At 61.7% G+C, this 110537-nt stretch carries 116 protein-coding genes, 1 pseudogene and 1 riboswitch (1 of these 118 running past the window's edge); of the genes and pseudogenes, 57 read left to right on the forward strand and 60 right to left on the reverse strand.

Annotation, left to right across the window (positions count from 1 at the left end; genetic code table 11):
• Positions 1–86: 86 nt before the first annotated feature.
• A complete protein-coding gene (locus AWX27_RS08230; protein WP_060420913.1) occupies positions 87–569 on the reverse strand; it encodes a kinase inhibitor in 483 nt (160 codons plus the stop codon).
• A 156-nt stretch (positions 570–725) separates the two neighbouring features.
• Between AWX27_RS08230 and AWX27_RS08235 the strand changes: the two genes are divergently transcribed.
• Positions 726–1127 carry a YkvA family protein gene (locus AWX27_RS08235; RefSeq protein ID WP_038870940.1) on the forward strand — a complete coding sequence of 134 codons (402 nt, stop codon included), beginning with the start codon at positions 726–728 and terminating at the stop codon, positions 1125–1127.
• A gap of 4 nt (positions 1128–1131) precedes the next feature.
• On the opposite strand, the gene bioA is transcribed toward AWX27_RS08235, so the two are convergent.
• Entirely contained in the window at positions 1132–2406 is a 1275-nt protein-coding gene (gene bioA / locus AWX27_RS08240; RefSeq protein WP_060420914.1) for an adenosylmethionine--8-amino-7-oxononanoate transaminase, read from the reverse strand.
• An 88-nt stretch (positions 2407–2494) separates the two neighbouring features.
• Here bioA and bioB point away from each other — a divergent pair, with 88 nt between their 5' ends.
• Genes bioB through bioD form a run of 4 tightly spaced genes read left to right on the forward strand, consistent with a single transcriptional unit; the run spans position 2495 to position 6101 of the window.
• Positions 2495–3532, forward strand: a complete 1038-nt coding sequence (bioB, locus tag AWX27_RS08245; protein WP_031299723.1) for a biotin synthase BioB — start codon at positions 2495–2497, stop codon at positions 3530–3532.
• Positions 3532–4683, forward strand: coding sequence for an 8-amino-7-oxononanoate synthase (gene bioF, locus AWX27_RS08250; RefSeq protein ID WP_033647125.1), 1152 nt, complete (start codon positions 3532–3534; stop codon positions 4681–4683). The genes bioB and bioF overlap by 1 nt, the downstream gene beginning before the upstream one ends.
• Positions 4667–5434 (forward strand): malonyl-ACP O-methyltransferase BioC, encoded by a 768-nt coding sequence (gene bioC, locus AWX27_RS08255; protein WP_060420921.1) that lies wholly within the window; start codon positions 4667–4669, stop codon positions 5432–5434. Before bioF ends, bioC begins: the two co-directional genes overlap by 17 nt.
• Positions 5427–6101: a dethiobiotin synthase gene (bioD, locus tag AWX27_RS08260; protein ID WP_049201157.1), complete on the forward strand. Its 675-nt coding sequence runs from the start codon at positions 5427–5429 to the stop codon at positions 6099–6101. The genes bioC and bioD overlap by 8 nt, the downstream gene beginning before the upstream one ends.
• Positions 6102–6127: 26 nt before the next feature.
• On the opposite strand, the gene AWX27_RS08265 is transcribed toward bioD, so the two are convergent.
• Complete coding sequence (locus AWX27_RS08265) at positions 6128–6850, reverse strand: ATP-binding cassette domain-containing protein (protein WP_049195911.1); 723 nt, start codon at positions 6848–6850, stop codon at positions 6128–6130.
• A gap of 1106 nt (positions 6851–7956) precedes the next feature.
• On the opposite strand from AWX27_RS08265, the gene uvrB reads away from it, so the two are divergent.
• A complete protein-coding gene (uvrB, locus tag AWX27_RS08270; protein WP_060420924.1) occupies positions 7957–9975 on the forward strand; it encodes an excinuclease ABC subunit UvrB in 2019 nt (672 codons plus the stop codon).
• Positions 9976–10075: 100 nt separating this feature from the next.
• Positions 10076–10342, forward strand: a complete 267-nt coding sequence (locus tag AWX27_RS08275; RefSeq protein WP_049201151.1) for a VF530 family protein — start codon at positions 10076–10078, stop codon at positions 10340–10342.
• A gap of 6 nt (positions 10343–10348) precedes the next feature.
• On the opposite strand, the gene yvcK is transcribed toward AWX27_RS08275, so the two are convergent.
• Positions 10349–11266, reverse strand: a complete 918-nt coding sequence (gene yvcK, locus AWX27_RS08280) for a uridine diphosphate-N-acetylglucosamine-binding protein YvcK (protein WP_060420927.1) — start codon at positions 11264–11266, stop codon at positions 10349–10351.
• Positions 11267–11525: 259 nt separating this feature from the next.
• A riboswitch (molybdenum cofactor riboswitch) is annotated at positions 11526–11670 on the forward strand.
• Here yvcK and moaA point away from each other — a divergent pair.
• From moaA to AWX27_RS08310, 6 genes are all read left to right on the forward strand, one after another.
• On the forward strand, positions 11657–12643 hold the full coding sequence (gene moaA, locus AWX27_RS08285; RefSeq protein ID WP_004939778.1) for a GTP 3',8-cyclase MoaA: 987 nt from the start codon (positions 11657–11659) through the stop codon (positions 12641–12643). Its footprint overlaps the riboswitch before it by 14 nt.
• Before the next feature lie 24 nt (positions 12644–12667).
• Positions 12668–13183: a molybdenum cofactor biosynthesis protein B gene (gene moaB, locus AWX27_RS08290; RefSeq protein WP_033642238.1), complete on the forward strand. Its 516-nt coding sequence runs from the start codon at positions 12668–12670 to the stop codon at positions 13181–13183.
• A 3-nt stretch (positions 13184–13186) separates the two neighbouring features.
• Positions 13187–13666 carry a cyclic pyranopterin monophosphate synthase MoaC gene (moaC, locus tag AWX27_RS08295; RefSeq protein ID WP_049201144.1) on the forward strand — a complete coding sequence of 160 codons (480 nt, stop codon included), beginning with the start codon at positions 13187–13189 and terminating at the stop codon, positions 13664–13666.
• Positions 13663–13908: a molybdopterin synthase sulfur carrier subunit gene (gene moaD, locus AWX27_RS08300; RefSeq protein ID WP_019453985.1), complete on the forward strand. Its 246-nt coding sequence runs from the start codon at positions 13663–13665 to the stop codon at positions 13906–13908. The genes moaC and moaD overlap by 4 nt, the downstream gene beginning before the upstream one ends.
• Before the next feature lie 2 nt (positions 13909–13910).
• Positions 13911–14378 carry a molybdopterin synthase catalytic subunit MoaE gene (moaE, locus tag AWX27_RS08305; RefSeq protein WP_004939764.1) on the forward strand — a complete coding sequence of 156 codons (468 nt, stop codon included), beginning with the start codon at positions 13911–13913 and terminating at the stop codon, positions 14376–14378.
• 130 nt (positions 14379–14508) lie between these two features.
• Positions 14509–15219, forward strand: coding sequence for a Bax inhibitor-1/YccA family protein (locus tag AWX27_RS08310; protein WP_033637508.1), 711 nt, complete (start codon positions 14509–14511; stop codon positions 15217–15219).
• 75 nt (positions 15220–15294) lie between these two features.
• On the opposite strand, the gene AWX27_RS08315 is transcribed toward AWX27_RS08310, so the two are convergent.
• From AWX27_RS08315 to cecR, 5 genes are read right to left on the reverse strand one after another with little or no spacing between them, the layout of a single operon-like run.
• Entirely contained in the window at positions 15295–16401 is a 1107-nt protein-coding gene (locus AWX27_RS08315) for an ABC transporter permease (protein WP_060420931.1), read from the reverse strand.
• 12 nt (positions 16402–16413) lie between these two features.
• Entirely contained in the window at positions 16414–17568 is a 1155-nt protein-coding gene (locus AWX27_RS08320) for an ABC transporter permease (protein ID WP_038870906.1), read from the reverse strand.
• Entirely contained in the window at positions 17565–19301 is a 1737-nt protein-coding gene (locus AWX27_RS08325; RefSeq protein ID WP_060420934.1) for an ATP-binding cassette domain-containing protein, read from the reverse strand. The genes AWX27_RS08320 and AWX27_RS08325 overlap by 4 nt, the downstream gene beginning before the upstream one ends.
• An 8-nt stretch (positions 19302–19309) precedes the next feature.
• Complete coding sequence (hlyD, locus tag AWX27_RS08330) at positions 19310–20296, reverse strand: secretion protein HlyD (protein ID WP_049201139.1); 987 nt, start codon at positions 20294–20296, stop codon at positions 19310–19312.
• Positions 20297–20314: 18 nt separating this feature from the next.
• Entirely contained in the window at positions 20315–21013 is a 699-nt protein-coding gene (gene cecR, locus AWX27_RS08335; RefSeq protein ID WP_060420936.1) for a CerR family C-terminal domain-containing protein, read from the reverse strand.
• Between the two features lie 297 nt (positions 21014–21310).
• Between cecR and rhlE the strand changes: the two genes are divergently transcribed.
• From rhlE to dusC, 3 genes are all read left to right on the forward strand, one after another.
• Positions 21311–22690: an ATP-dependent RNA helicase RhlE gene (rhlE, locus tag AWX27_RS08340; RefSeq protein ID WP_042783890.1), complete on the forward strand. Its 1380-nt coding sequence runs from the start codon at positions 21311–21313 to the stop codon at positions 22688–22690.
• Between the two features lie 114 nt (positions 22691–22804).
• Complete coding sequence (locus AWX27_RS08345; protein ID WP_060420938.1) at positions 22805–23764, forward strand: D-2-hydroxyacid dehydrogenase family protein; 960 nt, start codon at positions 22805–22807, stop codon at positions 23762–23764.
• Positions 23765–23848: 84 nt separating this feature from the next.
• Positions 23849–24781, forward strand: coding sequence for a tRNA dihydrouridine(16) synthase DusC (gene dusC, locus AWX27_RS08350; protein WP_038879839.1), 933 nt, complete (start codon positions 23849–23851; stop codon positions 24779–24781).
• A 41-nt stretch (positions 24782–24822) separates the two neighbouring features.
• Here dusC and AWX27_RS08355 read toward each other — a convergent pair whose 3' ends face one another.
• From AWX27_RS08355 to AWX27_RS08390, 8 genes are all read right to left on the reverse strand, one after another.
• Entirely contained in the window at positions 24823–25089 is a 267-nt protein-coding gene (locus tag AWX27_RS08355; protein ID WP_049201133.1) for a hypothetical protein, read from the reverse strand.
• 247 nt (positions 25090–25336) lie between these two features.
• Positions 25337–26383 carry a ferric ABC transporter ATP-binding protein gene (fbpC, locus tag AWX27_RS08360; protein WP_038879845.1) on the reverse strand — a complete coding sequence of 349 codons (1047 nt, stop codon included), beginning with the start codon at positions 26381–26383 and terminating at the stop codon, positions 25337–25339.
• 11 nt (positions 26384–26394) lie between these two features.
• Positions 26395–28473 (reverse strand): ABC transporter permease, encoded by a 2079-nt coding sequence (locus tag AWX27_RS08365; RefSeq protein ID WP_060420941.1) that lies wholly within the window; start codon positions 28471–28473, stop codon positions 26395–26397.
• A 67-nt stretch (positions 28474–28540) separates the two neighbouring features.
• Positions 28541–29572, reverse strand: coding sequence for an ABC transporter substrate-binding protein (locus AWX27_RS08370; RefSeq protein ID WP_060420945.1), 1032 nt, complete (start codon positions 29570–29572; stop codon positions 28541–28543).
• On the reverse strand, positions 29569–30897 hold the full coding sequence (gene uhpC / locus AWX27_RS08375; protein WP_225529591.1) for an MFS transporter family glucose-6-phosphate receptor UhpC: 1329 nt from the start codon (positions 30895–30897) through the stop codon (positions 29569–29571). Before uhpC ends, AWX27_RS08370 begins: the two co-directional genes overlap by 4 nt.
• Positions 30898–30957: 60 nt before the next feature.
• A complete protein-coding gene (locus AWX27_RS08380) occupies positions 30958–32499 on the reverse strand; it encodes an MASE1 domain-containing sensor histidine kinase (protein WP_060420951.1) in 1542 nt (513 codons plus the stop codon).
• Complete coding sequence (locus AWX27_RS08385) at positions 32499–33128, reverse strand: response regulator transcription factor (RefSeq protein ID WP_060420954.1); 630 nt, start codon at positions 33126–33128, stop codon at positions 32499–32501. The genes AWX27_RS08380 and AWX27_RS08385 overlap by 1 nt, the downstream gene beginning before the upstream one ends.
• Positions 33129–33251: 123 nt before the next feature.
• Positions 33252–34016: an arylamine N-acetyltransferase family protein gene (locus AWX27_RS08390; protein WP_049201122.1), complete on the reverse strand. Its 765-nt coding sequence runs from the start codon at positions 34014–34016 to the stop codon at positions 33252–33254.
• A 151-nt stretch (positions 34017–34167) separates the two neighbouring features.
• Between AWX27_RS08390 and AWX27_RS08395 the strand changes: the two genes are divergently transcribed.
• A complete protein-coding gene (locus tag AWX27_RS08395) occupies positions 34168–34920 on the forward strand; it encodes an SDR family NAD(P)-dependent oxidoreductase (protein ID WP_060420956.1) in 753 nt (250 codons plus the stop codon).
• Here AWX27_RS08395 and AWX27_RS08400 read toward each other — a convergent pair.
• Positions 34905–35801 (reverse strand): LysR substrate-binding domain-containing protein, encoded by an 897-nt coding sequence (locus AWX27_RS08400; protein WP_060420958.1) that lies wholly within the window; start codon positions 35799–35801, stop codon positions 34905–34907. The two genes, AWX27_RS08395 and AWX27_RS08400, sit on opposite strands and share 16 nt — an antisense overlap.
• Before the next feature lie 116 nt (positions 35802–35917).
• On the opposite strand from AWX27_RS08400, the gene AWX27_RS08405 reads away from it, so the two are divergent.
• Positions 35918–36697 carry a HalD/BesD family halogenase gene (locus AWX27_RS08405; RefSeq protein ID WP_060420961.1) on the forward strand — a complete coding sequence of 260 codons (780 nt, stop codon included), beginning with the start codon at positions 35918–35920 and terminating at the stop codon, positions 36695–36697.
• 38 nt (positions 36698–36735) lie between these two features.
• Here the strand turns inward: AWX27_RS08405 and ansP are convergent, their stop codons facing one another.
• Positions 36736–38202, reverse strand: coding sequence for an L-asparagine permease (gene ansP, locus AWX27_RS08410; RefSeq protein WP_049201110.1), 1467 nt, complete (start codon positions 38200–38202; stop codon positions 36736–36738).
• Positions 38203–38638: 436 nt separating this feature from the next.
• Positions 38639–39076 (reverse strand): PACE efflux transporter, encoded by a 438-nt coding sequence (locus tag AWX27_RS08415; protein WP_060420963.1) that lies wholly within the window; start codon positions 39074–39076, stop codon positions 38639–38641.
• Positions 39077–39188: 112 nt separating this feature from the next.
• Here AWX27_RS08415 and AWX27_RS08420 point away from each other — a divergent pair, with 112 nt between their 5' ends.
• The gene (locus AWX27_RS08420; RefSeq protein WP_060420965.1) at positions 39189–40082 is read left to right on the forward strand and encodes a LysR family transcriptional regulator; all 894 of its coding nucleotides are present in this window, start codon (positions 39189–39191) and stop codon (positions 40080–40082) included.
• 69 nt (positions 40083–40151) lie between these two features.
• Entirely contained in the window at positions 40152–40778 is a 627-nt protein-coding gene (locus AWX27_RS08425; RefSeq protein ID WP_060420970.1) for a LysE family translocator, read from the forward strand.
• Positions 40779–40781: 3 nt separating this feature from the next.
• Here AWX27_RS08425 and AWX27_RS08430 read toward each other — a convergent pair whose 3' ends face one another.
• A complete protein-coding gene (locus tag AWX27_RS08430) occupies positions 40782–41345 on the reverse strand; it encodes a DedA family protein (protein ID WP_060420973.1) in 564 nt (187 codons plus the stop codon).
• A 50-nt stretch (positions 41346–41395) separates the two neighbouring features.
• Positions 41396–42073, reverse strand: coding sequence for a DJ-1/PfpI family protein (locus AWX27_RS08435; protein ID WP_060420976.1), 678 nt, complete (start codon positions 42071–42073; stop codon positions 41396–41398).
• Positions 42074–42164: 91 nt separating this feature from the next.
• On the opposite strand from AWX27_RS08435, the gene AWX27_RS08440 reads away from it, so the two are divergent.
• The 3 genes from AWX27_RS08440 to pbpG all read left to right on the forward strand — a co-directional run bounded on the left by AWX27_RS08440 (position 42165) and on the right by pbpG (position 45339).
• Positions 42165–43109: a GlxA family transcriptional regulator gene (locus AWX27_RS08440; RefSeq protein ID WP_060420980.1), complete on the forward strand. Its 945-nt coding sequence runs from the start codon at positions 42165–42167 to the stop codon at positions 43107–43109.
• A 45-nt stretch (positions 43110–43154) separates the two neighbouring features.
• Positions 43155–44258: an adenosylhomocysteinase gene (locus AWX27_RS08445; RefSeq protein ID WP_060420983.1), complete on the forward strand. Its 1104-nt coding sequence runs from the start codon at positions 43155–43157 to the stop codon at positions 44256–44258.
• Positions 44259–44409: 151 nt separating this feature from the next.
• A complete protein-coding gene (gene pbpG / locus AWX27_RS08450; RefSeq protein WP_038879897.1) occupies positions 44410–45339 on the forward strand; it encodes a D-alanyl-D-alanine endopeptidase in 930 nt (309 codons plus the stop codon).
• 34 nt (positions 45340–45373) lie between these two features.
• On the opposite strand, the gene AWX27_RS08455 is transcribed toward pbpG, so the two are convergent.
• Positions 45374–45829, reverse strand: a complete 456-nt coding sequence (locus tag AWX27_RS08455; protein ID WP_060420986.1) for a GNAT family N-acetyltransferase — start codon at positions 45827–45829, stop codon at positions 45374–45376.
• 76 nt (positions 45830–45905) lie between these two features.
• Between AWX27_RS08455 and AWX27_RS08460 the strand changes: the two genes are divergently transcribed.
• The 5 genes from AWX27_RS08460 (at position 45906) to AWX27_RS08480 (ending at position 50491) form a co-directional block, all read left to right on the forward strand.
• Positions 45906–46310: a VOC family protein gene (locus tag AWX27_RS08460; RefSeq protein WP_047728359.1), complete on the forward strand. Its 405-nt coding sequence runs from the start codon at positions 45906–45908 to the stop codon at positions 46308–46310.
• 78 nt (positions 46311–46388) lie between these two features.
• Positions 46389–47345 (forward strand): alpha/beta fold hydrolase, encoded by a 957-nt coding sequence (locus AWX27_RS08465; protein WP_230200979.1) that lies wholly within the window; start codon positions 46389–46391, stop codon positions 47343–47345.
• A 388-nt stretch (positions 47346–47733) separates the two neighbouring features.
• Positions 47734–48519 (forward strand): TauD/TfdA family dioxygenase, encoded by a 786-nt coding sequence (locus AWX27_RS08470; RefSeq protein ID WP_204275824.1) that lies wholly within the window; start codon positions 47734–47736, stop codon positions 48517–48519.
• 11 nt (positions 48520–48530) lie between these two features.
• The gene (locus AWX27_RS08475; protein WP_025301959.1) at positions 48531–49448 is read left to right on the forward strand and encodes an AEC family transporter; all 918 of its coding nucleotides are present in this window, start codon (positions 48531–48533) and stop codon (positions 49446–49448) included.
• A gap of 122 nt (positions 49449–49570) precedes the next feature.
• Complete coding sequence (locus AWX27_RS08480; protein ID WP_060420992.1) at positions 49571–50491, forward strand: DUF808 domain-containing protein; 921 nt, start codon at positions 49571–49573, stop codon at positions 50489–50491.
• Positions 50492–50720: 229 nt separating this feature from the next.
• On the opposite strand, the gene AWX27_RS08485 is transcribed toward AWX27_RS08480, so the two are convergent.
• From AWX27_RS08485 to AWX27_RS08510, 7 genes and pseudogenes are all read right to left on the reverse strand, one after another.
• Positions 50721–51260, reverse strand: a complete 540-nt coding sequence (locus AWX27_RS08485) for a GNAT family N-acetyltransferase (RefSeq protein WP_060420995.1) — start codon at positions 51258–51260, stop codon at positions 50721–50723.
• A gap of 121 nt (positions 51261–51381) precedes the next feature.
• Positions 51382–51507: pseudogene (locus AWX27_RS25035) on the reverse strand (MerR family transcriptional regulator); the annotation flags it as partial.
• Between the two features lie 260 nt (positions 51508–51767).
• On the reverse strand, positions 51768–52217 hold the full coding sequence (locus tag AWX27_RS08490) for a type II toxin-antitoxin system PemK/MazF family toxin (RefSeq protein ID WP_060420998.1): 450 nt from the start codon (positions 52215–52217) through the stop codon (positions 51768–51770).
• Between the two features lie 152 nt (positions 52218–52369).
• Positions 52370–53182: a MetQ/NlpA family lipoprotein gene (locus AWX27_RS08495; protein WP_038879912.1), complete on the reverse strand. Its 813-nt coding sequence runs from the start codon at positions 53180–53182 to the stop codon at positions 52370–52372.
• 130 nt (positions 53183–53312) lie between these two features.
• The gene (locus tag AWX27_RS08500; protein ID WP_060421001.1) at positions 53313–54164 is read right to left on the reverse strand and encodes a DUF1460 domain-containing protein; all 852 of its coding nucleotides are present in this window, start codon (positions 54162–54164) and stop codon (positions 53313–53315) included.
• A 104-nt stretch (positions 54165–54268) separates the two neighbouring features.
• Complete coding sequence (locus AWX27_RS08505) at positions 54269–54811, reverse strand: GNAT family N-acetyltransferase (RefSeq protein WP_060421005.1); 543 nt, start codon at positions 54809–54811, stop codon at positions 54269–54271.
• On the reverse strand, positions 54811–55278 hold the full coding sequence (locus AWX27_RS08510) for an acyltransferase (RefSeq protein WP_060421008.1): 468 nt from the start codon (positions 55276–55278) through the stop codon (positions 54811–54813). The genes AWX27_RS08505 and AWX27_RS08510 overlap by 1 nt, the downstream gene beginning before the upstream one ends.
• 205 nt (positions 55279–55483) lie before the next feature.
• On the opposite strand from AWX27_RS08510, the gene AWX27_RS08515 reads away from it, so the two are divergent.
• Complete coding sequence (locus AWX27_RS08515; RefSeq protein ID WP_004939641.1) at positions 55484–56074, forward strand: Yip1 family protein; 591 nt, start codon at positions 55484–55486, stop codon at positions 56072–56074.
• A 57-nt stretch (positions 56075–56131) separates the two neighbouring features.
• Here AWX27_RS08515 and AWX27_RS08520 read toward each other — a convergent pair whose 3' ends face one another.
• Positions 56132–56983: a DMT family transporter gene (locus AWX27_RS08520; RefSeq protein WP_060421010.1), complete on the reverse strand. Its 852-nt coding sequence runs from the start codon at positions 56981–56983 to the stop codon at positions 56132–56134.
• Between the two features lie 565 nt (positions 56984–57548).
• Here AWX27_RS08520 and AWX27_RS08525 point away from each other — a divergent pair.
• The 3 genes from AWX27_RS08525 to AWX27_RS08535 are packed head-to-tail and all read left to right on the forward strand — an operon-like array spanning position 57549 to position 60242.
• Entirely contained in the window at positions 57549–58265 is a 717-nt protein-coding gene (locus AWX27_RS08525) for an ABC transporter ATP-binding protein (RefSeq protein WP_060421015.1), read from the forward strand.
• Between the two features lie 16 nt (positions 58266–58281).
• Positions 58282–59238, forward strand: a complete 957-nt coding sequence (locus AWX27_RS08530; RefSeq protein WP_060421017.1) for an ABC transporter substrate-binding protein — start codon at positions 58282–58284, stop codon at positions 59236–59238.
• Positions 59235–60242 carry a FecCD family ABC transporter permease gene (locus tag AWX27_RS08535; RefSeq protein WP_060421020.1) on the forward strand — a complete coding sequence of 336 codons (1008 nt, stop codon included), beginning with the start codon at positions 59235–59237 and terminating at the stop codon, positions 60240–60242. The genes AWX27_RS08530 and AWX27_RS08535 overlap by 4 nt, the downstream gene beginning before the upstream one ends.
• Before the next feature lie 13 nt (positions 60243–60255).
• Here AWX27_RS08535 and AWX27_RS08540 read toward each other — a convergent pair whose 3' ends face one another.
• From AWX27_RS08540 to AWX27_RS08560, 5 genes are all read right to left on the reverse strand, one after another.
• Positions 60256–61779: a flavodoxin domain-containing protein gene (locus tag AWX27_RS08540; RefSeq protein ID WP_060421022.1), complete on the reverse strand. Its 1524-nt coding sequence runs from the start codon at positions 61777–61779 to the stop codon at positions 60256–60258.
• 5 nt (positions 61780–61784) lie between these two features.
• Positions 61785–62210, reverse strand: a complete 426-nt coding sequence (locus AWX27_RS08545) for a PAS domain-containing protein (RefSeq protein WP_060421025.1) — start codon at positions 62208–62210, stop codon at positions 61785–61787.
• A 231-nt stretch (positions 62211–62441) separates the two neighbouring features.
• A complete protein-coding gene (gene dld, locus AWX27_RS08550; RefSeq protein WP_060421028.1) occupies positions 62442–64148 on the reverse strand; it encodes a D-lactate dehydrogenase in 1707 nt (568 codons plus the stop codon).
• A gap of 125 nt (positions 64149–64273) precedes the next feature.
• Positions 64274–65068: a type I methionyl aminopeptidase gene (map, locus tag AWX27_RS08555; protein ID WP_060421031.1), complete on the reverse strand. Its 795-nt coding sequence runs from the start codon at positions 65066–65068 to the stop codon at positions 64274–64276.
• Complete coding sequence (locus tag AWX27_RS08560) at positions 65065–65268, reverse strand: ParD-like family protein (RefSeq protein ID WP_006324220.1); 204 nt, start codon at positions 65266–65268, stop codon at positions 65065–65067. Before AWX27_RS08560 ends, map begins: the two co-directional genes overlap by 4 nt.
• Positions 65269–65436: 168 nt before the next feature.
• Here AWX27_RS08560 and ddlA point away from each other — a divergent pair, with 168 nt between their 5' ends.
• Entirely contained in the window at positions 65437–66540 is a 1104-nt protein-coding gene (ddlA, locus tag AWX27_RS08565; protein WP_060421036.1) for a D-alanine--D-alanine ligase, read from the forward strand.
• A gap of 34 nt (positions 66541–66574) precedes the next feature.
• Here ddlA and AWX27_RS08570 read toward each other — a convergent pair whose 3' ends face one another.
• Both AWX27_RS08570 and AWX27_RS08575 read right to left on the reverse strand, forming a co-directional pair.
• Positions 66575–67354, reverse strand: a complete 780-nt coding sequence (locus tag AWX27_RS08570; RefSeq protein ID WP_060421038.1) for an ABC transporter substrate-binding protein — start codon at positions 67352–67354, stop codon at positions 66575–66577.
• 34 nt (positions 67355–67388) lie between these two features.
• On the reverse strand, positions 67389–68543 hold the full coding sequence (locus tag AWX27_RS08575; RefSeq protein ID WP_060421041.1) for a pyridoxal phosphate-dependent aminotransferase: 1155 nt from the start codon (positions 68541–68543) through the stop codon (positions 67389–67391).
• A 118-nt stretch (positions 68544–68661) separates the two neighbouring features.
• Between AWX27_RS08575 and AWX27_RS08580 the strand changes: the two genes are divergently transcribed.
• The 3 genes from AWX27_RS08580 (at position 68662) to AWX27_RS08590 (ending at position 72987) form a co-directional block, all read left to right on the forward strand.
• A complete protein-coding gene (locus AWX27_RS08580; RefSeq protein ID WP_049272239.1) occupies positions 68662–69582 on the forward strand; it encodes a LysR substrate-binding domain-containing protein in 921 nt (306 codons plus the stop codon).
• 112 nt (positions 69583–69694) lie between these two features.
• Positions 69695–71992, forward strand: coding sequence for a beta-glucosidase BglX (gene bglX, locus AWX27_RS08585; RefSeq protein ID WP_060421044.1), 2298 nt, complete (start codon positions 69695–69697; stop codon positions 71990–71992).
• A gap of 71 nt (positions 71993–72063) precedes the next feature.
• Complete coding sequence (locus tag AWX27_RS08590) at positions 72064–72987, forward strand: DUF7916 family protein (protein ID WP_049201071.1); 924 nt, start codon at positions 72064–72066, stop codon at positions 72985–72987.
• Here the strand turns inward: AWX27_RS08590 and AWX27_RS08595 are convergent.
• Entirely contained in the window at positions 72984–74012 is a 1029-nt protein-coding gene (locus AWX27_RS08595; protein ID WP_060421047.1) for a methyltransferase, read from the reverse strand. The two genes, AWX27_RS08590 and AWX27_RS08595, sit on opposite strands and share 4 nt — an antisense overlap.
• Before the next feature lie 354 nt (positions 74013–74366).
• Here AWX27_RS08595 and AWX27_RS08600 point away from each other — a divergent pair, with 354 nt between their 5' ends.
• From AWX27_RS08600 to AWX27_RS08620, 5 genes are all read left to right on the forward strand, one after another.
• Positions 74367–74759, forward strand: coding sequence for a hypothetical protein (locus AWX27_RS08600; protein WP_060421050.1), 393 nt, complete (start codon positions 74367–74369; stop codon positions 74757–74759).
• 186 nt (positions 74760–74945) lie between these two features.
• Entirely contained in the window at positions 74946–75995 is a 1050-nt protein-coding gene (locus tag AWX27_RS08605; protein ID WP_060421052.1) for an ABC transporter substrate-binding protein, read from the forward strand.
• Positions 75992–76993, forward strand: a complete 1002-nt coding sequence (locus AWX27_RS08610) for a FecCD family ABC transporter permease (RefSeq protein WP_049201062.1) — start codon at positions 75992–75994, stop codon at positions 76991–76993. Before AWX27_RS08605 ends, AWX27_RS08610 begins: the two co-directional genes overlap by 4 nt.
• A complete protein-coding gene (locus AWX27_RS08615; RefSeq protein WP_060421054.1) occupies positions 76986–77765 on the forward strand; it encodes an ABC transporter ATP-binding protein in 780 nt (259 codons plus the stop codon). Before AWX27_RS08610 ends, AWX27_RS08615 begins: the two co-directional genes overlap by 8 nt.
• A complete protein-coding gene (locus AWX27_RS08620) occupies positions 77758–78483 on the forward strand; it encodes a substrate-binding domain-containing protein (protein WP_080432950.1) in 726 nt (241 codons plus the stop codon). Before AWX27_RS08615 ends, AWX27_RS08620 begins: the two co-directional genes overlap by 8 nt.
• 28 nt (positions 78484–78511) lie before the next feature.
• On the opposite strand, the gene AWX27_RS08625 is transcribed toward AWX27_RS08620, so the two are convergent.
• Positions 78512–79312, reverse strand: a complete 801-nt coding sequence (locus AWX27_RS08625) for an alpha/beta fold hydrolase (protein WP_080432949.1) — start codon at positions 79310–79312, stop codon at positions 78512–78514.
• A 236-nt stretch (positions 79313–79548) separates the two neighbouring features.
• Here AWX27_RS08625 and AWX27_RS08630 point away from each other — a divergent pair, with 236 nt between their 5' ends.
• Positions 79549–80304, forward strand: coding sequence for a CDP-diacylglycerol diphosphatase (locus tag AWX27_RS08630; protein ID WP_060421062.1), 756 nt, complete (start codon positions 79549–79551; stop codon positions 80302–80304).
• Between the two features lie 48 nt (positions 80305–80352).
• On the opposite strand, the gene AWX27_RS08635 is transcribed toward AWX27_RS08630, so the two are convergent.
• The 7 genes from AWX27_RS08635 to lsrK form a co-directional block, all read right to left on the reverse strand.
• Positions 80353–80655: a hypothetical protein gene (locus AWX27_RS08635; RefSeq protein ID WP_049201052.1), complete on the reverse strand. Its 303-nt coding sequence runs from the start codon at positions 80653–80655 to the stop codon at positions 80353–80355.
• Entirely contained in the window at positions 80652–81287 is a 636-nt protein-coding gene (locus tag AWX27_RS08640; protein ID WP_038879975.1) for a division plane positioning ATPase MipZ, read from the reverse strand. Before AWX27_RS08640 ends, AWX27_RS08635 begins: the two co-directional genes overlap by 4 nt.
• 271 nt (positions 81288–81558) lie before the next feature.
• Entirely contained in the window at positions 81559–81900 is a 342-nt protein-coding gene (yajD, locus tag AWX27_RS08645) for an HNH nuclease YajD (RefSeq protein WP_016928619.1), read from the reverse strand.
• 54 nt (positions 81901–81954) lie between these two features.
• On the reverse strand, positions 81955–82416 hold the full coding sequence (locus AWX27_RS08650) for a GNAT family N-acetyltransferase (protein ID WP_060421064.1): 462 nt from the start codon (positions 82414–82416) through the stop codon (positions 81955–81957).
• A gap of 53 nt (positions 82417–82469) precedes the next feature.
• Entirely contained in the window at positions 82470–83363 is an 894-nt protein-coding gene (locus tag AWX27_RS08655; RefSeq protein ID WP_060421066.1) for a LysR family transcriptional regulator, read from the reverse strand.
• A 59-nt stretch (positions 83364–83422) separates the two neighbouring features.
• Positions 83423–84607, reverse strand: a complete 1185-nt coding sequence (locus tag AWX27_RS08660) for an MFS transporter (RefSeq protein WP_048233016.1) — start codon at positions 84605–84607, stop codon at positions 83423–83425.
• Positions 84608–84828: 221 nt separating this feature from the next.
• Positions 84829–86394, reverse strand: coding sequence for an autoinducer-2 kinase (gene lsrK / locus AWX27_RS08665; RefSeq protein WP_060421069.1), 1566 nt, complete (start codon positions 86392–86394; stop codon positions 84829–84831).
• A 192-nt stretch (positions 86395–86586) separates the two neighbouring features.
• Here lsrK and lsrG point away from each other — a divergent pair, with 192 nt between their 5' ends.
• The 3 genes from lsrG (at position 86587) to AWX27_RS08680 (ending at position 88547) form a co-directional block, all read left to right on the forward strand.
• The gene (gene lsrG / locus AWX27_RS08670) at positions 86587–86880 is read left to right on the forward strand and encodes a (4S)-4-hydroxy-5-phosphonooxypentane-2,3-dione isomerase (RefSeq protein WP_043146917.1); all 294 of its coding nucleotides are present in this window, start codon (positions 86587–86589) and stop codon (positions 86878–86880) included.
• Positions 86881–86967: 87 nt separating this feature from the next.
• Entirely contained in the window at positions 86968–87873 is a 906-nt protein-coding gene (locus tag AWX27_RS08675; protein WP_060421072.1) for an EamA family transporter, read from the forward strand.
• Between the two features lie 83 nt (positions 87874–87956).
• A complete protein-coding gene (locus AWX27_RS08680; protein WP_060421075.1) occupies positions 87957–88547 on the forward strand; it encodes a LysE family translocator in 591 nt (196 codons plus the stop codon).
• Here the strand turns inward: AWX27_RS08680 and AWX27_RS08685 are convergent.
• Entirely contained in the window at positions 88523–89350 is an 828-nt protein-coding gene (locus tag AWX27_RS08685) for an AraC family transcriptional regulator (RefSeq protein WP_060421077.1), read from the reverse strand. The two genes, AWX27_RS08680 and AWX27_RS08685, sit on opposite strands and share 25 nt — an antisense overlap.
• Positions 89351–89419: 69 nt before the next feature.
• Here AWX27_RS08685 and AWX27_RS08690 point away from each other — a divergent pair, with 69 nt between their 5' ends.
• Positions 89420–89638, forward strand: a complete 219-nt coding sequence (locus tag AWX27_RS08690; protein ID WP_038879994.1) for a DUF7661 family protein — start codon at positions 89420–89422, stop codon at positions 89636–89638.
• Between the two features lie 9 nt (positions 89639–89647).
• Here AWX27_RS08690 and AWX27_RS08695 read toward each other — a convergent pair whose 3' ends face one another.
• The 5 genes from AWX27_RS08695 to AWX27_RS08715 form a co-directional block, all read right to left on the reverse strand.
• Complete coding sequence (locus AWX27_RS08695) at positions 89648–90496, reverse strand: PA4780 family RIO1-like protein kinase (protein ID WP_060421079.1); 849 nt, start codon at positions 90494–90496, stop codon at positions 89648–89650.
• Positions 90497–90616: 120 nt separating this feature from the next.
• The gene (amyA, locus tag AWX27_RS08700; protein WP_060421083.1) at positions 90617–92107 is read right to left on the reverse strand and encodes an alpha-amylase; all 1491 of its coding nucleotides are present in this window, start codon (positions 92105–92107) and stop codon (positions 90617–90619) included.
• Between the two features lie 112 nt (positions 92108–92219).
• Positions 92220–92876 (reverse strand): DUF799 domain-containing protein, encoded by a 657-nt coding sequence (locus AWX27_RS08705; RefSeq protein ID WP_060421088.1) that lies wholly within the window; start codon positions 92874–92876, stop codon positions 92220–92222.
• The gene (locus AWX27_RS08710) at positions 92873–93229 is read right to left on the reverse strand and encodes a DUF4810 domain-containing protein (protein WP_060421091.1); all 357 of its coding nucleotides are present in this window, start codon (positions 93227–93229) and stop codon (positions 92873–92875) included. The genes AWX27_RS08705 and AWX27_RS08710 overlap by 4 nt, the downstream gene beginning before the upstream one ends.
• Before the next feature lie 18 nt (positions 93230–93247).
• Positions 93248–93919 carry a CsgG/HfaB family protein gene (locus AWX27_RS08715; RefSeq protein ID WP_004939528.1) on the reverse strand — a complete coding sequence of 224 codons (672 nt, stop codon included), beginning with the start codon at positions 93917–93919 and terminating at the stop codon, positions 93248–93250.
• Between the two features lie 481 nt (positions 93920–94400).
• On the opposite strand from AWX27_RS08715, the gene AWX27_RS08720 reads away from it, so the two are divergent.
• Entirely contained in the window at positions 94401–95306 is a 906-nt protein-coding gene (locus AWX27_RS08720) for a bifunctional helix-turn-helix transcriptional regulator/GNAT family N-acetyltransferase (RefSeq protein ID WP_080347957.1), read from the forward strand.
• A gap of 84 nt (positions 95307–95390) precedes the next feature.
• The gene (locus AWX27_RS08725) at positions 95391–96689 is read left to right on the forward strand and encodes an SLC13 family permease (RefSeq protein WP_060421094.1); all 1299 of its coding nucleotides are present in this window, start codon (positions 95391–95393) and stop codon (positions 96687–96689) included.
• Between the two features lie 77 nt (positions 96690–96766).
• On the opposite strand, the gene AWX27_RS08730 is transcribed toward AWX27_RS08725, so the two are convergent.
• The gene (locus AWX27_RS08730) at positions 96767–97024 is read right to left on the reverse strand and encodes a multiple stress resistance protein BhsA (RefSeq protein ID WP_004939517.1); all 258 of its coding nucleotides are present in this window, start codon (positions 97022–97024) and stop codon (positions 96767–96769) included.
• 192 nt (positions 97025–97216) lie between these two features.
• Positions 97217–97474 carry a multiple stress resistance protein BhsA gene (locus AWX27_RS08735; RefSeq protein ID WP_060421097.1) on the reverse strand — a complete coding sequence of 86 codons (258 nt, stop codon included), beginning with the start codon at positions 97472–97474 and terminating at the stop codon, positions 97217–97219.
• A 176-nt stretch (positions 97475–97650) separates the two neighbouring features.
• Here AWX27_RS08735 and AWX27_RS08740 point away from each other — a divergent pair, with 176 nt between their 5' ends.
• The gene (locus AWX27_RS08740) at positions 97651–98295 is read left to right on the forward strand and encodes a TetR/AcrR family transcriptional regulator (RefSeq protein WP_049201030.1); all 645 of its coding nucleotides are present in this window, start codon (positions 97651–97653) and stop codon (positions 98293–98295) included.
• Between the two features lie 816 nt (positions 98296–99111).
• On the opposite strand, the gene AWX27_RS08745 is transcribed toward AWX27_RS08740, so the two are convergent.
• From AWX27_RS08745 to AWX27_RS08760, 4 genes are all read right to left on the reverse strand, one after another.
• The gene (locus tag AWX27_RS08745; RefSeq protein ID WP_060421100.1) at positions 99112–99930 is read right to left on the reverse strand and encodes a MetQ/NlpA family ABC transporter substrate-binding protein; all 819 of its coding nucleotides are present in this window, start codon (positions 99928–99930) and stop codon (positions 99112–99114) included.
• A 19-nt stretch (positions 99931–99949) separates the two neighbouring features.
• A complete protein-coding gene (locus AWX27_RS08750) occupies positions 99950–100618 on the reverse strand; it encodes a methionine ABC transporter permease (RefSeq protein ID WP_060421103.1) in 669 nt (222 codons plus the stop codon).
• A complete protein-coding gene (locus AWX27_RS08755; protein ID WP_041034030.1) occupies positions 100611–101636 on the reverse strand; it encodes a methionine ABC transporter ATP-binding protein in 1026 nt (341 codons plus the stop codon). Before AWX27_RS08755 ends, AWX27_RS08750 begins: the two co-directional genes overlap by 8 nt.
• Positions 101637–101900: 264 nt before the next feature.
• Positions 101901–102344 carry an acetyltransferase gene (locus AWX27_RS08760; protein WP_015377088.1) on the reverse strand — a complete coding sequence of 148 codons (444 nt, stop codon included), beginning with the start codon at positions 102342–102344 and terminating at the stop codon, positions 101901–101903.
• A gap of 241 nt (positions 102345–102585) precedes the next feature.
• Here AWX27_RS08760 and AWX27_RS08765 point away from each other — a divergent pair, with 241 nt between their 5' ends.
• The 3 genes from AWX27_RS08765 to AWX27_RS08775 all read left to right on the forward strand — a co-directional run bounded on the left by AWX27_RS08765 (position 102586) and on the right by AWX27_RS08775 (position 105282).
• Positions 102586–103458 (forward strand): oxygenase MpaB family protein, encoded by an 873-nt coding sequence (locus AWX27_RS08765; protein WP_060421110.1) that lies wholly within the window; start codon positions 102586–102588, stop codon positions 103456–103458.
• Between the two features lie 163 nt (positions 103459–103621).
• Positions 103622–104725 carry a suppressor of fused domain protein gene (locus tag AWX27_RS08770; protein ID WP_038880072.1) on the forward strand — a complete coding sequence of 368 codons (1104 nt, stop codon included), beginning with the start codon at positions 103622–103624 and terminating at the stop codon, positions 104723–104725.
• Between the two features lie 29 nt (positions 104726–104754).
• The gene (locus AWX27_RS08775) at positions 104755–105282 is read left to right on the forward strand and encodes a cysteine hydrolase family protein (protein ID WP_060421112.1); all 528 of its coding nucleotides are present in this window, start codon (positions 104755–104757) and stop codon (positions 105280–105282) included.
• A 33-nt stretch (positions 105283–105315) separates the two neighbouring features.
• Here AWX27_RS08775 and AWX27_RS08780 read toward each other — a convergent pair whose 3' ends face one another.
• Positions 105316–106191 carry an NAD(P)-dependent oxidoreductase gene (locus AWX27_RS08780; RefSeq protein WP_060421117.1) on the reverse strand — a complete coding sequence of 292 codons (876 nt, stop codon included), beginning with the start codon at positions 106189–106191 and terminating at the stop codon, positions 105316–105318.
• 290 nt (positions 106192–106481) lie between these two features.
• Here AWX27_RS08780 and trpS point away from each other — a divergent pair, with 290 nt between their 5' ends.
• The 5 genes from trpS to phnE (AWX27_RS08805) form a co-directional block, all read left to right on the forward strand.
• A complete protein-coding gene (gene trpS, locus AWX27_RS08785) occupies positions 106482–107489 on the forward strand; it encodes a tryptophan--tRNA ligase (RefSeq protein WP_060421119.1) in 1008 nt (335 codons plus the stop codon).
• A 117-nt stretch (positions 107490–107606) separates the two neighbouring features.
• Positions 107607–108440, forward strand: coding sequence for a phosphonate ABC transporter ATP-binding protein (phnC, locus tag AWX27_RS08790; RefSeq protein WP_038880081.1), 834 nt, complete (start codon positions 107607–107609; stop codon positions 108438–108440).
• Between the two features lie 41 nt (positions 108441–108481).
• A complete protein-coding gene (phnD, locus tag AWX27_RS08795) occupies positions 108482–109414 on the forward strand; it encodes a phosphonate ABC transporter substrate-binding protein (protein ID WP_019454696.1) in 933 nt (310 codons plus the stop codon).
• 78 nt (positions 109415–109492) lie between these two features.
• Complete coding sequence (gene phnE / locus AWX27_RS08800; RefSeq protein ID WP_019454695.1) at positions 109493–110356, forward strand: phosphonate ABC transporter, permease protein PhnE; 864 nt, start codon at positions 109493–109495, stop codon at positions 110354–110356.
• Positions 110353–110537 carry the 5' end (the start) of a phosphonate ABC transporter, permease protein PhnE gene (gene phnE / locus AWX27_RS08805; RefSeq protein WP_033637591.1) on the forward strand. 715 nt of this gene lie beyond the right edge of the window, so only the first 185 of its 900 coding nucleotides appear in the window; the start codon lies at positions 110353–110355; its stop codon lies beyond the right edge, outside the window. Before phnE (AWX27_RS08800) ends, phnE (AWX27_RS08805) begins: the two co-directional genes overlap by 4 nt.

The following is a 110537-nucleotide window of genomic DNA, read 5'->3' on the forward strand; positions in this document are numbered from 1 at the left end:
GGGCTCTATGAGTCCGAACTTAGAGCGCCCCTCTGGGGCGTAGTCAAAGCCGCCTTCTATGAAGGCGGATTTTTACTGGCGGGGGATCAGTTGAACGTCACCGTCAGCGTGGCGCTGCCGAGGCTGTGGAAATGGACGTTAAAGCCCACCAGCGCGCCGCTGGATCCCTCATCCACTTCGATACGCTCCACGTCCAGCGCATGCACGGTGAACTGGTAGCGGTGGCTCTCGCCCTCTGGCGGCGCCGCGCCGCCGTAGCCAGCCGAGCCGAAGTCGGTGCGGGTCTGCAGTGCGCCGGCGGGCAGCGGCGCTTTGCCGGAGCCCGCGCCCTGCGGCAGCTCGCGCACGTCGGCGGGAATATTGGCCACGATCCAGTGCCACCAGCCGGAGCCGGTCGGGGCATCGGGATCGTAAACGGCGATTACGAAGCTCTTGGTGCCGGCCGGCACGCCGTCCCAGGCCAGGTGGGGCGACAGGTTATCGCCGTGGTAGCCCATGCCGTTGAAGACCTGCGCCTGCGGCAGCTTGCCGCCGTCCTGCAGATCGTTGCTGTACAAACGAAAAGCCATAGTGACTCCCAGTTGTCGGTAAACGCGGACCCTTAAGCTAGATCGTTTCGCCGTGACAATACAAGTGGGATTGCCATTCGCCAACGGCGGCGCGGATCGGTTACCATGGCCGCATCTTCCTTCCTACAGACCGCCGGATAGCCAAACAACGCCACCATGATCTCACTGAAAAAACGCACGCCGTGGTTCGGCTGGCTGCGCCGTTGGGCCAAAAGCATCAAGCGCGATATTTATGCGTTGTGGCTGGCTGCCCGTGATAAGCGCACCCCGTGGTACGCCAAACTGATCGCGCTGCTGGTGGCCGGCTATGCGATCTCGCCGATCGATCTGATCCCGGACTTCATTCCGGTGCTGGGCTATCTGGATGACGTCATCATCGTGCCGTTGGGCATCATGCTGGCGGTGCGCCTGATCCCCAAGCCGCTGATGGCCGAGCTGCGCGAGAAGGCGCAAAAGCGCGTTGATAACCCCACCGGCCGCATGGCGGCGGCGATGATCATTTTACTTTGGCTGCTGTGTCTGGGATTGCTGGCCCGCTATCTGGACCAGCATTGGTAAGGCATTAACGCGCGGCGGCGGCGACGGCGGTGGTCAGGCGGCTGAGCTGTTCCGCTTCGATGATGTAAGGCGGCATCAGGTAAATCAGCTTGCCGAACGGCCGGATCCACACCCCGCGTTCGACGAATCCGCGCTGCAGCTCGGCGACGTCCACCGGTTCACGCATCTCCACCACCCCAATCGCGCCCAGCACCCGCACGTCCGCCACCTTCGGCAGCGCCGCGAGCGGCAGCAGTTCCTGTTTCAGCTGGGCTTCGATGGCGCTCACCTGCGCCTGCCAGCGATTTTCCGCCAGCAGCGCCAGGCTGGCGTCCGCCACCGCGCAGGCCAGCGGGTTGCCCATAAAGGTTGGGCCGTGCATAAAGCAGCCGGCCGCGCCGTTGCTGATTGTCTCCGCCACGTGGCGGGTGGTCAGGGTGGCGGACAGCGTCATGTAGCCGCCGGTCAGCGCCTTGCCCAGGCAGAGAATGTCCGGCACCACCTGTGCGTGCTCGCAGGCGAACAGCTTGCCGGTGCGGCCGAAGCCGGTGGCGATCTCGTCGGCGATCAGCAGCACCTGATGGCGATCGCACAGCTCGCGCACCCGCTTGAGGTAGGTCGGGTGGTAGATACGCATGCCGCCGGCGCCTTGCACCACCGGTTCCAGGATCACCGCCGCCACTTCACCGGCGTGCTGCTCCAGCAGCGCGGCGAACGGCGCGATGTCCTCTTCGCGCCATTCCTCGTCGAAGCGGCACTGCGGCGCGGTGGCGAACAGGTGCGGCGCCAGGTAACCCTGATAGAGGCTGTGCATCGAGTTGTCCGGATCGCAGACCGACATCGCGCCGAAGGTATCGCCGTGATAGCCGTGGCGCAGCGTCAGGATGCGCTGCCGCCGCTCACCGCGCGCCTGCCAGTACTGCAGCGCCATCTTCAGCGACACTTCCACCGCCACCGAACCGGAATCCGCCAGGAACACGCACTGCAGTGCTTCCGGCGTCATTGCCACTAACCGGCGGCACAGCGAGATGGCGGCCGGATGGGTAATACCGCCGAACATCACGTGCGACATCTTCTCCAGCTGCCGGCTGGCGGCCTGATTCAGGTGCGGATGGTTGTAACCGTGGATCGCCGCCCACCAGGAGGACATACCGTCCACCAGACGCCGGCCGTCCGCCAGCTGCAGCTCGACGCCGCTGGCCGACTCGATCGGGTAACAGGGTAACGGGCGGCTCATGGAGGTGTAGGGGTGCCAGATATGACGTTGGTCAAACGCCAGGTCGGAAGCGGTGACAGACATACTTGTAAACCAAATTGAATTAAGATTGGTTGACAGTATATCCACAATATTTAAACTGGCGACACTTTTTCGTTTTGGAGACGCCATGATGGCCGATCGCATTCACTGGACAGTAGGGCAAGCCCAGGCCCTGTTTGATAAACCTCTGCTTGAACTGCTGTTCGAAGCGCAAACCGTACACCGCCAGCACTTTGACCCGCGTCAGGTGCAGGTCAGCACGCTGCTGTCAATCAAGACCGGCGCTTGCCCGGAAGACTGCAAATACTGCCCGCAAAGCTCGCGCTACAAGACCGGCCTGGAGTCGGAGCGGTTGATGCAGGTCGAACAGGTACTGGAATCGGCGCGCAAGGCCAAGGCGAACGGCTCGACCCGTTTTTGCATGGGCGCGGCGTGGAAGAACCCGCACGAGCGCGATATGCCTTATCTGCAGCAGATGGTGCAGGGCGTGAAAGCGATGGGCATGGAAACCTGCATGACGCTGGGCACGCTGGACGGCACTCAGGCCGAGCGGCTGGCGGAAGCCGGGTTGGATTATTACAACCATAACCTCGATACCTCGCCGGAGTTCTACGGCAGCATCATCACCACCCGCAGCTACCAGGAACGCCTGGATACGCTCGACAAAGTGCGCGACGCCGGCATCAAAGTATGCTCCGGTGGCATCGTCGGGCTGGGTGAAACGGTGCGCGACCGCGCCGGGCTGCTGGTGCAGCTGGCCAACCTGCCGAAGCCGCCGGAGAGCGTGCCGATCAACATGTTGGTGAAGGTAAAAGGCACGCCGCTGGCGGATAACGACGACGTCGATCCGTTTGACTTTATCCGCACCATCGCGGTGGCGCGCATCATGATGCCGTCTTCTTATGTCCGCCTCTCCGCCGGCCGTGAACAGATGAACGAACAGACACAGGCGATGTGCTTTATGGCCGGCGCCAACTCGATCTTCTACGGTTGCAAGCTGCTGACCACGCCGAACCCGGAAGAAGACAAGGATCTGCAACTGTTCCGCAAGCTGGGGCTGAACCCGCAGCAGACCGCCACCGAACACGGCGACAACCAGCAACAGCAGGTGCTGGCTAAGCAGCTGCTGAACGCCGATACCGCCGAGTTTTACAACGCGGCGCCGTGATGAGCTGGCAACAACGCATCGAGCAGGCGCTGGCAGAGCGGCGCCTCAACGCCGCCTACCGTCGGCGACAGACCACCGAGGGCGGCAACGGCCGCCAGATCCGGCTGGGCGATCGTCTCTACCTGAACTTCTCCGGCAACGACTACCTGGGGCTGAGCCAGGATGCGCGGGTGATCGCTGCCTGGCAGCAGGGCGCGCAGCGTTACGGTGTCGGCAGCGGCGGGTCGGGCCACGTCACCGGCTTTAGCGCGGCGCATCAGGCGCTGGAGGAGCAACTGGCGGCGTGGCTCGGCTATCCGCGCGCGCTGCTGTTCATCTCCGGTTACGCCGCCAACCAGGCGGTGCTGGCGGCGTTGATGCAGAAAGGCGATCGCATTTTAGCCGATCGCCTCAGCCACGCCTCGCTGCTGGAGGCGGCGGCGCAATCGCCGGCCGAGCTGCGCCGCTTCCAGCACAATCAGCCGCAGGCGCTGGCGGATCTGCTGGCCAAACCCTGCGACGGGCAGCGGCTGGCGGTGACCGAAGGGGTGTTCAGCATGGACGGCGACGGCGCACCGTTGGCGGAACTGCATCGCTTAACCCGCGCGGCGGGCGCCTGGCTGATGGTGGACGATGCCCACGGCGTCGGCGTGCGCGGCGAGCAAGGCCGCGGCAGCTGCTGGCAGCAGGGCGTGCGCCCTGAACTGCTGGTGGCGACCTTCGGCAAGGCGTTCGGCGTCAGCGGCGCGGCGGTGCTGTGCGATGAGGCGACCGCCGAGTATCTGCTGCAGTTCGCCCGCCATCTGATCTACAGCACCGCGATGCCGCCGGCGCAGGCCTGTGCGCTGCAGGCGGCGCTGGCCTGCATTCGAGAGGGCGATGAACTGCGCGCCCGGCTGCAGGACAACATTCGGCGTTTCCGCCAGGGCGCGGCGCCGCTGGCGCTAACCCTGACGGATTCCGATACCGCCATCCAGCCGCTGCTGGTGGGGGACAATCAACGCGCGCTCGATCTGGCGACCCGCCTGCGCGAGCGCGGGCTGTGGGTGAGCGCCATCCGCCCACCGACGGTGCCGCCGGGCGGCGCGCGGCTGCGCATCACCCTGACGGCGGCGCATCAGCCGCAGGACATCGATCGCCTGCTGGAGGTATTGCATGACGTCAGCCAATGACGCGGTGAACAAACAGGCGGTCGCTTCGGCCTTCAGCCGCGCCGCCGGCAGCTACGACGCCGCCGCCGCGCTGCAGCGAGACGTTGGCGAGCGCTTACTGGGGATGGGGAGTGCCCATCCGGGCGAACGGCTGCTGGATGCCGGCTGCGGCACCGGCTATTTCAGCCGCCTGTGGCGCGAGCGCGGCAAGCAGGTGACCGCGCTCGATCTGGCGCCGGGCATGCTGGACGTTGCCCGTCAACGGCAGGCGGCGCACCATTATCTGCTGGGCGATATCGAACAGGTGCCGCTGCCCGATGCGGCGATGGACATCTGTTTCAGCAGCCTGGTAGTGCAGTGGTGCAGCGATCTGCCCGCCGCGCTGGCGGAGCTGTATCGCGTGACCCGCCCCGGCGGAGTAATTTTGTTTTCCACGCTGGCGGCGGGATCGCTGCAGGAACTGGGGGACGCCTGGCAACAGGTGGACGGCGAGCGCCACGTGAACGCCTTTCTGCCGCTGGCGCAGATCCGCGCCGCCTGTGCTGATTATCGGCACGAACTGGTCACTGAGCTGCGCACCCTGAACTACCCGGACGTGATGACGCTGATGCGTTCGCTCAAGGGCATCGGGGCCACGCACCTGCATCAGGGGCGCGAGGGCGGCCTGATGTCGCGCGGCCGTCTCGCCGCGCTGCAGGCGGCTTACCCGTGCCGGCAGGGGCAGTTCCCACTCAGCTATCATCTGGTTTATGGAGTGATTTATCGTGATTAAACGTTGGTTCGTGACCGGCACCGACACCGAAGTCGGTAAAACCGTCGCCAGCAGCGCCTTGCTGCAGGCCGCCAACCGGGCGGGCTACCGCAGCGCCGGTTATAAGCCGGTGGCTTCCGGCAGCGAAATGACCGCCGAGGGGCTGCGCAACGGCGATGCGCTGGCGCTGCAGGCCAACAGCGGCGTGGCGCTCCGCTACGACGAAGTGAACCCTTACGTTTTTGCCGAACCGACCTCGCCGCATATCGTCAGCGCCGATGAAGGCCGGCCGATCGAGGCGGCGCAGCTGTCCGACGGCCTGCGCCGGTTGGAGCAGCGCGCCGACTGGGTGCTGGTCGAGGGCGCGGGCGGGTGGTTTACCCCGCTGTCGGCGCAGTACACCTTCGCCGACTGGGTGCAGCAGGAGCAACTGCCGGTGATCCTGGTGGTGGGCATTAAACTGGGCTGCATCAACCACGCGGTGCTGACGGCGCAGGCGGTGCAACAGGCGGGGCTGACGCTGGCCGGTTGGATCGCCAACGACGTGACGCCGCCGGGGCGGCGGCATCAGGAATACCTGGCCACGCTGCGTCGCATGCTGCCGGCGCCGCTGCTGGGCGAAATCCCGCACCTGCCGCAGGCCGAGCGGGCGCCGCTGGGGCAGTATCTGGATATCAGCCTGCTATAAACCCTCCATGAGGGAGGCTTTCTCCCTCATTCTCCTTCCTGGCGCGCCAGCCCGGCGCCGATCAACGCCTCATCCAGCTGCGCCAGCGCGCCGTGCGCCACCGTGCGCCCGCTGTCCAACAGGCAGAAGCGGTCCGCCACCCGGCGCACGAACGGCAGCTGATGCTCCACCAGTAAAATGGTCATGCCCAATTCGCGGTTGAGCCTGCGGATCACGTTGCCGATGTCGGCGGCGATCGAGGGGGGGACGCCCGCCGTCGGTTCGTCGAGGATCAGCAGCGCCGGCTCCTGGGCCAGCGCCCGGCCAATCGCCAGCTGGCGTTGGGCGCCCACGCAAAGATCGCCGGCGCGGCGCGCGCGCATCTGGCGCAAATGGGGAAACAGGCTGTAGATCAGCGGCGGAATGCGGCGAGGGGCGCCGCGCCCGGCCATTTGCGCCACCTGCAGATTCTCCTCCACGCTAAGCTGCGAGAAGAGCTGCCGCCCCTGGGGCACGTGGCTGATGCCCAGCGCGGCGCGGCGCTCCATCGGCTGTAGCAACAGGTTTTGCGGCGGCTGATCCGCCGGCTGCCAGGTCATGCTGCCGCTCACCACCGGCACATGCCCCATAATGCAGTTGACCAGCGTGGTCTTGCCCACGCCGTTGCGGCCGAGCAGCACGGTGCACTGGCCGCGCGGCAGCTCCAGGTTGATGTCCCACAGGGTGTGGTTCTGCCCGTAAAATTGATTGACCGATCTCAGGCTCAGCATTTGGCATTCTCCTCATAGACGCCCGTTCCACTCGTTGGCGGGGACTGCAAAGGCCGCATGCGCGGCGGATTTCCCGAGTGTGGCAATGTCTGGAACAAAATGCCGTCCGTCCGATGAGCCAGAGCAAGGTCTGCGGTAGACGGAATGACAGTCAATATGTCGTTAAAAACGACGCTTGTGACGACTTGGTGTCGTTCTTGCGCTTTTACGGGCGATAGCGCCGCGGAGATTACGCGTCGCGGCAGGCAGCGCATCATGCTGTCGCACCGCGTTTATACGCAGGAAGATAAAGCAACTCTCAGGCCAGTTTTGCCGCCGGGTGAAAACGGAGATTGTTATCGCCTTGTTAACCACGCGTCAGGCCTGACAGGTGCTGCCGTGGCGGCCCGAAAATACGCGGGGAAGTTAACCCGGACGTTTTTTGCACTCTTGTGGTGCTCTTTGGTCAGGGCATGGTGCAAGGCGTTGCGCTGCCGTCAAGAGCGATCCGCGTGAAAGGGGCCAATGCGATTTTGGCAATGGGGATTTTTAGTATTAATCGGCATAAACAAAGCGATATTTTTATGAAAAAATAACTAAAAAAGGCATTTTGGCGAGTGTAAAGGGCGAAAAGCTTTCTTTCTGTAACTCCCGCCCCGGGCGGGGCGGTGAGAGTTATCCACTATTCCTGTGGATAACCTTGTGTATTAGATTTAGAAAAACGCTGTAAAGCGAGAGCCGACGCGGGTTCTGTTCGCTTTGTCCGCATTCTCGTCTTTTTATTAATGTTATTAAATATCAATAATTTAATTAAAATCAAGACGCAGGGGTATTGATCAGGCCTCTATGTATGATTTTTCGACGCGGTGCTATCAATAAGTTAATTCGCGGCAAGTTCTGGGGATAAATCTGTTATTGACAATAAAAATGTCACCGGGCTGTAACGCCACGGTGCAGCGACGTTGCAGCGGCGTCGATCCCGGCGACGAATCCGCTTGAAGCTGGTTTTATATCCAGTATCATGGGCACTGGCGCAAATCGCCGACACTTTCCATAATTAGGGGCCATGCCCGGCGCAGAGCCGGCTGGCCGCCTGAGCGCGCGCATCTCCACAGGGTAGCCGAGCAATGAGTAAACTTTTCAAACTGCATTCAGAGTTCAAACCGGCCGGCGATCAGCCGGAAGCCATCCGCAAGCTGGAAGAGGGGCTGGAAGACGGCCTGGCGCACCAGACGCTGCTGGGGGTCACCGGTTCGGGCAAGACATTCACCATCGCCAACGTGATAGCCGATCTGAATCGGCCGACCATGGTGCTGGCGCCGAACAAGACGCTGGCGGCGCAGCTGTACGGCGAGATGAAAGAGTTTTTCCCGGAGAATGCGGTGGAATACTTCGTCTCCTACTACGACTACTACCAGCCGGAAGCCTATGTGCCCAGCTCCGACACCTTCATTGAAAAAGACGCTTCGGTGAACGAGCACATCGAGCAGATGCGTCTTTCCGCCACCAAGGCGCTGCTGGAGCGGCGCGACGTGGTGGTGGTGGCGTCGGTGTCGGCGATCTACGGCCTGGGCGATCCGGATCTTTACCTGAAGATGATGCTGCACCTGACCCAGGGCATGATCATCGATCAACGATCCATTTTGCGCCGGCTGGCGGAGCTGCAGTACTCCCGCAACGATCAGGCCTTCCAGCGCGCTACCTTCCGCGTGCGCGGCGAGGTGATCGACATTTACCCGGCGGAGTCGGACGAGCTGGCGCTGCGCGTCGAGCTGTTCGACGACGAAGTGGAACGGCTGTCGCTGTTCGATCCGCTGACCGGGCAGATCGAGCAGGTGGTGCCGCGTTTTACCATCTACCCGAAATCGCACTACGTGACGCCGCGCGAGCGGATCATGCAGGCGATGGAAGAGATCAAGGTCGATCTGGCGGACCGCCGCAAGGTGCTGCTGGCCAACAACAAACTGCTGGAAGAGCAGCGCCTGACGCAGCGCACCCAGTTCGATCTGGAAATGATGAACGAGCTGGGTTACTGCTCGGGCATCGAAAACTACTCGCGCTACCTGTCCGGGCGCGCCGAGGGCGAGCCGCCGCCGACGCTGTTCGACTACCTGCCGGCGGACGGCCTGCTGGTGGTCGACGAATCCCACGTCACCATTCCGCAGATCGGCGCGATGTTCAAGGGTGACCGCGCGCGTAAAGAAACGCTGGTGGAGTACGGCTTCCGCCTGCCGTCGGCGCTGGACAACCGCCCCTTGCGCTTCGAGGAGTTCGAGGCGCTGGCGCCGCAGACCATCTATGTCTCCGCGACGCCGGGCAAATATGAGCTGGAGAAATCCGGGGGCGATCTGATCGATCAGGTGGTGCGGCCGACCGGGCTGCTGGATCCGATCGTGGAGGTACGGCCGGTCGCCACCCAGGTGGACGATCTGCTCTCCGAGATCCGCAAGCGCGCGGCGATCAACGAGCGCGTGCTGGTGACCACCCTGACCAAACGCATGGCGGAAGACCTGACCGAATACCTGGAAGAGCATGGCGAGCGCGTGCGCTACCTGCACTCGGACATCGATACCGTGGAACGGGTCGAAATCATCCGTGACCTGCGTCTGGGCGAGTTCGACGTGCTGGTGGGCATCAACCTGTTGCGTGAGGGGCTCGACATGCCTGAGGTGTCGCTGGTGGCGATTCTGGACGCCGACAAGGAAGGCTTCCTGCGTTCCGAGCGTTCACTGATCCAGACCATCGGCCGCGCGGCGCGTAACCTGAACGGCAAGGCGATCCTGTATGGCGATCGCATCACCGATTCGATGGCCAAGGCGATCGGTGAAACCGAGCGGCGCCGCGCCAAGCAGCAGGCCTACAACGAAGCCAACGGCATCGTGCCGCAGGGGCTGAACAAGAAGATCGGCGATATTCTGCAGATCGGCCAGCCGGTCAACCGCGCCAAGAACAAAGGCAAAGGCAAGGGCAAGGCGCTGGACGGCGGTGCTTCGCTTCAGAACCTCACGCCGAAAGCGCTGGATCAGAAAATCCGCGATCTGGAGGCGCAGATGTACACCCACGCGCAAAACCTGGAGTTCGAACAGGCCGCTGCGCTGCGCGACGAGATCCACCAGCTGCGCGAGCAGTTCATCGCGATTTCCTGACCGTTGGATGGCGCCCGCGCCGCGGGCGTCAAAATTCCTTGTCGGCCGCGCCAAAGCTGTTATGGTGTGCGGCCCGATTTGACCACGAAGAGTACCGAACATGAGCCAACACCAGTCCAAAGACCCGCTGCACGGCGTGACGCTGGAGCAACTGCTGACTAAACTGGTGGATCACTACGGTTGGTCCGAGCTGGGTGCGCGCATTCGCATCAACTGCTTCCGCAGCGATCCGAGCATCAAGTCCAGCCTGAAGTTTTTGCGTCGCACGCCCTGGGCGCGCAAAGAGGTGGAAGACCTGTATATCGATATGGTCAGCCATCCCGCCCCAGCCAGCGATAATCCCTGGCTGCGTGGGCGAGACGGTTAAATTCGATCAGCGGCGATCGGCCAGCGCCACCAGCGCCCGATCCAGCGCCTGGCGCAGCAGCTGGCGATCGTGGCGGTAGGGGATGTCGCTCGCTTCCAGCGGCTGTTGAATCACCACCCGATCCTGCACTTCACTGGCGTCCACCGCCGGGCCGACGATCAGCGCATCGATCATCCGGCGGCCAATCTTCTCTTCCATCAGCGTCAGCTTATCCTGTAGCGACAGCGCCGCGGCGGCCACGCTCAGCTCGCGGCCGAGGTTGCCGATATAGATCATGCTGGCGCTGCTGCGACGCAGTGCCTGGGTGAGATCGTCCAGCAGCAGCAGCGGCATCAGGCTGGTGAGGAAACTGCCCGGCCCGATCAGGATCACGTCGGCCTGCGCGATGGCGTCCAGCGCTTCGCGCGTGGCGTTGACCGGCGGTGACAGCATCAGCTCCTGCGGCATATGGGTCAGCTGGTCGACATTCACTTCACCGTAAACATGGTTGCCTTCGTGATCGTGCGCCATCAAATCCACCGGCTGCTCCGACATCGGGATCAGCGCCGCGTCCACCTTCAGCAGGCTGCGCACCAGGTTGATCGCTTCCAGCGGGCGCACGCTCAGGTGATCCAGCGCTTTCAGCATCAGGTTGCCGAGGTTGTGGCCGGCCAGCTCACCGTTGCCGCTGAAGCGGTACTCGAACATCGCCGAGGCGACGCTCGGTTCGGTGATCAGCTGGTTGAGACAGTTACGGGTATCGCCCCAGGCAATGCCGCCTTCCGAACGGCGGATACGGCCGGTGGAACCGCCGTTGTCGGTGGTGGTGACGATGCCGGTCAGGCGGGAGCCTAAGGACGACAGGGCCGACATCACACGGCCCAGACCGTGTCCGCCGCCTAACGCCACCACGCGGTCGAGATCGGCCAGGGTACGATTACGCATAAATTTCCTTACAAAGGGGCTGAACTGCCCGCATAAGGTAGCGGATCCGGCATAAAAACGCGATAAGAGTGTCATTTGCGTGATTCCGGTCAATTCGTCCGCGCAAGTGATGTTTATCATGGTTTACCCGAATACGCGGCGTCTAAAAACGCTGTATAGACAATTATATAGCGAATTTACGCGTTGGCTATCGTTGCCGATTAGCGCTAGAATTCTGCTGAAAACCACGGTTTCGTTCCGGCTACTCAAGGTAGCGGGAAGAGAAATCAAACTCCTAGCCCCTGCGCCTACGTTGTTCATCCGGAACGATATGGCGCCTGGGCCGTGGCGAAGTCAGCCACCAGGGTGCAGAGGGGAAACGCTCGCATCTCCCGACTTTGGAAAGGTGTTATGGTGCCGCAACTCATTGATGCTTATGAGCGCAAGTTCTATTACCTGCGCTTGTCGATCACCGACGTGTGCAATTTTCGTTGCACCTATTGTCTGCCCGACGGCTACAAGCCGAGCGGCAGCCCGAAAAGCTTCCTGTCGCTGGATGAAATCCGCCGCGTCAGCCGCGCGTTCGCCGAACTGGGCACCGAAAAGGTGCGCCTGACCGGCGGCGAGCCTTCGCTGCGCCGCGATTTTACCGAGATCATCGCCGCAGTGCGGGAAAACCCGGCCATCCGCACCCTGGCTGTCACCACTAACGGCTACCGTCTGGCGCGCGACGTCGCCGCCTGGCGTGACGCCGGTCTGACGGCGATTAACGTCAGCGTCGACAGCCTGGATCCCCGTCAGTTTCACGCCATCACCGGTCAGGACAAGTTCCGCCAGGTGATGGACGGCATCGACGCCGCCTTCAGCGCCGGTTTCAGCAAGGTTAAGGTCAACGCGGTGCTGATGCGCGACGTTAACCACCAGCAGCTCGGCGCCTTTCTCGCCTGGATCAAAGACCGGCCGATCCAGCTGCGTTTTATCGAACTGATGGAAACCGGCGAGGGTGGCGAGCTGTTTCGCAAACACCACGTTTCCGGCGAAGTGATTCGCCGGCAGCTGGAGCAGCAGGGCTGGCAGCGCCAGGCGCGCGGCCGCAGCGACGGCCCGGCGCAGGTGTTCAGCCACCCGGACTACCAGGGTGAGGTGGGTCTTATCATGCCTTATGAGAAAGACTTCTGCGCCAGCTGCAACCGGCTGCGCGTTTCTTCCATCGGCAATCTGCACCTGTGCCTGTTCGGCGAGCAGGGGGTGCCCCTGCGCGATCTGCTGGCGGACGACGGCCAGCTCGACGCGCTGAAGGCGCGCATCCAGAGCGGGCTGCTGAGCAAGAAGCAGACCCATTTCCTGCATCAGGGCAACAGCGGGATCACCCAGAACCTGTCGTTTATCGGCGGCTGACAGCCAATAGGAGCCTATTGAACCATGAGCCATGCGAGCAGCGAGTTTATTCCGGCGCATATCGCCATCCTGACCGTGTCTGACAGCCGCGGCGCGGCGGAAGACACCTCCGGCCAATATCTGCAGGAAGCGGCGCAGGAAGCCGGCCATCAGGTGGTGGATCGCGCCATCGTCAAAGATGACATTTACCAGATCCGCGCGCGGGTTTCCGCCTGGATCGCCGATGACAACGTGCAGGCGGTGCTGATCACCGGCGGCACCGGTTTTACCGCCCGCGACAACACGCCGGAAGCGCTGCTGCCGCTGTTCGACAGAGAGGTGGAAGGGTTCGGTGAACTGTTCCGCATGGTGTCGTACGAGGAGATCGGTACCGCGACGATCCAGTCGCGCGCGCTGGCCGGCCTGGCCAACCGCACGGTGATCTTCGCCATGCCGGGCTCCACCCGCGCCTGCCGCACCGCCTGGGAGCGGATTATCGAAGAGCAGTTGGACGCGCGCCATCGCCCGTGCAACTTCCAGCCCCATTTGAAGAAGCCCTGAGTCATGACACAGCTAACCCACATTAACGCCGCCGGCGAAGCCCATATGGTTGACGTTTCCGCCAAGGCCGAAACGGTGCGCGAGGCGCGCGCCGAAGCCTTCGTCGAGATGCTGCCCGCCACGCTGGCGATGATCGTCGACGGCAGCCATCACAAGGGCGACGTGTTCGCCACGGCGCGCATCGCCGGCATTCAGGCGGCCAAACGCACCTGGGAGCTGATCCCGCTGTGCCACCCGCTGATGCTGAGCAAGGTCGAAGTACAGCTGGAGGCGCAAACGCAGCACAACCGGGTGCGCATCGAAACCTGCTGCCGGCTGACCGGCAAAACCGGCGTCGAGATGGAGGCGCTGACCGCCGCCTCGGTGGCGGCATTGACCATCTATGACATGTGCAAAGCGGTACAGAAAGACATGGTGATCGGCCCGGTGCGCCTGCTGGCGAAAAGCGGTGGCAAATCCGGCGATTTTAAGGTGAACGTATGATCGATATTCTTTTCTTCGCGCAGGTGCGCGAACTGGTGGGCACCGGTGGCCTGTCGATGCCGGCGGATTACCCGACCGTCGAGGCGCTGCGCCAGGCGCTGTGCGCGCGCGGCGATCGCTGGGCGCTGGCGCTGGAGTCCGGCAAGCTGTTGGCGGCGGTCAATCAGTCGCTGGTGGCGGCGGACCATCCGCTGCGCGCCGGCGATGAAGTGGCCTTCTTCCCGCCGGTCACCGGGGGGTAAGCATGGAAAATACCCGCATTCGCGTGGGCGAGGCGCCGTTCAACGTCGGCGACGAGTACCAGTGGCTGGCGCAGTGCGACGCCGATGGCGCGGTGGTGACCTTCACCGGCAAGGTGCGCAACCATAATCTGGGTGACGACGTCAGCGCGCTGACGCTGGAACACTACCCCGGCATGACCGAGAAGGCGCTGGCGGAGATCGTGGCCGAGGCGCGCAGCCGTTGGCCGCTGCAGCGGGTGACGGTGATCCACCGCGTCGGCGCGCTGTATCCCGGCGACGAGATCGTGTTCGTCGGCGTGACCGGCGCGCACCGCAGCATGGCGTTCGCCGCCAGCGAGTTCATCATGGACTACCTGAAGACCCGCGCGCCGTTCTGGAAGCGCGAAGCGACAGGCCAGGGCGATCGTTGGGTCGATGCCCGCGACAGCGATCGCGAGGCCGCGCAGCGCTGGCACGACGCGGCTAAATAACGCGTCAACAGCGGAAACAAATCAAGACCTTTGCCGCTTTCGCCCGGCATATTCTGTGGTACGCTTATAGCAGGCGAAGCCCCGTTCGCGGGGCTTCGGAATCTTGTTTACAACGCAAAAGGTAACCGTCATGGACCGATATCCACGCTCTAATGGTTCAATCGTCGAACGTGCCAACAGCGGCATTCAGGCCTACATGGCGCAGGTTTACGGCTGGATGACCTGCGGTCTGCTGCTGACGGCGTTCGTTTCCTGGTATGCGGCCAACACGCCCGCGATCCTCAACTTCATCTTCTCCAGCCAGATCACCTTCTTCGGTCTGATCATCGCCCAACTGGCGCTGGTGTTCGTGATTTCCGGCATGGTCAACCGCCTGAGCGGCGCGGTGGCCACTTCGCTGTTCATGCTGTACTCGGCGCTGACCGGGCTGACGCTGTCGAGCATCTTCATCGCCTACACCTACAGCTCGATCGCCAGCACCTTCGTGGTCACCGCCGGCATGTTCGGCGCCATGAGCCTGTACGGCTACACCACCAAGCGCGATCTGAGCGGCTTCGGCAGCATGCTGTTCATGGCGCTGATCGGCATCGTGCTGGCCTCGTTGGTGAACATCTGGCTGAAAAGCACCGCGCTGATGTGGGCGATTACCTACATCGGGGTGGTGGTGTTCGTCGGCCTGACCGCGTACGACACGCAAAAACTCAAGGCGATGGGCGAGCAGCTGAACGCCGATGATAAAGACAGCTTCCGCAAGTACGCCATCGTCGGCGCGCTGACGCTGTATCTTGACTTCATCAACCTGTTCCTGATGTTGCTGCGTATCTTCGGCAACCGTCGCTAAATCCGTGGCCTTTCAAGCAGTAGCTTGAAATCCACAGGACTTACCAGGCTCTGCATGTGACATGCAGAGCTTTTTTTATGCGATTTTGCGGCGGAACAGCGCGTAGGCGGCGCTACCGGTGGTGGCGGTGATCACCAGCAGCGGCCACAGGCTGTGCCAGATGATGTCGAAGCTGGCGTCCTTCAGGTAGATCTGCTTGGTGATGTCGGTGAAGTGGCGTATCGGGTTGACCCAGGTCAGATCCTGCAGCCACACCGGCATATTCTCCACCGGCGAGACGTAACCCGAGAGCAGGATCGCCGGCATCATGAACACGAACACGCCGATAAACGCCTGCTGCTGAGTGGCGCACAGCGATGAGATCAGCAGGCCGAAACCGACCAGCGACAGCCCGTAGATCAGCATGGTGGCATAGAATAGCAGCAGCGATCCGGCAAACGGGATCTGGTACAGGAAGATGCCGATCAGCAGCACGATGCTGGCCTGGAAGCTGGCGACGATCAGCGCCGGCACCGCCTTGCCGATAAAGATCTGCCAGGTGGTGAGCGGCGAGACCAGCAGCTGTTCCAGCGTGCCCTGTTCGCGTTCGCGCGCCACCGACAGCGAGGTGACGATCAGCACGCCAATGGTGGTGATCATGGCGATCAGCGACGGCACCACGAACCATTTGTAGTCCAAATTCGGGTTATACCAGTTGCGCACCACCAGCTCGCTGTTGTTGGGTTTGGCGCGGCTGCCGAGCAGCTCGTTCTGATATTCCTGCACGATCTGCTGCACGTAGTTGGCGGCGATCTGCGCGCTGTTGGAGTTGCGCCCATCGAGCAGCAGCTGCAGCGGCGCGGTATTGCCGGTGGCGATATCGCGCGAGAACTGCGCCGGGAAGCGGATCAGCAGCAGCGCCCGCTGGTTGTCGATGGTGGTCTTTATTTCCTGCGGGCTGCGCAGCAGCAGCACGTGTTGAAAGGCCTTGGCCTTGGCGAAGCGCTGGGTCAGCTCCACCGAGGCCTGGCCGCTGTCCTCGCTGTAGACCGCGATGGTGGCGTTGGTGACTTCCAGCGTCGCGGCGAACGGGAACAGCAGCACCTGCAGGATCACCGGCATGATTAAAATGGCGCGGGTTTGCGGATCGCGCAGCAGCGCCTGCATTTCCTTGATGATGAGCGTCAACAGACGATGAAACATCGCTCTTTCTCCTCAATCCAGCCGGCGCTGGGTTTTCCAGGCCGTCAGGCCGATGAACACCACGGCGGAAGCGATCAGGAACAGCAGATTGATCAGCAGCACGGTGCCGACGTTGCCCGCCAGGAACAGCGTTTGCAGCGTGCTGACGAAGTAGCGCGCCGGAATGATATAGGTCACCGCACGCACGATGGCCGGCATGCTGTCGATCTGGAAGATGAAGCCGGACAGCATGATCGAAGGCAGGAAGGCGGCGTTCAGCGCCACCATCGCCGCATTGAACTGATTGCGGGTGAGGGTGGAGATCAGCAGACCCATGCCGAGGGTGCTGGCGAGAAACAGGCTGCTGATCAGCAGCAGGATCGGCAGGGAGCCGCGATAGGGCACGCCGAGCACCCATACCGCCACCGCCATGCACAGCGCCATCGCGGCCATGCCGAGGAAGTAATAAGGGATCAGCTTGGAGAGCAACAGCTCGCTGCGCGTCACCTGGGTGGACAGCAGGGCCTCCATGGTGCCGCGCTCCCATTCGCGGGCGATCACCAGCGAGGTGAGAATGGCGCCGATCACCGTCATGATGATGGTGATGGCGCCGGGAATGATGTAGTGCCGGCTGATGGCCGCCGGGTTGAACCAGTAGCGCATCTGTACGTCAATCAGCGGTTTGTCGCTGTTCCCCCGATCGGTGGCGCGCTGCTGCTGCCAAATTTGCCATACGCCCTGGGCATAGCCCTGCACGAAGTTGGCGGTGTTCGGCTCGCTGCCGTCGGTGATGATCTGGATAGGGGCGCTGTCGTGCGGGCGCGCCATGCGCTGGTCGAAATCCACCGGGATCACCACCAGGCCGCGGATCGTGCCGGCCTGCATCTGCTGGATCAGCTGTTGGCGGTTGTCGCTGATGGTCGGTTCGATATAGGGCGAGCCGGCGAACGCCTGGGCCAGATCGCGCGCGTCTTCGCTCTGCTGCTCCATCAGAATGCCCAGATGCAGCTTGCTGGAGTCCAGGTTGATGCCGTAGCCGAAGATAAACAGCAACATCAGCGGGATGACGAAGGCGATCAGGCCGCTGCTGGGATCGCGCAGTATCTGCCGCGTTTCCTTCAGGCACAGTGCGCGCAGCCGGCGCCAGGAGAAGCCGCCGTCGTCGATTGGGGTGCGGTTATCGCTCACCGTGATTCCTCCTCATCGTAACCCTGCACCAGCTCGATAAATGCCTGCTCCATCGAGGGGTTGGGATTGTCGTCGCGCGCCACCTGCTGTTTGAGATCGTCCGGCGTGCCGGCGGCGATGATTTTGCCGCGGTACACCAGGCCGATGCGGTCGCAGTACTCCGCTTCGTCCATAAAGTGGGTGGTCACCATCACCGTGACGCCCTTGTCGACCATGCCGTTGATGTGCAACCAGAACTCGCGCCGCGTCAGCGGATCGACGCCGGAAGTCGGTTCGTCGAGGAACAGGATATCCGGTTCGTGCATCAGCGCGCAGGCCAGCGCCAGGCGCTGTTTGAAGCCGAGCGGCAGCGCGTCCGGCGTCTGATCGAGGATTGGCGCGAAGTTGAAGGCGCGCGACATCTCGTCGATTTTGTCGCGCTGCGCCTTGCCGCTCAGGCCGTAGACGCCGGAGAAGAACTTCAGGTTCTGCGCCACCGTCAGGTTGCCGTACAGCGAGAATTTTTGCGCCATGTAGCCGAGGCGCTGGCGCGCCTGGCCGGAGCTGGTCTTGAGATCCATCCCCAGCACCAGCGCCTTACCGCTGGAGGGGATCAGCAGGCCGCACATCATTTTAAAGGTGGTGGACTTGCCGGCGCCGTTCGGCCCGAGCAGGCCGAAAATTTCGCCGCGCCGCACCTGGAAATCAACGTGATCGGTAGCGGCGAAGTCGCCGAATTTTTTGGTCAGCTGCACCGCTTCGATCACCGTTTCACCGCTTTCGCCGTTGACGGTCGGCATGATCTCCGCCAGCGCCGAGCGGTGGTTGGGGCCGCCGCCGAGCAGATCGATAAACGCATCCTCGAAGCGCGGATCCGCTTCGTCCAGTTCGGCCTCCGGCAGATCCAGCGCCTGCAACAGCTGCCGGTGATCTTCGCCTTCCTTCAGAATCAGGCGCAGATACTTGCCCTGGATCACCCCATCGGTGACCGCCGGCAGGCAGATCGCCCGCTGCAGCAGCGATCGATGGCTGCCGGGGGGCGCGGCGATCAACACCGTGCGCCCGGCCATACGGCGGGTCAGCTCCTGCGGCGCGCCGCTGAACAGCAGCTCGCCCTCGTTGAGCAGCAGCACTTCGCGGCACTGTTCGGCCTCGTCGAGATAGGAGGTGCTCCACAGGATCAACATGCCGTCGTTGGCCAGTTCATGCACCATTCGCCACAGCTCGCGGCGCGAGATCGGGTCGACGCCGACGCCCGGCTCATCCAGCAACAGCACCTGAGGTTCGCCCACCAGCGTGCAGGCCAGGCCGAGTTTCTGCTTCATACCGCCGGACAGCTTGCCCGCCAGGCGCTCGGTGAAGCGGGTCAGATCGGTGAATTTCAACAGCCGCTCGAAGGTCTGGCGGCGAAGATCGCCGGTGACGCCGCGCAGATCGGCGTACAGCGTCAGGTTCTCCATCACCGTCAGATCCTCATACAGCCCGAACTTCTGCGGCATGTAGCCGAGGATCGCGTGCAGTTGACGATCCTGCGCGATCGGATCCAGCCCGGCGACCCGCAGTTTGCCGCTGCTGGGCTGCAGCAGCCCGGCCAGCATGCGCAGCAGGGTGGTTTTGCCGGCGCCGTCCGGGCCGACCAGCCCGATCACCGCGCCGCTGCGCAGGGTGGTGGTCAGGCTGGCGACCGCCGGTTTCTCAAGCGACGGGAAGCGCTTCTCCAGCCCTTCCAGCTCAATGGTGTGCGCCTGTTCCATGGCCGGCCTCAGGGTTTGGCGAAGCGCAGAGTGACCGGCATGCCCTGGCGCAGCGCGTCGTCGGCGTCGGTGACGATCACCCGCAGGCGGTACACCAGATCGGTGCGCAGATCCGGCGTTTCAACGCTTTTCGGCGTGAATTCCGCGGTCGGCGAGACGAAACCGATCTTGCCGTGGTAAGGCTTGTCGGGGCGGCCGTCGGTATAGATCTCCAGTTCGGTGCCGGGCACCGCCTGGTTCAGGCTGGTTTCGTTGACGTAGGCGCGCACCCACACCGGCCGGGTCAGTGACAGGGTGAAGACCGTGCCGCCGGCGCCGAGCATGGTGCCCGGCTCCACCGCGCGGGTCAGTACCGTACCGGCGGAAGGGGAGACCAGCGTGGCGTCTTGCAGGTTCAACTGCGCCTGTGCCAGCGCCGCCTCGCTCTGCGCCACGTCGGCCTTGGCCTGTTCGATTTCTTGCGGGCGGTTGCCGCTGAGGTATTGCGACAGCTTGTCTTTCGCCGCCTGCAGGTTGGCCTGCGCCTGATTGCGGGCGGTGCGCGCATCCTCCAGCGCGTCGGCGGAGGTGGCGTTTTTCGCCCACAACCCCTGCTGGCGTTTCAGGAAGCTGTCGGCGTAGGCGAAGGCGGACTGGCGCTGCGCCATTTCCGACCGTACCTGGGCGATCTCTTCGCTGCGGTAGCCGGCCTGCAGCAGCGACAGCTTGGCGCGCGCGCTGCCGACGTTGGCTTCGGCCTGCTGCAGCGCGTTGCGGTAGGGCGCGTCGTCCAGTTTGCCGAGCAGCTGGCCCGGCTGAACGGCATCGCCTTCATCCACCGTCAGCGACGCCAGGCGGCCATCGACGCGAAAGCCGAGGTTCACCGTGCGGATGTCGACGTTGCCGTACAGCGTCAGCGGCTTATCCTGCTGTTGTTGGTAATGCCATACCCCGTAAGCGGCGGCCGCGATCAGCAGAATTAACAACACGATCAAGGCACTGCGTTTTTTGTTCATAACACTCCCTGCCTGAATTTACGCGCCGTGACGTTGGCGCAGCCCGGTAACCAGAATCTCAATATGTTCGCTCAGCACGGCGCCGATCTGCGCCGCTTCGTCCTCGCCAATGGCTTGCCAGCCGGCCTGGCGGCGGATGGTTTCGCGCGCCACGCGAAACGACAGCACCTCGCCGATCAGCGCGTGGGTATGCAGCACGAGGCGGGTCGCCTGGTCGTCGATGCCGGTCGCGGCCGCCAGCAGGCGGCATAGCCGCGCGTGCATCGGCGCGATCACCTGGCTGTGGATCAGCGGGTAGGCCTCGGTCGGGGCGAGCTGTTCGCGCGACATGATTTTGCTCAGGTTCAGCGTGTGCGGCTGGGTCATCAGTTCGCTGAAGGCCAGCAGGCCACGCTGCAGCAAACGCAGCGCCGCGTCGGGTGAGCGCTGTGCGGCGGACTGTTGCCAGAAGCGATCGACCTCCTCGGCCAGCGGGGCGAACGCCTGCTGGATGAAATCGGCGAGCGACTGCGCCACGGCCAGGTACAGCCCCTCTTTGGAGCTGAAGTAATAGGTGATGGCGGCGATATTCTGGCCGGCGCGCTGGGCGATGTCGCGGGTGGTGGCGCCTTCCAGGCCGCATTCGCCGAACAGTTCGGTCGCCGCGGCGAGCAGCTGCCGGCGCGTTTGCTCGCCGCGCGCTCGGCCGGCGGCCTGATGAGGGACGGAAGCTGGCATGGGACACGCTCAAAGTTAATCAATCATATGATTAACTTTATGCCAGATTGTTTAAAACGCAACCGCTAATCACAATGAGTTATGTGATCGGCTTCAGACAATGCTGAATTTACGGCAGATTGTGCTCTGGGTGCGTAAAAGTGCTTTTTATTGCGCGACTTCTGTTACAATCGGCGCCTGGTGCACTGCAGTTTGTGCCAATCCCTCGTGGTCATGCTTAATGCCCCGTCTGATCATCCTCCCAGGAAACTGCACCGAACACTGTTAGGTTAGGGGGGATCTGGAGTTTTTCTCTTTATGTCATTTGAAACCCTCGGCTTAAGTGCTGAAATTGTGCGCGCTGTTGAAGAACAGGGCTATCGCGAACCGACGCCAATTCAGCGTCAGGCTATCCCTGTCGTGCTGGAAGGTCGTGACCTGATGGCCAGCGCCCAGACCGGCACCGGTAAAACCGCCGGTTTTACCCTGCCGCTGTTGCAGCTGCTGAGCAAGCATGACCATCCGGTCAAGGGCCGTCGCCCGGTGCGCGCGCTGATCCTGACGCCAACCCGTGAGCTGGCGGCGCAGATCGGCGAAAACGTCGATGCCTACAGCAAACACCTGCGCCTGCGTTCGCTGGTGGTGTTTGGCGGCGTGAGCATCAACCCGCAGATGATGAAGCTGCGCGGCGGCGTCGATATCCTGGTGGCAACGCCGGGCCGTCTGCTGGATTTGGAACATCAGAACGCGGTTGACCTGTCCAAAATCGAAATTCTGGTGCTGGACGAAGCGGACCGCATGCTGGACATGGGCTTTATCCACGACATCCGCCGCGTGCTGGCCAAGCTGCCGGCCAAGCGTCAGAACCTGCTGTTCTCCGCAACCTTCTCCGACGACATCAAGGCGCTGGCCAACAAGCTGCTGCACAACCCGGCTTCGGTAGAAGTGGCGCGCCGCAACACCGCGTCTGAGCAGATCGAGCAGAGCGTGCACTTCGTCGACAAGAAGCGTAAGCGGGAACTGCTGTCGCAGATGATCGGCGAAGGCGACTGGAAGCAGGTGCTGGTGTTTACCCGCACCAAGCACGGCGCCAACCACCTGGCGGAGCAGCTGAACAAAGACGGTATCACCGCAGCGGCGATCCACGGCAACAAGAGCCAGGGCGCCCGTACCCGTGCTCTGGCCGACTTCAAAGACGGCCGCATCCGCGTGCTGGTGGCGACCGACATCGCGGCGCGCGGCCTGGATATCGACCAGCTGCCGCACGTGGTGAACTACGAGCTGCCTAACGTGCCGGAAGACTACGTGCACCGCATCGGCCGTACCGGCCGCGCGGAGCGCACCGGCGAAGCTATCTCGCTGGTGTGCGTGGATGAGCACAAGCTGCTGCGCGACATCGAGCGTCTGCTGAAGCGTGAAATTCCGCGCATCGCGCTGCCGGGCTACGAGCCGGATCCGACCATCAAGGCCGAGCCGATCATCAACGGCCGTCAGGGTGGCGGGCGCGGCGCCCCGCGCGGCAACGGCGGTGGCCAGCGTTCCGGTAACGGCGGCGGTCAGCGCAGCGGCAACGCGAACGGCGGCCAGCGTGAAAACCGCGGCAATGGTAACGGTAACGCCCGCCCGCAGGGTGATGGCCAGCGCCGTTCCGGCGCACCGGCTTCGCGTCGCCCACGCAACCGCAAACCGGCTGAATAAGCCTGATTGCTCAAAGAGTAAGCCGCCGATACGGGCGGCTTTTTTTTTGCCTGGCGGAACGGCATTTTCGTACTAGGCTGGACGGTGGCTAACCCTACATTCCAGGAGACGGAGATGAAATTGAAGTGCGCAATTCTCGATGATTACCAGCAGGTGGCGCTCAAGATGGCGGACTGGTCGGCGCTGGCCGATCGGGTGGAGGTGTCCGCCATCAGCGCGCACTTTACCGATGAGACGGAGCTGGCGGTGCATCTGCAGGAGTGCGACATTCTGGTCATCATGCGCGAGCGCACGCCGATGACCGCCTCGCTGTTGGCGCGGCTGCCGAAGCTGAAGCTGCTGATCACCTCCGGCATGCGCAACGCTTCTATCGATTTGGCTGCCGCCGCCGAGCGCGGCGTAGTGGTATGCGGCACCAGCAGCGGGTCGGCGGCGCCGATGGAGCTGACCTGGGCGCTGCTGCTCGGGTTGGCGAAGCATATCGTGCCGGAAAGCGTCGGGCTGAAAAACAACGGCCCGTGGCAGCGGGATCTCGGCGTCACCCTGCAGGGGAAAACGCTGGGGCTGCTGGGGCTGGGCAAGATCGGCGGCCAGATGGCCCGGGTGGCGCAGGCGTTCGGCATGCGGGTGCTGGCCTGGAGCCAGAACCTGACGGCGGAACGGGCGGCGCAGGAGGGGGCCCTGTTGGCGCCGTCCAAACGGGCGCTGTTCGAGCAGAGCGATTTTGTCTCTATCCACCTGGTGCTGAGCGATCGCAGCCGCGGGCTGGTGGGGCGCGACGAATTGACGGCGATGAAGCCCACCGCTTACCTGATCAACACCTCGCGTGCGGCGATCGTCGATCGGGCGGCGTTGGTGGACGTGCTGCAACAGCGGAAGATCGCCGGCGCCGGGCTGGACGTGTTCGAGACGGAGCCGCTGCCGGCCGACGATGCGTTTCGTCAGCTGCCCAACGTGCTGGCCACGCCGCATGTGGGTTACGTGGCGGACGACAACTACCGCGCCTACTTCACCGAGGCGGTCGAGGACATTGCGGCGTTCCTCGCCGGCCAACCGATCCGCCGGCTGGGCTGACGGCGCTTTTAATGCCCGCAGAGGCTTGTCTGGCGCGGGCATTCACCCGTATCATTGCGGGTCTTTTTTTAGCTGGGATTGGTCATGCGCGTATTATTGGCTCCGATGGAGGGCGTTCTCGATTCTTTGGTGCGTGAGTTGCTCACCGACGTGAACGACTACGATCTGTGCATCACCGAATTTCTGCGCGTGGTCGATCAGCTGCTGCCGGCCAAATCGTTCTACCGGCTGTGCCCGGAGCTGCGCCACGCCAGCCGCACGCCGTCAGGCACGCTGGTGCGCGTACAGCTGCTGGGGCAGTACCCGCAGTGGCTGGCGGAGAACGCCGCGCGCGCGGTGGAATTGGGCTCTTACGGCGTCGATCTCAACTGCGGCTGCCCGTCCAAGCTGGTGAACGGCAGCGGTGGCGGGGCGACGCTGCTCAAAGATCCGGAGTTGATCTACCAGGGCGCCAAAGCGATGCGCGCGGCGGTGCCGGCCCATCTGCCGGTCACGGTGAAGGTGCGCCTGGGCTGGGACTCCTCCAGCCGCAGTTTTGAAATCGCCGATGCGGTGCAACAGGCGGGCGCCAGCGAGCTGACGGTGCATGGCCGCACCAAAGAGGACGGTTACAAGGCGGATCGCATCAACTGGGCGGCGATCGGCGAGATCCGTCAACGGCTGAGCATCCCGGTGATCGCCAACGGCGAGATCTGGGATTACCAGAGCGCGCAGGATTGCCTGCAGGCGACCGGCTGCGACGCCATCATGCTGGGGCGCGGCGCGCTCAACGTGCCAAACCTGAGCCGGGTGGTGAAGTACAACGAACCGCGTATGCCCTGGCCGCAGGTGGTTGAGCTGCTGCAAAAATACGTCCATCTGGAAAAGCAGGGCGACACCGGCCTGTATCACGTGGCGCGCATCAAACAGTGGCTGGGCTATTTGCGCAAAGAATATGACGAAGCCACCGAACTGTTCAGCGAAATACGCGCACTGACGACATCGGGGGATATTGCGCGCGTTATCTGCCGTAGCTAAAAATAAACCCGCACGCGGCGGGTTTATTTAAATCGGTATTATCAGGCGGCTTTGTCGAGACGGTTCAATTCTATCTCGATATCCTGAATGGTTTTTTCCAGCCCTTCCAGGCAGGCACCCTGTTTATTCAACAGGTCGTTAATAGCTTCGGCGAATGCCTTATTTTTGCATTCCCCCTGATCGAAGGCCAGCCAGTGTGCGGAGAGCGTTTCGGTATTCGACTGCGCATAGTGGCGCATTTCCTTCAGCTGGGAAGCGACGTTGCGTAAATTATCCAGCTGCGCCTGTGCGTTTGCATTGTTGCTCATGAATTTCTCCTTGAGTTGGCCGTTAAATAATTTCGACTGCGGGATTAAGCTTACCCCATCTAAATAAAAATATCATCCTTGGTGGCCCAGGTGGTTATTTTTTAATGAATACGGATATATTTATTTCTCGGCTGAACAAGGACTTGGGTGGAATTGTAAAAATAGATAAATACGGTTTTTTTTTGCGGTTATTTACGGCCATTCCATGCGGAATGACCGTTATTCTAACTCTTAAGAGTGATGCTTATTATGCCGCGTCCGCCAGCATAAACATGCCGTAGGGGTGAATTTCCAGATAATAATGTTCGCCGACGTTGGGCTGCAGGCGAGTGGCATTAACCTGCAGCAAAATCTGCTGCCCATGCCACGCTACCGTCACTTCATACTGCGGCCCCATGTAGGCGACATGCTGGATCACGCAGCGCTGGCTTTCCTCGCCGTGCTCGCTCAGCGTGATCGCTTCCGGCCGCACGCCCACCGTGCCGGCGCCTTCGGTGGCAAAGTGCGCGGGGCGCGGCAGGCGATAGCCGCTGATATCGACATAGTCCGCGCTGAAGCCGGCCGGGAACAGGTTGGCGTCCCCCATAAAGCTCGCCATAAAGCGCGACGCCGGCTGCCGATAGAGATCCTGCGGCGAGCCTATCTGCATGATATGCCCCTTGTTCATCACCAGCACGGTGTCTGAGACCGCGAAAGCCTCGCTCTGATCGTGGGTGACGTACAGCGACGTGATATCAAACTGCTTTTGCAACTCGCGGATCTTTTCGCGCATGCTGCGGCGCAGGTTGGCGTCGAGGTTGCTCAGCGGCTCGTCAAACAGCAGCACTTTCGGCTTGAGGATCAGCGCGCGCGCCAGCGCCACGCGCTGCTGTTGGCCGCCGGAGATCTGATCGACATAGCGATCGTCGAACCCCGCCAGATCCACCATCGCCAGCGCTTCCTGCACGCGCGCTTTCACTTCGGCGCGCGGAATGCCGAGCATCTTCAGCCCATAGCCGACGTTTTCTCCCAGCGACATGTGCGGGAACAGGGCATAAGACTGAAACACCATGCAGATGTCACGCTGCTGGATGGAACGATGGGTAACGTCTTCACCATCAATGAATATCTGCCCGTCGCTCGGTTTCTCCAGCCCGGCGACCAGGCGCAAAATGGTGGTCTTGCCGCAGCCGGAAGGGCCGAGCAGCGTCACCATCTGCCCCCGAGGGATGGTGAGCGTGATGTTATCGATCACCGTGTTGCTGCCGAACCGTTTGGAGACGTTGCGCAGTTCAACGAAATTTTTCTGGCTCATCATGGGCTCCATTACGCCTGGTTTTTGGCTTTTGAACGGGAGATGCGTGCCTCGCCGATCAGCCAGTCAAAGAGGAAAATAATCGCCAGCATCACCACGATCAGAATTGAACCGTAGGCGATCGCCACGCCGTATTCGCCGTCTTCCACGCGGTTGAGGATGTAGGCGGTGGCCACGCGGGTATCGGGCGTCACCAGGAAAACGATGGCGCTGACGGTGGTGATGGCGCGCACGAAGCTGTAGATCAGCGCCGACAGGATCGCCGGGCGCAGCAGCGGCAGCAGGATGTGCGTAATGGTGCGCAGCGAGCCGGCGCGCAGGCTGAGCGAGGCTTCGTCCAGCGATTTGTCTATCTGGCCCAGCCCGGCGATCCCGGCGCGAATGCCCACCGGCACATTGCGCATCACCATCGAGATAATCACGATGGCGGCCGTCCCGGTGAGGTACACCGGCGCGCTGTTGAAGGCGAGAATGTAAGAGACGCCCGCCACGGTGCCCGGCACCGCAAAACACAGCATGGTGGTGAACTCGATGGTCTTTTTGCCCCTGAACTGCTGGCGCACCACGATCCAGGCGATCAGCAGGCCGAAGGCGGCGGTGATCGGCGCGGCGATCGCGGCGTACAGCAGCGTGTCGAGCAGCGAAGGCCACGCGCCGTCGCTCATGCCCTGGCCGAACAGCTTGATGAAGTTATCCAGCGTCAGTGTGTAATCCACTCCCCAGTTGACGGTGAAGCTGCCGTAGAAAATGCTGCCGTAGAGCAGGGCGTTAAAGGCTACCCACACCGCCAGCAACGCGATCACGCCCCACACCAGCGTGACCGGCAGCGGCTGTACGTCGCCGCGATAGGATTTGCCGGACACGGTGACGTAGGAACGCTTGCCGATCCACAGGTACTGGATGCAGAACACCAGCAGCGAGAACAGCAGCAGGAAGGCGCCGAGGGTGCTGGCGGCCTGATAGTCGAGCTGCGAGCCGGTGATGTAGAAATAGATTTGCGTCGCCAGCACGTCGAAGTTGCCGCCGAGCACCAGCGGGTTGCTGAAGTCGGCCAGCGATTGCACCACCACGATCAGAAACGCGTTGGCCAGCGCCGGTTTCAGCAGCGGCACGAACACGCCGTTAAAGGTTTGCCAACGGCTGGCGCGCAGGGTGTAGGAGGCTTCTTCCAGCGAAGGATGAATGGTCTTGATCGCGCCGTCGAGGATCATGAACGCCATCGGCGTGAACGCCAGCACCTGCGCCAGCCAGATGCCGGTAAAGCCGTACAGCCAGTTGGTGTTGGTCAGGCCGAACCAGGCCACCATCCACTCGGTGACGTAGCCGGAGCGCCCCATCATCAGCGTGACGCCCAGGCCGACGACGAACGGCGGCGTGACGATGGGCAGGATGGAGAAGATGCGGCCGATAATGGCGCTGCGCTTGGCGATGCGGGTGGTGTAAATCGCCAGCACCAGGCCGAAGAAGGTGCAGCCGGCGCCGACCGCGATCGACAGGGCGATGGAGTTGAGGATCACCTGAACGATATGCGCCTGCGACAGCACGTTCATAAACGCCAGCGGCGCGAATGCCCCCGCTTGGTCGGTGAACATCGGAATGAAAATCGCGATGCTCGGCCAGACGATGAAGACGCCGATCAGCGCCACGATGGTGACCAGCGCACCGATAACGAAACGGTCGCCGCCCAGCCATTCGAGGCGGGTCAGCGCCAGCGTCATGATGGCGCCCAGCGCGGTCAATTGCACCAGGGTGGCGTAGCCTAAACCGCGCCCCGCCACCGTGGCGCTGACGACGATAAAGGCCATGCACAGCAGCGCCCAGCCGGCATCGAACGCGTGGCGCCGCCGCCGTTCACCGCCCGCCGGGGCGTAAGGGCGAAGCAGCAGCAGGCTCGGCAACAGGCACCATAGCCAGCTGACATTGCGGTGTGACCAGCCGTAGGCCGCGAGGATTTCATCGCCGGTGGACTCCAGCAGGCCGTAATCCAGGCTCCAGCTCGGCAGCAGGGCGAACGCCAGCCAGCCAAGCAAGACCCAAAGGAATATCGCATCTCGTTTTTTCACGAGATGGAGTGCATGTGTATGTGACATAAGTTTCCCGGATGTTCAGGCCGGGTAAGGCGTGAGGCTTACCCGGCAACAGGCGCAGAATGTGGGCTTATTTACCCATCTTGACTTCGCTGACCCATTTATTGATCAGCGCCTTGCGGACCTCGGTCGAGCCGTACTTGTCCATGTCGTAGTTGATCAGCTTCAGGTCGTCGAGCTTCAGCGAGTTCGGCGAGGTAGCGGCGGTGGTGTTGGTCAGGATCTGATAGGACTTGCCTTTCTGCCATGCCAGTTCCTGCGCCTCTTTCGACAGCACCCAATCCACAAACAGCTTGGCGTTGTCGAGGTTACGTGCGCCTTTGAGGATGCTGACGCCGCCGATTTCGTAGCCGGTGCCTTCACAAGGCGAGATCAGCTCAAGCGGCGCGCCCTGTTCTTTTTCGAGTGAGTAGTCATGCAGGAAACCGATGCCGATCGCCGTTTCACCGCGGGCGGCGTTGCGCGCCGGGGCAATGCCGGACTTGGTGTACTGCGAGACGTTGGCGTTCAGCTGCTTGAGGTAATCGAAGGCCTGATCGTCTCCCCAAAGCTGGGCAAAGGTCGCCAGCGCGGTATAGGCGGTGCCGGAGCTCTGCGGATCGGCGATTTGAATCTCGCCTTTGTATTCCGGTTTGGTCAGGTCTTTCCAGCACTTGGGCACCGGCAGGTTTTTCTCTTTGAGGCGCTGGGTATTGACGCCGAAGCCGAGAATGCCGACGTAGACCGCCGAGGAGTAGTTGCCTTTCAGCTTCGCCGGGTCGCGGAATTGTTGCATCACCTGTTCGAGGTTCGGCGATTTGTAGGGCTGCAGCAGCCCCATTTCACCGGCCTGGGATTGCGGATCGAGCGTGCCGCCGTACCAGACGTCCGCCTGCGGGTTTTTCTTCTCGGCGTCCACTTTCGCCAGCGTGCTGCCGGAGCCGTTGCGGATGAACGAGGTTTTCACGTCATATTTCTCGCCGAAGGCTTTGGTCTCCGCTTCGCACATTTCATTGGTGGCGCTGCAGTAAACCACCAGGCGGCCCTTGGCGTGCGCGGCGCCGCTCAGCGTGGCCAGCGCGATGCCGGAAGCTATCAGAGTCGTGACCCACATTTTTTTCATTGTTTTATCCTTCTCTCGGTAGAGGTGGCGACGCTCGCCATCAGCAGCGGCATCAGCAATAAACCCATAAGAACGGCGGCGATCGACAGCAAACTGAACATGCCTGACCAGCCGTAGCCTTCGATGACCTGCGACAGCGGCCAGCCCGCCAGCGCTGCCCCCAGGTAGGCGAACAGGCCGAGAAAACCGGTGATGGAGCCCGCTGCGCCTTTGTGCCCGCATTCCACGGCGGCAAGGCCAATCAGCATCTGCGGGCCGAAGACAAAAAAGCCCACCGTAAAGAAACAGCCCGCCAGCAGCGCGTAGTGATGCACCGGCGCCAGCCACAGCGCGGCGACGGAAACCATCAGCCCGAGCGTGAACAGCAAAATCATCGGCGCGCGCTGCCCGCCGAACAGCACATCCGAACCCCAGCCGGCGAACAGCGCGCCGAGCAGGCCGCCTATCTCGAACAGCATCACCGTGGCGTTGGCGCTGAGCAGGTTGACGCCGTGGCTTTCGGTCAGCCAGAGATTGCCCCAGTCGTTCAACGCGATGCGGATCAGGTAGACCAGCACGTAAGAGACGCCTAGCAGCCAGATCATCGGGTTCTTCAGCATCGTGGTGCGCAACATCTGCCACAGCCCCATCGGCGGGCTTTGCTGTTCCTGGCGCAGCTCCAGCGGATCGTGGCGCCACTGGCCGACCGACGGCAGGCCTTCTTCCTGCGGCGTGCCTGTCAGCTGCTGCGTGAGCCAGAGGCCCAACACCATGCTGACGGCGCCCGGGATCAGCATCGCCGCCTGCCAGCCCCAGCGCTGGGCAGCGAAGGCGCTGATCAGCGGCACGATCGCGCCGCCGAGGTTGATCGACATGTTCCAGCAGCCCCACCAGAAGCCGCGCTCGTTGCGCGAATACCAGTGGGTCAGTAGCCGCGCGCAGGGCGGCCAGCCCCAGCCCTGAAAGAAGCCGTTCAGCGCCCAGACCGCCAGCAGCAGCGTCAGCGATTCGCCGAAGGCAAACGCCACGTTCAGCAAGCCGGTGGCGAACAGGCCGATCCCCATAAACCTGCGCTGCCCGTGGCCGTCGTGCCACAGCCCGGCGGCGAATTTCGACAGGCCGTAGCTCAGGTAAAACAGCGAGCCGAGCAGGCCGATGTCCCCTTTATCCAGGCCCAAATCCGTTTGCAGCGCCGGCAGCACGTAATTCACGCTTTTGCGCGTCAGGTAAAAGGCGGCGTACCCGATGACCATGTACAGCAGCAGTCGCGGGCGCAGCGCGCGGTAACGATGATCGATTTCAGATGCCGAGCGTGCCTGCATAGCCGCCTCCCTGGTGGTGACTATAAGAAGGTGAAAGGGAAAGGGGATGAGATAAAGTCCGGAGTGGCTAAGACTTTTTCCTAGTTAGTCGGCGGTTTGTTGCAAATTTGTGGGCAGGTTAACAATTACCCGCGTGCCGCAATGCGTTTCCAGCGTCAGCTCGCCGCCCAGTGCGCTGACCCGCTCGCGCATCCCCTGAATGCCGAGGCCGGGCACCTTGTCCGTGCGGATGCCGATGCCGTTGTCCCGCACCTCGAGGTGCAAAAGCGGCCCCTGTTGATACAAGACGATGGCGACTTCGCTGGCCTCGGCGTGTTTGCACACGTTGTTGAGCAGCTCTTGCAGCAGGCGGTAGAGGGTGAAGCGCACCGTTTCGCCGGCGGGCGTGTCGCTCAGCCGGTAATCGAAACGGCAGTGGATGCCCCGTTCGGCAAAGGCGAATTCGCTCAGCAGGTGGTGAAGCGCCTCTTTGAACGCCAGCTCGTCCAGCGCGGGCGGCCGAAGCTGGCGCAGCAGCTGGCGCGTGGAGTGATGAATGCGCCGGGCGAGCTCGCCTATCTGGTGCGCGGCGGCCTGGGTTTGCGCCGGATCGTGCGCCCGTTTGACCAGCTGCGACTGGATTTGAATCGCGGTGATGTTCTGGCCGATTTCATCGTGCAGCTCGCGCGCCAGGTTTTTCCGCGTGTCTTCTTCGGTGTGGATCAGTTTTTCGGTCAGCGCCCGCCGCGCCGCCAGCTCTTCTTCCAGGCGACGCTGATAGTGGTGCAGGTTTTGCGCCAGGTGCTGCTGGCGGCTGATGGCGATGCCCAGGCCGATGCCGAGCAGCGCCTGCGTCGCCAGAAAGATTTCCAGCTCGACCAAGTTGCCGAACCCCACGCCGACCTGCCGGGCGAGGGTGATCATCATGCTGCCGAGCAGGCCGGACAGCACGCCGCCCTGCCAGCCGAACTTCCACGCCATCACCACGTTCGGCAGAAACACCACGATCAGCAGCAGGCGCTCGATTTCCGGCGACAGCACCATCTGCGTGCCGATACCGATAACGAAGAACAGGCTGCACCAGATGATTAAGGACGCGCGCAGCGGCGGGTTGGGGGTGTCCAGCCCCAGCAGGTGATAACGGTGCTGCTGGCGCAGAAATTCAAAGATCAGATAGACGAACGGGGTCAGCAAGACGCCGCCGGTAAACGACGCCAGGCCAAGCAGCATCGCCGGGCTTGGCACAAACGGTGAAAGCAGGGCAGTGTTGAGCAACGAGGCGGCGGTCACCGCAGCCAGCAGCAGCGTCAGCCGCTGCCAGTAGAGCGGAAAACGGTGCCAGAGTCGTTGCGCTACCGCAGCCGGAAACAGGGTGATAAACGGCGCGGCCAGCAGGCCGTAGCCGCTCAGCAGGCGTTCGCCGTGCAGCCAGAACAGCAGCAGGATCGGCGGCACGATCAAGGCGGGCCAATAGCGACGCGCCAGCAGGATCAGCAGCGCGAGATAGACGCCGTGCGGCAGAAACAGCGCCGCCTGGTTGCCGTTGCGGGTCAGATAGAAACCGAGCGTCCATAGCATCAGCCAGCCGCTGCCCCAGGCCAACAGGATAAATAGCGAGATAACCCAGGGCCGGAAGCGGGGCGACATCAATGCCCCACCAGCAGCTGATGGTCGAGAGCGAAATGCACCAGCTCGATGGTGCTGTTGCACTGCAGCTTGCCCAGGACGTTGGCGCGATGCACGTGCACCGTTTTATGGCTGAGATCGAGCTTGAAAGCGATCTCCTTTACGCTGTCGCCTTTGACCAGCAGATCGAAGATTTCACGCTCGCGCGGGGTCAGCACTTCCAGCGCGGTGGCCGGCCGCTCGCCGCCGCGCAGCGCCCGCAGCGCGTCGGCGCACAGGTAATGGCCGCCCATATCGACGGAACGCACCGCCTGCACCAGCTCTTCCGGCCCGCAGCGTTTGGTCAGATAGCCGCTGGCGCCGGCGTCCAGCGCGCTCTGCACGAAGGTGGGGGAGTCATAGATGCTGAGGATGATCGCGCGGAACTGCGGCTTCTGCGCCCGCAGGCGTTTCAACAGGCTGAGGCCGTTTTCATCCGGCATGGCGATGTCCATCACCGCGACGTTGACGTCGTCGCGCAGCAATGCCGGCCAGGCCGCCGCTGCGCTGCTGTATTGCCCCACCACGTCGAGATCGTCCTCGAGGTTGAGCAACTGCGCAAAGCCGGAGCGCACCACCACATGGTCATCCACCAGTATCACACGGATCATTTTTCGCACTCTGTTGCCGAATCATGGCCCTATGATGCCTGCCGCCGCGGTGCTGGCAATCAGCCAAGCGCGGTTATGCAATCGGTGTAACAGAATCGTAATAAAAGGACGCCGCCGGCGCCCTCAACGATCCAAATCGATGGCGAAATGCTGCCACAGCGCGGCGCGCCGTTCCTCTTCCGAATGCAACGTCGTTTCGTGGCGCTGGTGATCTTCGGTCACGATCAGCTTCATGTCGCTGAGGGTCACCCGGCCGTGGTCCGTCGGCCGTGAACACACCAGGCGCTGGGTGAAATGCGACTGCGGCGAGGTGCTGTGGAAGCGGCACATCTCGTCGAACTCATGCAGCTCGCGCGGTTGAACGGTAAAGCGATACAGGGTTTTGGCATGCGAACGTTGGTCGCCGTTGCGGCGCTCCAGCAGGTAATACTCGCCTTCCCGTTCCAGGTGGAAGGTGCCGCTGGCCTGCGGTTGCGGCTCGGCGACGACGATCTTCAGCGGCGTCAGGAAGGAATCGCCGAAACCGACGTCTACCAGCCATGCTTGGTCTTCCAGATCCACCCGCAGCGCCAGGTGGTCGTAGGGCGGGCCGAAATGGCCGTCGCGCGCGCGGATCTCGCCGGAGATGAAGCTCACCTTGAAACCGATCTCGCGCAGCAGCAAAGCGAACAGCGTGTTCAGCTCATAACAGAAACCGCCGCGGTTGCGCTCGACCACCTTGCTGAACAGCGCCTCCGGCGTCAGCCGGATGCCCTGATGATAAATAATGCTCAGATTCTCGAACGGGACGCTCAGCATGTGGCGATGGTGCAGCTGTTGCAACGTGGGGAGGTCAGGGCGGGCGGCGCCGGTAAAGCCGATATGCTGCAGGTAGCGTTGGGTATCCACAGGGTGTCTCGCATGAGAAAAAGTAGGCATAAAATAGCGGGCTTTGCAGCTTTTGTGAGCGCATTACGTGCTGCGCTGTCGCTGCTGCCGCAAACTGTCACCGGTCGGCGCTAGCCTGTTCCCCTGAGTTCAACGTTGCAGGAGAACGGCTATGCAAGATTTCAAACATCGGGTGGCGCTGGTGACCGGCGCTTCCACCGGCATCGGCGAAGCGATCGCCGCCGAGCTGTTTCGGCGCGGCGCCACGGTGGTAATGACCGGCCGCCACGCTGCGCCTCTCGCCGCAGCCGCCGCGCGGCTCGATCCCGAGGGCCGACGGGTGATGACGTTGCGGATGGACGTGCGCGATGCGCCGTCGGTGCAGCAGGGCGTTGAAGAGACGGTGCGGCGCTGCGGCGCGCTGCATCTGCTGGTCAACAACGCCGGGATCACCGGCCCGCACGAGGTGGACATCGATCGATACGCGGTCGAAGACTGGCATGAGGTGATCGCCACCTGCCTGAGCGGCACGTTTTTCGGCATGAAGTACGGCCTGCCGGCGATCGTCGCCGGCGGCGGCGGGGCGGTGGTGAACCTCTCTTCCGCCAACGGCGTGGTGGGCATTGCCGGGATTGCGCCTTATACCGCCGCCAAGCATGGCGTGCTGGGCCTGACGCGCTCGGCGGCGCTGGAATTCGCCTCGCGCGGCGTGCGCATCAACGCCGTCGGGCCGGGCTATGTGGATACGCCGGCGATGGGGGCGCTGCCGGCGTCAGCGCGGGCGCAGATGGCCGCTTCGCACCCGATGGGGAGAATGGCGACGCGGGAAGAGGTGGCGAAAACGGTGGCTTTCCTGCTCTCGGACGACAGCAGTTTCACCACCGGCGCGTTTTACAGCATCGACGGCGGTTATACCGCGCGCTGAGCCAGCGCCTGCAGCCAACTGAGAAACGCCGCTGCGCCGGGTTTTTCCAGCGTGCGCGGCGGGTAAACCACGTAGTAGGGTTTGCTGAGCGGCAGCGTCGGTTCGGCCAGGGTGACCAGCTGGCCTTCCGCCAGTTCACGGGCGATCAGCCGCCGCTGGCCGAGCAGCACCCCGCGCCCTTGCACGGCGGCGTCGATAGCCAGCGAAGTCAGGTTATAGGTCAGCCCGCGCCGCGCCGGCGGCATTCGATCGGCGGCGGTGAACCACTCGTGCCAGCCCGGCAGAAACTGGCTCTCCTTGCCCCAGTCGACGTGGATCAGCGGTAGCTGCGTCCAGTCGCCGCGATCGCGCAGCGCCGGGCTGCACACCGGCTGCACCCGATCCTGAAACAGCCGCACCTTTTCCAGCAGCGGATAGTCCTGATCGCCGAAGCACAGGGCGAAGTCCGCCGCCGAATGGGCGAAATCGACCGCCGCATGGGTCGCGTGCAGCCGCAGATCGCCGTCGGGGCACTGCGCCAGCCAGTCGCCCAGCGCCGGGTTCAGCCACTTGGAGGCCAACGCCGGCAGGGCGAATACCGTCAGCGCCTGTTTGCCGCGCTGGCGCTCGACGTGCTGCTGCGCCACGCGCAGCGTTTCGAACGCCTCCTGCACGTAGGCCAGGTAGTCCGCGCCCTGTTCGGTCAGCGTGACGCCGCTTTTGGCGCGGATGAACAGCGTGATCCCCAGATGTTGCTCCAGCTGGCGGATCTGCTGGCTGACGGCGGCGGCGGTCAGCGCCAGCGTATCCGCCGCGCGGGCCAGGCTGCCGGTGCGGGCGGCGGTTTCGAACGCCAGAATGGCGCTCAGCTTGGGCAAGCGCGCGCGGGACGGTGAGTGCATGGGCAGGGCTATCGCTAAGAATTGGTTAGCTTATCCATAACGTATTTTTGTTATGGCGGCAATGCGCCATTCGCTACAGTGAGAGGCATCCGGCTATCGCACACGAGGGGAATGTCATGCCGCAACTTGCCGATATTATCGATCTGTCCGCCCATCCCATCGACGACGCCGAGTTCCGCGCCCGTTGCCGGCAAACGCTGGAGCGCAGCGGTGCGTTAGTACTGCCGGGATTTCTGCGCGCCGCCGCGCTGGCGACGGTGCGGTTGGAAGGCGCCGAACAGCACCACGCGGCGTTTTATGCCACCAGCAAACACAACGTGTATCTGCGGCCGCAGGACGACGCGCTGCCGGCCGATCACGCGCGCAACCGGCTGGTGGTGTCGTCCAAGGGCTGCATTACCGACGAAGATATTCCGCCGCAGTCGCCGCTGCGTGCGCTGTACGACGCTCCGGCGTTTCGCGCGTTCCTCTGTGCGGTGCTGGATGAGGCGCAGCTGTATCCCTACGCCGATCGGCTGTCGTCGATCAACCTGCATTACGCCCACACCGGCCAGGAGCTGGGCTGGCACTTCGACAACTCGTCGTTCGCCATCACGCTACTGATCCAGAAACCGGCGGCGGGCGGGCGTTTCGAGTACGTGGAGAACCTGCGCGATGCCGATCGCGGCGAGATGAACTATGCCGGGGTCACGCAGGTGCTGGACGGGGAGCGGGCGGCCAAACGGCTGGCGATGGAGGAGGGGGATTTGGTGCTGTTTCGCGGGCGCAACGCCATGCACCGGGTGACGCCGACCGAAGGCGACATCACGCGCATGCTGGTGGTGCTGGCCTACAATGCGCAGCCGGACGTGATGCTGTCGGAAAGCGCCAGAATGACGTTCTACGGCCGATTATAGCGGATAAAAAAAACCGCCCCGGAGGGCGGTTTGTCGAATCAGTGCGGGTTTTGTTCTTCGTGAGCCTGCTGTTCCAGCTTCACTTCCTGCGCGCGCTTGCGCAGGCCGAACCAGCCCAGCGTCAGCAGCACCGCTAGCACCGGAATGGTGGCGATGGTCCAGGTGCCGTTCGGGTAGTCGAACGCCATCATCACCACCACGATCAGCAGGAACGCCAGCGTCAGCCAGGAGGTGAACGGCGCGCCCGGCATTCTGAACGAGACCGGCTGCGCGCGGCCTTCGCGCACGGCTTTGCGCAGACGCATCTGGCAAACGATGATAAATGCCCAGGAGGCGATGATGCCCAGCGAAGCGATGTTCAACACGATCTCGAACACCTGCGACGGCACCAGATAGTTGAGCACCACGCCGATCACGTAGATGCCGCAGGTGACCAGGATGCCGGCGTAAGGCACCTGCTGGCTGCTCATTTTGGCCATCAGCTTCGGCGCGGAGCCGCCCATCGCCAGCGAGCGCAGGATGCGGCCGGTAGAGTAGAGGCCGGAGTTGAGGCTGGACAGCGCGGCGGTCAACACCACGATGTTCATGATGGTGCCGATATAAGGCACACCCAGCTTGCTGAAGAAGGTGACGAACGGGCTTTGACCGGCCTGATAGGCGTTCCACGGCAGCAGCAGCACCAACAGCACCACGGAGCCGACGTAGAACAGACCGATACGCCAGATCACGCTGTTGATCGCTTTGGGCATCATTTTGGCCGGATCTTTACACTCGCCGGCGGCGGTGCCGATAAGCTCAATGCCGGCGAAGGCGAAGATCACCCCTTGCACCAGCACCAGCGCCGGCAGCAGGCCGTGCGGGAACATGCCGCCGTTTTCGGTGATCAGGTGCATGCCGGTGGTGTGGCCGGCGACCGGGGTGCCGGTGCCGAGGAACACCACGCCGACAATCAGGAACAGCGCGATGGCGGCGACCTTGATCAGCGCGAACCAGAATTCCATTTCGGCGAACCATTTCACGCCGATCATGTTCATGGTGGCGACGATGCCGAGCGCGCCGAGGGCGAACAGCCATTGCGGCACGTCGGCGAAGGTGCCCCAGTAGTGCATGTACAGCGCTACCGCGGTGATGTCGACGATGCCGGTCATCGCCCAGTTGAGGAAATACATCCAGCCGGCGACGTAAGAGGCTTTCTCACCGAGAAATTCGCGGGCGTAAGAAACGAAGCTGCCGCTGGAAGGGCGATGCAGCACCAGTTCGCCCAGCGCGCGCAGGATGAAGAAAGAGAAGATCCCGCACACCAGATAGACCAGCGCCAGCGCCGGCCCGGCCAGTTCGAGACGGCCGCCGGTACCGAGGAACAAGCCGGTGCCGATCGAACCGCCAATGGCGATCATTTGGATCTGCCGGTTACCCATGCTTTTGTGATAACCGGATTCATGGGAGTCTAGCCAGCGTCGTCTGGCGGCGTGTTTATCGTCCGCCGACTTTTTTTGTGAGTGCATTATCCGTCCTGTTTACCTGTCTATGATGAACTCCGCCCTGAGCTGCAGGGCAAACGATTGCCATCAGCAATCGTAATGAGAATGAGGTCGTAGCATCATTCCGCTGTTTATTGTGTATACAGCTGCCGTTAAATAACGGCGTGGCATGCTACCGTTTCCCGATAAATGTGGCAAAAAAACCTGTGCGCAAAGCGTGAGCAATTGTGTGTGTTTTTTAAACTGAAAACAAAAGCGCATATTATTCAGTAAGATGAGTCTCATTATCAACACGGAAATATCGAACGATAAAAGTGATTGAAATCACAGAATAATAATTACCGTGCAAACTAAAGGGATTTGACGGTTATTTCGCGCGGGGGCAAAGGCGGGCGGAAAATAAAGCGGTGGCGCCTGCGCGGCGATGGGCGTGCGCAGGCGAATGGGGCGAGGGGGTTTTTTAGGCGGATTCACCGGCCGGCAGAGCCGAAGCCGGCAGGCCGAACAGCTTGTCGAACGCCCAGTTAAACAGGAAGGTGTAGCAAGGAATAATGACGATCAGCGCCATGTCCAGCAGCAGCGCCTGCCACAGCGTGATGCCCATCCACCAGGCGATCAACGGGATCAGATACACCACCAGCGTCAGCTGAAAGCCCACTGCGTGCAAAATGCGGCGCTTTAGGGTGCGGGTGCGCGACGCCTGGCGGCTTTCCCACCACTCGAACAGGTAGTTGTAAATGAAGTTCCAGCTGACCGCAATGGTGGTGATCACCACCGCCAGCGGCCCGGTGCTGCTCGGCGCGTGGCCCGACAGCAGCGCCAGCCCCAGCGCCGAGATCGTCATGCCGATAAGTTCATAAGCGGTGACATACACCAGTTTGCGTTTGACGCCTTGCATTGTTTTCTCCCGATCTGTTTTTAGTTGCCTCTGTGGCGACGGCGGCTAAGATAGCGTCAATCACATTGATAGAAAAAGTCAGGAGCTGTCAGTTTTACTGACAGGTTAAACGATGAACTTTTCCAGCGACAATATCGAACTGTTTCTGGCGGTGCTCGATCGCGGTTCGTTTTCCGCCGCCGCCCGCGCGCTGCGGCGCGTACCCTCCGCCGTCAGCATGGGCATCGCCAACATGGAGGCGGAGCTCGGTTTCGCACTGTTCGATCGCTCGCACCGCGAACCGACGCCGACTGCGCTGGCGTTGGCCCTGGCGCCGCACGCCCGCCTGATCGCCGGGCAGCTCAAGCAGCTGCAGGTGCACGCCATCGAACTTTCCCAGGGGCTGGAAAGCACGCTTTCGATCGGCGTGGCGTCGGACATCAACGGCGCCGGCCTGCTGGCGGCGGTGAAAACGCTGTCGCAGCGTTATCCTCTGCTGAACATCGAAGTGCTCAGCGCGCCGCAGGACGACGTGCTGCATATGCTGCATCAGGGGCGCATTGGCGTCTGCCTGGCGTTCGGCGGGCTCAACATCAACAGCGCGGAGCAGTTCCACTCCGTCGGCGCGGAGTCGCTGGTGGCGATGGTATCGCCGCAGCATCCGGCGCTGGAGGGCGCGGCGGGCGAGCTGTTTCTCGAGGATCTGATCAACGTGCGGCAGATCATGGTGGCCAGCCGCGATCTGCCGATCGGCGATCTGCGCCCGCAGGTGGCGGAGGCCTACTGGCGCACCGACAGCCTGCCGATGGCGCTGAACATGGTGGAAGCGGGCTTGGGGTGGGGTAATTTCCCGCTGTCGCTGGCCGAGCCGCTGCTGGCGCAGGGGCGGCTGGTGCGGCTGAAATTCAAAAATACCAAGAACGAGCTGCGCTTGCCGATGCATCTGATCTGGCTGAAGAGCCGCCCGCTGGACAAGGCGGCGCGCGAGCTGGTCGAGCTGATGCGCGCGGCGCCGCAGGGATCTTGACGCACTGTTATTGCTTTTGTTTTCACCTCTGCGCTAGTTTGAATAAAAAATGACAACGGGAGAGTGGGCATGTTGAGCGAGACGGCGCTGTCAATAATAAGCATTACCGGCGCGATAGCGCTGGGGGCGATGAGTCCGGGGCAAAGCTTTATTCTGGTGGCGCGTACGGCGGTGGCTTCCTCACGTGGCGACGGCATGGCGGTCGCGCTGGGAATGGGCGTCGGATGCTTTGTCTTTGCACTGTTGGCCCTGCTTGGGCTGCAGTCGCTGTTGCTGGCGCTGCCATGGCTTTACGGGACGTTGAAGCTGTTGGGCGGCGCCTATCTTATCTATCTGGCGTTCAACATGTTGCGCGGTGCCAACCGGCCGCTGAACGTGGATGGAGTGGGCGGGCAGCCGCTGGGATGGCGTAAAGCCTTCACCACCGGTCTGCTGACTCAATTGGGCAACCCGAATACGGCCATCGTCTTTGCCAGCGTGTTCGCCGCGTTGCTTAGCCACGCGATTGCGCCGTGGATGTATGTGGCGCTACCCTTGATCGCGCTGGCGGTCGATGTGGCGTGGTACGCCTTTGTCGCCTTCGTGCTCTCTTCGCCGCGTCCGCGCCAGATTTATCTGCGCTTCAAGGCCTGGTTCGATCGCTTGAGCGGCGGCGTGCTGGCGCTGTTGGGCATCAAACTGATGCTTAGTCGCTGAGTTTCACTCCGCGTGGCGTTTGCGCCACCAGAAGCGCACCAGCAGGATGGCGGCAATCGCCAGCGCGACAAACAGCAGGCTGGAGAGTTTTTTATTGAAGCCGGTAAAGAAGCTTTCGATCGCCTGGCCGCCAAAATAGCCGAGCATGACGAAGATCGTCGCCCACAGAATAGCGCCGAGGATGTTGAGCGGCACAAAGCGCGACGGCGGCAGGCGGCTGGCGCCGATCAGCACCGGACCGATGATGCGGAAGCCGTACATAAAGCGCACTCCGATAACGAACAGCATCGGGTGGCGAGCGATCAGCCTTCTGGCGCGCGCGATGCGCTTTTCCTGCCCTTTGAGCCGCGAGATGACTCGGCCTTCGAACCGGCGGCCGGTGAAGTACAGCAGCTGATCCCCCAACGTGCCGCCGAGCGCCACCACCGCTATCACCCACGGCCAGTGCAGCAGCCCTTCGTGGGCGGCGATGCCGCCCAGCAGCGTGATGGTTTCTCCCTCAGCCAGGCAGCCGATAAACAACGCCCAGTAGCCGTAGTCCGTAATGTAGTGGGCCAAATCGGTCATTCCTTACTCCTTATGTGACTGACGCATAAGGGCAAGTATACGCCCGATCGCTAGCCTTGGGCGATCTGGGCCACCAACGCTCTGCGCTGCGCCAGGCTTTCCGCCATTTGTGCCTGTACCTTGGCGTAAATGTGCGGCGGGGCCAGTTCCGGCGTGCCGCCCGTGAACGGCGGAGCCGGGGCGTATTCCAGATAGAGTTGGATCGTCTGGGCAGTGTCTTCGCCGTGCAGTTCGGCGATCAGCGCCAGCGCAAAGTCGATGCCGGCGGTGACGCCGCCGCCGCTGATCACGTTGCCGTCGCGCTCAACGCGTGCAGCGCTGGGTATGGCGCCGAATAGCGCCAGGCTGTCGCGCATCGACCAGTGGCAGGCGGCGCGTTTGCCCGGCAGCAAGCCGGCGGCCGCCAGGATCAGCGAACCGGTGCACACCGAGGTCAGGTAGCGGGCATCGGCGCCCAGCCGCCGGATTTGCCGCATGAACGCTTCATCCTGCAGCGCCTGGGTGCAGCCGCTGCCGCCCGGCACGCACAGCACGTCGCAGCGCGCGATCTCCGGCAGCGGGCGCAGTTGGGTGAAGTGCAAGCCTTCCGATTCGACATCCGCGCCGTCTACCGAAGCGACGACGATTTCCGCGCCCGGCATGTGGCGCAGAAACTGCAGTGGGCCGGTGAAATCGAGCTGGGTGACGCCTTGATAGATGGGAAATACAATCACGAGTGGTTCAGACATGACATTCGCCTCATTTTTATCGTTGGACCTGGGCCATAATAGCCGCCCTGTTTTTGGCTGATATGACAGATAACCCTCAAAAAGCGCCATCATGAAAACGATCGGTTTTGTGGTTTTTCCCGGTTTCAACCTGCTGGACTTTGCCGGCCCGCTGGCGGCGTTCGATAACGTCAGCCAGTTTACCGATCCGCCGGCCTACCGCTGCGTGGCGATCTCGCCGCAGGGCGGGATGGTCGCCAGCTCGGCCGGGGTGGAGATCGCCACGCAGCCATGCGGCGACGAGCGTTTCGATACGCTGGTGGTGGCCGGCGGCAGCGGCAACGTGATGGCGGCGCAGTCGCCGGCGCTGGTGTCGTTTCTGACGACTCACAGCCGGCGAGCGCGGCGCATCGCCAGCGTGTGCACCGGCGCGTTTATTCTGGCGGCCTGCGGTTTGCTGGACGGCAAGCGCGCCACCACCCACTGGTATCATGCGGCGCGGCTGCAGCAGAGTTACCCGCGCATCCGCGTCGACAGCAACCGTATCTTCATTCGCGACGGCGATATCTGGACCTCGGCCGGCATCAGCGCCGGCATCGATCTGGCGCTGGCGTTGATAGAAGACGACCTTGGCGCCACGATGGCGGCGGGCGTGGCGCGGCAGCTGGTGGTCTACCACCGGCGCCCCGGCGGGCAGTCGCAGTACTCGCTGCTGCTGGCGTTGAACCCGTCGTCGGATCGCATGCGCGCCGCGCTGTCGTTCGCGCGCGAGCACTTGCACCTGCCGCTGTCGGTGGCGGATCTGGCCGACGCCGCCTGCCTGAGCGAGCGCCAGTTCGGTCGGCTGTTCCGCGCCGAAACCGGGCAGACGCCGGCCAAGGTGATCGAACAGCTGCGGGTGGAGGCGGCCAGGGTGCGCATCGAAGAGAGCACCGAGCCGCTGGAGGCGATCGCCCGTTCGGTGGGATTCAGCGATCCGGAGCGCATGAGGCGGGCGTTTATCCGGGTATTTGGCCTGTCGCCGCAGGCGATCCGCCGGCTCGGCCGCGCGGGATAACTTTTTTGCCACGCCTGGCGGCGGGGCACACCAGAGGAGCAACGGATGTATCAGGATTTCGAGAGCGAATTGAACTGGGCGATGCGCCATATGCCGCGCACCCGGGCGGCGGTGGCGGCGTTGCCGGACCTGCAAGGGGTGCGGCTGGCGTGCAATATGCACCTGGATCTGAAAATGGCGCCGCTGGTGGCCGGTCTGCTGGACAAGGGCGCGGCGATCTTTCTGACCACCTGCAATCCCACCACGGTGCAGAACGACGTGGTGGCCTGGCTGGAACGGCGGGGCGCGCAAGCCTATGCCTGGCGCGATATGGGCGCCGGCGAGTGGTCGGAATCTTTCGACCGCGCGTTGGCCTGGCAGCCGACTCACCTGTGCGAAATGGGGGCGGATTTGACCACCCGTTTGCACCAATCGCCGAACGGCCCGCAGATCGTCGCCGGGCTGGAAGCCACCGGATCGGGCATCAATCGTTTGAACGGCGTGGCGCCGCGCTACCCGATCTTCAACTGGGACGATCTGCCGGTGAAAGAGGGGCTGCACAATCGGCATATGGTTGGGCTGACCGCCTGGCACACCTTCTTCCAGACCACCCATTTGACCCTGCACGAAAAGCGCGTGCTGGTGATCGGCTACGGCCTGGTCGGGCAGGGGACGGCGGCGGCGGCCAGGGCTTACGGCGGCCAGGTGATGGTGGCGGAAATCGATCCGGCGCGCGCGCTGCAGGCGCGTTATGACGGCTGGCAGGTGGTGGATTTGGCGAGCGCCGTCGCGCAGGCGGACGTGATCGCCACCGCGACCGGCGCGAAAAACGTGCTCTCGGCGCAGCATTTGCAGCAGGCGCAGGACGGCGTGTTTATCCTCAACGTCGGCCACGTGGCGGAAGAGATCGACGTCGGCTTCCTGCAAGGCCTGCGGCACCACGAGCCGATGCCTTATGTGAACGCTTACCAACTCAATGAAAAGACGGTCTATTTGCTGGCCAACGGTTCGATGTTCAACCTGACCGCCGGCTACGGCGACAGCCTCAACGCCTTCGACGTGACGCTGGCGGTGATGGCGGCCGGCATCGGCCATATCGTCGGCGCGGGGGCGCGGCAAACGCCGGGGCTGTACCTGCTGCCGCAGTCGGCCTGGCAGCCGGCGCTGTAACTTTTTCTACGTGGGCGTTCATCCCAGAGCGCCCGCGGGCTGCGTCGTTTTTCGGCCGACAGAATTTGTCACAAATCCGCCATACAATCCCAGTGCCAAGCGCTGAACCCTCACATATAATTCGCTGAGTTCAAGCCCCCATTTCAGAGTAATGCCTGTGAAAATACGTGTTTTGGTTCTGACCCTGCTCGCTTTGCAGGCGGGCGCAGGCTTTGCGCCGCGCGCGCTGGCCAGCGACAACGCTGCCGCCCTGCACGCCACCCAGCCGGAGCTGGCCTCCGGCAGCGCGATGGTCGTCGATATGCAAACCCATAAGGTGATGTACGCGCGCAACCCGGATGAAGTGGTGCCGATCGCCTCGATCACCAAACTGATGACCGCCATGGTCACGCTGGACGCGCACCTGCCGCTCGACGAGATGCTGGCGGTGGATATCCACCAGACGCCGGAGATGAAAGGGGTGTATTCGCGGGTGCGGCTGAACAGCGAAATCAGCCGTAAGGATATGCTGCTGCTGGCGCTGATGTCGTCGGAAAACCGCGCCGCCGCCAGCCTGGCGCACCACTATCCGGGGGGCTACAACGCCTTCATCAAAGCGATGAACGCCAAGGCCAAGGCGCTGGGCATGACCAATACCCATTATGTGGAACCGACCGGGCTCTCTATCCATAACGTGTCGACGGCGCGCGATCTGACCAAGCTGCTGATCGCCACCAAGCAATACCCGTTGATTGGCCAGCTCAGCACCACCACCGAGCGCATGGCCAGCTTCAAAGATCCGAACTATACGCTGCCGTTCCGCAACACCAACCATCTGGTGTATAACCCGAAATGGAATATCCAGCTGACCAAAACCGGTTTCACCAACCAGGCGGGCCACTGCCTGGCGATGCGTACGGTGATCGGTAACCGCTCGGTGTCGCTGGTGGTGCTGGACGCCTTCGGCAAATATACCCACTTCGCCGACGCCAACCGGCTGCGCAGTTGGATTGAAACCGGCAAGGTGACGCCGATCCCGGCCGCCGCCCGCGACTATCGTCGGCAAAAAGACGCCAGCCTGGCGAAAAACGCCACCGAATGACCCGCCTGGCGGCCTGCTCGTTTGCAGCAGGCCGCTATCGGCCCTCGGGCCGCCTGATGACAAATCCCCGCTCGCGATCGCCGTCGAAACCCGCTTTGAGATAAAGCTGGTGCGCGCCGGTGCGTTGCTGCCCCGACAGCAGCATCACTTTGTAACAGCCCTTGCGCCAGGCCAGCTGCAGCGCGTATTCGATCATCGCGAGCGCCACGCCGTGGCCGCGATAGGGCTCTGCCGTCACCATGTGCTCGATGACGCCGAACGGCTGCGCCTGGTGCGCCAGCCCCGGGATCAGTGCCAGCATGCAGGTGGCGATCGGCTGTTCCTCGTCTGCCGCCACCACCAGACGGATCGCCGGATCGTCCAGCAGGCGTTGCAGGGTGCGGCGTGCGTCGTCGGTACGCAGCGGCGCATCCTGTGGGCGCAGCTCGCGATACAGAGCCAACAGGCCGTTGAGATCGTCCGGCTGCGCCAGGCGATGAATGATGCTCATGGTTGCTCCTTTCCGCCGCTTCAACGGTAATCCGCTATCCTCCATTAATACCACAACGATTGCCGGAGAGGATGTTATGAGTCAGGTTTCGACCTTTGTCATGTTCCAGGGGGAGGCGCAGCAGGCGATCGACCTCTACAGCCAGGTGTTTGCGCGTTTTCGGCTCATGCAGGTACAGCATTACGACCCGACGCCGGACGGCCGGCGATTGATCAAGCATGCCGCCATCGATTTCGACCGGCAGAATCTGGTGTTTATCGACAGCCCGATCAGCCATGATTTCAGCTTTACCCCGGCGGTGTCGCTGTTCATCAACCTGCCTAACGAAGAGGCGCTGGAGCAGGCTTTCCACCGCCTGGCGGAGGGCGGCAAGGTGCTGATGCCGCTCGACGACTACGGCTTCAGCGCCCGCTTCGGCTGGCTCAACGATCGCTTTGGGCTCTCCTGGCAGCTCAATGTCCCGGCGGGGGATCTGCCCTGAGGCTAAGGGGAGCGTGCAAAAGGCATGGCAGTTCCTGCTGTTGTTTCATATGCTTATCGCCGGGGCAGGAACTCTGCCGTGGGGAATACCGACAACATCATGGAAAGGTGCGAATTGATTGATTTTGACCGCTATGTTGAGCAAGCGAAGTCTTACGGCGAGTGGCCGGGGGCACAGGTGGGCACGTCGTCCGGCAGCGTTGAGGGATTGAGCTACCGCCTGTATCGGCAAACTGCCGAGAGCGAAGACGTGATCGTGGTTTATCACGGCGGCGGGGTTAACAGCGCCGCCGGGTATGACATTCTTGCGCGCCAGCTGGCTGCCGAGCCAACGCTCGCGGTGTGCCTGGTCGATATTCGCGGGCATGGCGATTCCACGGGAGAGCGGGGGACGGTTGAGCGGCCTGAGCGTATTTGGCGCGATGTCGATGTCATCCTGGCGGAAATGCGCCTGCGTTTTCCGTTAGCGCGCAGGCACCTGCTTGGCCATTCCAGCGGCGCCGGGATGTTGCTCAACTACCTGACCCGCTATCCTTGTGAACAGCAGGCGGACAGCCTGACCCTGCTGGCGCCCGAGCTGGGGCCATTTTCCGGGATGGCCCGCGATTTGCCGGTGGCGGCCCGTTTTGCCCAGGTGCGCCAATGGCCCTTTGTGGCCAATGCACTCAGCGGTGGACGGTGGTTTGGGCAGTCTCGGGCGGTCAGCCTGAATTTTCCCCCGGCCGTGCTGGCCGCCGCCCCCGATTTTGTCTGCCAATACAGCGTTAATATGGCTAACGCGTTGACGCCACGCACCCCGGCAAAGCAACTGGCGGCGCTGCGATTGCCGACCTTGCTGCTGGCGGCGGCGCAGGATGAGTTGTTCAGCGCGCAATCCTTGCAGCGTTTCGTCGAACAGCATGGCAGCGTGCATGTTGCCTTTGGCTTGCTTGAGGGCAGTACGCATTTATCGTGCGTCTTTGAGGCCCACGATCATGTTCTGCGCTACCTCTCGCGCGTATTCGCTGGCGCGTCTGATGGAGACGTATCCGCGTAGCTGTTTGTTTCTTAATCACTTCTTCTCCGCCATTAACTGGACGGAGGAGTGGTGATTAAGATCACGAAATTAGTTAATAAATCTTTATGAATTTGATTGCAAAGTGTTAACATCCTGCCGCTTTCATTAGGCTTGCTAATGATATTCTTATTGTCAAGGAATGCTCAGGATGGATTACCAAAACGTCTTTCAATTGACGGATCAGGAACGAAACGAGTTATTTTCGGCATTAGATAAAATTGCTTACGATCCCGCCGGCGGTGATGCGTATATTCACGCTATACGAACGGCGATGATTACCCATTTGCCCCACAGATTAAGCGCCGCATTAAGCCAGCAAAAGGCGTCAATCAAACCACGGCCTTACCTTATTTTAAAAAATGTGCCGGTGGATAAAGAAGTTTTCTTTTCCCCTTGTCCGAACCAATACACGCCTTCGGCCAAATCCGGGAATATCAGCGAAAACCTGTTGGTGGGTATTTCTTCGCTAATCGGTGAGCCCTATTCGATGTATTTCGAGGGGAAGGAGCTGATTAATAATCTGATCCCCAAACGCGAAGCCAAAAAAGAGTATACCGGTCTGGGGTTCGATGTTGAACTGGACTTCCATATTGAAAATGCGGCGCTGAAACACCTGGAACAGTTCAACGTCTCGCCGATGGGCCTGCTGCTGGCCGGTGTGCGCCGCGATCCGCACAGCCCGATGACGCGCATCTCCGATTCGCGTCTGGCGATCGCTCAACTGAGCCGCGAGGACGTCGAAACGCTGGCCAGCCCGCTGTACAGCATCAAACTGCCTTACCGCTGGCGCCAATCCACGCAGGCCGGGCGGGAAGAAACCGCGCTGGTGCCGCTGATTTCGCAAAATCACGTATTGCCGGATGTGAGCGCCGTCTTCTATCCCGGCATGATTGCGGCCAGCACGCCGCGAGCGGAAGCCGCGCTGGAGCGTTTCTACGGGCTGGTGAAAGAAAACGCCATCGGCATCGATATTTGCCCAGGCGATTTGGTGTATATCGATAACCGCTTTGCGCTGCATTCGCGCGATAAATTCACGCCTTCTTTCGATGAAAGAGATACGCCGTTGCGCTGGGTGCAACGCGTCTTCATTTCGGCAAGCTTGTGGAATCACCGCAACCTCAATCAGGTTGAAGAGCGCATTTTCTCGATTTAAGGTTATTATTCATGCTGAACGTTTTTCTTTCTATATTGCCGATTTTTTTGTTAATCGTGCTGGGCTATTTGTCAAAACTCTATGTTAAAGACGTCGCCGTATTTTGGGGCTTCTCAGACAAATTTGTTTATTACCTGTTTTTTCCGGCGCTGTTGATATTGGATATCAGTGAGGCGGATTTTAGCGGCGCGGACAGCTTTTATCCCGTTGTGGCGACCATTGTTTCCACGCTGGCCATCGCGTTGATTATTTTCGTTGGCAAACTGTTCTTCAATACGTCGGCCGATCTGTTTACCTCCATTTTTCAGGGCGGAGTCAGATACAACTCTTATGTATTCATCGCGCTGTCGCAATCGCTGTTCGGTAGCGAAGGGGTGGCACTGTCCGGTTTCTTCGTGGCATACATGATCATTCTGACCAACATCATGAGCGTGTTGGTGATGAACCACTACGGCACCGGCAGCAAGAAAAGCCTGAGCGGCGCGCTGCTGGCGCTGACGAAAAACCCGCTGATCATCGGCGCGTTGTTCGGGGTGCTGATGAACCTGTGCAACCTGCACATTACCGGCGCGCTTAAACAGCTGTTCGTTTATCTCTCCAACGCCGCCACGCCGCTGAGCCTGATGTCGGTCGGCGCAGGGTTGATCGTCAGCATGCATATCCGCAAGCTGGTTTCCATCTCTTATGCGACCGTGCTGAAGTTGGTGGCCATGCCGCTGATTACCATTGCGCTGGTGCACTATTTCGGTGCTACCGGCGTGCCGGCCAGCATCGCCATTCTCTACTCCGCCGTGCCTTGCGCCGGCAACGCCTATATTCTGGCGCGGCAAATGGGGGGCGATCATGAAGCGATGGCCTCCATCATCACCTGGACGACGCTGCTGTCGGTTATCACCGTGACGTTCATCCTGGGCAGCGTAGCGCTCTAACGCCGGCGCCGGGCGGCATTCGCCCGCCCGGCGTTTTCCGCAATCCTCTCATATCCTTTCATGACGCTTTACCGCTATGCTAAAAATAGAATGGCCCGTGAATATGAAAAGGATGAATCATTTTGGCAGGAAGTAGCTTACTTACCCTCATCGACGACATCGCCTCGTTGTTGGACGACGTCTCGTTAATGAGCAAAATGGCGGCAAAAAAAACCGCCGGGGTGCTGGGGGACGATCTGGCGCTCAACGCGCAGCAGGTCACCGGCGTTAAAGCCGATCGCGAACTGCCGGTGGTGTGGAGCGTCGCCAAAGGTTCGTTGATCAACAAGGCGATCCTGGTGCCGCTGGCGCTGCTGATCAGCGCTTTTGCACCCTGGGCGATTACGCCGCTGCTGATGGTGGGCGGCGCCTACCTGTGCTACGAAGGGTTCGAAAAGGTGTTTCACAGCCTGAGCCACGGCAAGGCGGCGCAGGAGGAAAAATCGGACGGGCCCGGCGCCAATGAGGACGCTGCGGCCTATGAGAAGCGCAAGGTGAAAGGCGCAATACGCACCGATTTCGTGCTCTCTGCCGAGATTATCGCCATCACGCTGGGCACCGTTGCCGGCGCCACCTTCAGCCAGCAGGTAATCGTTTTGTGCGGCATCGCCGTCGTGATGACGCTCGGCGTGTATGGCATCGTCGCCGGCATCGTCAGGCTGGACGATCTGGGGCTGTATCTGAGCCGCAAAAGCAGCGCGTTAGCGCGCTCCCTCGGCGGCGGCATCGTGCGCGCCGCGCCTTATTTGATGAAAACGCTGTCGATCGTCGGCACGGTCGCCATGTTTATGGTCGGCGGTGGCATCCTGACCCACGGTCTGCCGCCGGTGCATCACCTTTTCGAAGACTGGGCCTCGTACACCACGGTGGTGCCGACGTTTGGCCATATCTTGCAGGGGGTGGTTCCGGCTCTGCTGAACGTGGTGTTCGGGCTGGTGGCCGGCGGCGTGGTGCTGGCGGTGGTGTCGGCGCTGGGCGCGGTGCGCGCGCGTTTCAAGGCATGATGAAAAGTCTCGCCCCGAGAGGGGCGGGACGGTGCAGACGCTTTAAAATATCAGTTTGAGAACGCCGGTAATCGTCAACAAACCCACGATAAAGATGATGGCGACAATCCACAGAATAATTTTCATTTGATTCTCCCTTACCCGTTAAATGTGGCGCGCAACTGGCGCTAACTCAATGAAATCACTCTTCACTATAGACGCTAACTTCCTGTCGTGCGTTGCCATGCATTCAGGGGTGCCGATTGTCGCCCGCGCCCAGCGCGCGCTGCATGATGTGGGTGTCGCGCCATTCCCCCAGTTTGAACCCCACGGCCTTTAACGTCCCGACGCTGGTAAAACCGAGCGACTGGTGCAGCGCCAGCGAACCGCGGTTGGCGGCGGAATCGCCGACGATCGCCAGCATCTGGCGCCAGGGGCCTTGCTCACAGCGGGCGATCAGCGCGCTCAGCAGCGCCTTGCCGACGCCTTTGCCCTGTTGCCCCTCGGCGATATACACCGAGTCTTCCACGGTAAAGCGATAGGCCGGCCGGGGGCGATACGGCGTGGCATAGCAGTAGCCCACAATACGGCCTTCGCTTTTCGCCACCAGCCAGGGCAGCCCGGTTTCTTGCACCTTGCTCAGCCGCAGCTGCATTTCCGCCAGGGTCGGCGGCTGTTCTTCAAACGAGGCGGCACCGTACAGCACGTGGTGGGTGTAAATGCGCAGCACGGAGGCCATATCGTCCGGCGTGGCATCGAGGAGGCTGAGTACGGGAGCGGAGAGCGTCATGGTAATGCCTGTTTACCTTGGAAATCAGCGGATAAACGCCATTATGCGCGCCGCTCACCGCCGGGGTAAATCGGGTTTTCTTATGGTGAGATAAGAAAACCCTATGGGGTTGTCAGCCGCACAATGCAGCGCTCTGTGCCAACTGCGGGTCCAACATGGCGATCTGCTGCTCAATCACCGCCGGAAGCACCGGCCCTGAACGCGCCAGAATTGCCCCGACTTCCGCCAGTGAAACGCCCATCCGGCGCGCCAGTTCCCCGACTTTCAATAACATATGCAGCTCCTCCCTTGTGCGTGTCGGGATACTAAAGCCTGACGCCACGTAAGGGACAAGAGCGGGAAGAAAAGATGACGTTTTAAAAATCGGTGGTCTCCAGAGAGGCAAAAGCCCAGCTGGATGGCTGGGCTTCGCAGGTCCCTGAAAGGGAGGGTATAGCATAAGGGCCTTTATCGGCTACGGCGACAATTTCACCTGATTTGTCTGTTTTGTCAACAACAGCGTACTGGTCAGAACAGCATATTTTTGGCATTGATCGACTTAATGACGGCGAGTTGTATGTCAGCAACAAGCTCGCGCGACAGACATTGGGTAAGAAAGCCTCTCTCTTTACGGGCTCTGTTCAGCCGTTGGCGGCTGACTTGCTGCACCAGATCGCCCTTTGCCCAGCGCGTTTGCGGATGAAAGAATCTCATATCTTCGATGAGTTCACGCGTAATTTCGATGTGCAATCCCCGTTCGATCTTGTTCGAATCTCTGGTGGTCGACAGCGGTACGATAATGCAGGCGTTGCCGTTAATTTTGCCGTTTAACACAACAACTAAACGGTTCTTCACCATTTCTGGTGGAATGTGGCCATCATAAAAGCCGGCTTCATGCGGTTGGCAGACTGAGAGGGGATAGTTGCCATAGTTGCACTCAAGAATTTCCCCGACCTTGGGGGCAAATTTGATCGGCATCGAGACACTCCTTTGTTGTGAACAATCCGTGTTATGGAGGAGTGAGCATGCGGGCGTTTTGCTTTTAGAGAAAGGTGTGGCGTAAGGAAACGGGGAATGAAAGTGAAATATTGCGGATTCGTACGCAGAATCCGCCTTGATGATGGTCGAATTTACCAGCCTTTCACCGCGCCGCCGTTGAAGATTTTCTCGGCGGCCTTGGCCACTTCGTCTGACTCGTAGGCCTTGATGAAGTTCTGCACGTTCGGCGCGTCCTTGTTGTCTTCGCGGGTGACGATGATGTTGGTGTACGGCGAGTCCTTATCCTCGATGAAGATGCCGTCTTTGGTCGGCGTCAGACCGGTCTGGTTGATGTAGGTGGTGCTGATGACGGCGACGGTGACCTTTGGATCGTCCAGCACGTGCGGCAGCTGCGCGCCTTCCAGCTCCATGATTTGGTAATGGTGCGGGTTGGCGCTGATGTCCAGGGCGGTGGGCAACAACCCCTTACCTTGTTTCAGCGTAATCAACCCGGTTTTTTCCAGCAGCAGCAGGGCGCGCCCCAGGTTGGTCGGATCAAGCGGGATGGCGATCACCGCGCCGTCCGGCAGCTCTTTGAGCGATTTTATCTTTTTGGAGTAGCCGGCCATCGGGAAGACAAAGGTATTGCCGACTGCCACCAGCTTATAGCCGTGATCTTTGTTTTGCTGTTCGAGGAACGGGCGGTGCTGGAACACGTTGGCGTCCAGTTCGCCCTTGTCGGTAGCGTCGTTCGGCAGCAGTGAACCGCTAAAGCCGACCAGCTCGACGTCCAGCCCGTATTTCTCTTTCGCCACCTGTCTGGCGACTTCCGCCACGTCCTGTTCCGCGCCGTTGATGACGCCGACCTTGATATGATTCTGATCGGTTTTTTGATCGCAGCCCTGAAGCGCCAATACGGCGGCGAAGGCCGCCGCCAGAGGGGTGATACGCCAGCGTAAGGTCATCGAAGTCTCCCTGAAAAGAACAATAAAATCAGTTGTTTTTTGTCCTTACAGCTAAGCCTGAACCGCCGATGAAGTCAAACGCTCGTTCAGCATAAACGGCTATAGCTTATAGCCGTTATGCGGCGGGGGGTTATCGGCTGAGCGAACGCAGCACCACGATGCCCGGCGTAGCCATCACGTAATCCATAAAGGGCGAATCGACCACCCGCATGTTGGCCTTGCGCGAAGAGGCGTTGCGCAGCACCGGGCCGCTGTCGGTCATCACGAAGATGCCGGTGTGGGTCACGTCCAGCCCGTCCAGGTTGGTGTAAATACCGATGTAATCGCCGGTGCGCAGCTGGGCCAGCACCTTGTCGTCGACGTTGTCGCTGGGGATATAGGTCACGCTGCGTTGTACGTTGGGCAAACCGGGCAGGTAGCTGCTGCCGTCCGCCTTGCGGTTGAGGGTTTTCACGAGGGTGACGGCGTGCGGGCTGAGCTGCGCGGTGATGTCTTCGGCCACCTGGTGCGGCCGCTGCGCCCAGTCGGTGAAGAAGTGTTTGCGCTGCGGGAAGGCGATTTTGCCGTCGACGTAGCGAATGTCTACCAGACGCTGTACGAACTCGCTCTCGCTGCGGGCGGTGCTGAGCGCTTCCACATAATCGATGTAGGTGAAGCAATCCAGCCCGCGGAAGTCGATCACCAACTGCTCGGGCGTGCTCTGCGAGCCGATCAGGCGGTTGGCGAGATAGGGCGTGCCGAGAAACTCGCGCGAAATCAAATCGACGGTGCGGCCATGCGGCTGTGCGGCGGGCCAACCGGCGCGCAGCGTGAGGATCTCACGCAGCTTGCTGCGGGTGCTGGCGTCCATCTCCGGCTGCACGCCCGGCGGCGAAACGGTGACGTCGGTCGGCGGCGTTGCGGGGGTGACGGCGGCGGGGCGATCGGCGCATCCGCTCATGGCGATAGCTAACATCAGTAAAACAACCTTGTTCTGGTTCATACGGCCCTCCCTGGGTGTCGCTGGTTTATCAGAGTAAGTGATAACAGTTCTCATCCGATGGTAGGGGTTAAAAAGTAAACATAGCCTCAATGGCGGCCGATAAATCAGTAACCGATTTCGCTATTGAACGGCAAATACCAGAACAGCGCGATTTCGTGATCGGCGATCTCCGGCTCGGCGCGGTACAGCAAACGGTCGATGCCGCCGAGAATAAACCCGTAATGCTGGTAGCAGCGACAGGCGGCCAGATTGTTGTTCTGCGTTTCGAGCATCATACCCGAGGTTTCCTGCTGCCGCGCCCACTGTTTGGCGCAGTCCAGCAGTGCCCCGGCGATGCCCTGACGGCGCGCGTGAGCGCTGACCGCGATCTCGTCGATCAAGGTGTAACCGTTCCAGTTTTTGCTCAGCGTGATGTGGCCAACGGCTTCGTCCTGGCGATACGCCAGGAAGGTCACGCTGTCTTCGTTGGCGAACGGCGCCAGGGGATACTGTTTACGAAACGGCGCCACCGGGCGGGTTGGCCAGCTGTCGACCGGGCTGTCGAACTGCGGCAGGGCGTAACTGCGGATGGTAAAGCCGAAATCGCCGCACGTCAGGTAATCATCGGGCAGCGCCTCAATGGCCGCGATGCGGATGGCCGGGGTCATTATGGCAGCTCCCGCAGCAGGCGCGCCGGGTTGCCGGCATAAATTCCCTTGCGGGTAATGTCGCGGGTCACGACCGCCCCGGCGCCGATCACCGCGTCGCTGCAGATCTCCACCGCCAGGATCGTGGCGCCGGAGCCGATGGACACCCGATCGCCGACGCGCGTGCGCCCCCAGCTGGCCGGATCGGCATTGGGCGCTCCGTCTTTGAACAGATCGTTGGCGAAGGTGACGCCGTGGCCGACAAAGCACGCTTCGCCGAGGGTGACGTATTCGCAGATAAAGCTGTGCGACTGAATTTTACTGCGCGCGCCGATGCTGACGTGGCGCTGGATCTCCACGAACGGGCCGACGAAGACATCGTCGCCGAGCCGGCAGCCGTACAGATTGCTGGGCTCGACTACGGTGACGTTGCGCCCGGCGTCGACGTCGACGATCCCCGCCTGGCGGGTGGTGATAACGGATGACATGACCTTCCTCGCAGCCTGGTTTTTATGGTGGGAGTATAAGACAAAGCGTTGCGGCGTTGCGCTTTCCGCACGTTTTTTCGCCGAAAGACTATAATTAGTACAGGGGAGAGAGCCCCGTGGCCGCAATCCTCGCACGGGTAGCTGTCCGTCGGAGGTGTGAAATTCGTTCGCCGATCGCGGCCTACGGCGAGATAGGAGGTGTCTCATGGTCAGTCATGTTTGGGGACTTCTGGCGCATCCCAGCGCCGAGTTCGAACAGATCAAAAGCGAGAATGAAAGCGTCTCGCACCTATACACCCATCACGTGTTGCTCTTGGCAGCAATCCCGGTGGTCTGCGCCTTTATCGGCACCACCCAGTTGGGCTGGCTCTCCGGCGAGGGACATGCCATCAGGCTCGACATGTTTACCGCGCTTTATACCGCCGTGGCGTTTTACCTGCTGATGCTGGCGGGCGTAGCGGCCATGGGGAAAGTCATTCACTGGATGGCGCGGCGCTATGAATCGCGCCCCAGCCTGCACCGCTGCATGGTGTTCGCCGGCTACGTGGCGACCCCGATGTTCCTCAGCGGGATTGTGGCGCTCTATCCGGTCGTCTGGCTGTGTCTGTTTGTCGGCATTATCGGCCTGTGCTATTCGGGCTATCTGCTGAATCTGGGGATCCCGCACTTCCTGAATATCGACAGTAAGGAAGGGTTCATCTTCTCCAGCTCGACCTTCGCTATCGGTATCCTGTTGCTCGAGCTGTTGCTTGGGGTGACGGTGCTGCTGTGGGGGTACGGTTCCTGGTTGTTCTGAGTTAACGGCTGTTGTTATCGCCCCCGCGCCGGTGGAACGGCGCGGGGGCTTTTGCTTTTATACGCGGCGGAAAACCAGCATCACACCGAGCACGATGCCCGCCATGCCCAGCAGGCTCAGCGCCGCCAGCGCGTGGCCGAGCAACAGGTAGTCCAGCAGGGCGGTCACCGCCGGGATCAGATAGAACAGGCTGGTGACCTGCACCAGGTTGCCGCGCTGGATCAGGCGATACAGCAAGAAGGTCGCCAGCACCGAGATCACCACCGCCATCCACAGCAGCGGCAGCACGAACGCCGGCCGCCATTCGACCCGCAGCGGCTCAAACGGCAGCGCCAGCGTACACATCAGCAACCCGACGGCATACTGCAGCGGCAAGACCGCCAGCGGCGGCTGCGTCATGCCTTTTTGCAGCAGGGTGCCGGCGGTCATGCAGCCCAGCGCGATAAAGGCGAACAGCATGCCGCTCAGCGAGAAGTGGGCCACCATCAGGCTTTGGTACACCACCAGCGTCAGCCCGACCATTGCCAGCGCCAGGCCGAGCGCCCGCAGCCCGGTGCAGCGCCGTTCGGTGATGAACTGGGTGAGGATCGGCTGTACGCCGAGCAACGTCGCCAGCACGCCGGGCGTAATACCCTGTTCCAGCGCCAGCAGATAGCAGATTTGATAGCTGCCGATCATCAACACGCCAATCAGCGCGACGCGCCGGCGGGTGCCGGGAGCGGGCAGGCACTGGCGCTGCCACAGGCCGATGGCCAACAGCACCGCCAGCGCGATGGCGCAGCGGAAGAACAGGAAAGCGAAGGCGGAGGCGTGCTCCAACCCCCAACGGGAGAAGATCGCGCCGCTGCTCCAAAGCAGGACGAACAGCGTAGCCAGGCCGGCATTGGCCCAGAGAGAAGGTAATCGCATGTCAATTTCACCTGTCGTGAAAATTACAGGCTCCGGCGCGCGCGGCGGTCTACGCCTGAACGCAACAGATCAATAAGCCGGAGGTAAAAAGTCGGTTTGGCTTAGCGCACAACCACAATGCGTGGCGGGTAAGCGGCAACCGCTGAAACGACAGAGGAAACGGCGGGTGGAGCGGAGGAAGCACACAGCAAAACGACGGCCGGAACGGTCGCGTCTGTCGGATCTGTGCTGTGCGCCAGGTAGGTCATGTGAGTTCCTGAAAATCGGCAATGAAACTAATCGCTTCAAACATAACCAAGTTCGCCGGGATGCGCAATCGGAAATCATCATTACTTAATTGATAATGAAAATCATTATCATTAATAAAAGGCTGTGCTATGTTGCTTTGGCCGCGCAGTGTTGACGCAGGGGGCGCGGCAAAATACGTTGCGATTCGCTTTTGCAGAAGGCGGGCAATCGTGATAAAAATATTGATATGTTATAATATAACAATTAATGCATGATGAATCCAGTTCACGACATCCTCCACGTTGATAGGGTTAGCCTGGCCGGCCATGGCGGGGCATTGATACTCGACAACATCCATTTCGCGCTGCGCGCCGGTGAGAAGCTGGCGGTGATCGGCCCTAACGGCAGCGGCAAGTCCAGCCTGCTGCGTGCCCTGATCGGCGAAACGCGGCCGGACAGCGGCGGCATTCACTGGCGAGGGCGGGCCTTGTCCGAGTGGCCGGCGGCGGAACGCGCCAAAAGCATCGCCTTTCTGGCGCAAAACGATTCGCCGGATTTGCGGCTGTCGGTTGAGGACTACGTGGCGTTGGGCCGTTTACCGCATGGCGAACGCTCTGCGGCGGGAAAACGCATCGTTGACGAAGCCATCGGGGAAACCGGGCTGGCGCCGCTCAGGCACCATCCGCTGGGGCGGCTCTCGGGCGGCCAGCGTCAGCGCGCCGCGCTGGCCCGGGCGTTGGCACAGTCTCCCGATCTGTTGTTGCTGGATGAACCGACCAATCACCTCGATCCGCCCGGGCGCTCGGCGCTGCTGTCGTTAGTGAAAAATAAAGAGATTGCCGTGATTGCGGTGCTGCACGATTTGCCCGTGGCAGAGGCGTTTGCCGATCGGATCCTGGTGCTGAACGAAAGCCGCCAGGTAGCCTGTGGTACGCCCGAGGCGGTGTTGCAAACTCCGGTGATTTTGCCGGTGTTCGGCATGAACAGTTTCAAGGTGGCGCATCCCGTCAGCGGGAAAACGCTGCGCATTTTTGACGTTCCCCATTGTGCTTGATCAACCAGAGAGAAACATGAACGCACGCGTATTCATCCTGCTTCTGCTGCTGGCCGCCAGGTCGGCAGCGGCCGAACATTTTCCCGTCACCGTAGAAAGCTGCGGTGTGCCGGTCACCTTCAACCAGGCGCCGCAGCGCGCCGTCATCAACGACATCAACATGGCCGAGATGGCCTTTGCACTGCATCTGCAGGATCGCATTGTCGGGCTGACCGGCATCACCGGCTGGTACAAACTGACGCCCGACTTCAAGGCCGCGATGGGCGCCATTCCCGAACTGGCGCCGAAATATCCCGCTTTGGAAACGCTGCTGGCGGCACAGCCGGATTTCTTTTTCGCCGGCTGGAATTACGGCATGAAGATCGGCGGCGACGTCACGCCGGAGAAGCTCGCCCCGTTCGGCATCAAAACGCTGGTGCTGAGCGAGAGCTGCGTACAGGCCGGCGGGCGGCCGCAGAAGGCCGATATGAACCTGCTGTATGACGATGAGCTGAAGCTCGGCAAGATTTTCGGCAAACGCCAAGAGGCCACCGCGCTGGTTGAGGGCTGGAAGCGCCGGTTGGCTGCGCTGCCCGCCAGGCCGGCGGGCCAGGCGCCGCTCAAGGTGTTCGTCTATGACTCGGGGGAGGATAAGCCTTTCACCAGCGGCAAATACGCGATGCCGACGGCGATCGTCGAAGCGGCCGGCGGCCGCAACGTGATGGACGGCTTGCCGGCGAGCTGGACGACGGCGTCCTGGGAGGCGGTAGCGGCGGCCGAGCCTGACTTCATTATTCTGCTGGATTACCAGACCGGATCGGGTGCCGATGCGCTGCGGCGCTTCCTCGAGTCCCACCCGTTGATGAAATTAACGCCTGCCGTACGGCACCATCGCTATCTGAAACTGCAGTATGCGGAGCTGACGCCGGGGCCGGCCAACATCGGCGCAGTGGAAAAGCTGGCGCGGGCGCTGTACGCGCCGGAGGCTGAATGAACTCGCCGACCCGGCGGTTTATGTTGCTCGCGCCGTTGGCGCTGTCGGTATTGTGCGGGTTAATGATCTGGAGCCTGCAGCTGGGCAGCGTCGCGCTGTCATGGCGGCAGACGATGGCGGCATTGGGGCTTTCATCGGCGCCCCTCTCCGGCATGCTGGACACTATCGTCGTGCAACTGCGGGTGCCCAGAGCCTTGCTGGCGGCCTTGACCGGCGCCGGGCTGGCGATGACCGGCGCGCTGCTGCAGACCACCACCCGCAATGAGCTGGCCGATCCTTTTTTGTTTGGGCTCTCCTCCGGCGCCTCCGCCGGCGCGGTGCTGGTCATCACGCGCTTCGGCGATGCGCTGGGCGCGCTGACGTTGCCGCTGTCCGCCTTCGCCGGCGGCGTTTTGTCCGCCTTGGCGGTGATGATCCTGTTTCGCGTCGGCCGGGTCAGGCGCGCCGAGCAGCTGATCGTCTGCGGCCTGGCGGTCTCGTTTTTGTTCAGCGCGCTCACCAGCTACCTGGTGTTTTCCGGCGATCAGCGGGCGGCCGGTTCGGTGTTGTTCTGGTCGCTCGGCGGGTTGGGGCTGGCGCGCTGGGATAATCTGTTCATTCCGCTGGCGAGTTTCGTGCTGCTGGCCGGGTTTACGGCGCTGCGTTGGCGGGCGCTGGACGCGCTGCTGGCGGGCGAGCAAACCGCCCATTCGATGGGGGTCAACGTGGCGCGCCTGCGCACCGAGACCTTTCTGTGCTGCGCACTGTCCACGGCGTTTCTCGTTTCGCTGACGGGCGTGATCGGCTTTGTCGGGCTGATGGTGCCCTACCTGGCTCGGCGCCTGGTGGGTGTGCGCCACCGTTTGGCCGTGCCGATGTGCGGCCTGCTGGGGGCGACGCTGCTGACCGGCGGCGACATGCTCAGCCGCAGTCTGATCCCCAATCAGGAGCTGCCTATCGGCATCATTACGGCCGGGCTGGGGGGCGCGTTCATCGTGTCCTTGCTGCTGCGTGCGGAACGATGAACGCCACCCTGTCTCAATAGAGTTCCAGATGCAGGCGCTGCTGCTCAATCAGCGTCTGCCACAGGTTTTCCGCCCCGCAGGCTTGCTCCAGCGCCGTCGCCACGGCATGTTCCAGATACTGGCGATTGCCGCACAGGTAGACATGCGCTCCCCGCCGCAGCAGGCCGCTGATGGCATCGGCATGCTCGCCGATCGCATGCTGCACATAATATTTGGCGGCGGCGTCGCGCGAGAAGGCGGTGATGAGGCGCGTGAGTACGCCCGCCGCGTTCAGTGCTTCTAACGCTTCGTGATACAGGAAGTCTTCATCGCGCCGTTTTTCGCCGAAGATCAGCACGGTTTCGCGCCGTTCACCCTGGGCGGCCATTTCGCGCAGCAAGCCTATCAAGGGCGCGATGCCGGTACCGGTACCGATAAGCAGCACCGGCACGGTGGTATCGCGCGGCAGGTAAAAGCCGGGGTTGGCGCGGCAGAAGAGGCGGAAAGGGCCGGGTTGGCTGAGCAGCCAGCCGGTCGCCGTGCCGCGCCGGGTGCGGCCGTCGCGTTCATATCGTACGTCGCGCACGCACAGGTCGAGGCTCTCAGCCCGCGTTGCCGAAGCGATGGAGTAGGCGCGCGGCAGGCAAACGGGCAGCAGCGCCAACAGGTTCTCCAGCGTGACCGTCTGCGGCGGGCAAAAATCGTGCAGTACGTCCAGCAGATCGGCGCCGTACAGATAGCTCTCCATGGCTTTGCGCTGGCGGATCTTGAGCAAGCCTTTGAGCTCTTCGCTGTCGGCCAACTGCGCCAGTTCGCGCAGCGTCGTTTTGTTGAGCTGGCGCAGTTCCCGGCGGCGCAGCGCGTCAGTGGCCTCCTGCCTGCCGAGCCAGCCAGCCAGCCGGGTCAATAATCCTTCGTCGTTCTCCGGCAACAGATAGACGGTATCCCCAGCCCGGTAAACGATGCCGCTGCCGGCGATATTCAACCGCAGGTGCCAGGCCTGCGGTGTGCGTGCGCTGAGCGGCCGCCGTTCGAGGAGGGCGGCGCTGAACGCATGGTCTTCGCCGTAGGCGGTCACGCGCAGATGCAAATCGCGGCCGGCCTGGGCATCGCCGGCCAGCACCTTCTCCAGCGTCGTCAGCCAGGTTGCGAAGAACGGTTCGAAGTTAACGTCGGCGTCGACGCGATTGATGATGGCGCGGGCGCCGTATTGCGTCAGACGTGCATCCAGCGCCTGCGTGAAGCCGCAGAAATGCGGGTACGCGGTGTCGCCGAGACCGAAGATGGCGTAGCGCAACCGGTGGCGATCCGGCCATTGCGCCAGCGCGTCGGAAAAACGCTCGGCGTTGGCGGGCGGTTCGCCGTCGCCAAATGAGCTGGAGACGATCAGCAGGGCGTCACGTTCGCCCACATCGGCGGGCTGGATGGCGTTGAGTTCTTTCACGACGGGGCGGTAGGGTTGCAGGCTGCTTTGCTCGCCCAGGCGCATCGCCAGCGCCCGGGCGTTGCCCGACTCCGAACCGTAACCAATCAGGATGCGTTCGATAAGGTCGGCCATGGCGGTTACTTGTCGTAGTGGTTGTCGAACTGTTCTTTGGCGAATTCCACCGATTCGAAGTCGGTCATCAGATCGTTGATCACGCGGCGGATGCTGATATAGGCCGCGATATTGCCCTGGGCGTCATACAGCGGCTGCACCGTGGTGTCGACCACGTACAGCACGCCGCCTTTGCCGACGTTCGGAATGATGCCGGTCCAGATGCCGCCTGCCTTGATGGTGTCCCACATCGCTTTGTAAACGGCTTTCGGCACGGAAGGGTGGCGCACGATGCTGTGGGGCTGGCCCACCAGCTCTTCCCGGGAAAAGCCGGTCAGTTGGCAAAACAGATCGTTGACGTAGGTGATGGTGCCCTGCAGATCGGTGGTGGAGATCACCATCACTTTATCGAGCGCGGACAACAGCTGGGCGGAATCGAGGGTTTGACTCATGGTAGGTTCCTTCTCATTAACAACTTCGCGGTGATTGCCACGGCGGATGCCATGTATCCGTCATGACAGCTTTGTAATTGATTCTCATTTGCGATTGTGCGGTGAATGGTAATCGGGAAATTTATAAGTTGCAATAAAAATACATCTTTAAGGGCGCAGAAAGGTCACGACGAGGCAGGCAGGGGGAGAGGAAGCCCGCGCCGGCTGCGGCGGCGGGCTAATCGGGCGGTCTTAGCGGGGGTTTTCGGCCCAGCCTTTACGTTTGCTGGTTTTGCCGATGCCGGGGTTGAAGCTGTTGGTCGGATCGGCGGTGCGGTAGAACGCCTGCAGATCTGCCTTGGCGTGGTACAGGTGGCCGACGTTATGTTCCGCTGGGTACTCGGCGCCGCGCCGGTTGAGGATCTCGAGCATTTTTTCCTTCAGCGCGTGGCTGTCGACGCCCTTTTTCACCACGTAGTCCTGATGGAAGACGTGGCACATAAAGTGGCCGTAATACAGCTTATGCACCAGCTGGCTGTCGATCTCCGGCGGCAGGGTTTCGAACCAGTCGGTGTCGTTGCGGCGCAGGGCGATATCCAGCGCCAGAATATCCTCCACCTTGTCGGCGTGCACCGCATGGTAGCGCACGGCGGCGCCGGCGGCGGCGAAGCGGTGCAGGAAGGCCTTTTTGCCTTCGTCAGGCGTGCAGGTGAAGAAAGCGCCTTCGGCCTGGGCGAAGTACTCGGTCAGGTAGCGCTGCGCTTCGTCTACGCCGGGGCCGGCCATCTTCAGCAGCAGGTGATGTTCGAAACGTTCGCGGTATTCCTTCATGCGCTTCGGCAGGTGGCTCGGCGCCAGATGGCTCAGGCCCTGCATCAGCCGATCGGTCAGGTTGTGCGGCAGCAGCGGCAGCTTGTTGAGGCTGGCGTCCATACGGCCTTTCAGGGTGAAGAAGCGCGGCATCTGATCGGTGCCGAGCTTGTCGATCATCATGAAGGTGTCTTTGCCGTACACCTCGGCGATGTCGAAGATATCGCGGTGCATGTACTCACCGGCCACCGGCAGGTTTTCGAACTGGCTCAGCATGTGGCGGCGCAGTTCGGTCAGCACCGCGGTGTCGTTGGTGCCGATATAAAACACCTGCTCTTTGCCTTCTTTCTCGAAGGTGTCGAGTCGCACCGCGAACACCGCCAGCTTGCCGGCGCAGCCGGAGGCCTCGTACAGGCGGCGTTTGTCGGCGTTGAAGCGGGAAGGGGTGTCGGCATCGACGTCACGCACCCGGCTGGCGTACTCGTTATCCGAGGCGCGCAGCTCGCCGTACTCGACGTCTGTCGGGCGATAGTCGCCTTTTTCCAGCCGGGTGAGGATCTCTTCCGGCGTGTCGCCGAGGCGGATGCCCAGATGGTTCACCAGGCGCAGCTGGCCGTCTTCCCCGAGCTGGGCGTACAGCGCCATTTCGGTATAGGCCGGGCCGCGTTTCACCAGCGAGCCGCCGGAGTTGTTGCACACGCCGCCGATCACCGAGGCGCCGATGCAGGAGGAACCGATCACCGAATGCGGTTCACGGCCGTAGGGTTTGAGCAATTTCTCGAGGTGGTGCAGGGTGCTGCCGGGGAAGCCGACCACCTGCTTGCCGTTATCCAGCACCTGAATATGGTCGAGGCGCAGGGTGCTGACGATGACGATGTCGCGGTCATAGTCGTTGCCGCTGGGGGTCGATCCTTCGGTCAGGCCGGTATTGGCGGCCTGCATGATGACGATTTTGTCGGCGGCCACGCAGGCCTGCAAAATGCGCCACAGCTGCAGCAGGCTGGTGGGAAACACCACCGCCAGCGCCTGGCCTTCGCCGGAGCGGAACCCCTTGCGATACCGCTCGGTGTTGCGATCGCCGGTCAACAGCTGCGGGCCGCCGACGATGTCTTTAAGCTGGTTGATAAATGCCTGATTGCCTGACTGCATGCTGCCTGTCTCCCTGTCATCCCCGTCGCTTTAACCGCGGCGCCGGAGTGCCGCATATAAGCTAAGAGGCTATCAATTAAATAACTTATTAAGCTATCAGCTTGCCAGGCTAATGGCTTGCGGGTTTAGTAGCGTTCGGCGTAGCCGGCCCGGCGCTCTTCGTCGCGCAGCGTCAGGATCTCCACGCCGTCGGCGGTGACCGCCACGGTGTGCTCCCACTGCGCCGACAGTTTTTTGTCGCGCGTCACCACCGTCCAGCCGTCTTTCTTCTGCTTGATGCGGCGGTCGCCCTGATTGATCATCGGCTCGATGGTGAACACCATGCCTTCCTGCAGCACCATACCGCTGCCGGGTTGACCGTAGTGCAACACCGCCGGCTCTTCATGCATATCGCGGCCGATGCCGTGGCCGCAATACTCCCGCACGATGCTGTAGCCGGCCTGCTCGGCGTGCCGCTGGACGGCATGGCCGATATCGCCCAGGGTCGCGCCCGGTTTCACCGCGCGAATGCCCTGCCACATCGATTCATAGACGTTGTTCACCAGCCGTTTAGCCAGCGGCGTCACCTGGCCGATGCAGTACATCTTGCTGGAATCGGCGATATAGCCGCCGTTTTCCAGCGTGATGTCTACGTTGATAATCATGCCGGAACGCAGGATTTTGCTGGCCGACGGCACCCCGTGGCACACCACCTCGTCGATTGAGGTGTTGAGCACATAGGGGAAATCATACTGCCCTTTGCTGGCCGGGCGCGACTTCAGCTCGTCGACGATAAACGCCTCGGCGCGGTCGTTGATCTCCATGGTGGAGATGCCTTCGACGATAACCTCATCGAGCATAGCAAACACTTTCGCCAGCAGGGCGCCGGAATGGCGCATTTTGGCAATCTCTTCCGGCGTTTTAATCACAATCTGTTTCACCCGACAATCTCCTTCAGCGTCAGCGCATTATCTTTCATCATTTTTTTTACCAGTTGCGGGTAGGTCAGTTCCGGATGGAACTCCGCCAGCATGCCGATCTTGATCCAGTACTCGGCCTGCGCGTTGATCGAACGCGTCATGGTCAGGCTGGCGAGGCGCAGATCGTCATGCAGCGCGTCCGAAATTTTTACGATGCCCATCGGCGTCTCCCTAAGTGAACGATATACGAAGTGTATACGCTTTGGATGGTGGCGATGTGGCATTCTGTGGCGTAAGAAGATTCTGGCAACAACGATTGCCGCCGCCAGACAATGCGTTTATTGTGATGAACGACTTTTTTGCCATGATTTTTCAGAAGGATTTAAGGCGTGACTAAACTACGTGTTGGGGTGATTTTTGGCGGTAAATCGGCGGAGCATGAGGTGTCGCTGCAGTCGGCCAAAAACATTGTGGATGCAATCGACAAAGAGAAGTTTGATGTCACGCTGCTGGGGATCGACAAACAGGGGCAGTGGCACATCAACGACGCCTCCAACTACCTGCTCAACGCCGAGAACCCGGCGCTGATCGCGCTGAACCGCTCGAACAAGAACGTGGCGCTGATCCCGGGCCAGGAAAAACAGCAGCTGATCGAAGCGGGCAGCGCCGGCGCGCTGGGCCAGCTCGACGTCATCTTCCCGATCGTGCACGGCACGCTGGGGGAGGACGGTTCGCTGCAGGGGCTGCTGCGCATGGCCAATATGCCGTTCGTCGGCGCCGGCGTGCTCGGCTCGGCGGTCAGCATGGACAAAGACGTGACCAAGCGCCTGCTGCGCGACGCCGGCCTGGCGGTGGCGCCGTTCGTCACCCTGACGCGCGCCAACCGCGCCGGATCCACGTTTGAGCAACTGAGCGAGCACCTCGGCCTGCCGCTGTTCGTCAAGCCGGCCAACCAGGGCTCCTCGGTCGGGGTCAGCAAGGTGGAAAACCGCGCCGAGTTCGACGCGGCGGTATCGCTGGCCTTCAGCTTCGATCATAAGGTGCTGGTGGAGTCGGCGATCGTCGGCCGCGAGATCGAGTGCGCGGTGCTGGGCAACGACGATCCGCAGGCCAGCGTGTGCGGCGAGATCGTGCTGAGCGACGCCTTCTATTCTTACGACACCAAATACATCAATGAGCAGGGCGCTCAGGTGGTGGTGCCGGCGGCAATCGCGCCGGAAGTGAGCGACCACATCCGCGAGGTGGCGCTGAAGGCGTTCCGCACGCTGGAGTGCTTCGGACTGGCGCGGGTGGATGTGTTCCTGACGCCGGACAACCAGGTGGTAATCAACGAAATCAACACGCTGCCGGGCTTCACCAACATCAGCATGTATCCCAAGCTGTGGGCCGCCAGCGGCGTCAGCTATCAGGCGCTGATCACGCGCCTGATCGAATTGGCGCTGGAGCGCCACCAGCAGGATCGTGCGCTGAACAGTTCGGTATTCGATCGCTAAACGCGGGAGGGGGCGGCGGTGCCGCCCCCGTCTATCACTTCACCGTCACGTCGATGTCGCCGAAATACTTCTTCGACAGCGCCGCCACCGTGCCCTGCTGTTTCACTTTGGCGATGGCGGCATCCAGTTTTTTCTTCAGCGCCTCATCCCCTTTACGCAGGCCGAAGGCGATACCTTCACCGAGGATTTTGTCGTCGCGCACCGCCTCGCCGACGAAGGCGAAGCCTTTGCCGTCCGGCTGCGACAGGAAGCCGCTTTGCCCCGACGGCGCCATCACCAGCGTGGCGTCGAGCCGACCGGCCGCCAGATCGAGGTAAACCTGATTCTGATCCTGATAAGACACCACGTCCACGCCCGCTGGCGCCCAATGGGTTTTGGCGTAAATCTCCTGAATCGATCCTTGCAGCACGCCCACGTGTTTGCCCGCCAGCGATTTGGCGTCCGGCAGCAGGCCGCTGTCGGCCTTGGCGATCAGGCGGTTCGGCACCTGATAGATGGCGTCGGTAAAGGCGATCGCCTGACGCCGCTGTTCGGTCACGTTCATCGCCGAGTTGATGGCGTCGAACTTGCGCGCCTGCAATGCCGGGATCAGGCTGTCGAACGAGGTTTCCACCCAGCTGCATTTCAACTGCGCGGCGGCGCATACCGCGTCGCCCAGTTCGATGTCGAACCCTTCCAGTTTGCCGCTGGCGGATTTGGATTCGAACGGCGGATACAGCGCTTCCAGGCCGAAGCGCAGGCTGTTTTCCGCCGCCAGCGAAGTGCCGGCGGCCAGCAGGCATCCGGCGGCGAACAGCGTTTTCAGTGCTTTCATAGGCAGTGCCCCTTTCCCATGGTCGGACAAAAAATTACGCCTGGCTCAGGCGGCGCGCGCCTTCCAGCAGGGTCTCGTTATCTTTGGAAAAACTCAGCCGGATTAGGCCGGTATTGGTGCCGTCGCTGTAGAACGCCGACAGCGGGATCGTCGCCACCTTCGCTTCGCGGATCAAGCGTACGGCGAAATCATTGTCGCTTTCGTGACTGAAGCCGCTAAAACGGGCCAGCATGAAGAAGCTGCCGTGGCTGGGCAGCAGCTCAAAGCGAGAATCCTGCAAGGCGCTGGCCAGCAGATCGCGCTTTTGTTGGTAAAACGCCGCCAGCCCCAGGTAGCTCTGCGGGTTGGCGAGCGCGGCGGCGAAGGCGTGTTGCATCGGCGTATCGGCGGAGAACACCATAAACTGGTGCACCTTGCGGATCTCGTCCATCAGCGCCGCCGGCGCCAGGCAGTAGCCGACGCGCCAGCCGGTGACGTGGTAGGTTTTACCGAACGACGACACGATCACGCTGCGTTCCGCCAGCTGCGGATAGCGCGCCATGCTGTGGTGAATTTCGCCGTCGAACACCACGTGTTCGTAGACCTCGTCGGACAGGATCACGATGTCGGTGTCGCGGGTCAGGGCGGTCAGGCGTTCGATGTCGTGCTCGTCAAACACCGCGCCGGTCGGGTTGTGCGGCGTGTTGATGATGATCATGCGCGTTTTGCCGTTGATGGCGGCGGCCACTTCGTCCCAGTCGACGCGAAAATCCTGCAGCGACAGTTTGATCGCCACCGGCGTGGCGCCCTGCAGGCGCACGATCGGCGCATAGCTGTCGAACGCCGGTTCGAAATAGATCACCTCGTCGCCGGGATGCACCAGCGCGCTGATCGCCGAGTACAGCCCTTCGCTGGCGCTGGCGATCACCGTGATTTCTTCGTCGGCGTCATAGCGTGCGCCATACAATCGTTCAGCTTTTTCCGCCAGAGCAGCACGTAACGCCGCCACGCCGCTCATCGGCGCGTATTGGTTATGACCTGTGCGCATGGCTTGCGCCGTAGCCTCGATCAGCTGCGGGTCGCCGGCGAAGTTGGGCGCGCCCTGCGACAGATTGAGGGCCTGATGTTCTGCGCTGAGTTGGCCAATGACGGTGAAAATGGTGGTGCCGACGTCCGGCAGCTTCGAGCGGGATGAACAGGCGCTCTGCATGATGGGCTCCAGGCAAACAGGGAAGTGTTGAGCGATTAAGCATCAGCCGGCGTAGGCGGACAAGGGAAAGTTTGTCATACTTGCCATGCACTACGATCATACCTACTCGAGGCCCGCTATGCCGATATCCCTGCCGTCGCTCGACGTGTTGAAAACCTTCGTGGTGGTGGCGCAACGCCTCAACTTTACCCATGCCGCCCGGGAGCTGCACCTGACGCAGGGGGCGGTCAGCCGGCAAATTCTCGGGCTGGAGCAGCGCCTGGGTTATCCGCTGTTCAGCCGCCAGGCGCGCGGTTTGGCGCTGACGCCGCAGGGCGCGCAGCTGCTGGCGCCGGTGCAGCAGGCGCTGGGGCAGCTGGACGAGGCGCTGACGCGGGCCGCCGCCCCGCCCGGGGCGCTGCGCATCAAATGCCCGACCTGCGCGATGCGCTGGGTGCTGCCGCGCGTGATTCGCCTGCAGAATGAACGGCCGGACATGCATATCGAGCTGACCGCCTCGGTGTCGCACGGCCTGGATTTCAGCACCGAGCAGTTTGACGCCGCGGTGGTATTCGGCCGGCCGCCGGGTAAAAAGCTGGCCGCGCACCTGCTGTTCGACGAAATCCTCACGCCGGTCTGCACGCCGACGTTTCTGCCGCCGGCGCCCCGGCTGGCGGATTTGACGGACAAAACCCTGCTGCACCCGACGCGCGATCGGCGCGACTGGCTGCGCTGGCTGAAGGCGGCGGGGGCCGATGCGCTGCCGTCCGGCAAGGCTCAGCATTTCGATACTCTCGATCTGGCGATGAGCGCCGCGCTGCAGGGGTTCGGCATCGCCATCGGCGATCTGTGTCTGCTGGAGGAGGATATTCAGGCGCGGCGCGTCGTCACGCCTTTCCCGCTCTGCGTCAGCAGCGGCGCGGCCTATTATCTGGTCTATCCTGAACGCGGGGCGCCGCCGCCGGCGTTGGCGCCGCTGATCGATTTTCTGACGGCGGAGGCCGCCGACAGCCGCGCCCGGCTGCAGAATTACCTGCCGATAACCTGTAATGCTTTGTAAACATTACCGATGCGAATTCCCTTGGCGATGAAACAGAGTGTGGCAAACTGTTTCTTCACTCCGATTAAACCTCGCGGCTTTGGCTGCGGAAACACGCCTGAGATAAAACAAGATGAAATGGCTTTGTGTGGTGAGTATGTTGTCCGGTCTGGCCCTCAGCCCGGCTTTTGCGCAGGAAACGCCGATAACGCAGGGCATTCACACCCAGCAGCGCGACGCCTTCGTGTCCCATTTGATGAAACAGATGACGCTGGAAGAGAAGATCGGCCAGCTGCGGCTGATCAGCGTCGGGCCGGATAACCCGAAAGAAGCGATCCGCGAGGGCATCCGCAAAGGGCAGATCGGCGCCATCTTCAATACCGTCACCCGCCCGGACATTCGGGTGATGCAGGATCAGGCGATGCAGCTCAGTCGCCTCAAAATTCCGTTGTTCTTCGCCTATGACGTGGTGCACGGCCAGCGCACCGTGTTCCCGATCAGCCTGGGGCTGGCGGCCAGCTTCGATCTGGAAGCCATTGCGCTCAGCGCCCGCGTGGCGGCGCAGGAGGCCAGCGATGACGGTCTGAACATGACCTTCGCGCCGATGGTCGATATCACCCGCGATCCGCGCTGGGGCCGGGTCTCCGAAGGCTTCGGCGAAGACACCTGGCTGGTGTCGAAAATCGCCAAAGTGATGGTCGACGGTTATCAAAACGGCGACCCGGCCAAGCCCGGTTCGGTGATGGCCAGCGTTAAGCACTTTGCGTTGTACGGCGCCGTCGAAGGCGGCCGCGATTACAACACCGTCGACATGAGCCCGCTGCGCATGTATCAGGACTATCTGCCGCCTTACAAAGCGGCGGTGGATGCCGGCAGCGGCGGGGTGATGGTGTCGCTTAACTCGGTGAACGGCGTGCCGGCCACCGCCAACCCGTGGCTGCTGAAAGACCTGTTGCGCGACCAGTGGGGCTTTAAAGGCATCACAATCAGCGACCATGGCGCAATTAAAGAGCTGATTAAACACGGCGTGGCCGCCGACGCGCGCGACGCGGTACGCCTGGCAATCACCTCCGGCGTCGACATGAGCATGAGCGACGAGTTTTACGACAAATACCTGCCGGGTCTGGTGAAAGACGGGCTGGTGCCTGAAAGCGATATCGATCGCGCCTGCCGCGACGTGCTGAACACCAAGTACGACATGGGGCTGTTCACCGATCCGTATGTGCATCTGGGCCCGGCGGGTTCCGACCCGCAGGACACCAACGCCGAAAGCCGTCTGCACCGCGCCGAGGCGCGGGTGGTGGCACGCAAAACGATGGTGTTGCTGAAGAACGATAAGCAGACGCTGCCGCTGAGCAAGCAGGCGACCATCGCGCTGGTCGGGCCGATGGCCGACAGCCAGCGCGACGTGATGGGCAGCTGGTCGGCCGCCGGAGTGGTCAAGCAGTCGGTGACCCTGCGCGAAGGGCTGGAGCGGGCGGTGGGCGACAAGGCGCGCATTCTTTACGCCAAGGGCGCCAACGTCACGCAGGATAAAGGCATCATCGACTACTTGAACGAGTATGAGCCGGCGGTGGCGTTCGACACCCGTTCGCCGCAGCAGATGATCGACGAAGCGGTACAGGCGGCGAACAAGGCCGACGTGGTCGTGGCGGTGGTGGGGGAATCGCAGGGCATGGCGCACGAAGCCTCCAGCCGCGCCGATATCACCATCCCGCAGAGCCAGCGCGATCTGATCGCCGCGCTGAAAGCCACCGGCAAGCCGCTGGTGCTGGTGCTGATGAACGGCCGGCCGCTGGCGCTGAGCTGGGAGAGCGAGCAGGCGGACGCGATGCTGGAAACCTGGTACAGCGGCACCGAGGGCGGCAACGCGGTGGCGGACGTGCTGTTCGGCGACTACAACCCGTCGGGCAAGCTGCCGATGACCTTCCCGCGCTCGGTCGGCCAGATCCCGATGTACTACAACCACCTGAACACCGGCCGCCCGTTCGGCAAGGAGAATCCGGGCAAGTACACCTCGCGCTACTTCGATTCGCCGAACGGCCCGCTGTATCCGTTCGGTTACGGCCTGAGCTACACCACCTTCAGCCTGTCGGATCTGAAACTGTCCAGCCCGACGATGGCGCGCAACGGCAAGCTAACCGCCAGCGTCACGCTGAAAAATACCGGCAAGTACGACGGTGCCACGGTGGTGCAGCTGTATCTGCAGGACGTGACCGCCTCGGTCAGCCGGCCGGTAAAAGAGCTGCGCAACTTCAAGAAAGTGACGCTGAAGGCCGGCCAGTCGCAGCAGGTTGAGCTGCCGATTAGCGAAGACGATCTGAAGTTCTACAACGCCAGCCTGAAATGGGGGGCGGAGCCGGGCAAATTCAACGTGTTCGTCGGCCTGGACTCCGACAACGTGCAGGCGCAAAGTTTTACGCTGAAGTAACCCTGTCCCCCTCGTTCGCCGCGCTGAGCGAGGGGGCATCCATTCCCGCTAACGTCATCGGAGCTTGCCTCATGAAACGCTATCTGGACTGCAGCGCCAGCGATCTGGCCGATATCGGCAAAGCCGACCTGCTCTATGCCATCCGCGCCAGCGAAGGGCGCATTTTGGTCAGCGAAACCATCGCGGTCACTCAGCCGCTGCTCAATAACGTCACCAACGCCGAGCTGGCGGCCAGCCAGGGCGCCGACCTGCTGCTGCTGAACCTGTTCGACGTCGACCATCCGCACATCGCGGGCCTGCCCGCCGACGTGCCGCCGCAGGAGGCGCTGCGCACGCTGCAGCGCCTGACCGGGCGGGTGATCGGGGTGAACCTGGAGGCCGTCGATCCGGCCTTCGCCACCGAACATAACGATTTCTGGCAGATGACGGCGGGGCGTGCCGCCACCGCCGAGAATGCCCGCAAGCTGTATCAGCTCGGCGCGCGCATGCTGGTGCTGACCGGCAACCCGAACAACGGCGTCAGCAATCAGGCGATCGCCGCCGCGCTGAAAGCGATTCGCGATGAAGTGGGCGACGAGATGGTGCTGGTGACCGGCAAGATGCACGGGGCCGGTATCGTGCGCGAAAGCGGCAGCCAGCTGATCGGCGAGCAGGACATCGCGCTGTTCGTGGAGAACGGTGCGGATATCGTGCTGTTGCCGGCGCCGGGCACCATTCCCGGCATGTCGCAGGAGAAAGTGGCGGCGCTGATCGCCTTTGCCCAGCGGCAGGGCGCGCTGGCGATGACGGCGATCGGCACCTCGCAAGAGGGGGCCGACGTGCAGACCGTGCGGCAGATTGCGCTGATGAGCAAAATGGCCGGGGCGGACCTGCACCATATCGGCGATACCGGCTATCTGGGGCTGGCGCTGCCGGAAAACATCTTCGCTTACAGCGTGGCGATTCGCGGTGTGCGCCACACCTACAGCCGCATGGCGCGCTCGGTGAACCGCTAAGCCTGGGGCTTTTGCGCCGTCACGATGCTGAAATAGCCGAGCGACGGCAGCACCTGAGCAGGCCCGAAGCCGACGTCGTGCAGCAGGTCGCCGATTTCCCTGCCGGAGTATTGGCGGCCCTGCGTCCATCCCATCATCATCAGGCTGTACCCCGCGGCGGCAGGCGGCCCGTCGCCGTCATCGTTGTACAGCACTTCGTGGATCACGATCCTCCCCCCGGGCGGGAGGGCCGCATAGCTCTTTTGCGCCAGGAAGCGGTTCTTGTCCATCGGCCAGTCGTGGAAAATATTGGAGTACAGGTGCAGATCCGCCGCCGGGTAGGGATCGCGCCACATATCGCCGCTGTGGGTGCCGATGCGCTGGCTGAGACCGTAATGGCGCGCGTAGTCGGCGGCGAGCGGGCACACCTCCGGCAGATCGAACACGGTGCAGGTCAACGTCGGCCAGTGGGCCGCCAGGCTGATGGCATGGGCGCCGGAGGCGCCGCCGATATCCAGCGCCGCGCGGCAGGCACCGAGGGGCAACAGCGCCGGCCAAACGCTGGCCGAGCCCATGCTCAGGCTGTGCATGGCGTGGGTAAACCGCCGCATTCTGTCGGCGTCGAGCGTATGGGTTTCAAACAGCTCCTGCTCGCCGTACACCTGCGAGGTATTTTTTCTGATGGCGCTTTCCAGGTTTTTCAGCGAGAAAATTTCGCTATTTTCAACCATCAAATCCCAGAAGTAGCCGAAATAATGCGGGTTGTTTTTTAACAAAAAGGTTTCCGCTTCCGGCGTGAGAGAGAATGTTTCACCGTCTCTGTCTATCAATTTCAATGCCAATAACGCCATGACCAACGTTTCCGCCGGGCGTCTTTCCACATTGGCCTGAGCGCATATATCGGTCAGGTTGCGGGGGTGCAAAGCAATAAATTCAAAGATGCCCAGGCGATGCGCGATAAGCACCGCCGGATAGAGATATAAATTCATCGTGATATCGAGAATGGTTTTGTCGTCGCATTGCGGCGGCCGGACGGAATAGTTCATGTGAATCCCCTCCCACTAGGCATGGCGCGTCTTAACAGGCTATGTCACGCCTATGATTTTAGCAAAGGGCGGGAGCACGATTGACCGCAGGCCAACACTTCCGTTGCAAATAATTCCTGGGTGAGATTATTTTTAATATGAATTGAGCGCGGCCAATATCGAGCATGAAAAAATGATACCGGGCGAGGGTCATTACCCTATCGTGCGTTTTTATTTTATTGGGGGTTAACTTAATCACAGTTATTAACGCGTTAGGGTTGTGCTAATCTAGGCCGCCGTTATACCGTAGCGGTGTTCGCATTCTTTTTGTGAATAATTAAAACTTAACTATTTCATTATTAAAACGAGTTAACAATGAAAAAAAGCATTCTGACCGGCATGATTGCCGCGACTCTGGGCCTGTTCAACACCGCTAACGCTGAAGGGATGGATCCTGCCGCATTGAAAAACGTTTATGACATCACGCGCAATACCGCCGGGCTGATGTCTTACTGCGTCGATAAAGGCTTCCTGAAAGCCGACAGCATCGACAACGCCAAGAAAATGGTGGCCTACGTGGCGGCTATTCCCGGCGGCGTCGACACCCGCGATGGCGACAAGCGCGAAGCGATGGGCCGTGAAGGCAATGTGCTGAACGACGACGGCAAAGTGGTTGCGTTGGAAAAAGAAGCGCCGCAGGGGCTGCAGACATGGTGCCAGCAGGCTGACGAAGGGATCCGCCAGGGTCTGACGTCTATCGGTCAATAAGTCTTCTTCACGCGCCCTTACAGGGCCGATGGGATCCGTCGCCGCACCGGCGGATCCGCTTCCAGGATCGCATTCACGCCTCGTTTTACCTCCCGAGTACCCGCATCCGGTTTGATCCCGCTGATTGTTTCGCCATGCTCATCGCTATATTATTTGCTATACAACGATAATCAACCGGTCACTGCCATGTTTAACTTTCTCCCGCGCCTGCTGTTGGCGCTTGTTTTGTTTTCCACCGCCGCCCAGGCGGATCGCCAGGTCACCGATCAACTCAACCGCCAGGTGACGTTGCCCGATCGCATCACCCGCGCGGTGGTGCTGCAACACCAGACGCTGAACCTGTTGGTGCAGCTTGATGCGATGCCGCAGGTGGTCGGCGTGCTCAGCAGTTGGAAAAAGCAGCTGGGGCCAAACTACCTGCGGCTGGCGCCGACGTTGGCAACCCTGCCGATGCCGGGCGATCTGACTTCGGTGAACATCGAGAGCCTGCTCGGCCTGCATCCGCAGGTGGTATTCGTGGCCAACTACGCGCCGCCGGAGATGATTGCGCAGATCGAACGGGCGGGCATTCCGGTGGTGGCGGTCTCGCTGCGCCGCGAGGCAGCCGATCAGGCGGGCAAAATGAACCCCCAGCTGAGCGATGAAGATCGGGCCTATACGCTGGGGATGCAGGACGGCATTCGCCTGATCGGCGAAGTGATGTCGCGTCAGCCTCAGGCCGAAGCCCTGATTAAGGACGTCATTCAGCAGCGCACGCTGGTCGCCGAACGGCTGCGCGATCTGCCGGAAGATCGGCGGGTGCGGGTGTATATGGCCAACCCCGATCTCACCACCTACGGCGCCGGCAAGTATACCGGGTTGATGATGCGGCACGCCGGGGCGCTCAACGTGGCGGCGAAGGAAATTCAGGGGTTTAAACAGGTTTCTATCGAGGATGTCCTGAAGTGGGATCCGGCGGTGATTTTCGTGCAGGAGCGCTACCCGGACGTGGTGAAACAGATCCTGACGTCACCGCAGTGGCAGCCGATCGACGCGGTGAAGAATAAGCGGGTCTACCTGATGCCGGAGTACGCCAAGGCCTGGGGATATCCGATGCCGGAGGCGATGGCGCTGGGTGAGTTGTGGATGGCGAAAAAACTTTACCCGCAGCGCTTTGCCGATATCAATCTGCAGCAGCGGGTCGACGCTTACTATCAACGTTATTACCGCGCCACCTGCTGCCAGAGCGGGCAATGAGGCTGGGCTGGCTGGCGTTGTTGACGCTGTGCTGCGCGCTGTTTTCGCTCGGCGTTGGCCGCTTTCAGGTGCCGATGACGCACAGCCTGATGATTTTGCTGGAGCCGTTCACCGGGCAACATTATGCAGGCATCGATGCTATCCAACGCCAGGTGATCCTGGGTGTGCGCGTGCCGCGAGTGCTGTTGGCGATGGGCGCCGGCGCGGCGCTGGCCCTGTGTGGCGCGGCTTTGCAAGGCGTCTTTCGCAACCCGCTGGTCGATCCGCATATTATCGGCGTGTCTTCCGGCGCGGCGTTTGGCGGCACGCTGGCTATCCTGCTCAGCCTGCCGTTGGCGGCGCTGCTGCTGTCGGCTTTTGTTTTCGGCATGGCGGCGCTGCTGCTGATTTTCACTCTCACCAGCGCCATTGCGCGGCGCAATATTCTCTCTTTGGTACTGGCGGGGGTGATCCTCAGCGGCTTTTTCTCCGCCTGCGTCAGCCTGATGCAATATCTGGCGGATACCGAAGAGAAACTGCCGAGCATCGTGTTTTGGCTGCTCGGCAGCTTTGCCACCGCCGATCGGCAAAAGCTGCTGATGCTGTTTGTGCCTTTGCTGTTGGCCGGCGGCTTGCTGTTGGCGCTGCGCTGGCGCATCAATCTGCTGTCGTTGGGCGATGAGGATGCCGGTGCATTGGGCATCAACGTTGAGCGCACCCGCTGGCTGATTTTGACGCTGTGTGCCGCCATCGTGGCCGCCCAGGTGGCGGTCAGCGGCAGCATCGGCTGGGTCGGCTTGGTGATCCCGCACGTGGCGAGGCGGCTGGTGGGGCCGGATCACCGGCGCCTGCTGCCGGCTTCGCTTTGCCTGGGGGCCCTGTACATGCTGTTGATTGACGATTTGGCGCGCACGCTGAGCAGCAGCGAAATCCCGCTGGGCATTCTGACCGCGCTGATTGGCGCGCCGCTGTTCGCGCTGCTGTTGCGCCGCGCGCAAGTGAGAGGCTGGCATGACTGACACCTTATTGGCCGCCAGGGGCGTGAGTTTCGCCTGGCCGGGCGGGGCACCGCTGTTCCAGCATCTGGACATTCAGCTGCGGCGCGGCGAAGTGCTGGCGGTATTGGGCCCGAATGGGCGTGGCAAGAGCACGCTGCTGCAGCTGTTGTTAGGCAGCCTGACGCCGCAATCCGGCGAGATTGAGCGCCACGGTGAGATGGGCTTTGTCCCGCAGCACTTTGCGCCGCCGTTCGCCTATCGGGTGCTGGATATCGTATTGATGGGGCGGGCGCGCCATGTCGGCCTGTTCCGTTCACCGTCAGCCGAGGACCATCGGCTGGCGAGAGAAGCGTTGCAGTCGTTGGATTTGCAGCACCTGGCAGAGCGTGAGTTTGGCAGCCTATCCGGCGGCCAACGTCAATTAGTGATGATCGCTCGCGCGTTGGCGATGCGCTGCGAGGTGTTGATTCTGGATGAACCGACTTCGGCGCTGGATCTGCATTACCAGGATCGGGTATTGAGCCTGATGGCCCGCCTGGCGCGGGAGCAGCGGTTGGCGGTGGTGTTCTCCACGCATCAGCCCAACCATGCTCACGCGGTGGCCGATCGAGCTTTGCTGCTGGGCAAGGAAGGGCGCAGCCGGCTCGGGGCCTGCCGCGAGGTGTTAACGGCGCAATCCCTGTCGCCCCTGTTCGAGCTGGCGATCGAACGGGTGCCGCTGACGGTGGCGGGCCGCCGTTACGCGACGCTGGTGCCGCTGTATCGCAGCCAACTGGAGCGACATGATGAGTGATATCCTGCTGTTTGCCGCCGGCAGCCTGCGGCTGGCGTTTGCGCCGCTGCTGTCGGCATTTCAGCGGCACGCCGGGCAAAAAGTCACGGCGGAATTCGGCCCGGCGGGGTTGTTGCGCCAACGGATAGAGAATGGTGAGCGGCCACAGCTGTTCGCTTCGGCCAACCTGGCGCACCCGCAAAGGCTGGCGGATCTCAGTATCGCGGGGGCGGTGCAGATTTTTGCGCGCAATCGGCTCTGCGTGACGGTTCGCAACGTGCCGGCATTAACCGAACGTCCGCTGCCGGAGGTGCTGTTCGATCCGCACTGGCGCCTTGCCACCTCGACACCGGGGGCAGATCCTTCCGGCGATTATGCGCAGCAGCTTTTCGAACGCTGTGAGCAATGCTGGCCGGGGCAAGGGGAAGCGTTGCGCCGCCGGGCGCTGCCGTTGGTTGGCGGTATGGATTCCGCCCCGGTACCGGCGGGCCGGCTGGCGGCGGAATATCTGATAGGCGGCGGGCAGGCGGATATTTTTCTCGGCTACGCCAGCTATGCTCCGGCTTTAGCCGCCTACCCGACGTTGGCGGTGCGGCCGTTGGCGCCGCCGCTGGACATTGAGGCGGATTACGGTTTATGCCTGTTGGATGACGGCGCACAGCGGTTGGCCGCATTTATCTTGAGCGAACAGGGGCAGGAAATCCTGAGCCGACACGGGTTTATGCGGCGCGCGGAATGACTCGCCGGGCCAGGCGGCCCGGGGAATCTTACCAGAACAGCGGGGTAGTGTTTTCAGCCAGAAACGCCAGCAGGGTTTCGTTGACCGCCGCCGGGTTTTCCTTGTTGCTGATATGCCCGGCGTTGGGGATCAGCACGTGCCGACAGCCGAGAAGATCGGCCATGCGCTGGCCTTCCGCCGGCGGGCGCGGTTTATCCTGCGCGCCGGTGATGACGATGCTGGCGGCGGTGATGTTTTTCAGCAGCGGCAGCTTGTCGGGGCGACCGAAGATCATCCGGCCCAGCGGGACGATGCTCTCGCGCAGGCGATCGGCGGGCAGGCTCTGCAGATGGGCCAGCAATGGCTGCGACAACGCATCGGGTACTTCGTCGGAATAAAACTGCGCGGCGATGTATTCCAGCAGCGGCGAAGTGATGGCGCCGGCCTGTTCAACGGCTGCCAGCATGCCCATATAGCGCTGCCGCGCCTCCGGCGTTTCGTCGCCCAGATAGCTGTCCATCAGCGCCAGCACCTTGACCCGCTCCGGCGCCAGCGCCGCGAGTTCGGCGCCCCACATGCCGCCGACGGACAGGCCGACGATGCCGAACTCTTCAATATCCAAATGATCCATCAGCGCCAAATGATCGGCGGCGATATCCGACAGGCTGTTTCGCCCGGCCGGCAGCGCCGGTGAGTCGCCGTGGCCCCAGAGATCCGGCACGATCAGGCGGTAGCGTTTCGCCAGCGCTTCGAACTGCGGTGCCCACATGTTCAGATCGAACAGATAGCTGTGGCCCAGCAGCAACGGAAAGCCTGAGCCCACGTCGAGATAATGCAGGGATTTGCCCATCGTTGGCATCTTATCGGTTCCTTATATAAAGAGAGTCCGGCTGCTTATATCACACTCATATTCAACCTGCGGTATTAATTTACCTTAAATTACTTAGGTAAACCCTTATTTTTAATTTCTCTTGATAACAAGACGTCAATGAAAGGTGACGCTAAGGATAATATTCTGGTGACGATAAGAGCCTTGGTTTATGCTGGCGCTCCTTTCAAGATGGAATAGGTAAACAGGGAGTCACGATGAAAAGACTTTTCAGACTATTAATTATTTTGCTTGTCATTTTGCTGCTGGCGGCGGTGCTGTGGTGGTTCTTCGGGCGTGGTAATCCGAATGCGCTGTGGCAAATCGTCAGCCAACAGTGCGTGCCTAATCAGCAGCAGAACAACGATCCGGCGCCCTGCTTAAAGGTTGATTTAACCGAGGGTTATGTGCTGTTTAAGGACAGCAAAGGCCCCTATCACGATCTGGTGATGCCAACCGAAAAAGTCAGCGGCATCGAGAGCCCGGCATTGCAGACGGATCACGCGCCGCCTTATTTCGCCCAGGCCTGGAATAACCGGGGACATATATCCGGCGAGCTGGGTAAACCGTTAAAAGATGCGTGGCTTTCTCTGGCGGTCAATTCGAAATATGGCCGCTCTCAGAATCAGCTGCATATTCACATTGCCTGCCTGCGTCAGGATGTCTATAACGCGCTGGGGCAGCAGGCGGAACAATTAGATCAACAGTGGCGCCCGCTGGCGGTGAAATTGGTCGGCCACCAATATCTGGCCAGAAAATTGGCGGGCACCGATTTAACCCAGGAAGATCCTTTCCGGTTACTGCAGAACTATGTGGTCGAGCAGGGCGACAGCATCGGCAATTATGGCCTGGCGCTGGCGGTCAGCCCACAGGGCGAGATGCTGCTGTTGGCGAACCGTTTGAAGTTGACCGACCTGAACCTGGGCTCAGCCGGCGAAATTCAGGACTACCAATGTGCGGTGGCGGGGAACTGAAGGTGATGACAACCCGCCGGCTGTGGCTCGCCGGCGGCTGTAGTGCGTTCAAAGCTTCTTCAGCAGTTCCAGCAGCTGCGCTTCGCTTTTCTCCGCCAGCCCGTCGATGGCCAGCTTGATGATGTCGGAGCGGGTGATACGCACGATGCCGCTGCGCGCCGCCTGGACGATCACCTCATCGATGGCTTCAATGTGGTTGTCCGTCAGGCTGACGGAGATCGCCTTGTAGGTGCGCTTGCGGCCGGCCGGTTTGGCTTCCGGCGCGGGCGCCGCGACCGGCAGCGTGTGCGAGGTGGCGCTGTTGATGAATTCGTCTTCCGACATGCGGTGGGTGGGGGTGCGCTTCTTCACAGGATCACCTCTTTCACCAGGCATTCAATTTCGCTCTGCGCCTTTTCGTTGTTCGCCTCATGCACGGTGATGGCTTCGCCCCAGGCGTCGCGGTAAATCTTGCGGTCGCACAGGCGGTGGCTCACCAGCGTGAACTCCGGGTATTCGCTCAGCACCTGCGCCGCTTCGTTGGCTTCATTGATAAAGATGTTGGTCGGGCACATGTTCAGCACGATGTAGCCTTTGACCTTCTCGTTGTATTCCTGCGCGGTGGAGAACATCTCCGACAGATAGCCGACGGTGTCGAGATCCATCTGCGAAGGGCGCAGCGGCGAGAGGAACAGATCGGCGGCCAGCAGCCCGGAGCGCAGCTCGGCGCTGTCGCGGCCGGCGGTGTCGACGATCACGTAGTCGTAATGGCGATCCAGCTCCAGCAGCGTTTCCTTGATTTTGCCCGACGCGGCCACCACCGGAATGTGCGGCAACCCTTCGACGTTCTGGCGGTCGTTGTACCAGGTCATGATCGATTTCTGGTCGTCGGCATCGACGATGATCGCCGTCTTGCCTTGCTTAAGAATCAGATACCCGGCGATATTCACCGCTTTCGTCGATTTGCCGACGCCGCCTTTTTGCGAGCCAATCAGGACAATCATGCTGCCATCTCTCAAGTTATTAAGCTGATAACTTATTAAGTTAATGCGCTTATTAGGTTGATAATCAAACAGGTTAACAAGAACAACTCGCGAACAATATGCACCAACTGCGGCGGCTTGCCAAGCCAGTATGTCGTTAACTGCGCAGCTTATTTTGCGCTGGATAGCCCGGATGGGTAAGTAGGAATTCTCTGGGAAGTGGCGATGCGGAGGCGGGTTTTGTTAATTTAACAGCTTAATAAGTTAGTGGCCCATTAAGCTGTTGTCGACATTATTTCTTCATCATCGCCTTCAGGTTGGCGAACGGGTTGTGGGTGGCGACGCCGACATCTTTCTGCGCGTCTTCACCGGCCACCACCGTCGAACCGTATTGATCGGCTTCGGTGTATTTCGAGTGCTCGTGGTCGTGGCAATACAGGCACAGCATTTCCCAGTTGCTGCCGTCTTCGGGGTTGTTGCTGTGATCGTGATCGATGTGGTGCACCGTCAGTTCGCGCAGGTTGGAATAAACGAACTCGCGCGAGCAGCGCCCGCATACCCAGGGGAACAGTTTCAGCGCTTTTTCGCGGTAGCCGGTTTCCAGCTTCGCATAGTTTTTGGGGATATAGGCCATGGTGGTCGTCCGTAGTGAATCACTATGCGACAAATAATACCACACTGCGTGCGGTTACAACGTGCGGCTCATCACCGTGACGGCTTCGCCGGCGATCTGGCGTTGCTCCAGCGAGCGCCAGCCGAGTTTCTGATACAGCGCCTGCTGATCGGGCGTGTACAAATAGAGTTCGTCTATGCCCTGGGTCCGGCCGTGTTCGACGCAGCGTGCAATCAGGCGACGGGCAATGCCTTGGCCGCGGTGCTGCGGGTGAGTGAAGACTTCGCTCAGCCAGTATTGGCGCTCCGGTTTATCCGCCAGTTCATACAACGTCAGGCTGGCGGTACCGAGAATCTGTTGTTGCGGCGACAGCGCCAACAGCACGACGCCCCGCTGCCCGGGCGCGCAACGTTCGGCCAGACGCTGGCTGATGGTGTCACGGCTGCTCCATTGCGCAAAGGCGCCCCATTCCTGATGCAGTAACTCGGCCAGTTCGTCAATACGCCGGCGATGTGCCGGCAGAGGTTCGATACGCATGGTGCGACCATTTCGTTGCCCGGAAGATAAGCCACTATAGCCGGCGAGAGCGGTTAATGAAACGTCTCCACCGCCCAGTCGATAAACGCCCGCAGCTTGCCGCTGAGGTGGCGGTTGGACGGGTAGACCACGTACATCTGCTCCGGCGGCGGCTGCCAGTCGTGCAGCAGGCTGACCAGCTCACTGCTGTCGAGGTGCGGCTGCGCCATAAAGCGATAGGTCTGGATGATGCCCAACCCGGCCAGGCTCGCCGCCAGCAGCGCGTTGCCTTCGTTGATGCTGACCGGATAGCGTTGCTGGATGGCGATCTCTTTGCCGCGCTCGACATAGCGTTGCGGATGGATGCGGTCGTTGACCGGATGGCGATAGTGTACCATCGGGAAACCCTGCTCCAGATCGCACGGGTGGCGCGGCGTGCCGTGGCGCGCCAGGTAGGCCGGGGTGGCGCAGCTCACCCAGTCCAGATCGAACAGGCGGCGGGCGATCAGGCTGGAATCGGCCAGCGGGCCGCTGCGGATCACGCAGTCGGTGCTGTCGCTAATGAGATCGATAACGCGGTCGCCGACGCTCAGATCGATCTGTATCTGCGGGTAGCGCGCCAGAAAATCGGGCAGGGCGGGCAACAGCAGCCGGCGCGCGGTGCCGCCGCCGGTGTCGATGCGCAGCACGCCTTGCGGAGAGCTTTGCGATTCGGTCAGGCAGCCTTCCATCTGCTCCAAATCCGCCAGCCATTTCACCGTATTCTGGTAATAGCATTCGCCTTCGCGGGTGACCGACACGCTGCGGGTGGTGCGCTGAAACAGCTTGGTCTGCAGGTGATCTTCCAGGCTCTGGATCAGCTTGGTCACCGTGGCTTTCGGCATGCCCAGCGAATCGGCGGCGCGGGTAAAGCCGCCGGTTTCCACCACGCGGTTAAACACCCGGATGGCGAGTAGATGATGGTCCATAGGCTCTCAGCGCAACGCCCCGACGGCGGCCGGGGCGCGTTTCTGCGGATAAATAAGGATTAACACTGTTTAGCGCCAATCACGCCGGAGCGCAAGCTGAGGCCGAATACCAACGCGGCGGAGAGGATCAGTGCGCCGCCGAACAGCATGGCGCTGCTGACGCCCTGCCAGTCCACCACCTCGCCGCCCAGCAGTGCGCCGGAGGCCAGCGCGATCTGCACAACGCATACCAGCAGCGCCTGGCCGGCTTCCGGCGCCTGCGGCACCGCGGCGAACATCCAGTTGGTGGCGCATACCGGCACCGCGCCGAAGGCCAGTCCCCAGACCATCACCATCAGCGTGGCGCCGCCAAGGCCGCTGAGCAGCGGCGAGACGATGAGGATGGCTGCCAGCATGGCGGCGATCAGGATGAAGGTGGCGCGCAGGCTGTATTCCCCCAGACGCTCGCCGAGGAAGGTGCCCAGCAGGCCGATGGCGCCATAGGCCAACAGCTGCAGCGAGATTGCCGACGGGCTGAGGACGAACACCTGTTGCAGCAGGGGCCGCAGATAGGTGTAGGCGGCGAAGTGGCCGATGAACAACAGCACGATGGCGATCAGGCCGATGCGCGCCATCGGCAGGCGCAGCGGCAGCACCAAATCGCGCGGCGTGACCGGTCGGGAAGGCGGCACCGAGGTCAGTAAACGCAGCTGCGCCAACAGTACGCCGACCGCCAATGCCGCACCGCCGAAGAAGGCGGCGCGCCAGCCGAACAGATCGCCGATCAGCGCCCCCGCCGGCACGCCGCACACCGCGCCGACCGAGATGCCGCTGAGGATCAGCGCGGTGGCGCGGCCCTGGCTGGCTTCCGGCACCAGATGACGGCCGTAGTTGGCGGCGAACGACCAGAAGCCGCCGACGCAGATGCCCAGCAGCACGCGGCCCAGCAGCATCATCGGGAAGTTGACGGCCAGCGCCGCCACCAGGTTGGAGACGATCAGCAGCAGCGACAGCCCCAGCATCAGTAAACGCCGGTCCAGGCGGCCGGAAATCAGGCTTAATGCGGGGGCGGCCACCGCCGCCACGATGCCGGGCATGGTGACCATCAGCCCGGCGGTGCCGGTGCTGACGCCGAGCGAAGGGGCGATATTGGTCAGCAGGCCGATCGGCAGAAACTCGGTGGTGACCATGACAAAACAGGCGACCGTCAGCGAGAAGATCGCCGGCCACGGGGATGATGCAGGTTTATCTTTATTATTCAGCATAATGCCGCTCGTCTTGGGTGAATGCGCAGGCCGCGCTCGGGGTGCGGTGTGACCGAAGTCACAATCTACGGCAGGCCGAAGCCGCGGATAAATCCGTTTGCGGTGGTTACACTGTTTCTGAGGGGAAACAATCGCCGGCGGCGGGTGAAAACGCGGCTTGCGCCGCGCTGAGGGGAAAGGAATAAAACGGCATAAGGTTATGACCGAATGCCGCGTGGCGTTCACAGCCCCGGCGCTTTCCACAGCGAAGTGGTCAGGCCGTTATCCACCAGCGTCAGCTGATCGGCGTAAACCTGCCGCCAGGTTTCTTTCTGTTCCTGATACAGCGCGTGGTGGGTCATGTCCGGCTGATGCTCGCGCTCCCAGCGCACCAGGCGCTCGCCGGTTTCGGCCAGCGACTCGTACAGCCCGGCGCCGACGCCGGCGGCGATCGCACAGCCCAGCGCGGTGGCCTCTTTCACCACCGGCACCCGCACCGTCAAACCGGTGACGTCGCTGAGGATCTGGCTCCACAGCTTGCCCTTGGCCCCGCCGCCGGCGAACACCAGCGAGCGCGCCTGCACGCCGGAGAAGGCGGCGATTTGCTCCAGGTTGCAGGCGGAGACGATGGCGGCGTTCTCCTCCAGCGCGCGGAACAGCGTCTGTTTGTTGCAGCGCTCCGGGTCGATCGACATGTTGATGAACGACGGCGCCGCGTGGTACCAGGTTTTGAAATGCATGGCGTCGGAAAAGATTGGCATCACGCCGTAGGCGCCCGGCGGCACCCTGGCCGCCATCTCTTCCAGCAGGCTGTAGGCATCGACCCCCAGCCGCTCCGCCAGCAATTTTTCCTCCGCGCAGAAAGCGTCGCGGAACCAGCGCATGGTCAGGCCGGTAAAGAAGCTGATGGATTCCGCCTGCGCCATGCCGGGAATGACGTGGGGGTTGATGCGGATGTTCATCTCCGGATCGATGGCCGGCTCCGGCAGATTGACGATCTGCTGCCAGAAGGTGCCGCCGAGCACCGCCGTCTGCCCGGCGCGCACGATGCCGAGCCCCAGGCTGCCGAGCTGCACGTCGCCGCCGCCCATCACCACCGGGGTGCCGCGCAGCAGCCCGCTCTCCTGCGCCGCCTGTTCGGTGACGCGCCCCAGCACGCTGCCGGTCTCTTTCACCGGCGACAGAATATCGGCGCGCAGCCCGGCCATGTCGAGCAGCGCCGGGCGCCAGTCGCGGCTGGTCAGATCCAGCATGCCGGTGGTGCCGGCGTTGGAAGGATCGACCGCCAGCTCGCCGCTGAGCATGTTGGCCAGCCAGTCGCTGATCATGGTCAGCGTCGCCGCCTGGCGGTAGATGTCCGGCCGATGGTGCGCCAGCCACAGCAGGCGCGGCATGGCGCTCAGCGCCAGCGTCTGGCCGGAGTATTGATACACTTCGCGTTCGAAGCCGTGGTTGTGCAGCTCTTTCAGCTCGCTGACTTCGCGGCTGGCGCGCGCATCGACGTTGGCGCAGGCCCAGATCGGCACACCGTTGCGGTCGTACAGCACGATGCCTTCACGCATCGAACAGCAGGCCACCGCGCGTATCGCCTGCGCCGTCAGCCCGGCGCGCTGCAAGGCCTGGCGAATGCACTGGCAGGCCAGCTGCCAGTTGCGGCTGAGGTCAAACTCCATCGAGCCGGGCACGCCCGGCACCGCCAGGTGTTGCCACTCCGCCTGGCCGTGCGCGATCTGGTTGCCCGCCACATCGAAGATCACCGCGCGAATGCTGCCCGTTCCTGCGTCCAGCGCCATCAAGTAGTTGTCCATAGCCTATGCTCTCAGGGGGAGGAGTGTTAACTATAGATGCCGCCGCCTTACCCCGCCGGGGGAGGAGTGGGCGTCGCTGATGCGATTTGTGAGCCAGGCGGCAAAATTGCCGTTGCGGCGGGCAATCGACGGGAATAAACCTATGGTTGGAAAGAGTCATTTTGCGGTACGCCGTTTAAACAAGGAGTTGCCATGCACGTCACATTGGTTGAGATCAACGTTAAACAAGACAAAATCGACGAATTTATCGATGTTTTCCGCGCCAATCATCGGGGGGCAATCGAAGAGCCGGGCAACCTGCGCTTCGACGTGCTGCAGGACGAACAGATTCCGACGCGGTTTTACATCTACGAAGCCTATCGCGACGAGCAGGCGGTGGCGGCGCACAAGCAGACCCCGCACTACCTGCAGTGCGTGGAGAAGCTGGAAGCGCTGATGACCGGCCCGCGCAAGAAGACCACCTTTATCGGCCTGATGCCTGAATAATCGCCGGCGTTTGTCGGTGTCCATGCGCCCGGTTTGGTTGTAACCTGCAAGCTAAAGCGAATTTTCAATGGGATAAGCGGGGCGAGGATGATATTGCGCGATCGGCTGTTGGCGCTGTTGGTGGTGGTGATCTGGGGCGTGAATTTCGTCGTGATCAAGTTCGGTTTACAGGGCATGCCGCCGTTTCTGCTGGCCGGAATGCGTTTCTTGCTGGTGGCGTTGCCGGCGATCTTCTTTATCCCGCGCCCGACGATCCCGTGGAAATGGCTGCTGCTGTACGGCATGACCATGAGCTTCGCGCAGTTTGCGTTTCTGTTCGTCGCTATCAAGGTGGGGATGCCGGCGGGGCTGGCTTCGCTGGTGTTGCAGGCGCAGGTGTTCTTCACCCTGCTGTTGGGTGTCGTGCTGATGAGTGAAAAGCTGCGCGTCAACCATTTTGTCGGCATCGCTATCGCCAGCGGCGGCATGCTGGTGCTGGCGCAGGCCAGCCTGCATAAGCCGGGCAGCGGCGCGGTCCCCCTGGCGGGCCTGCTGCTGACGCTGGCGGCGGCGTTTTCCTGGGCGCTGGGCAACCTGACCAACAAGAAGATTCTGGCCGGTTTCCCGCAGCGTAATATTTTATCGCTGGTGGTGTGGAGCGCGCCGATCCCGGTCGTGCCGTTCCTGGCCTGCAGCTGGCTGTTCGACGGCCCGCAGGCGGTGCTGAGCAGCCTGAGCCATGTGCAGGCCGGCACCTGGCTGGCGGTTGCCTACCTGGCGTTCGCCGCCACGCTGTTCGGTTATTCGGTGTGGGGCAGCCTGCTGGGGCGCTATGAAACCTGGCGGGTTGCGCCGCTGACGCTGCTGGTGCCGCTGGTCGGGCTGTTCGCCGCCTGGCTGCTGCTGGACGAAGCGCTGTCGCCGGCGCAGTTCGGCGGCGCATTGCTGGTGCTGGCCGGCATGGCGGTCAACACCTTCGGGCTGCCGCGCCGCCGGCCGGCGATCGCGCGTTAAACCGAACAGGGCAATTCTGTTCAATACGTTGTCGGCGGCGGTCGGCATTCTGGCGCCTGTGAATTCTTTCTCAGGTGCCCATCATGAATATCTACCTTTCCATGGCCGCGTTTGCGCTGGCGGCCTCCATCACCCCCGGCCCGGTCAACATCGTCGCATTGAGCGCCGGGGCGCAATTCGGCTTTGGCGCGACCCAGCGTCACGTGTTCGGCGCCACGCTGGGGTTTACCCTGTTGCTGGTGCTGCTGGGATTGGGCATGCACCAGCTGCTGACCCTGTGGCCGGCGCTGACCCGCTTGATTCAGTGGGCCGGCGTGGCCTTCCTGCTGTTTATGGCCTACCGGCTGGCGTTTGACGACGGCAGATTGGGCAGCGGCGCGGCGCGGGCGCCTTCCTGGCGCTACGGCGCACTGATGCAATGGCTGAATCCCAAGGCGTGGCTGGCGTCGGTGGCCAGCCTTGGCGCTTTTGTCGGCGACGGCGACATCCGGCTGCTGTGGCAGTTCGCCGGGCTCTACTTCGTGATTTGCTATGCCTCGGTGGCCTGCTGGGCCTATGTCGGCGCGATGCTGCGCGGCCTGCTCAGGCAGGCGCGCAACGTGCGGCGTTTCAACCGCGCGATGGCGCTGCTGTTGGCGGCCAGCGCCTGCTATCTGCTGGCGGAGGGTTTTTGATACTGCCCCGGCGTGGCGGCCAGCAGCTGCTTGAAGGTGCGCTGGAAGTGCGCCTGATCGGCAAAGCCGCTTTCGCTGGCGGCCGCAGCGATCGGCAGGCCGCTCTTCAACAGCCGATGGCCGTGCTGCACGCGGCGGTTGACCAGATAGGCGTGCGGCGTCATGCCGTAGCGCTGGCGGAAGGCGCGGATCAGGTAAGAAGGGGACAGCGCGGCGGCGCGGCAAATGTCGTCCAGCGTCAGCGGCCGGGTGCAGTGCGCGTCGATAAACGCCGCCGCCGCTTCCAGTCGGGTATGCGCCGGTGCCTCCGGCTGGCGGACATCGCCCAGCCCGAGCTGCAGGGCGCTGAAATACTCCACCATGGCGATCTGTTTTTCCAGCGCGCAGCACAGCGGATCCGTCAGCAGCGCATAAAGCCGGTTCAGGCCGTGGAACAGCGCCGGATCGCGGCTGAGCGGCTGGCTGAACGGAACAAAACGGTCACCGTCGCCGCCGAGCAGCTCCTGCTGCAGCGCGCCGAGCCAGGCGAGATCGAGATAGAACATGATGTACGACCAACGGCGATCGGCGATGGGGTTGCAGGCATGCGCCTGCTGCGGGTTGATGACAACCAGATCGCCGGCGCTGACCTGCATGCGCCGCTCGCCGTTGACATAGGTGCTGACGCCGCCGGTGATGGCGCCGATGGAAAAGAATTCGTGGCTGTGCAGGCTGTAGCACACCTGGCGGCCATCCTTGATGGCGCGGGCTTCGACGAACGGCAACTGCGGATCGCGCCAGAACTGCGGCGTTTTTTCACTCATACGCTTTCCTTTTCACTGCGGCGGCATCACAGTGTTATAGCCTGAAAGCGTCAAGGGGGGGAATGGCGGATGATGATTTTTAACGTGTTCGGCCGTCTGCTGGGCGTGAAGCGCATCGGGGACGAATGGCGGCTGTTCCGCGTGACGCTGCCGGAGCGCAAATATGCCCCCAGCTACGATATCGTGCTGCCGGCCGACCTGCGCGAAGAGGAGATCGCCGGCTATCTGGGGGATATCTATCACGAGGCGGCGACGCCACAGCGGCCGGACGTGTTTCGCGTCGAATAGCGCGGCGCGTCACTCTTCCGCGTTGCGCGCCATCATGCGGCGTTGATGTTCCTCGCCGGCGGCCTGGATCTCTTCCAGCACCGAGCCGACGTCGGCACGTTTCAGGATTTCGCTGAACCGGCCGCTGAGGACGCTGTCCGGCGTCAGGTTGCCTTCCTGATACAGCGCCCAAATCTCTTTGGCGTATTGGCTGTCGCGCAGCTCCGGCGCGAACTGGCCGTAATACTCGGCCAGATTGCCGATATCGCGCTCGAACATGCTTTTGGCGTGGTTGTTGGCGGCGGCGTCCACCACCTGCGGCAGATCGATGATCACTGGCCCGTCTTTATCCATCAGTACGTTGAATTCCGACAGGTCACCGTGCACCAGCCCGGCGCACAGCATGCGCACCGCGTAGTTCATCATCAGGGCGTGATCGGCGCGCGCCTGTTCCGGCGTCAGGATGACATCGCTCAGGCGTGGCGCCACCAGGCCTTCTTCGTCGGTGATCAGCTCCATCAGCAGCACGCCGTCCAGGCAGATGTCCGGCTGCGGCACCCGCACCCCGGCCTTGGCCAGCAGATACAGCGCGTCCACTTCGGTGTTTTGCCAGGCTTCTTCCTGCTGCTGGCGGCCAAATTTGGAGCCTTTGCTCATGGCGCGCGCGTCGCGGCTGTTGCGCACCTTGCGTCCTTCCTGATAGTGAACGGCCTGCTTGAAGTTGCGCTTCTCGGCCTCTTTGTACACTTTGGCGCAGCGGATCTCATCGCCGCAGCGCACGATAAACACGTCGGCTTCTTTGCCGCTTTTCAACCGGCGGATGACGTCGTCGATTAACCCGTCATCAACCAGCGGCTGGAGTCGTTTTGGAATTTTCATGCAGCCTTGTACCCTATTTAGGCTCCGGTGTGAATGGCTTGCGCAGTTGATAGCGTAAGTTAGACCCGAAAGGCAAACATTAGTTTTGCCGCCGCGTCATCAATACGCGGCGGCGGGCGCTCACAGGCTGGCGGCCGGCACCCAGACGCTGACGCTGCCGGCGTTGACCGGGAAATGGGCGCTGCCCTGGTCGTCGGTGGTGATCTCCTCCTGACGGTTGCCGAGGAAATCGCGCCAGGCGGTGTGCGCCAAATCGGCGCCCAGCGCGACGGTCTTGCCGCTCTCGCCGCCGTTGGTCAGCAGCACCACGCAGCCGGGGGCCTCGGCGGTGCCGGCGCGGCTGAAGGCCACGCAGTGACTGTCGTCGAAGTAGTCGGCTTGCGGGCCGTTGGCGAAACGCTGGCGGGCGGCGATCAGCTTCTCCAGCTCCGGGATCGCCGGCATGTCAATCTGGTACTCGCCGCCGTCGCGCCCCTTGTCGCGGTAGCTGGCGCCATACAGGTCGGGGTAAAACACGCAGGGCACGCCCTGTTCGCGCAGCAGGATCAGCGCGTAGGCCAGCGGTTTGAACCAGGGTTCCACCGGCGCTTCCAGCGATTGCAACGGCTGGGTGTCGTGGTTGGCGACCAGCGTTACCGCGTGGGCCGGATCGGCGGCGGTCAGGGTATCGGTGAAGATCTGCGCCATGTCGAAGCCGTCGCCCTGTTTCGACGCCTGATGAAACTTCAGGTGCAGCGCCACGTCGAACAGCATCACCTTGCCGTCCACCAGCTCGATGTATTGTTGCAGCGCACTCAGATCGTGCGACCAGTATTCGGCGACGATAAACAGGTCGCGCTGTGCGCTGCCGCGCACGTGATCCGCCCACTCTTTGAAGAACCAGGCGGGAATGTGCTTGGCGGCGTCCAGGCGGAAGCCGTCGCACGGCAGGCTTTCCAACAGCCAGCGCGCCCAGTATTTGAGCTCCTCCGTCACGGCGGCATTGCGGAACTCCACGTCGGCCCCCATCAGATAGTCGTAGTTGCCTTTTTCGTCGTCAACCTGATCGTTCCAGCCGTCGTCGCCATAGTCGTTGGCGATTTTGAACACCCCTTTGTCGTCCGGCTGTTCAACGTAATCGACGCCGCTGAAGCATGTGTAATCCCAGATAAACTCGGAATGCACGCCCTGGCGGCCGGGAAAGGTGAAGCGGGTGTAGGCCAGCGCGTCGAAGCCCTGGTCGTCGATGTCGTTGCGGTTGTTGGCGTCCACTTTGAACACGTGTACCTGTTCTTTCTCGTCCGCGCCAAGCTTGTGGTTGAACACCACGTCGTAGAGTACCCCCACGCCGTGTTCGCGCAGCGTAGTGGCGGCGTGTTCGAGCGCCGCCTTGTCGCCGTATTTGGTGGCTACGCTGCCTTTCTGGTCAAATTCGCCGAGATCGAACAGATCGTAAGTATCGTAGCCGACGGAGTAGCCGCCGGAAGCGCCCTTGTAGGCAGGCGGCAGCCACAGGTCGGTGATGCCTAGTTCGGCCAGGTGCGGGGCGCGCTCGGCGGCCTCCTGCCACAGTTTGCCGCCGTCGGGGTAGTACCAGTGGAAGAATTGCAGCAGGGTGGTTTTTTTCGTCATGAGCCAGCGTCCCGGTTAGCCAGAAGGAGAGGAGCAGTTAAAGCATGGGCTACTTTTGGCAAAAGGGACAAGTTTGGTATAGGCGGCCCGAGAAGGCCGCCCGAGAGATGGCTTAACGCTGGCTGGCGTAATGAGGTGAGCGTGGGCCATAAAGAATGGCGCCGTTCTGACCTGTCGCCGATAACAGACGGGTGTTGGCGATGGCGCCAACATCAAATCCTTTGTCGCTGATGGTATCGGCGATTTGTGAAATCGCGGCGCTGATCACCATGCCCAGCAGGCCTCCGGAGTTGTTGTTGCCTTCGTTGCTGGATGCGGTGGCGGTGCCGGCCCACAGCTGTTTGCCGTTGCGCAAATCGACCAGGCGAGCGGCTACGGTAACGCGGGTTTCGCTGCTGATCACCATGTAGCTGGTGCCGTATTGCGTGACATCCAGATACAGCACGGTGTCGGCGCCGAAAATCTGGTGCAGTTTTTTCGGACTGACGGCGCGAATGTCGTTGGCGTTGGTTAGACCGTTTTGCAGGAAGGTTTCCTCCACTACAGCGACCGGCAGCACATAGTAACCGGCCTCGGCCAACGGCAGGGTGGCGCTGGCGAGTACGCTGTGGCTGGCTTTGATATCCGGCGACTGGTTAACCGGCGGCAAGACCAGAATCGACTTCGGCTTGCTCTCATGGAACGCCGCATAATCATAAGGCGTCTGCTTGGCGCAGCCGCTTAGCAACAGGGTGGCGGCAACGCCGAGTAAAGTGAGTACACGCTTCATTTAAAACTCCCCTTATCCCTGGCCATCAGGAAATTCATAAACGGCGCCGATTCCGGGAACAGCGTTTTTTCCGTGTTGAATTCACTCATTGCTTGTCCGTCGTTGCCGGTTTTGCTGTACAGCAGCCCCAGTTGCGCATGCAGACCTGGTGGTACGGCTTTATCCTTGGCGCGGGATTTCTCGACGATCTCTTTCAGCGTGGCGATCTGCTGCTCAGGGCTTTGCCCCTCCTGCTGGTAGTATTGATAGAGAGAAGTTTGGTAGCCATCCCAATTGTAAAGCGTTTTCGGCGCGGCGCAGCCGGCCAGCAGGGTCGCTGCAAACAGCGCCCCGCCCATTTTTTTAGTTATCATCTTTCTGCTTCTATTCCGTTAGTTAGCAGGGCGCCATGCGCCATTTTCGATACCGGTGACCAGGTTATTGACGGCTTCACGCACGGCCAGGTCCAGCACCTTGCCGTTAAGGGTGGAGTCGTAGCTGGCGGTGCCCCCGAAACCGATGATTTCGCGATTGGACAGTTCGTATTCACCGGCGCCCTGAGAGGAAAAGACGACTTCTGAGGTCTGTACGTTTACGACGTTCAGATTGACTTTGGCGTAAGCGACTTGTGATTTACCCCGGCCCAAGATCCCCCACAGCTGATGATCGCCGACTTCTTTACGGCCGAATTCGGTGACATCGCCGGTAATCACATAATTGGCGCCTTTCAGCGTTTGTGCCTTCCCTTTAATGCCGGCTTCAGTTTTCAGCTCTTCCATGTTGGCGCGATCCAGCACGTTGAAACGGCCAGTCTGTTGCAAATGCGTGATCAGGATAGTCTTGGACTGATTGCCCAGTCGATCGACGCCATCGGAGAAGATGCCGTTCATGTAGCTGGAGCGGTTGTCGAATTTACCGACGGCGATAGGGCTGCGTGGGCCCTGATAAGTGGTGTTGTAGGAAGCGACTTTCGGCACTTCCAAAGTGCGAGAAGATTCGGTCGCGCAGCCCGCCAGCAAGGTGACGGAAAGGGCGACGGAACAGACGGCGAGTGATTTTTTCATTGGCGTGCAATCTCTCCATGAGCATAAAACAGCGCGGGAGCAACCCGCGCCCGACGTTGATATAACGAGCGTTGTCGCCGTTATAGAAACGCCGCGATCCTGCCATGAATATGTAACAAATTACAACAATATATCGGCATTAATGCCGCTATTAACATTGTTGTAACCCGTTGGAATGCAATGGATTAGTCTCGATTTTCTCTCTTCATTACAGTGTTTTTCACGATTGTGTATTTTTTGTCTGGGTTATTGTCTTTTTAATCTTAAATACATGGCCATTAATCCTGAAATATTTTAACTAACCAGTTTTTTGTATTGATTAATGTTACGTTTTGCATCAGCTCCTGTGTTATGCCGGGGTTCATGACGGCTTGATGATCCGTTAAGGTAGTGAAAATTAGGTAACACTATCAACCAAGTGTCATTTTTTATCGGTAGCTAATCGGGGATATCAATTGTGAACATCAGGGATTTCAGAGCATTGGCGCGCAGTTTGGTCAGAGAATTCGGCATGTTGAACAAGCAGAGCAACGGCTCGCGCTTTTCGCCGCTGCAGATCCATCTGATGATTGAAGTCAGCGAGCAGCCGCTGGGCGTCACCGAGCTGGCGGCCCGGCTTTGCATCGACAAAGCCAGCGCCAGCCGGGCGCTGCGCAGCCTGGTTGCCGCCGGTGTGATAGAAACGGTGGATCATCCGGATGACAAGCGGCACAACCTGCACCGGCTGAGTAAAAAGGGCGGCAAGGCGCTGGCCGGCATCGAGAGCGACGCCGACGGTTTTATGCAGGCGGCGCTGGCGCAGTTGGACGACGATGAGCTGGCGAGTACCACCGCGGCGATGAAAAAGATGACCGCGGCGCTGCGCAGCGCGCGCAAACAGCGCGACGCCAACCTGCGGGTGCGGCCGATTGCCGCGCGCGACGATGCGGCGATGGCGGCGATCATTCGCGATGTGTTTCGCGAGTACGGCATGGACAAGATGGAAGGCGTCAGCCTGCACGATCCGGATCTCGATCGTCTGACCGGTCTGTATCGCGACAACGGCGGCCATTACTGGGTGCTGGAGCGGGACGGGCAGGTGGTGGGGGGCGTCGGCATGGCGCCGCTGGCGGGCGAAGAGCCCGGCTATTGCGAGCTGCAAAAGCTGTTCTTCAAACCCGGCGCGCGTGGGCTGGGCATGGCGCGCTATATGGTGGTACAGGCGCTGAAGGCGGCGCGGGCGGCGGGGTATCGCTACTGCTACCTGGAAACCACCGAACAGTTGAAAGAGGCGATCGGGTTGTACTACGCGCTGGGATTCACGCTGCTGACGGAACGGCGCGGCAACACCGGCCATCACGGCTGTAACGTGTGCATGCTGAAAAATCTGAAGAACGACGATATGTGAGCGGTTTCAAGGTTAGCGCCCGCGCCTTGTGCCACCCTGTTAACCGTTTGATAACAATCACAACGTTTTATCAGGGAGGAAACTATGTTGGGGGATCCGATGGCGCTGTCCGCGCTGGTCACGCTGGTGGTCATCGCGCTATGGGCCAGCGCCCGCTTGCCGGAGTATTTGGTCGCGCTGCTGTTCTTCGCGGCGGTGATGGTGTTGCAGCTGGCGCCCGCCGCGGTGACCTTTTCCGGTTTCGCGTCTTCCGCATTCTGGCTGGTGCTTAGCGGTTTCGTGCTGGGCACCGCCATCCGCAGCACCGGTTTGGCGGATCGCCTGGCCAACCGGCTCTTGCCGCACCTGGCCGACTCCTGGCCCCGCCTGGTGGGCGGGGTGGTGGCGATAAGCTACGCGCTGGCGTTTGTCATGCCCTCCAACATGGGGCGCATTACGCTGCTGATGCCGATCGTCATGGCGTTGGCCGATCGCGCCGGTTTGGGGGAGGGCTCGCGCGGCCGCATCGGTTTGGCGCTGGCGGTGGGGTTCGGCACTTTCCAGCTCTCCGCCAGCATCCTGCCGGCCAACGTGCCCAATCTGGTGATGAGCGGCGCGGCGGAAAGCGCCTACGGCAGCCACTTCGCCTATCTTTCTTACCTGCTGTTGCACGCCCCGGTGCTCGGGTTCGCCAAAGGCGCGCTGCTGACGCTGTGCATCTGCGGCCTGTTCCGTGCGCGGCCGCAGCCGGTGACGGCCGAGGCGGCGCAAACCCCGCTCAGCGCCGCCGAATGGCGGCTGATCGCGCTGTTGGGCGCCACGGTGTTGCTGTGGATGACCGACAGCTGGCATGGCATCGCTCCCGCCTGGATCGGGTTGGTGGCGGCCTGCGTTTGCCTGTTGCCGCGCATCGGATTTCTCAACGGCGAGCAGTTCGCCGCCGGGGTTAACGTGCGCACCTGCATCTACGTGGCGGGGATCCTGGGGCTGACCGCGCTGGTCAGCCACTCGGGGCTTGGCGATCGGCTGGGCGGTGCGCTGTTGGCGATGATGCCGGATCTGCACGGCAAACCGTTCACCGCATTCGGTTCGCTGGTGGGGATCACCGCATTGCTGAATTTTGTGGTGACCGCCAACGGCGTGCCGGCGCTGTTTACCCCGCTGGCGCAGGCGTTGTCTGCGGGCAGCGGCTTGCCGCTGCTGACGGTGCTGATGACCCAGGTGATCGGTTACGCCACGCCGCTGCTGCCGTATCAGGCTTCGCCGATCGTGGTGGCGATGGGGATGGGCAAAGTGCCGGCGCGTGAAGGGTTGAAGCTGTGCCTGCTGTTGGCCGCGCTCAGCTTTGCGCTGCTGGTGCCGCTGGATTATCTGTGGTTCAGACTGCTGGGGTGGATCCCGTAAACCGACCGGCGCGTTGGCGGGCAGATAAAACAAAAGGCGGCCTGAGCCGCCCTTTTGCGCGATTGCCGGTGTGGCAATTAATTGTAGATGATCGCGGTACCGTGCAGTTTGTTGTCGCCGGTGGTTGCGATGATCTGGAAGGATTTGGCGCCGGCTGCGTCGGCTTTGGCCGCCAGTTTGTTTTCCAGGCTGCTCAGGTCGGACGCACCGCTGACGGTGACGACGCCGGCTTTTTGCAGATCGGCCGGTTGAGCGTTGACCAGTTCGGCGGCGAAGCTGCCGAAGGAGACGGAAGCCAGTGCGATGGCGGCGATGGTCATTTTCAGGTTTTTCATAGTCTTATTTCCTATCTGTGTTCTTTACAATATTTGTTTGGTAAGGTCGCTAAATTAATTAACGATCGATAATTTAATGTTAGATGCCGGTTTGACAGATTGCAAGTATTTTTTTAATGCTCGTTAATTAATTTTTTTTACGCCCTGGCGTTGTGAGCAAAAGAACAGGCAATCTGTTGGCTTAATGCGTTGTTATTGATAGATTTCTGCAGTGCCGTGCAGCTGGTTGTTACCGCCGGCGCCGATGATGCGGAAGGATTTTGCACCGGCCTGATCGGCTTTGGCTGCCAGGCTGCTTTCCAGCGAGGTCAGATCGGATGCGCCGCTGACGGTGATGACGCCCACTTTCTGCTGGTCAGCCGGTTGGCTCTGGACTAAATCGGCGGCGAAGCTGCCGAAGGAAACGCTGGCCAGAGTGAGAGCTGCTAAGGTTAATTTTAAGTTTTTCATGATGTTATTTCCTTTCCGATAACGGTGAATAGAGGGTTTTAATCCGCTTCGCTAATTTATCTTAACGATCGATAACTAAATGCTAATAGGTTCTCGACGAGGGCGCAATATTTTTTTATAATGATCGTTAAGTTATTTGTGCTAACCCTGCTGTGGAGCGGGATAGGAGAGGAACGATGAGCATCAATGAAACGGTCTGCGGCAAAAAAAGCCGTGGCAGACCGAAACAATTTGATCGCGACCGGGCGCTGGAAAGCGCGCTCGATCTGTTCTGGCGGCACGGTTATGAAGCTACCTCGCTGGCCGATCTGGTGGAAGTGACCGGCGCCAAGGCGCCAACGCTGTATGCGGAATTCGGCAACAAAGAAGGTATGTTCCGCGCGGCGGTGGAGCGCTATCTGCAGAAATATACGGTTTGCGCCAACCAAATGCTGGAGCAGGATCTGCCGGTGGCCGAGATCGTCGAGGCCTATGTGCGTTCTTCCGCCGAGGTGTTTACCGACCCCGACACGCCGTCAGGCTGCTTTATGGTGTGCGCCTCCGCCGCGCTGTCGTCGGCGTCCGATGACGTCGCCCAGATGCTGCGCAGGAAGCATCATGCGCAGGAAGCGGCGCTGAAGGCCTGCTTCGATCGCAAGGTGCAGCAGGGCGAACTGCTGGCGAAAACCGACACCGCGCTGCTGGCGAAATACGTGATTTGCACCATTGAAGGCATGTCGGTGCAGGCGCGTGAAGGGGCAAGCCGGAGCGATCTGCTGCGGTTGCTGGAGGCGTTGATGCTGGTGTGGCCGCGGCTCAGCCAGATTGGCAATAAGGTGTAACAACCGGCCCGGCTTTTACCGCAATGCTGATCAGTTAATCCTGAGTGGCATTTTTTATCCAGCCTCTGGGCGTTCTGTGCAGGGGAATTGCCGTAAATGTCCTGCATTTCTCTGTGGCCAACATGAACGGCAATTGGAGGGGCCGAAGGCGCGGCCCCTCCACCCGCGCTCTTGCTTAACACCGTCTGTCCGCTTTGCGGAAATTACTCGGCCCATCCTGGGCCTCGCCCCTTCGGGGCCGCTGCAAGCAGCGTTCAAATCTGCTCCCGGCAGATTTGTCCTCGCCGCGTCTGCATTGTCGGGCGGGTCGGCTGCGACAAACGTCCCTGTTAGTCTCGCCTCAACCGGCCTTCCCTGGCCGGTTGCCCCTGACAACGCCGTCTTGCTCGGCAGCCGGTGATGCGCACCAAAGGTCAACCCCCGTGCTGGCAGCTACCGGGCAACCCGTCCTTTATGAGGTTATGGCAGAGCGAGGAATCGGAGATGAGCACCGTATTGGACGCCCTTGAAGACGCCGAACGCAGGCATAGCGCATTAGGCGAAACCGCCATGGACGGCGGTTTCAGGTGAGACAGGCAGGGACGCCTGTCGCAACCGGCCTCAATGCGGTATGGCGGAGGGAGGGGAGTTGGCAAAGCCAACCGTCTGACAGGGCAAAGGCGAGGGTTGCCAGGGGCCGCGCCTTCGGCCCCTGGCTCGGTCGAGGTGCGTGAGCCACATAGAGCATCTCACTTTTATCGACCGAAAATTTCACGAACGCCTGCATAAAAACGCTAACTGACCAGCATTACGGCTTTTACCGGGCCGTGTAACCCATTACTGATTGACCGGGATCACCGCGCCCTGGTATTTCTCGCGGATAAAGTCCTGAATCGGTTTGGAGTGCAGTACCTTGACCAGCGCCACGATCTCCGGTTTGTTCACGTCGGCCTTGTGCACGGTGATGATGTTGGCGTACGGGTTGTTTTCGCCGCTTTCGACCGCGATCGGATCTTTGGTCGGATTCAGCCCGGCGTCGATGGCGTAGTTGGCGTTGATCACCACCGCGTCGCCTTCGTCGTTGTTGTACATTTGCGGCAGCAGCGCGCCCTCAACGTTGGCCTGGAACTTCAGGTGTTTCGGGTTTTCCACCACGTCGCTGATGCGCGCGTCCACTTTGCTCACCCCCGGCTTCAGCTTGATCACGCCTTCCCGTTCAAAAATAGACAGGATGCGGCCTTCTTCCGCCACCGCGTCGCGCATGATGATTTTGCCGTTTTCCGGCAGATCTTTCAGGCTCTTGTACTTCTTCGAGTAGATGCCGATAGGCTCAATATGGATCGCGCCGGCGCTGACGAAGTCGTAGCTCTTGTCGTCGGCGTGGTCTTTCAGCACCGAGTTCAGGTAAGGCACGTGCTGGAAGTAGTTGGCGTCGATGTCGTGGCTGGCCAGCGCGGTGTTCGGCAGGATGTAGTCCTGAAAGCGCTTGATCTGCAGATCGATGCCTTCCTTCGCCAGTATCGGCTTGGCCTGTTCGAGGATCTCGGCGTGCGGCACGTTGGAGGCGCCGACCACCAGCTTGGTCACTGCCGTGGCGCCATAGGAGGCGAGGGTGGCGACGGAGGCGAAAGCCAACATCAGTAGGTGCTTTTTCATCATCGTTTTCCTTGGTTAATTAACGTTTATCGAGCGTTCTTGTCAGGGTGTCGCCGATGAACTGAATGACGAAAACGATCAGCAGGATCGTCAGCGTCGCCACCAGCGTCACGTCACTGTGGTTGCGTTGGAACCCCTCCAGATAGGCCAGGTTGCCCAGGCCACCGGCGCCGATCACCCCGGCCATCGCGGTGTAGCTCACCAGCGCGATCAGGGTGACGGTGATGCCGGAAACCAGCGCCGGCGAGCTCTCCGGCAGCAATACGCGGAAAATCAGGGTGCGGTTTTTGGCACCCATCGAGCGCGCCGCCTCGATCACCCCTTTGTCGACCTCGCGCAGCGCGATCTCCACCAGCCGGGCGTAGAACGGCGCCGCGCCGACGATCAGCGCCGGCAGGGCCGCGTCCGCGCCGAGAATGGTGCCGATCAGCGATTTGGTGAACGGGATCAGCAGCACGATCAGAATGATGAACGGAATGGAGCGGAAGACGTTGACCAACACGGAGATCAGCGAGTAGACCGCCCGGTTCTGCCACAGCTGGCCCTTCGAAGTTAAAAACAGCAGCACGCCGAGCACGATGCCCAGCACCAACGTGGCCAAACCGGCGATGCTGGTCATGTACAGCGTTTCCCAGGTGGCGTCCCACAGTTGATCCAGACGCAGGTGGGGGAACAGGGATTCAATCATGTTGGATAACCTCGACGGCGATGTCTCTTTCGTGCAGCAGGCTGAGCATGTCGGCGACTTGTTGTTCGTTGCCTTCGGCGTGGATGTACAGTTCGCCGAACGAACCGTTGAGGGTGTGGCTGATCTTGCCGTGCAGAATGTTGATGGTCAGGGCGTAGCGTCGGATCACTTCGGCGATCACCGCCTGATGGGTTTGCACGCCCACGAAGGTCAGCTTGAAAATCGCCCCCGGCAGATGGGCGGTGAGCAGCGGGTTGAAGCTCTCTTCGGTATCCGCATACTGCGACACCTGTTTGACGAACTGCCGGGTGATCGGTTGCTGTGGCCGGGTGAACACGTCGAGCACCGGGCCTTCTTCGACGATGCGGCCGTTTTCCATCACCGCCACGCGGTGGCAGATTTTGCGCACCACGTGCATCTCGTGGGTGATCAGCACGATGGTCAATTTCAGCTGGCGGTTGATGTCCAGCAGCAGGTCGAGAATGGCGTCGGTGGTCTGCGGGTCGAGCGCCGAGGTGGCCTCGTCACACAGCAGCACGCTCGGGTTATTGGCCAGCGCGCGGGCGATGCCGACGCGCTGTTTCTGGCCGCCGCTGAGCTGCGACGGGTAGGCGTCTTCGCGCCCCTGCAGGCCGACCAGCGCGATCAGTTCCGCCACGCGCGGCGCAATCTGCGCCTTGGGCACGCCGGCGATCTGCATGGAAAAAGCGATGTTTTGGCTGACGGTGCGCGACCACAGCAGGTTGAAGTGCTGAAACACCATGCTGATTTTCAGGCGCGCCTGGCGCAGGTGGCTGCCTTTGGCGCGGGCGATATCGAAGCCGCCTACGTCAATGCGGCCGCTGGTGGGCGTTTCCAGGCCGTTAAGCAGGCGGATGAGCGTGCTTTTGCCGGCGCCGCTGTAGCCGATGATGCCGTAAATTTGCCCGGCCTCTACCGCCAGGCTGACGTTGTCTACCGCCACGACGCGGCCCTGTGTGCTGTCAAAAGTTTTGCAAACGTTCGAAAGAACGATCATAGCGAAGCGGATCCTTATCGATACTTCACAGCATTCCGTCCAGAGCGCGGTGCGCCGGACAGGGATCGTTCGGCTTTTCTGCGGGGCACAACCCGGCGGGGAGTGGCGGACGGAACCTCTGTTGCGGGTGAATACCGGGCAATCCTACCGAGGGTTTATAGTGACAGGAAGAATGTAAATTCTATTACTTATTCTGATTTGATATATAAACCGGCGGGTGAAACAGGGGGGAGAAAACCGGCCGCAGGGCGGCCGGCGGGAGGGCTAGCGTTTGTCCAGCTTCATGTGCAGCAGCGGGAACGGGTTGCCCTGGCCGTCGAGCGGCGAGCGGCCGGTGATGACAAACCCGTAGTGGCGATAGAAGCCGCTGGCCTGCGGGTTTTGCTCATTCACGTCCAGCTGCAGTTCATCGTGCAGCGTTTCCGCGTGGGTCAGCAGCGCTTTGCCCACCCCTTTGCCGCGCTGATCGGCGTCGATAAACAGCATCTCCACCTTGTTGCCGTTCAGGCCGATAAAGCCGCAGGGATGCCCCGGCCGCTCTTCGGCCACCCAGACGTTAACCGCCGGCAGGTAGTCGTTCAGCACCAACGGGAACAGCTGCGCGATGTTGTCTTCGGTTAAAAAATGGTGAGTGGCGCGCACCGAACGCAGCCAGATATCTGCCAATTGCGCGTTGTCTTCCGCCGCGCGTGCTCTGATGGTAATCATCGAACTCTCTGCTATCTAAGTTGAAGGAAAAAAACTAGATAGAGGTTTTGTGGGGTTAGTGCCGAATTAACGTGGGTTAACGCCCTGCAAAGCGCCTCTGCAGTGGATCGAATAGGCCCGCCTTTTTGCAAGCGGTATAATAACTGTAATTCAGTAAGTTAATGCTTTCAACCGCCGCAGGGCGTAATGGGGCGCCCGCCGCGTGATACACTGGCCGCTGAATGAGCGAGAGGGCAGCAGGATGGAAGCGGTACGCGCAGCGATAGAAAAACAGGTGCTAAGCCTGACTGGGCTGGCGCTCGGCGGCGTCGATTTTGAGAACCCACCGGGCGATCCGGGCTTGTTCGGCCCGCAGTCGGTCATCTGGCAGGTTCACCGCGATTTCACCCCGATGCTGTGCGGCGGCGTCAGCGCCTTGCTGCTGCAGATGCTGCACCCGCTGGCGCTGGCCGGGGTGTGGGATCACTCCAACTTCCGCGAAGATATGATTGGCCGCCTGCGCCGCACCAGCCAGTTCGTGTCGGTCACCACCTTCGGCCCGACCGCCGAGGCGGAGCGGCTGATTGCCAAAGTCAAAGCCATCCATCTGCGGGTGACCGGAGTCGGCAGCGACGGCACGCCTTATGCTGCCAGCGATCCGGCGCTGCTGACCTGGGTACACGTCGCGGAGAGCAGCCGTTTTCTGGCCAGCCACCTGCGCTACCGCAACCCCCATCTTTCCCGCGATTTGCAGGATCAATACTACCGCGAAGCGGCGCGCGTGGCCGCCGCGCTGGGGGCGACCGCAATTCCTCAGTCCTGCGCGGAGGTCGAAGAGTACCTGCAGGCGATGCGGCCGCAGCTGGTCTGCGATGAACGCACGCAAGAGGTGGCGCGCATTCTGCTGAAGGCGCCGGCGCCGAGCGCATTGGCGCGCCCGCTCGGCGGGGTGGTGATGCAGGCGGGCATCGATCTGTTACCCGATTGGGCGCAGCGGCAGTTCGGCTTTCATCCGGGCGCGCTGCGGCGGCGGCTGGTGCGAACGGGTGCCGCCGGTTTGGGTAAGGTACTGGGCGCGTCGATGCGCAACGGCTCCTATCAGCGCGCGGTGCGGCGCATCACTCAGCCGTCATGAGCCACAGCCGCTATAATTAACCTTTGTTTATCTTCGTTTACGGACGCTTTTGAGACTTTTACGGGTGATCCGGCCAGTAATGCGTTTTACACTTGGGGGCAAAGCCACATTCCATTTTTGGCGCGCAGCCGATTCTGCCGCGCCCTGACCCTATTGAGGTGATATGAACGAGTCATACGTACTTGCTGAAGTCAGCAATGAGAACCAGACGCTGGTCGCGGTGGTTCAGCAAGATCACCGGGCAGCCTATTTTTATATCTATCCCGCCGAGGCCTACAGCGATCGCTATCAGGTTCGCGCCTGCTGGCTGCGCAACCTGGCCGCCGCGCCGCTGCAAGAAGATCGCGCCGCGCTGGAGCAAGGGCAGCCGCCGATGCTGGCGGCGGAGTATTGCCGCAACCTGGAAGGCGAAGCGCCGCTGAACCCGGAAGGGCTGATGGTGGTGTGGAGCGAAAGCGACGACGGCGCGGCCCTGTGGTATTACGGCCAACTGCTGGCGGTGATCCCCGGCTGGAGTCTGTATATCGACCATTCGGTGTGCTATTCCGCCAGCTGCATCAAGGAGAGCCCGTTGGCTTATCCGCTCGGCTCGGCCTCGACCAACACGCAGTATGCGCAGGCGGAGAGCACCCGCCAGTTCTGGCGCAGCTGGCAGCGTGAAGAGGGCAATCCGTGGCCGAAGATGCAGCGCGATTTTCAGGCGCGCTATGAGCCGCATTTTGGCCCTTCGGTGAAGTACTACGCCATCGATCAGGGCAAGTGGCCACCGATGGCCATCACCCAGCACGAGCGTGACGGCATCTATTACTTCCTCACCATGGGGGTGAGCATCCGGCCGATGCCGTGGGTGGAGATCCTGTTCAACGACGAGGCTTCGCGCTATCGCCGCATGGAGATGGCGATCGCCATCGACAGCCAATACATGACCGAAGACAACGCGGTGCAGATGGCCAGTGCGCTGGCCGGTTTCGCGCACGCGCCGTGGGCGCGGCTGACCTGGATCGGCGAAGGGCATACGCTGGAGTCGGACGTGGCGCCGCTGGGCTACGAGGGTTATATTTTATCGTCGTCCTTCTATCCGCATAGTGCGCACCTGGCTCTGCCGCAGCAGTACGGCGATCCGGTGAACCTGTTCTGGGCCAGCCCGGTGTTTACCGCCGAGCGGCAGTTGGCGCACGCCACGCCGAACGGCGGGCACGATCTGGTGAATCGGCTGCGGGAGCAGGGCGTCGACCATATTTTCCGCCCGCGCCAGCCGGTGTGCTGACGCCACTTATCTTCTCTTCGGGAGCCGCCATGACCACCGCGCTGTTGATTATCGATGTGCAGGAAGGATTGTTTACGCCGCCGCCGGCGGATGCCGCGGGCACCGTTGCGCGCATCAATCAGCTGAGCGAGCGCGCCCGCCGGGTGGGCGTGCCGGTTGTCGTCATTCAGCACCACACGCCGGACGACGAGTTGCGGCACGGCAGCGCCGCCTGGCAAGTGCTCGCGGCGCTGAAGGTGGCGCCGGGCGATCACCGGGTGGATAAAACCACGCCGGACTCGTTCCTGCGCACCTCACTGGGCGCGTTACTGATCGCCAACGGTGTATCGCAGCTGGTGGTTTGCGGCTACTCCACGCCGTTTTGCATCGACACCACGGTGCGCAGCGCGGCGGCGCACGGTTATCCGGTGACGCTGGCAGCGGATGCCCACACCTGCCACGACAAACCCTATGCCGACGGTCTGCTGATCCGCACCCACCATAACGAGACGCTGTCGAATATCGAAAGCTTCGGCGTGCCGATCCGCGCCGTTCCCGCGGCAGACATCGTGTTCTGAGAACGGAAAAACGGCGGCCGAGGCCCCCGTTCGTTATTTCAGGCCCGCCCGCCGCGCCGCCACCTTGGCCAGCGCGGCCCAGTCCAGATCCGCATCCCCCTGCGCCATCGCGTCGAGGAAGTTGTCTTTCAGCACCCCGGCGAACGGCATCGGCGTATGGCTGTCGGCCCCGGCGGCCAGCGCCAGCCCGACGTCCTTCAGCCCCAGCGCCAGCCGGAATCCGGCGGGGGAATACTTCTCGGCGGCGATCAGCGCGCCATAGCCCTGATAGGCCGGGGCGGCGAAGACGGTGCTACTCAGCATCTGCAGGTAGTCGGCGCCGGACACGCCGTAGTTGCGCACCAGCGCGCTGCCTTCCGCCATCGCTTCAATGGCGCTGGCCAGCGTAAAGTTGGTGGCGATCTTGACGACGTTGGCCTGCGCCGGATCGGCGCCGAAGTGCCAGGTTTTCTGGCCGAGGGCATCGAACAGCGGCTGCGCTTGCTTCAGTAGCTCGCTATCGCCGGCCGCCAGAATATTCAGCTTGCCGGCGGCGGCCACGTCGACCCGTCCCAGCACCGGCGCGGCGAGATAGCCGATGCCGTGTTCCGCATGCAGCGCCGTCAAACGCTGGGCGAGTTCGACCGAGATGGTTGCCATGTTGATATGCAGCGCGCCCGGTTTCATCCGTTGCAGCAACCCGCTGTCGACCACCACCTGTTGCGTGGCGGCATCGTCGGCCAGCATGGTGATCAGCACGTCGGCATCGGCCAGCTGCTCCGGCCGTTCGGCCTGCTGCGCGCCGGCGCTCACCAGCGGCTGCGCCGCCTGCGGCGAGCGGTTCCATACCGTTAAGGCGAAGCCCGCCTGCAACAGGTTGGCCGCCATGGCGCTGCCCATCCCACCCAGTCCGGCAAATCCGATCTTCATCATGCGCTCCTTTTTCAGGTTGAAGGTTTTACCCTAGCGCGCCAGGCCAGGAACGCAAATGCCGGAGTGTAACGCCGTCTTACGCGCCGGCGGCGGGCTATTGACGCGCTGCCGCTGCGGGTATACCTTGATGGCATGAATATATCGATGCACTCCACCCACAATCAGTCATGGTGGCGCCTCTTCTGAGGCGGCACGAGTATTCACATCTCTTTTTAATGCCGCCGGTTTGGCGGCATTATTTTTTGTGGCGTTGATCCGGCGGTCTACAGACCTTCAGGAGCACTGTCATGAGCTACACCATTCTTACCGGCGATCGCGCCACCGGCCCACTGCATTTAGGCCACTTCGTCGGCTCGCTGCGTCAGCGCGTCGAACTGCAGCACCAGCATAACCAAACGGTGATGGTGGCGGATCTGCAGGGCCTGACCGACAACGGCAACAACCCGCAAAAAATCAGCGCCAACGTGCTCAACGTCGTGGCCGACTATCTGGCGGTGGGCATCGATCCGCACAAGACCACGATCTGCCTGCAGTCGGCGCTGCCGGCGTTGGCCGAGCTGACGATGTACTACCTCAATCTGGTCAGCGTTGCGCGGCTGGAGCGCAACCCGACGGTGAAAAACGAAATCGCCGAGAAGGATTTCGCCCGCAGCCTGCCGGCCGGTTTTTTGATTTATCCGGTCAGCCAGGCGGCGGACATCACCGCCTTTGGCGCTACCCACGTGCCGGTCGGCGAGGATCAGCTGCCGATGCTGGAGCAAACCAATGAGATCGTGCGGCGTTTCAACCACATCGTCGGCCAACCGATATTAACGGAGTGCCAGCCGCTGTTGAGCAACGTCGGGCGTCTGCCGGGGCTGGACGGGCAGGGCAAGATGTCGAAATCGCGCGGCAACGCCATCCAGCTTGGCGCCGGCGCCGACAAGGTTCACAAGGCGGTGATGAGCATGTTCACCGATCCCGGCCATCTCAACGTCAGCGATCCCGGCCGGGTGGAGGGCAACATGGTGTTCACCTATCTGGACGCCTTCTGCGAAGACGCCGCGCTGGTGGCGGAGCTGAAGGCGCACTACCGGCGCGGCGGGTTGGGGGACGTGAAAATCAAACGGCTGCTGGAGGATTGCCTGCAGAGCCTGCTTGAGCCGATCCGCACCCGCCGCGCCGAATTCATCGCCGATAAAGGCGAGCTGACGCGCATCCTGCAGCACGGCACCCGCCGCGCGCATCAGGTCAGCCAACAGACGCTGCAACAGGTCAAGACGGCGCTGGGGCTGGACTTCTTCACCCTGGCGTGAGGCGAACGCCGGGGCGGCACGCGTCACGCCCCGGCCATAAAACGATCATCCCACTGTCATAAACTTATCCGTTAATAGGTGCCCATAATGATTAGCCACTGAAACCAGAGAAATCATATGGCTCAGGCACTGTTAAAATTGGCACAGCACGACTTTCCAGGGCAGCACGCCGCCGCATCCCGCAAAGTATTATCGGTAAAGGGACTCGGCAAGGCCTACAAAGCGCAGCAGCGCGTGCTGGATGACATCAATTTCGATCTGCACGCCGGCGAATTCGTGGCGGTGATCGGCCGTTCCGGCGCGGGCAAGTCCACGCTGCTGCACACCCTGAACGGCACCATTCCTTCCAGCTGCGGCGAGATGCTGCACTTCGAAGACGATGGTGCGGCGCAGGATATCGCCCAGCTAGCCGGCCGCCAGATGCGCCAGTGGCGCGCGCGCTGCGGCATGATCTTCCAGGACTTCTGCCTGGTGCCGCGGCTGGACGTGATGACCAACGTGCTGCTGGGCCGTCTGAGCCATACGTCCACACTGAAATCCTTCTTCAAACTGTTCGATGACGCCGACCGCGCTCGCGCCATCGAACTGCTGCAGTGGCTCAATATGCTGCCGCACGCGCTGCAGCGCGCCGAGAACCTCTCCGGCGGCCAAATGCAGCGCGTCGCCATCTGCCGCGCGCTGATGCAAAACCCGCAAATCCTGCTGGCCGATGAGCCGGTCGCGTCGCTCGATCCGAAAAACACCCGCCGCATCATGGACGCGCTGCAGAAAATCAGCGAAGACGGCATCGCGGTGATGGTGAACCTGCACTCGGTCGAACTGGTGAAAGAGTATTGCTCGCGGGTGATCGGCATTGCCCACGGGAAGATCGTGTTTGACGGGCATCCTTCGCAACTGAACGAACGGATCCTGCACCAGCTGTATGGCGAAGAAGCCAATCAGATCCATTGAAGCACTTTTGACCTTTACCCTTTACACACAAGGCACACCTAATGAAAAAAGTATTGAGTCTGACCACCCTGATGGCCGGCGCGATGATGGTATTTAATGCTGCCGCAGCGGATGCGCCGAAAGAGCTGAACCTGGGCATTCTCGGCGGCCAGAACGCCACCCAGCAGATCGGCGATAACCAGTGCGTGAAGCAGTTTCTGGATAAAGAGCTGAACGTCGATACCAAGCTGCGCAACTCGTCCGACTATTCCGGCGTGATCCAGGGCCTGCTGGGCGGCAAGATTGACCTGGTGCTGAGCATGTCGCCGTCGTCATTCGCTTCGGTCTACATCAAGGATCCGAAAGCGGTGGACATCGTCGGCATCGCGGTCGACGACGTCGACCAGTCGCGCGGCTACCACTCGGTGGTGGTGGTGAAGGCCGGTAGCCCGTACCAGAAACTGGAAGACCTGAAAGGCAAGGCCATCGGCTTCGCCGATCCGGATTCCACCTCCGGCTTCCTGATCCCGAACCAGGCGTTTAAAAAGCTGTTCGGCGGCACGGTCGACAACAAATACAACAACACCTTCTCCAGCGTCACCTTCTCCGGCGGCCACGAGCAGGACATTCTCGGCGTGTTGAACGGCCAGTTCGAAGGCGCGGTGACCTGGGCGTCGATGATCGGCGACTACAACACCGGCTACACCAGCGGCGCGTTCACCCGCATGATCCGCATGGATCACCCTGACCTGATGAAACAGATCCGCATCATCTGGCAGTCGCCGCTGATCCCGAACGGCCCGATCCTGGTGAGCAACTCGCTGCCGGCCGACTTCAAGGCCAAAGTGGTCACCGCGATCAAGAAGCTGGATAAAGACGATCACCAGTGCTTTATCAAAGCGATGGGCGGCAAACAGCACATCGGCGACACCACCCTGGCGGAATACCAGAACATCATCGATATGAAGCGCGAGCTGACCAAAGGCGACCGTTAATTCCCGGCTGCCTCGGCCGTCCGAATGAAGGGGTTCAGCGTGCTGAACCCCTTGTTCCATAAAGATGGAAGACCTCTTTTGAATACCGATTTCGCACACTATTACCAACGGATCCGCAGCAAGCAAAAGCGCGAAGCGCTGCTGTGGTCGCTCGGGCTGGTGGTGCTGTACCTGGGCGCCGGCAACCTCGCCGAGTTCAACCTGCACACCGTCTGGGTGTCTATTCCGCACTTCTTCGACTACCTGGCCGAAACCATTCCGACGCTGCATTGGCATTTACTGTTCGCCGACGGGCGCACCGAGGGCTCGCTGGCCTACTGGGGTTACCGCCTGAATATCCAGCTGCCGCTGATCTGGGAGACCCTGCAGTTGGCGCTGGCGGCGACCATTTTCTCGGTGCTGGTGGCGACCGTGCTGGCGTTTCTGGCGGCCGGCAACACCTATACCCCGGCCTCGGTGCGGCTGGCGATCCGCACGCTGGTGGCGTTTTTGCGCACCATGCCGGAGCTGGCGTGGGCGGTGATGTTCGTGATGGCGTTCGGCATCGGCGCCATTCCCGGCTTCCTGGCGCTGGCGCTGCACACCATCGGCAGCCTGACCAAGCTGTTCTACGAATCGATAGAAACCGCCTCCAACAAACCGGTGCGCGGGCTGGCGGCCTGCGGCGCCACGCCGCTGCAGCGCATGCGCTTCGGCCTGTGGCCGCAGGTGAAGCCGGTGTTTCTCTCCTACAGCTTCATGCGGCTGGAGATCAACTTCCGTCAGTCGACCATTTTGGGGCTGGTGGGCGCGGGCGGCATCGGCCAGGAGCTGATGACCAACATTAAACTCGACCGCTACGATCAGGTCAGCATGACGCTGCTGTTGATCATCGTGGTGGTTTCCGTGCTCGACTACGTGTCGGGCGAGCTGCGTAAGCGCGTGGTGGAGGGGGCAAAATGATAGCGGGCACTCCGGCGTCGGCGGAAACGCTGCGCCAGTTGAAACAACAGCATCCGGCGATCTTCGCGCAGCAGGGGCGCTACCTGCGCACCGTCGGCCTGATCGCGCTGGCGATCGTGCTGTACTATGTGTTCTTCTTCCTGGTCTTCGGCATTACCTGGCCGCAGTTTATCAACGGCTG

The sequence above is a fragment of the Serratia sp. 2880STDY5682894 genome (assembly GCF_001537385.1).
Taxonomy (GTDB): Bacteria; Pseudomonadota; Gammaproteobacteria; order Enterobacterales; family Enterobacteriaceae; genus Serratia; species Serratia nevei.

Excerpts from the sequence above, each read along its gene's own strand:
- AWX27_RS08230 (WP_060420913.1), bottom strand. The coding sequence starts at position 569 with ATGGCTTTTCGTTTGTACAGCAACGATCTGCAGGACGGCGGCAAGCTG.
- AWX27_RS08235 (WP_038870940.1), top strand. The coding sequence starts at position 726 with ATGATCTCACTGAAAAAACGCACGCCGTGGTTCGGCTGGCTGCGCCGT.
- bioA (WP_060420914.1), bottom strand. The coding sequence starts at position 2,406 with ATGTCTGTCACCGCTTCCGACCTGGCGTTTGACCAACGTCATATCTGG.
- bioB (WP_031299723.1), top strand. The coding sequence starts at position 2,495 with ATGGCCGATCGCATTCACTGGACAGTAGGGCAAGCCCAGGCCCTGTTT.
- bioF (WP_033647125.1), top strand. The coding sequence starts at position 3,532 with ATGAGCTGGCAACAACGCATCGAGCAGGCGCTGGCAGAGCGGCGCCTC.
- bioC (WP_060420921.1), top strand. The coding sequence starts at position 4,667 with ATGACGTCAGCCAATGACGCGGTGAACAAACAGGCGGTCGCTTCGGCC.
- AWX27_RS08265 (WP_049195911.1), bottom strand. The coding sequence starts at position 6,850 with ATGCTGAGCCTGAGATCGGTCAATCAATTTTACGGGCAGAACCACACC.
- uvrB (WP_060420924.1), top strand. The coding sequence starts at position 7,957 with ATGAGTAAACTTTTCAAACTGCATTCAGAGTTCAAACCGGCCGGCGAT.
- AWX27_RS08275 (WP_049201151.1), top strand. The coding sequence starts at position 10,076 with ATGAGCCAACACCAGTCCAAAGACCCGCTGCACGGCGTGACGCTGGAG.
- yvcK (WP_060420927.1), bottom strand. The coding sequence starts at position 11,266 with ATGCGTAATCGTACCCTGGCCGATCTCGACCGCGTGGTGGCGTTAGGC.
- moaA (WP_004939778.1), top strand. The coding sequence starts at position 11,657 with ATGGTGCCGCAACTCATTGATGCTTATGAGCGCAAGTTCTATTACCTG.
- moaB (WP_033642238.1), top strand. The coding sequence starts at position 12,668 with ATGAGCCATGCGAGCAGCGAGTTTATTCCGGCGCATATCGCCATCCTG.
- moaC (WP_049201144.1), top strand. The coding sequence starts at position 13,187 with ATGACACAGCTAACCCACATTAACGCCGCCGGCGAAGCCCATATGGTT.
- moaD (WP_019453985.1), top strand. The coding sequence starts at position 13,663 with ATGATCGATATTCTTTTCTTCGCGCAGGTGCGCGAACTGGTGGGCACC.
- moaE (WP_004939764.1), top strand. The coding sequence starts at position 13,911 with ATGGAAAATACCCGCATTCGCGTGGGCGAGGCGCCGTTCAACGTCGGC.
- AWX27_RS08310 (WP_033637508.1), top strand. The coding sequence starts at position 14,509 with ATGGACCGATATCCACGCTCTAATGGTTCAATCGTCGAACGTGCCAAC.
- AWX27_RS08315 (WP_060420931.1), bottom strand. The coding sequence starts at position 16,401 with ATGTTTCATCGTCTGTTGACGCTCATCATCAAGGAAATGCAGGCGCTG.
- AWX27_RS08325 (WP_060420934.1), bottom strand. The coding sequence starts at position 19,301 with ATGGAACAGGCGCACACCATTGAGCTGGAAGGGCTGGAGAAGCGCTTC.
- hlyD (WP_049201139.1), bottom strand. The coding sequence starts at position 20,296 with ATGAACAAAAAACGCAGTGCCTTGATCGTGTTGTTAATTCTGCTGATC.
- cecR (WP_060420936.1), bottom strand. The coding sequence starts at position 21,013 with ATGCCAGCTTCCGTCCCTCATCAGGCCGCCGGCCGAGCGCGCGGCGAG.
- rhlE (WP_042783890.1), top strand. The coding sequence starts at position 21,311 with ATGTCATTTGAAACCCTCGGCTTAAGTGCTGAAATTGTGCGCGCTGTT.
- AWX27_RS08345 (WP_060420938.1), top strand. The coding sequence starts at position 22,805 with ATGAAATTGAAGTGCGCAATTCTCGATGATTACCAGCAGGTGGCGCTC.
- dusC (WP_038879839.1), top strand. The coding sequence starts at position 23,849 with ATGCGCGTATTATTGGCTCCGATGGAGGGCGTTCTCGATTCTTTGGTG.
- AWX27_RS08355 (WP_049201133.1), bottom strand. The coding sequence starts at position 25,089 with ATGAGCAACAATGCAAACGCACAGGCGCAGCTGGATAATTTACGCAAC.
- fbpC (WP_038879845.1), bottom strand. The coding sequence starts at position 26,383 with ATGAGCCAGAAAAATTTCGTTGAACTGCGCAACGTCTCCAAACGGTTC.
- AWX27_RS08365 (WP_060420941.1), bottom strand. The coding sequence starts at position 28,473 with ATGTCACATACACATGCACTCCATCTCGTGAAAAAACGAGATGCGATA.
- AWX27_RS08370 (WP_060420945.1), bottom strand. The coding sequence starts at position 29,572 with ATGAAAAAAATGTGGGTCACGACTCTGATAGCTTCCGGCATCGCGCTG.
- AWX27_RS08380 (WP_060420951.1), bottom strand. The coding sequence starts at position 32,499 with ATGTCGCCCCGCTTCCGGCCCTGGGTTATCTCGCTATTTATCCTGTTG.
- AWX27_RS08385 (WP_060420954.1), bottom strand. The coding sequence starts at position 33,128 with ATGATCCGTGTGATACTGGTGGATGACCATGTGGTGGTGCGCTCCGGC.
- AWX27_RS08395 (WP_060420956.1), top strand. The coding sequence starts at position 34,168 with ATGCAAGATTTCAAACATCGGGTGGCGCTGGTGACCGGCGCTTCCACC.
- AWX27_RS08400 (WP_060420958.1), bottom strand. The coding sequence starts at position 35,801 with ATGCACTCACCGTCCCGCGCGCGCTTGCCCAAGCTGAGCGCCATTCTG.
- AWX27_RS08405 (WP_060420961.1), top strand. The coding sequence starts at position 35,918 with ATGCCGCAACTTGCCGATATTATCGATCTGTCCGCCCATCCCATCGAC.
- ansP (WP_049201110.1), bottom strand. The coding sequence starts at position 38,202 with ATGCACTCACAAAAAAAGTCGGCGGACGATAAACACGCCGCCAGACGA.
- AWX27_RS08415 (WP_060420963.1), bottom strand. The coding sequence starts at position 39,076 with ATGCAAGGCGTCAAACGCAAACTGGTGTATGTCACCGCTTATGAACTT.
- AWX27_RS08420 (WP_060420965.1), top strand. The coding sequence starts at position 39,189 with ATGAACTTTTCCAGCGACAATATCGAACTGTTTCTGGCGGTGCTCGAT.
- AWX27_RS08425 (WP_060420970.1), top strand. The coding sequence starts at position 40,152 with ATGTTGAGCGAGACGGCGCTGTCAATAATAAGCATTACCGGCGCGATA.
- AWX27_RS08430 (WP_060420973.1), bottom strand. The coding sequence starts at position 41,345 with ATGACCGATTTGGCCCACTACATTACGGACTACGGCTACTGGGCGTTG.
- AWX27_RS08435 (WP_060420976.1), bottom strand. The coding sequence starts at position 42,073 with ATGTCTGAACCACTCGTGATTGTATTTCCCATCTATCAAGGCGTCACC.
- AWX27_RS08440 (WP_060420980.1), top strand. The coding sequence starts at position 42,165 with ATGAAAACGATCGGTTTTGTGGTTTTTCCCGGTTTCAACCTGCTGGAC.
- AWX27_RS08445 (WP_060420983.1), top strand. The coding sequence starts at position 43,155 with ATGTATCAGGATTTCGAGAGCGAATTGAACTGGGCGATGCGCCATATG.
- pbpG (WP_038879897.1), top strand. The coding sequence starts at position 44,410 with ATGCCTGTGAAAATACGTGTTTTGGTTCTGACCCTGCTCGCTTTGCAG.
- AWX27_RS08455 (WP_060420986.1), bottom strand. The coding sequence starts at position 45,829 with ATGAGCATCATTCATCGCCTGGCGCAGCCGGACGATCTCAACGGCCTG.
- AWX27_RS08460 (WP_047728359.1), top strand. The coding sequence starts at position 45,906 with ATGAGTCAGGTTTCGACCTTTGTCATGTTCCAGGGGGAGGCGCAGCAG.
- AWX27_RS08475 (WP_025301959.1), top strand. The coding sequence starts at position 48,531 with ATGCTGAACGTTTTTCTTTCTATATTGCCGATTTTTTTGTTAATCGTG.
- AWX27_RS08485 (WP_060420995.1), bottom strand. The coding sequence starts at position 51,260 with ATGACGCTCTCCGCTCCCGTACTCAGCCTCCTCGATGCCACGCCGGAC.
- AWX27_RS08490 (WP_060420998.1), bottom strand. The coding sequence starts at position 52,217 with ATGCCGATCAAATTTGCCCCCAAGGTCGGGGAAATTCTTGAGTGCAAC.
- AWX27_RS08495 (WP_038879912.1), bottom strand. The coding sequence starts at position 53,182 with ATGACCTTACGCTGGCGTATCACCCCTCTGGCGGCGGCCTTCGCCGCC.
- AWX27_RS08500 (WP_060421001.1), bottom strand. The coding sequence starts at position 54,164 with ATGAACCAGAACAAGGTTGTTTTACTGATGTTAGCTATCGCCATGAGC.
- AWX27_RS08505 (WP_060421005.1), bottom strand. The coding sequence starts at position 54,811 with ATGACCCCGGCCATCCGCATCGCGGCCATTGAGGCGCTGCCCGATGAT.
- AWX27_RS08510 (WP_060421008.1), bottom strand. The coding sequence starts at position 55,278 with ATGTCATCCGTTATCACCACCCGCCAGGCGGGGATCGTCGACGTCGAC.
- AWX27_RS08515 (WP_004939641.1), top strand. The coding sequence starts at position 55,484 with ATGGTCAGTCATGTTTGGGGACTTCTGGCGCATCCCAGCGCCGAGTTC.
- AWX27_RS08520 (WP_060421010.1), bottom strand. The coding sequence starts at position 56,983 with ATGCGATTACCTTCTCTCTGGGCCAATGCCGGCCTGGCTACGCTGTTC.
- AWX27_RS08530 (WP_060421017.1), top strand. The coding sequence starts at position 58,282 with ATGAACGCACGCGTATTCATCCTGCTTCTGCTGCTGGCCGCCAGGTCG.
- AWX27_RS08535 (WP_060421020.1), top strand. The coding sequence starts at position 59,235 with ATGAACTCGCCGACCCGGCGGTTTATGTTGCTCGCGCCGTTGGCGCTG.
- AWX27_RS08540 (WP_060421022.1), bottom strand. The coding sequence starts at position 61,779 with ATGGCCGACCTTATCGAACGCATCCTGATTGGTTACGGTTCGGAGTCG.
- AWX27_RS08545 (WP_060421025.1), bottom strand. The coding sequence starts at position 62,210 with ATGAGTCAAACCCTCGATTCCGCCCAGCTGTTGTCCGCGCTCGATAAA.
- dld (WP_060421028.1), bottom strand. The coding sequence starts at position 64,148 with ATGCAGTCAGGCAATCAGGCATTTATCAACCAGCTTAAAGACATCGTC.
- AWX27_RS08560 (WP_006324220.1), bottom strand. The coding sequence starts at position 65,268 with ATGGGCATCGTAAAAATTTCGGACGCGCTGCATGACGATCTGCGCCTC.
- AWX27_RS08570 (WP_060421038.1), bottom strand. The coding sequence starts at position 67,354 with ATGAAAGCACTGAAAACGCTGTTCGCCGCCGGATGCCTGCTGGCCGCC.
- AWX27_RS08575 (WP_060421041.1), bottom strand. The coding sequence starts at position 68,543 with ATGCAGAGCGCCTGTTCATCCCGCTCGAAGCTGCCGGACGTCGGCACC.
- AWX27_RS08580 (WP_049272239.1), top strand. The coding sequence starts at position 68,662 with ATGCCGATATCCCTGCCGTCGCTCGACGTGTTGAAAACCTTCGTGGTG.
- bglX (WP_060421044.1), top strand. The coding sequence starts at position 69,695 with ATGAAATGGCTTTGTGTGGTGAGTATGTTGTCCGGTCTGGCCCTCAGC.
- AWX27_RS08590 (WP_049201071.1), top strand. The coding sequence starts at position 72,064 with ATGAAACGCTATCTGGACTGCAGCGCCAGCGATCTGGCCGATATCGGC.
- AWX27_RS08595 (WP_060421047.1), bottom strand. The coding sequence starts at position 74,012 with ATGAACTATTCCGTCCGGCCGCCGCAATGCGACGACAAAACCATTCTC.
- AWX27_RS08600 (WP_060421050.1), top strand. The coding sequence starts at position 74,367 with ATGAAAAAAAGCATTCTGACCGGCATGATTGCCGCGACTCTGGGCCTG.
- AWX27_RS08605 (WP_060421052.1), top strand. The coding sequence starts at position 74,946 with ATGTTTAACTTTCTCCCGCGCCTGCTGTTGGCGCTTGTTTTGTTTTCC.
- AWX27_RS08610 (WP_049201062.1), top strand. The coding sequence starts at position 75,992 with ATGAGGCTGGGCTGGCTGGCGTTGTTGACGCTGTGCTGCGCGCTGTTT.
- AWX27_RS08615 (WP_060421054.1), top strand. The coding sequence starts at position 76,986 with ATGACTGACACCTTATTGGCCGCCAGGGGCGTGAGTTTCGCCTGGCCG.
- AWX27_RS08620 (WP_080432950.1), top strand. The coding sequence starts at position 77,758 with ATGAGTGATATCCTGCTGTTTGCCGCCGGCAGCCTGCGGCTGGCGTTT.
- AWX27_RS08625 (WP_080432949.1), bottom strand. The coding sequence starts at position 79,312 with ATGGGCAAATCCCTGCATTATCTCGACGTGGGCTCAGGCTTTCCGTTG.
- AWX27_RS08630 (WP_060421062.1), top strand. The coding sequence starts at position 79,549 with ATGAAAAGACTTTTCAGACTATTAATTATTTTGCTTGTCATTTTGCTG.
- AWX27_RS08640 (WP_038879975.1), bottom strand. The coding sequence starts at position 81,287 with ATGATTGTCCTGATTGGCTCGCAAAAAGGCGGCGTCGGCAAATCGACG.
- yajD (WP_016928619.1), bottom strand. The coding sequence starts at position 81,900 with ATGGCCTATATCCCCAAAAACTATGCGAAGCTGGAAACCGGCTACCGC.
- AWX27_RS08650 (WP_060421064.1), bottom strand. The coding sequence starts at position 82,416 with ATGCGTATCGAACCTCTGCCGGCACATCGCCGGCGTATTGACGAACTG.
- AWX27_RS08655 (WP_060421066.1), bottom strand. The coding sequence starts at position 83,363 with ATGGACCATCATCTACTCGCCATCCGGGTGTTTAACCGCGTGGTGGAA.
- AWX27_RS08660 (WP_048233016.1), bottom strand. The coding sequence starts at position 84,607 with ATGCTGAATAATAAAGATAAACCTGCATCATCCCCGTGGCCGGCGATC.
- lsrK (WP_060421069.1), bottom strand. The coding sequence starts at position 86,394 with ATGGACAACTACTTGATGGCGCTGGACGCAGGAACGGGCAGCATTCGC.
- lsrG (WP_043146917.1), top strand. The coding sequence starts at position 86,587 with ATGCACGTCACATTGGTTGAGATCAACGTTAAACAAGACAAAATCGAC.
- AWX27_RS08675 (WP_060421072.1), top strand. The coding sequence starts at position 86,968 with ATGATATTGCGCGATCGGCTGTTGGCGCTGTTGGTGGTGGTGATCTGG.
- AWX27_RS08680 (WP_060421075.1), top strand. The coding sequence starts at position 87,957 with ATGAATATCTACCTTTCCATGGCCGCGTTTGCGCTGGCGGCCTCCATC.
- AWX27_RS08685 (WP_060421077.1), bottom strand. The coding sequence starts at position 89,350 with ATGAGTGAAAAAACGCCGCAGTTCTGGCGCGATCCGCAGTTGCCGTTC.
- AWX27_RS08690 (WP_038879994.1), top strand. The coding sequence starts at position 89,420 with ATGATGATTTTTAACGTGTTCGGCCGTCTGCTGGGCGTGAAGCGCATC.
- AWX27_RS08695 (WP_060421079.1), bottom strand. The coding sequence starts at position 90,496 with ATGAAAATTCCAAAACGACTCCAGCCGCTGGTTGATGACGGGTTAATC.
- amyA (WP_060421083.1), bottom strand. The coding sequence starts at position 92,107 with ATGACGAAAAAAACCACCCTGCTGCAATTCTTCCACTGGTACTACCCC.
- AWX27_RS08705 (WP_060421088.1), bottom strand. The coding sequence starts at position 92,876 with ATGAAGCGTGTACTCACTTTACTCGGCGTTGCCGCCACCCTGTTGCTA.
- AWX27_RS08710 (WP_060421091.1), bottom strand. The coding sequence starts at position 93,229 with ATGATAACTAAAAAAATGGGCGGGGCGCTGTTTGCAGCGACCCTGCTG.
- AWX27_RS08715 (WP_004939528.1), bottom strand. The coding sequence starts at position 93,919 with ATGAAAAAATCACTCGCCGTCTGTTCCGTCGCCCTTTCCGTCACCTTG.
- AWX27_RS08725 (WP_060421094.1), top strand. The coding sequence starts at position 95,391 with ATGTTGGGGGATCCGATGGCGCTGTCCGCGCTGGTCACGCTGGTGGTC.
- AWX27_RS08730 (WP_004939517.1), bottom strand. The coding sequence starts at position 97,024 with ATGAAAAACCTGAAAATGACCATCGCCGCCATCGCACTGGCTTCCGTC.
- AWX27_RS08735 (WP_060421097.1), bottom strand. The coding sequence starts at position 97,474 with ATGAAAAACTTAAAATTAACCTTAGCAGCTCTCACTCTGGCCAGCGTT.
- AWX27_RS08740 (WP_049201030.1), top strand. The coding sequence starts at position 97,651 with ATGAGCATCAATGAAACGGTCTGCGGCAAAAAAAGCCGTGGCAGACCG.
- AWX27_RS08745 (WP_060421100.1), bottom strand. The coding sequence starts at position 99,930 with ATGAAAAAGCACCTACTGATGTTGGCTTTCGCCTCCGTCGCCACCCTC.
- AWX27_RS08750 (WP_060421103.1), bottom strand. The coding sequence starts at position 100,618 with ATGATTGAATCCCTGTTCCCCCACCTGCGTCTGGATCAACTGTGGGAC.
- AWX27_RS08755 (WP_041034030.1), bottom strand. The coding sequence starts at position 101,636 with ATGATCGTTCTTTCGAACGTTTGCAAAACTTTTGACAGCACACAGGGC.
- AWX27_RS08760 (WP_015377088.1), bottom strand. The coding sequence starts at position 102,344 with ATGATTACCATCAGAGCACGCGCGGCGGAAGACAACGCGCAATTGGCA.
- AWX27_RS08765 (WP_060421110.1), top strand. The coding sequence starts at position 102,586 with ATGGAAGCGGTACGCGCAGCGATAGAAAAACAGGTGCTAAGCCTGACT.
- AWX27_RS08770 (WP_038880072.1), top strand. The coding sequence starts at position 103,622 with ATGAACGAGTCATACGTACTTGCTGAAGTCAGCAATGAGAACCAGACG.
- AWX27_RS08775 (WP_060421112.1), top strand. The coding sequence starts at position 104,755 with ATGACCACCGCGCTGTTGATTATCGATGTGCAGGAAGGATTGTTTACG.
- AWX27_RS08780 (WP_060421117.1), bottom strand. The coding sequence starts at position 106,191 with ATGAAGATCGGATTTGCCGGACTGGGTGGGATGGGCAGCGCCATGGCG.
- trpS (WP_060421119.1), top strand. The coding sequence starts at position 106,482 with ATGAGCTACACCATTCTTACCGGCGATCGCGCCACCGGCCCACTGCAT.
- phnC (WP_038880081.1), top strand. The coding sequence starts at position 107,607 with ATGGCTCAGGCACTGTTAAAATTGGCACAGCACGACTTTCCAGGGCAG.
- phnD (WP_019454696.1), top strand. The coding sequence starts at position 108,482 with ATGAAAAAAGTATTGAGTCTGACCACCCTGATGGCCGGCGCGATGATG.